Annotated in this window: 82 protein-coding genes (2 of these 82 cut by a window edge); 38 read left to right on the forward strand and 44 right to left on the reverse strand. The window is 63.2% G+C overall.

Annotation, left to right across the window (positions count from 1 at the left end):
* The 6 genes in view from FYJ85_RS24150 to FYJ85_RS00535 are tightly spaced (at most 59 nt apart) and all read left to right on the forward strand, a layout consistent with a single transcriptional unit that may run on beyond the window.
* Positions 1-114, forward strand: the end of a protein-coding gene (locus FYJ85_RS24150; protein WP_106053081.1) for a prepilin-type N-terminal cleavage/methylation domain-containing protein. 633 nt of this gene lie to the left of the window's left edge; only the last 114 of its 747 coding nucleotides appear in the window; the start codon falls outside the window, past its left edge; its stop codon occupies positions 112-114.
* A gap of 14 nt (positions 115-128) precedes the next feature.
* Positions 129-3,476, forward strand: a complete 3,348-nt coding sequence (locus FYJ85_RS00515) for a cellulase family glycosylhydrolase (protein WP_206212895.1) — start codon at positions 129-131, stop codon at positions 3,474-3,476.
* Positions 3,477-3,535: 59 nt separating this feature from the next.
* Positions 3,536-4,333 (forward strand): DUF1559 family PulG-like putative transporter, encoded by a 798-nt coding sequence (locus FYJ85_RS00520; RefSeq protein WP_154416642.1) that lies wholly within the window; start codon positions 3,536-3,538, stop codon positions 4,331-4,333.
* Positions 4,320-6,950, forward strand: coding sequence for a beta-galactosidase (locus tag FYJ85_RS00525; protein ID WP_206212896.1), 2,631 nt, complete (start codon positions 4,320-4,322; stop codon positions 6,948-6,950). The genes FYJ85_RS00520 and FYJ85_RS00525 overlap by 14 nt, the downstream gene beginning before the upstream one ends.
* On the forward strand, positions 6,947-8,110 hold the full coding sequence (locus FYJ85_RS00530) for a mandelate racemase/muconate lactonizing enzyme family protein (RefSeq protein ID WP_154416644.1): 1,164 nt from the start codon (positions 6,947-6,949) through the stop codon (positions 8,108-8,110). Before FYJ85_RS00525 ends, FYJ85_RS00530 begins: the two co-directional genes overlap by 4 nt.
* A gap of 17 nt (positions 8,111-8,127) precedes the next feature.
* A complete protein-coding gene (locus FYJ85_RS00535) occupies positions 8,128-8,856 on the forward strand; it encodes an SDR family NAD(P)-dependent oxidoreductase (RefSeq protein ID WP_106053085.1) in 729 nt (242 codons plus the stop codon).
* Here FYJ85_RS00535 and FYJ85_RS00540 read toward each other — a convergent pair.
* Genes FYJ85_RS00540 through FYJ85_RS00555 form a run of 4 tightly spaced genes read right to left on the reverse strand, consistent with a single transcriptional unit; the run spans position 8,843 to position 14,010 of the window.
* Complete coding sequence (locus FYJ85_RS00540; RefSeq protein WP_206212897.1) at positions 8,843-11,383, reverse strand: beta-mannosidase; 2,541 nt, start codon at positions 11,381-11,383, stop codon at positions 8,843-8,845. The genes FYJ85_RS00535 and FYJ85_RS00540 overlap by 14 nt on opposite strands.
* Positions 11,384-11,431: 48 nt before the next feature.
* Complete coding sequence (locus FYJ85_RS00545) at positions 11,432-12,439, reverse strand: carbohydrate kinase family protein (protein ID WP_154416646.1); 1,008 nt, start codon at positions 12,437-12,439, stop codon at positions 11,432-11,434.
* Positions 12,432-13,133: a D-lyxose/D-mannose family sugar isomerase gene (locus FYJ85_RS00550; protein ID WP_154416647.1), complete on the reverse strand. Its 702-nt coding sequence runs from the start codon at positions 13,131-13,133 to the stop codon at positions 12,432-12,434. The genes FYJ85_RS00545 and FYJ85_RS00550 overlap by 8 nt, the downstream gene beginning before the upstream one ends.
* A 4-nt stretch (positions 13,134-13,137) precedes the next feature.
* Positions 13,138-14,010, reverse strand: coding sequence for a class II fructose-bisphosphate aldolase (locus FYJ85_RS00555; protein WP_106053089.1), 873 nt, complete (start codon positions 14,008-14,010; stop codon positions 13,138-13,140).
* 98 nt (positions 14,011-14,108) lie between these two features.
* Here FYJ85_RS00555 and FYJ85_RS00560 point away from each other — a divergent pair, with 98 nt between their 5' ends.
* Entirely contained in the window at positions 14,109-14,981 is an 873-nt protein-coding gene (locus FYJ85_RS00560; RefSeq protein ID WP_106053090.1) for a helix-turn-helix domain-containing protein, read from the forward strand.
* Between the two features lie 91 nt (positions 14,982-15,072).
* Here the strand turns inward: FYJ85_RS00560 and FYJ85_RS00565 are convergent, their stop codons facing one another.
* From FYJ85_RS00565 to FYJ85_RS00575, 3 genes are all read right to left on the reverse strand, one after another.
* Positions 15,073-17,151: a hypothetical protein gene (locus FYJ85_RS00565; protein WP_154416648.1), complete on the reverse strand. Its 2,079-nt coding sequence runs from the start codon at positions 17,149-17,151 to the stop codon at positions 15,073-15,075.
* Positions 17,152-17,242: 91 nt separating this feature from the next.
* On the reverse strand, positions 17,243-17,827 hold the full coding sequence (locus tag FYJ85_RS00570; protein WP_154416649.1) for an L-threonylcarbamoyladenylate synthase: 585 nt from the start codon (positions 17,825-17,827) through the stop codon (positions 17,243-17,245).
* A gap of 1 nt (position 17,828) precedes the next feature.
* Positions 17,829-19,466 carry a high affinity choline transporter 1 gene (locus tag FYJ85_RS00575; RefSeq protein ID WP_106053093.1) on the reverse strand — a complete coding sequence of 546 codons (1,638 nt, stop codon included), beginning with the start codon at positions 19,464-19,466 and terminating at the stop codon, positions 17,829-17,831.
* A gap of 192 nt (positions 19,467-19,658) precedes the next feature.
* Between FYJ85_RS00575 and ispH the strand changes: the two genes are divergently transcribed.
* Together ispH and FYJ85_RS00585 are read left to right on the forward strand one after the other, a co-directional pair.
* On the forward strand, positions 19,659-20,588 hold the full coding sequence (ispH, locus tag FYJ85_RS00580) for a 4-hydroxy-3-methylbut-2-enyl diphosphate reductase (RefSeq protein WP_206212898.1): 930 nt from the start codon (positions 19,659-19,661) through the stop codon (positions 20,586-20,588).
* Positions 20,585-21,154, forward strand: coding sequence for a hypothetical protein (locus tag FYJ85_RS00585; RefSeq protein WP_106053095.1), 570 nt, complete (start codon positions 20,585-20,587; stop codon positions 21,152-21,154). Before ispH ends, FYJ85_RS00585 begins: the two co-directional genes overlap by 4 nt.
* Before the next feature lie 27 nt (positions 21,155-21,181).
* On the opposite strand, the gene FYJ85_RS00590 is transcribed toward FYJ85_RS00585, so the two are convergent.
* Complete coding sequence (locus tag FYJ85_RS00590; protein ID WP_154416651.1) at positions 21,182-22,996, reverse strand: beta-N-acetylhexosaminidase; 1,815 nt, start codon at positions 22,994-22,996, stop codon at positions 21,182-21,184.
* A 169-nt stretch (positions 22,997-23,165) separates the two neighbouring features.
* Here FYJ85_RS00590 and FYJ85_RS00595 point away from each other — a divergent pair, with 169 nt between their 5' ends.
* Positions 23,166-24,629 (forward strand): carbon starvation CstA family protein, encoded by a 1,464-nt coding sequence (locus FYJ85_RS00595; protein WP_158703914.1) that lies wholly within the window; start codon positions 23,166-23,168, stop codon positions 24,627-24,629.
* Between the two features lie 173 nt (positions 24,630-24,802).
* Here the strand turns inward: FYJ85_RS00595 and guaA are convergent, their stop codons facing one another.
* The 15 genes from guaA to FYJ85_RS00670 form a co-directional block, all read right to left on the reverse strand.
* On the reverse strand, positions 24,803-26,068 hold the full coding sequence (gene guaA, locus FYJ85_RS00600) for a glutamine-hydrolyzing GMP synthase (RefSeq protein ID WP_106053098.1): 1,266 nt from the start codon (positions 26,066-26,068) through the stop codon (positions 24,803-24,805).
* A 125-nt stretch (positions 26,069-26,193) separates the two neighbouring features.
* Positions 26,194-27,270 (reverse strand): type IV pilus twitching motility protein PilT, encoded by a 1,077-nt coding sequence (locus FYJ85_RS00605; protein WP_106053099.1) that lies wholly within the window; start codon positions 27,268-27,270, stop codon positions 26,194-26,196.
* A 25-nt stretch (positions 27,271-27,295) separates the two neighbouring features.
* Positions 27,296-28,084, reverse strand: a complete 789-nt coding sequence (locus FYJ85_RS00610; protein ID WP_106053100.1) for a hypothetical protein — start codon at positions 28,082-28,084, stop codon at positions 27,296-27,298.
* A 12-nt stretch (positions 28,085-28,096) separates the two neighbouring features.
* Positions 28,097-29,395 carry a hypothetical protein gene (locus FYJ85_RS00615; RefSeq protein ID WP_154416652.1) on the reverse strand — a complete coding sequence of 433 codons (1,299 nt, stop codon included), beginning with the start codon at positions 29,393-29,395 and terminating at the stop codon, positions 28,097-28,099.
* A gap of 12 nt (positions 29,396-29,407) precedes the next feature.
* Positions 29,408-29,611 carry a DUF2997 domain-containing protein gene (locus tag FYJ85_RS00620; protein WP_154416653.1) on the reverse strand — a complete coding sequence of 68 codons (204 nt, stop codon included), beginning with the start codon at positions 29,609-29,611 and terminating at the stop codon, positions 29,408-29,410.
* A 4-nt stretch (positions 29,612-29,615) separates the two neighbouring features.
* On the reverse strand, positions 29,616-30,128 hold the full coding sequence (locus tag FYJ85_RS00625) for a hypothetical protein (RefSeq protein ID WP_154416654.1): 513 nt from the start codon (positions 30,126-30,128) through the stop codon (positions 29,616-29,618).
* Between the two features lie 12 nt (positions 30,129-30,140).
* Positions 30,141-31,718 carry an AAA family ATPase gene (locus FYJ85_RS00630; protein ID WP_154416655.1) on the reverse strand — a complete coding sequence of 526 codons (1,578 nt, stop codon included), beginning with the start codon at positions 31,716-31,718 and terminating at the stop codon, positions 30,141-30,143.
* The gene (locus tag FYJ85_RS00635; RefSeq protein ID WP_206212899.1) at positions 31,711-32,718 is read right to left on the reverse strand and encodes a radical SAM protein; all 1,008 of its coding nucleotides are present in this window, start codon (positions 32,716-32,718) and stop codon (positions 31,711-31,713) included. The genes FYJ85_RS00630 and FYJ85_RS00635 overlap by 8 nt, the downstream gene beginning before the upstream one ends.
* A gap of 217 nt (positions 32,719-32,935) precedes the next feature.
* Positions 32,936-33,961: an ABC transporter ATP-binding protein gene (locus tag FYJ85_RS00640; protein WP_106053106.1), complete on the reverse strand. Its 1,026-nt coding sequence runs from the start codon at positions 33,959-33,961 to the stop codon at positions 32,936-32,938.
* Positions 33,962-34,211: 250 nt separating this feature from the next.
* Positions 34,212-35,255 carry an ABC transporter ATP-binding protein gene (locus tag FYJ85_RS00645; RefSeq protein WP_106053107.1) on the reverse strand — a complete coding sequence of 348 codons (1,044 nt, stop codon included), beginning with the start codon at positions 35,253-35,255 and terminating at the stop codon, positions 34,212-34,214.
* Between the two features lie 12 nt (positions 35,256-35,267).
* Complete coding sequence (locus tag FYJ85_RS00650; protein WP_206212900.1) at positions 35,268-36,410, reverse strand: ABC transporter permease; 1,143 nt, start codon at positions 36,408-36,410, stop codon at positions 35,268-35,270.
* A complete protein-coding gene (locus FYJ85_RS00655) occupies positions 36,407-39,769 on the reverse strand; it encodes an ABC transporter substrate-binding protein (protein WP_154416657.1) in 3,363 nt (1,120 codons plus the stop codon). The genes FYJ85_RS00650 and FYJ85_RS00655 overlap by 4 nt, the downstream gene beginning before the upstream one ends.
* A 1-nt stretch (position 39,770) precedes the next feature.
* A complete protein-coding gene (locus tag FYJ85_RS00660; protein ID WP_154416658.1) occupies positions 39,771-40,850 on the reverse strand; it encodes a M14 family zinc carboxypeptidase in 1,080 nt (359 codons plus the stop codon).
* Positions 40,847-43,522, reverse strand: a complete 2,676-nt coding sequence (locus tag FYJ85_RS00665) for a heparinase II/III domain-containing protein (RefSeq protein WP_154416659.1) — start codon at positions 43,520-43,522, stop codon at positions 40,847-40,849. The genes FYJ85_RS00660 and FYJ85_RS00665 overlap by 4 nt, the downstream gene beginning before the upstream one ends.
* Before the next feature lie 20 nt (positions 43,523-43,542).
* Positions 43,543-44,364 (reverse strand): type II secretion system protein, encoded by an 822-nt coding sequence (locus FYJ85_RS00670; RefSeq protein ID WP_154416660.1) that lies wholly within the window; start codon positions 44,362-44,364, stop codon positions 43,543-43,545.
* 177 nt (positions 44,365-44,541) lie between these two features.
* Here FYJ85_RS00670 and FYJ85_RS00675 point away from each other — a divergent pair, with 177 nt between their 5' ends.
* The gene (locus FYJ85_RS00675) at positions 44,542-45,594 is read left to right on the forward strand and encodes a GntR family transcriptional regulator (protein ID WP_154416661.1); all 1,053 of its coding nucleotides are present in this window, start codon (positions 44,542-44,544) and stop codon (positions 45,592-45,594) included.
* A 24-nt stretch (positions 45,595-45,618) separates the two neighbouring features.
* Here the strand turns inward: FYJ85_RS00675 and FYJ85_RS00680 are convergent, their stop codons facing one another.
* From FYJ85_RS00680 to FYJ85_RS00695, 4 genes are all read right to left on the reverse strand, one after another.
* Complete coding sequence (locus FYJ85_RS00680) at positions 45,619-46,404, reverse strand: helix-turn-helix domain-containing protein (protein ID WP_206212901.1); 786 nt, start codon at positions 46,402-46,404, stop codon at positions 45,619-45,621.
* Positions 46,405-46,501: 97 nt separating this feature from the next.
* Positions 46,502-51,247: a sugar-binding protein gene (locus tag FYJ85_RS00685; RefSeq protein WP_154416663.1), complete on the reverse strand. Its 4,746-nt coding sequence runs from the start codon at positions 51,245-51,247 to the stop codon at positions 46,502-46,504.
* Between the two features lie 44 nt (positions 51,248-51,291).
* Entirely contained in the window at positions 51,292-52,098 is an 807-nt protein-coding gene (locus tag FYJ85_RS00690; RefSeq protein WP_154416664.1) for a type II secretion system protein, read from the reverse strand.
* Positions 52,099-52,151: 53 nt separating this feature from the next.
* Positions 52,152-54,638 carry an alpha-L-rhamnosidase-related protein gene (locus FYJ85_RS00695; RefSeq protein WP_154416665.1) on the reverse strand — a complete coding sequence of 829 codons (2,487 nt, stop codon included), beginning with the start codon at positions 54,636-54,638 and terminating at the stop codon, positions 52,152-52,154.
* 341 nt (positions 54,639-54,979) lie between these two features.
* Between FYJ85_RS00695 and FYJ85_RS00700 the strand changes: the two genes are divergently transcribed.
* The gene (locus FYJ85_RS00700; RefSeq protein ID WP_106053117.1) at positions 54,980-56,017 is read left to right on the forward strand and encodes a LacI family DNA-binding transcriptional regulator; all 1,038 of its coding nucleotides are present in this window, start codon (positions 54,980-54,982) and stop codon (positions 56,015-56,017) included.
* A 25-nt stretch (positions 56,018-56,042) separates the two neighbouring features.
* Here FYJ85_RS00700 and FYJ85_RS00705 read toward each other — a convergent pair whose 3' ends face one another.
* The 12 genes from FYJ85_RS00705 to FYJ85_RS00760 form a co-directional block, all read right to left on the reverse strand.
* A complete protein-coding gene (locus tag FYJ85_RS00705) occupies positions 56,043-57,362 on the reverse strand; it encodes an FAD-dependent oxidoreductase (protein ID WP_106053118.1) in 1,320 nt (439 codons plus the stop codon).
* Between the two features lie 121 nt (positions 57,363-57,483).
* Positions 57,484-58,314: a carbohydrate ABC transporter permease gene (locus FYJ85_RS00710; protein ID WP_154416666.1), complete on the reverse strand. Its 831-nt coding sequence runs from the start codon at positions 58,312-58,314 to the stop codon at positions 57,484-57,486.
* A 10-nt stretch (positions 58,315-58,324) separates the two neighbouring features.
* The gene (locus tag FYJ85_RS00715) at positions 58,325-59,227 is read right to left on the reverse strand and encodes a carbohydrate ABC transporter permease (protein ID WP_154416667.1); all 903 of its coding nucleotides are present in this window, start codon (positions 59,225-59,227) and stop codon (positions 58,325-58,327) included.
* Positions 59,217-60,887, reverse strand: a complete 1,671-nt coding sequence (locus tag FYJ85_RS00720; RefSeq protein ID WP_106053121.1) for an ABC transporter substrate-binding protein — start codon at positions 60,885-60,887, stop codon at positions 59,217-59,219. Before FYJ85_RS00720 ends, FYJ85_RS00715 begins: the two co-directional genes overlap by 11 nt.
* Positions 60,884-61,714 carry a tetratricopeptide repeat protein gene (locus FYJ85_RS00725; protein WP_154416668.1) on the reverse strand — a complete coding sequence of 277 codons (831 nt, stop codon included), beginning with the start codon at positions 61,712-61,714 and terminating at the stop codon, positions 60,884-60,886. The genes FYJ85_RS00720 and FYJ85_RS00725 overlap by 4 nt, the downstream gene beginning before the upstream one ends.
* 223 nt (positions 61,715-61,937) lie before the next feature.
* Positions 61,938-62,594, reverse strand: a complete 657-nt coding sequence (locus FYJ85_RS00730; RefSeq protein ID WP_106055692.1) for a prepilin-type N-terminal cleavage/methylation domain-containing protein — start codon at positions 62,592-62,594, stop codon at positions 61,938-61,940.
* 2 nt (positions 62,595-62,596) lie between these two features.
* Positions 62,597-64,099, reverse strand: a complete 1,503-nt coding sequence (locus FYJ85_RS00735) for a glycoside hydrolase family 5 protein (RefSeq protein WP_106053123.1) — start codon at positions 64,097-64,099, stop codon at positions 62,597-62,599.
* A 116-nt stretch (positions 64,100-64,215) separates the two neighbouring features.
* Positions 64,216-65,292: a LacI family DNA-binding transcriptional regulator gene (locus tag FYJ85_RS00740; RefSeq protein ID WP_106053124.1), complete on the reverse strand. Its 1,077-nt coding sequence runs from the start codon at positions 65,290-65,292 to the stop codon at positions 64,216-64,218.
* Positions 65,293-65,469: 177 nt separating this feature from the next.
* Positions 65,470-67,698, reverse strand: a complete 2,229-nt coding sequence (locus tag FYJ85_RS00745; protein WP_154416669.1) for a transglutaminase-like domain-containing protein — start codon at positions 67,696-67,698, stop codon at positions 65,470-65,472.
* A gap of 1 nt (position 67,699) precedes the next feature.
* Positions 67,700-69,043: a DUF58 domain-containing protein gene (locus tag FYJ85_RS00750; protein ID WP_106053126.1), complete on the reverse strand. Its 1,344-nt coding sequence runs from the start codon at positions 69,041-69,043 to the stop codon at positions 67,700-67,702.
* Positions 69,040-72,336 carry an intermembrane phospholipid transport YdbH family protein gene (locus FYJ85_RS00755; RefSeq protein ID WP_154416670.1) on the reverse strand — a complete coding sequence of 1,099 codons (3,297 nt, stop codon included), beginning with the start codon at positions 72,334-72,336 and terminating at the stop codon, positions 69,040-69,042. Before FYJ85_RS00755 ends, FYJ85_RS00750 begins: the two co-directional genes overlap by 4 nt.
* Entirely contained in the window at positions 72,333-73,208 is an 876-nt protein-coding gene (locus FYJ85_RS00760) for a formyl transferase (protein WP_154416671.1), read from the reverse strand. The genes FYJ85_RS00755 and FYJ85_RS00760 overlap by 4 nt, the downstream gene beginning before the upstream one ends.
* Positions 73,209-73,478: 270 nt before the next feature.
* On the opposite strand from FYJ85_RS00760, the gene FYJ85_RS00765 reads away from it, so the two are divergent.
* The 11 genes from FYJ85_RS00765 (at position 73,479) to FYJ85_RS00815 (ending at position 90,008) form a co-directional block, all read left to right on the forward strand.
* Positions 73,479-74,165 carry a hypothetical protein gene (locus FYJ85_RS00765; protein WP_106053129.1) on the forward strand — a complete coding sequence of 229 codons (687 nt, stop codon included), beginning with the start codon at positions 73,479-73,481 and terminating at the stop codon, positions 74,163-74,165.
* Between the two features lie 9 nt (positions 74,166-74,174).
* Positions 74,175-75,134, forward strand: a complete 960-nt coding sequence (locus FYJ85_RS00770) for an ABC transporter permease (RefSeq protein WP_106053130.1) — start codon at positions 74,175-74,177, stop codon at positions 75,132-75,134.
* A 118-nt stretch (positions 75,135-75,252) separates the two neighbouring features.
* Positions 75,253-76,065 carry a biotin--[acetyl-CoA-carboxylase] ligase gene (locus FYJ85_RS00775; protein WP_106053131.1) on the forward strand — a complete coding sequence of 271 codons (813 nt, stop codon included), beginning with the start codon at positions 75,253-75,255 and terminating at the stop codon, positions 76,063-76,065.
* Positions 76,066-76,070: 5 nt separating this feature from the next.
* Positions 76,071-76,316, forward strand: a complete 246-nt coding sequence (locus tag FYJ85_RS00780) for an OadG family protein (RefSeq protein ID WP_106053132.1) — start codon at positions 76,071-76,073, stop codon at positions 76,314-76,316.
* A gap of 48 nt (positions 76,317-76,364) precedes the next feature.
* On the forward strand, positions 76,365-78,203 hold the full coding sequence (locus tag FYJ85_RS00785) for a biotin/lipoyl-containing protein (RefSeq protein WP_106053133.1): 1,839 nt from the start codon (positions 76,365-76,367) through the stop codon (positions 78,201-78,203).
* A gap of 511 nt (positions 78,204-78,714) precedes the next feature.
* Positions 78,715-79,911, forward strand: a complete 1,197-nt coding sequence (locus FYJ85_RS00790) for a sodium ion-translocating decarboxylase subunit beta (RefSeq protein ID WP_418391569.1) — start codon at positions 78,715-78,717, stop codon at positions 79,909-79,911.
* 312 nt (positions 79,912-80,223) lie between these two features.
* Complete coding sequence (locus tag FYJ85_RS00795) at positions 80,224-81,267, forward strand: hypothetical protein (protein ID WP_154416672.1); 1,044 nt, start codon at positions 80,224-80,226, stop codon at positions 81,265-81,267.
* Positions 81,268-81,435: 168 nt separating this feature from the next.
* Positions 81,436-85,554, forward strand: coding sequence for a glycoside hydrolase family 2 protein (locus FYJ85_RS00800; protein WP_154416673.1), 4,119 nt, complete (start codon positions 81,436-81,438; stop codon positions 85,552-85,554).
* A gap of 134 nt (positions 85,555-85,688) precedes the next feature.
* On the forward strand, positions 85,689-86,924 hold the full coding sequence (locus FYJ85_RS00805; RefSeq protein ID WP_206212903.1) for a BaiN/RdsA family NAD(P)/FAD-dependent oxidoreductase: 1,236 nt from the start codon (positions 85,689-85,691) through the stop codon (positions 86,922-86,924).
* Positions 86,925-86,985: 61 nt separating this feature from the next.
* Positions 86,986-88,197, forward strand: a complete 1,212-nt coding sequence (locus tag FYJ85_RS00810) for a hypothetical protein (RefSeq protein ID WP_154416675.1) — start codon at positions 86,986-86,988, stop codon at positions 88,195-88,197.
* Positions 88,191-90,008: a hypothetical protein gene (locus tag FYJ85_RS00815; RefSeq protein WP_154416676.1), complete on the forward strand. Its 1,818-nt coding sequence runs from the start codon at positions 88,191-88,193 to the stop codon at positions 90,006-90,008. Before FYJ85_RS00810 ends, FYJ85_RS00815 begins: the two co-directional genes overlap by 7 nt.
* Before the next feature lie 12 nt (positions 90,009-90,020).
* Here the strand turns inward: FYJ85_RS00815 and FYJ85_RS00820 are convergent, their stop codons facing one another.
* The 3 genes from FYJ85_RS00820 to FYJ85_RS00830 form a co-directional block, all read right to left on the reverse strand.
* On the reverse strand, positions 90,021-92,408 hold the full coding sequence (locus FYJ85_RS00820; RefSeq protein ID WP_154416677.1) for a hypothetical protein: 2,388 nt from the start codon (positions 92,406-92,408) through the stop codon (positions 90,021-90,023).
* A gap of 50 nt (positions 92,409-92,458) precedes the next feature.
* A complete protein-coding gene (locus FYJ85_RS00825) occupies positions 92,459-93,217 on the reverse strand; it encodes a type II secretion system protein (protein WP_154416678.1) in 759 nt (252 codons plus the stop codon).
* 221 nt (positions 93,218-93,438) lie between these two features.
* On the reverse strand, positions 93,439-94,533 hold the full coding sequence (locus FYJ85_RS00830) for a LacI family DNA-binding transcriptional regulator (RefSeq protein WP_154416679.1): 1,095 nt from the start codon (positions 94,531-94,533) through the stop codon (positions 93,439-93,441).
* Positions 94,534-94,762: 229 nt separating this feature from the next.
* On the opposite strand from FYJ85_RS00830, the gene FYJ85_RS00835 reads away from it, so the two are divergent.
* From FYJ85_RS00835 to FYJ85_RS00860, 6 genes are all read left to right on the forward strand, one after another.
* Positions 94,763-95,407, forward strand: coding sequence for a GDSL-type esterase/lipase family protein (locus FYJ85_RS00835; protein ID WP_154416680.1), 645 nt, complete (start codon positions 94,763-94,765; stop codon positions 95,405-95,407).
* A 123-nt stretch (positions 95,408-95,530) separates the two neighbouring features.
* Positions 95,531-96,814, forward strand: coding sequence for a nickel-dependent lactate racemase (gene larA, locus FYJ85_RS00840; protein ID WP_106053144.1), 1,284 nt, complete (start codon positions 95,531-95,533; stop codon positions 96,812-96,814).
* On the forward strand, positions 96,811-97,611 hold the full coding sequence (locus FYJ85_RS00845) for an electron transfer flavoprotein subunit beta/FixA family protein (protein WP_154416681.1): 801 nt from the start codon (positions 96,811-96,813) through the stop codon (positions 97,609-97,611). The genes larA and FYJ85_RS00845 overlap by 4 nt, the downstream gene beginning before the upstream one ends.
* Before the next feature lie 6 nt (positions 97,612-97,617).
* The gene (locus FYJ85_RS00850) at positions 97,618-98,802 is read left to right on the forward strand and encodes an electron transfer flavoprotein subunit alpha/FixB family protein (RefSeq protein ID WP_154416682.1); all 1,185 of its coding nucleotides are present in this window, start codon (positions 97,618-97,620) and stop codon (positions 98,800-98,802) included.
* Entirely contained in the window at positions 98,803-100,233 is a 1,431-nt protein-coding gene (locus tag FYJ85_RS00855) for an FAD-binding oxidoreductase (protein ID WP_154416683.1), read from the forward strand.
* The gene (locus FYJ85_RS00860; protein ID WP_154416684.1) at positions 100,230-100,688 is read left to right on the forward strand and encodes a hypothetical protein; all 459 of its coding nucleotides are present in this window, start codon (positions 100,230-100,232) and stop codon (positions 100,686-100,688) included. The genes FYJ85_RS00855 and FYJ85_RS00860 overlap by 4 nt, the downstream gene beginning before the upstream one ends.
* A 7-nt stretch (positions 100,689-100,695) precedes the next feature.
* Here the strand turns inward: FYJ85_RS00860 and FYJ85_RS00865 are convergent, their stop codons facing one another.
* A complete protein-coding gene (locus FYJ85_RS00865) occupies positions 100,696-101,511 on the reverse strand; it encodes an AraC family transcriptional regulator (protein WP_206212904.1) in 816 nt (271 codons plus the stop codon).
* A gap of 114 nt (positions 101,512-101,625) precedes the next feature.
* Between FYJ85_RS00865 and FYJ85_RS00870 the strand changes: the two genes are divergently transcribed.
* The 6 genes from FYJ85_RS00870 to FYJ85_RS00895 all read left to right on the forward strand — a co-directional run bounded on the left by FYJ85_RS00870 (position 101,626) and on the right by FYJ85_RS00895 (position 111,671).
* Positions 101,626-102,957 carry an alpha-amylase family glycosyl hydrolase gene (locus FYJ85_RS00870; protein ID WP_106053150.1) on the forward strand — a complete coding sequence of 444 codons (1,332 nt, stop codon included), beginning with the start codon at positions 101,626-101,628 and terminating at the stop codon, positions 102,955-102,957.
* 33 nt (positions 102,958-102,990) lie between these two features.
* Positions 102,991-104,118 carry a radical SAM protein gene (locus tag FYJ85_RS00875; protein WP_206212905.1) on the forward strand — a complete coding sequence of 376 codons (1,128 nt, stop codon included), beginning with the start codon at positions 102,991-102,993 and terminating at the stop codon, positions 104,116-104,118.
* 205 nt (positions 104,119-104,323) lie between these two features.
* The gene (locus tag FYJ85_RS23510) at positions 104,324-105,484 is read left to right on the forward strand and encodes a peptidylprolyl isomerase (RefSeq protein ID WP_154416686.1); all 1,161 of its coding nucleotides are present in this window, start codon (positions 104,324-104,326) and stop codon (positions 105,482-105,484) included.
* Between the two features lie 125 nt (positions 105,485-105,609).
* On the forward strand, positions 105,610-106,650 hold the full coding sequence (locus tag FYJ85_RS00885; protein WP_206212906.1) for a serine hydrolase domain-containing protein: 1,041 nt from the start codon (positions 105,610-105,612) through the stop codon (positions 106,648-106,650).
* Between the two features lie 185 nt (positions 106,651-106,835).
* Entirely contained in the window at positions 106,836-107,540 is a 705-nt protein-coding gene (locus FYJ85_RS22880; protein WP_158703921.1) for a prepilin-type N-terminal cleavage/methylation domain-containing protein, read from the forward strand.
* A 15-nt stretch (positions 107,541-107,555) separates the two neighbouring features.
* The gene (locus FYJ85_RS00895) at positions 107,556-111,671 is read left to right on the forward strand and encodes a glycoside hydrolase family 2 protein (RefSeq protein ID WP_154416688.1); all 4,116 of its coding nucleotides are present in this window, start codon (positions 107,556-107,558) and stop codon (positions 111,669-111,671) included.
* A gap of 69 nt (positions 111,672-111,740) precedes the next feature.
* On the opposite strand, the gene FYJ85_RS00900 is transcribed toward FYJ85_RS00895, so the two are convergent.
* Complete coding sequence (locus FYJ85_RS00900; protein WP_154416689.1) at positions 111,741-112,640, reverse strand: dihydrodipicolinate synthase family protein; 900 nt, start codon at positions 112,638-112,640, stop codon at positions 111,741-111,743.
* A gap of 169 nt (positions 112,641-112,809) precedes the next feature.
* Between FYJ85_RS00900 and FYJ85_RS00905 the strand changes: the two genes are divergently transcribed.
* The 3 genes from FYJ85_RS00905 to hcp form a co-directional block, all read left to right on the forward strand.
* Positions 112,810-113,451: a GntR family transcriptional regulator gene (locus tag FYJ85_RS00905; RefSeq protein ID WP_154416690.1), complete on the forward strand. Its 642-nt coding sequence runs from the start codon at positions 112,810-112,812 to the stop codon at positions 113,449-113,451.
* 111 nt (positions 113,452-113,562) lie between these two features.
* Complete coding sequence (locus FYJ85_RS00910; protein WP_106053156.1) at positions 113,563-114,126, forward strand: TetR/AcrR family transcriptional regulator; 564 nt, start codon at positions 113,563-113,565, stop codon at positions 114,124-114,126.
* A 113-nt stretch (positions 114,127-114,239) separates the two neighbouring features.
* Positions 114,240-115,343 carry the 5' portion of a hydroxylamine reductase gene (gene hcp / locus FYJ85_RS00915; protein WP_154416824.1) on the forward strand. Its footprint extends 429 nt past the window's final position, so the window shows 1,104 of its 1,533 coding nt (coding positions 1-1,104); it begins with the start codon at positions 114,240-114,242; the stop codon falls past the right edge of the window.

A 115,343-nucleotide genomic window follows, 5' to 3' on the forward strand; every position in this document is an offset into this window, starting at 1 on the left:
CGGCACTCCGGCGGCGCCAACATCGGAATGGGCGACGGCCATGTGGAGTTCCGTCACGCCCGCTCGATTCCAAAACTGGGCGGAGACGATCCGTTCTGGTTCTACACGAAATAACCAAGGATCATTTCATGCGCTGTTTTTTCCACCGATTGCCGGCCGTCATCGCGGCCGGATGGCTCGCGCTGTCCGCGGGGGCCGCAGATATGCCGGAACCGACCGCCAAAGGATCGCTCCGGATCGGCGAAGTCCTCTTCACGGTCCGCTGTTTCGACGGAAACTGGCGGAACTTCACGCAGGAGTCGCCCGCCTTCACGGTGACCGGACGAAAGACGGAGGCGTCGCGCTTCTCCCTCGAAGCCGGCTTCCGGCACGCCGGGTTTCCGGACGGAACCTTCTCGGAAACCCTCGAGCGGAAGTCACCCGGCGTTTATCGTTACCGCGCCGGATTCGCCTTCGCCTCCCCGGCGAAATTCAATGATATCGCTTTCGCGGCCGCGGCGCTGCCGGTCGACCGGTTCGCCGGGCGCGAACTTGTCGTCAACGGCAAGACGAAGATCACGCTGCCGGCCTCATACCGTGAAAAATCACCGGCAGCCCTGTTCCGCGGGGAAGCGACGGAACTCCGGTTCCCCCTCGCCGACAGCAAGCTCGTGTTCCGCGGCAAGTTCGGCGTGCTGATCCAGGACGACCGCGCCTACGGGCACGACGTCTACACGCTCCGGCTCTACTTCTCTCCGGCGCGCGGCGAGGTCACCCGCACCTCGATCGACCTTGAAATCGAAACCGGGCGCTACCGCAGCACGCCGCTCGATCTCACCGCGGCCGCAAACGCCGGCTTCTCCGACGAAACCGCCGACGACCGCAAAGGGGGCTGGACCGACCAGGGCAGCGAAAACGATCTGTCGATTCTCCCCCTCGGGCGGCAGCGCTGGAACGGCGCCGATTTCCACATCATCGATCCGAAGCAGAACAACGGGAAAAGCTGCATCATGCTGGCCGGGCCGTACCGCCACTATTTCGCCTCCGACGCCGTCGCCGGACAGAAGCGGCCGGTGCAGGGCGATTACCTGCATCTGCTGCACGCCACGGCATGGCCGACACCCGACAAAACGGTCGGCACGGTGGAAGTCGCCTACACGGACGGAACCGCCTCGACCGTCACGGTAACCGGTTACGACGTCGGCAACTGGTGGGGGCCGGTGCCGCGGCGCAGCGGCGAAGTGGTCTGGACCGGCGAAAACAAAAAATCGGAAATCGGCCTTTACCGTTCCAGCCACCCGATCGAAAACAAACCGGTCCGCTCCGTCACCTTCCGGTCGACCGGCGTGTCGGTGTGGGGAATCGTCGCGGCATCGGTCGGAGACGGCCCGCTGCCGCGGCTCGGACGGCAGCCGCACGTGATCGCCGCCGGCGCGGAATGGCAGCCGATCGATTCCGCCCGCGACATCGAGAAAGGCTCCGTACTCGATTTTTCGGCCCGGCTCGACGCCCCGGCCGGCAAATACGGTCCGCCGGTCATCCGCGACGGGCATTTCGTGTTCCGCGACCGGCCGGACAAACCGGTCCGTTTCTACGGGACCAACCTCTGCCGCTCCGCCCAGTACCTCGACAAGGAACAGGCCGAACGGCTGGCCGACCGCATGGCGGCATGGGGAATCAACGCGGTCCGCATCCACCATCACGACAACGAACTCGTGCGCAAGACCTCCGAATCGAGCACGGAACTCAATCCGGAGGCGCTCGACCGGCTCGACTACCTGATCGCCTGTTTCAAAAAACGCGGCATCTACATCACGACCGACCTGTACGTCTCCCGCATGCTCGTCCGGGGGGAGCTGACCGAAACTCCCGACAAAACCGCCTGGCAGCCGACCTTCAAGCCGCTCGTATTCGTACTCGATTCGGCGATGGAGAACTGGAAAAGGTTCGCGCGAAACTGGCTCACGCACGTGAATCCGTATACGGGTCTCGCCCTGAAGGACGACCCGGCGCTGATCTCCCTCTCGCTCATCAACGAGGACAATATCGCCTCCACCTGGAACGCCGCGCCGTACGTGGCCGACATCTATAAACAACGTTTCGGGGAATGGAAAAAACGCAGGGGCGTCACAAGCGGCAGCGCCGACAGCAACGACCCGGTGTTTTCGGCTTTCCTCGTGGATATCTACGGGCGCGCTTATGCCGAAATGGAACGGTTCCTCCGGGAGGAGCTGGAAATCAACGTGCCGATTTCGGATCAGAACATGCTCCCCAAGGTGCTGCTTTCGGTCATGCGCGACCGGTACGACTTCGTCGAAAACCATTTTTACTGGGATCACCCGAATTTCCCGGAGACGCCGTGGCAGCTGCCCAGCGCGCTGGCCAACACCTCGGCGATTCCGCAGGAGGCGGTCGCGCCGGGACGGATGTTCCCGAGCCGCATCTTCGGCAAGCCGATGATGATCACCGAATTCGACTACGCCGCGCCGAATGCGTTCCGGGCCGAGGGGGCGGTCCTGACCGGCGCTTATGCCGCGCTGCAGGAGTGGGACGGATTGTTTCAGTTCTGCTATTCGCACTCGGACGACAACGTCATCTCCGACGGCTTCAATCCGCGCGGAAACTTCTTCAACTCCTCGACCGACGCCGTCAAGGCCCTGTCGCAGAGAATCGGGCTGCGGCTCTTTCTCGACCGCGAACTTGCTCCGGCCCCGCTCGCGTTTGCCGTCCCGCTGACCGGCGGGAAGGATCTCAGCTTCGCGGCCGAATATCCGTCCGACCTCGCCCGGCTCGGGCTCATCGCGAAAGTCGGCACGGTCATCGTGCCGGAAGGCGGAAAACTCTCCGGGAATTATGCGGGAGCGCTCGACGCCGGATACGGTTTTCCGTCCGATTCCGGCGGCTGCCCGGTGTTCCGGACCTCGGAGGCGGAAAAGGGGCTTCTGCCGCGGCTGACGGCGGCCGGGCTTCTCCGTCCCGGCTGGCATGACGCGGACCGGGGCATCTTCCACGCCTCGACCGGCCAGATCTCGCTCTCCGCGAAGGCGGAGACCTTCCGGGCAGAGACGCCGGGCTGCGAAGCGCTGATCCTGCCCGCGGGAAAAGCCGGGGAAGCCGCCTTCCTGAAAGTCGAAAACCGGATCGGCCGCGGCGTATTCTCGATCATGTCCGCCGACGGACGGCCGCTGCAGAAATCCGGACGTCTGCTGTTCCTGCACCTGACCGACCTGCTGCCGAGCCGGACCCGGTTCGGGAACAAGCGCATGACACTGCTCTCCCGGTGGGGATCCCTGCCGTTTCTCGCCGCGCGCGGGGAGGCCCGGATCACCCTCAAGGCCGAACCGGGCGCCCGTTACCGGCTGTATGCGGCGAATACCGGCGGCAAACGGCTGGCCGAGCTGCCGCTGGAACAATCGCCGGACGGAACCGTCCGTTTCACAGCCGAAGTGTTCCGCAAGGAAGGGTCGGTATTCGTCTACGAGCTGGTCCGCCGGTAAGATGGCCCCCGCCCGCCCCGAAAACGCCCGGAAATAAACCGATACGAAAGGAGATTTCAATGAAACGCCGCTTTACGCTGATCGAACTGCTGGTCGTGATAGCGATCATCGCGATCCTGGCTTCGATGCTGCTGCCCGCACTGCAGCAGGCCCGGGAACGGGCGCGGGCGATTCAGTGCATCAACAACCTGAAGCAGATCGGCAACGCCGTCGCTTTCTATTCCGACGAAAACAACGACTGGTTTCATGTGGACGGCGCCGGAACCTGTTACGGCAACCAGACCGTGATGAACCTGCTGACCCACGCTTATACCAGGCCGAACGCCTACAATACCGCCGTCCAGGAGGCCGCGCTGCTGGGCTCCCCCGGCTATTTATCGGAAAAGATGGCGGTCTGCCCCTCCGCGTCGCCCCACCTCCGCTATACCTCGGATGCGTCCAAAGGCGGTGTCGGGTACACCTACAGCTTCGGATTTTACCAGCCGCCGAAAGAGTTCGGCATGTTCATGTACTCTTATTCAACCTCCGCCGGTTATTACCGGATCACCTCCGGCGCGCAGTATACGAACCGCCTGGTTTACTCCATGAAGCGCATCCGGCAGCCGGGAGCCCTGCCGATGACCCTCGACGGGTTCTCCGGGCAGCGGAACCAATTCTATTTCGGGTTCAGCTACCGGGATTTCTCGGGTCCGTCCCAGCAGACGGCTTTCCCGTCTCTGCATCACAGCGGCATGGGCTCCGTTCTCTACGCGGACGGCCATGCCGTACGGACCGGCATCAACGAAATACGAACCGGCCGGCTCAAATTCGAGGCGGTCTACACAACGAACAGCAAAGAGAGCTATGTCAGGCTTTAAGAACATCCTCGCACGGCTTGCCGTCCTGCCGGCCGTCTGTCTGGTGGCCCTCTCCGGTTTCGCGGCCCGGGAGCGCGGCGTCTCCGCAACTCCGGCCGAGTGGCGTTTCAGCAACGGCCCGGAATTTCCGGGGGCGACAGGCAAGCTTGAAAAAAACGGCGGCGCTCTCCGGCTGGACGGCGATTTCACGAAGGGCGGCGGCTATGTCGCGGCCTTCCGGCGCTTCGACTTTCCCGAAGCGAACCGGCTCGTATTCAGGGTGAAGACCGATGCCTCCACCGTGGCGGTCCGGCTCCGAGACAAAACCGGACAGGTTCACCAGCATCATTTTCCCATCGGCCGGAAAGGGGAATGGCAGGAGATCATCGTGCCGTTTCTCCCGGCGCGGAAGCACTTCTGGGGCGGCAGAGCCGACGGTACGCTGACGCTCCCGGTCACGGAATTCGGCATCCTGATTCACAAACGCCACGTGAACATTCGCGGCTGCTGCGAAATTTCCGGCGTCCGGCTCATTGCCGCTCCGGAAAGCAGGCCGGAGGAGCCGCTTGACCTTGCCCGGTACGACGCATCGAAGGTTTCGGTCAACGGAAACGCCTCCGTCTCCGGAAACGGCAGCGCGCTTCTCGTCACAATTCCGGCGGAACAGACCATATCGTGGCCCGGAATCAACCTGCGGCCGCAGAACGGTTCGCCCTTCTTCGACCTGTCCCGCTGCTCGGTGCTCGCGATGGATGTGAAAAATCTCAGCGGCCGCCAGATCGCCGTCAAATGCCAGATCGAAAACCTCGGCGCGAACGGCAGGGAATTCTGCATCCGGGGCGGGCGCGCATTCGACGCGGGCGAAACCGCCACGCTGAGAGTCCGCTATTACCGCAGCGGCATCGCGCCGGACGACGTGAAGTTCGAAGGCGTCCTGAGCCCGTTCGAGGGGCTGAGCGGGCGCAACACGCTCGATGTGGAGAAGATCACGAACATCATGCTCTTCACGCGCCCGTCCGGAAAAGAGGTGAAGTTCGAAGTGTCGAACATCCGGCTGGAAGAGCCGTTTGCAGGTGTTTCGGATGCTGTCGGAAGCGCGGCGGCCTTCTATCCCGCCATCGACCGTTTCGGCCAGTACAAGCATAAGGAGTGGCCCGGCAAAACCCATTCCGAAGCCGATCTCGTCGAAGCGGAAAAACGCGAACGGGCCGATCTCTCCGCACACCCGCGTCCGGCAGGCCGGAACCGGTTCGGCGGCTGGGCGGCCGGCCCTTCGCTCGAAGCGACCGGAAGCTTCCGCACGGCGAAACACGACGGCAGATGGTATCTCGTCGACCCGGAGGGAAAACTCTTCTTCTCGCACGGCATCTGCCAGTTCGAGCAGGTGCAGTATTCCGGCGTCACATTCCGCGAACATTATTTCGAAGGCATTCCCCTGCCCGGCGAGGCGGCCGGGAAGGAGTTCTACCGGAAAATGGATTACGCCCCCGGCAACGACAACTTTTACCGCCGGATGAAAACCAGGCCGGACGTATTCGACTTCTTCGGCTGGAACCTCCGCAAAAAATACGGCGGGGATTTCCGGGAACGATACCGGGAGCGGCTGTTCGAGCGGGCCGCAAGCTGGGGGATCAACACCATGGGCAACTGGTCGCTGGCCGGCTATGCCCGGCAGGGCAGGCTGCCTTACGTCCTCCAGGCTTACAGCCGGGGAGCGCCGGCAATTCAGGGGCATCGCGGCATCTGGCAGCACTTTCAGGACGTATTCGATCCGCGTTTCGAAAAAGCGGTCGAAACATATCTCAGAACCGCATGGGCCTTCGCGGCAGACGACCCGATGTGCCTCGGCATCTTCGTCGACAACGAACATGCGTGGGGAAACGAAACCGCACTCGCGGAGGCCGTGCTGGCCAGTCCGGCCGGACAGGCGGCCAAGCGGGAGTTCCGCCGCCGCCTCGAGGCGAAATACGGACCGGTCGAAAAGCTCAACGAAGCGTGGAACACGGCTTACGCCTCCTACGACGCATTTCTGGAATCGACAGCGCTCCCCGATCCGGACCGCGCCCGGAGCGACCTGCTCGCCTTCAACGACGCGATCGTCGAACGCTACTTCGAAGGCGCGCGAAACGCCGTGAAACGGTTCGCTCCGGACAAACTTTACCTCGGCTGCCGGTTTGCCGGCACCCCGAACACCCGGATCGTGAAAACCGCGGCGCGCTACTGCGATGTGCTGAGCTTCAACATCTACGAATACTCCGTGGAGGATTTCCGGCTGCCGGACAATATCGACATGCCGGTCATCATCGGGGAATTCCATTTCGGCACGCTGGCGGACGGGCACTCCTATCCGGGGCTTCAGGGCAGCGCGAGCCAGCCGGAGCGCGGAAGCGACTATCTCCGCTATGTGGAAGGCGCGCTGCGCAATCCGCTGCTTGTCGGGACGCACTATTACCGCCTGATCGACCAGTCTCCCGCCGGCCGGAGTCAGGACAACGAAAACATCGGTTTCGGCTTCCTCGACATCTGCGACCGCCCCTGCCCAGAGATGGTGCGGGCGGCGCGGGAGGCGGCGGAGAAGCTTTACGAAATCCGATCCGGAAAACAAAAACCGTCAAACAGAAAATTCAGACAACCATGAAAATCACACAAGTCGAAGCCGTCCTGGTCGGTGCGCCGACGCCGGGATGCGGGCTTCTGTCGAACCGCAACTATTTCTACATTCTCCTGCACACCGACGAGGGACTCACCGGGCTCGGGGAGGCGACGCTCGAAAGCCATGACGAGTCGGTCCTCGGCAGCCTGCGCGACCTTGAGGACCTCATCATCGGCCAGGACCCGCGGCAGGTCGGCAAACTCATGCAGACGCTGATCCGCCAGCGCTTCTGGAAAGGGGGCGTCGTCAAAGCTTCGGCCGTTTCCGGCGTCGAGCTCGCCTGCTGGGATCTCATCGGCAAGGCCGCGGGGAAGCCGGTCTGCGAACTTCTCGGCGGTGCGGTGCGCGACCGGGTCCGCGTCTACGCGAACGGCTGGACCGGCGGAGCGACCGACCCCGCGATCATCCGCGAAAAGGCCGCCGCCGCGCTCGAATACGGTTACTCGGCCTTCAAGTTCAGCCTCGCCGTCCCGAGCTGGCCGGTCCGCGATCTCGAAACGGTGCGCCGCATCCGCCGGGCGGCCGAGACGATCCGCGAAGCGGTCGGCCCTGACTCCCCGCTGCTCTTCGACGGACACGGGCGTTACGACTCCCGTCTTGCGATCCAGGTCGGGCAGGCGCTCGAGGAACTGAACCTGATGTTCTTCGAGGAACCGGTCCAGCCCGAGGACGAGGAGGGCATGGCGCTCGTGGCCGACAAGGTGAACATCCCGATCGCGGCGGGCGAGCGTCTGACCCGGCTCCAGGAGTTCCGGCGGCTCTTCGAGAAGCGGGCGATCTGCATCGCCCAGCCGGATCTCGCGCACTGCCACGGCTTCGGCGAGGGGCTGAAAGTCGCGCATCTGGCCGAGGCGTTCGACGGTTTCGTCGCGCCGCACTGCCCGATGAGCCCGGTCATCACGGCGATCTCGCTGCACCTCGACGCGGTCGCGCCGAACTTCCTGATCCAGGAACGGCTTTTCCTCGACGACTGGCGCAACGAAATCATCACGGAACCGCTGAAGGTGAAGGAGGGATATCTCGAACTCCCGTCCGGACCGGGCTGGGGAATCGAACTCGATATGGAGATGGTGAGGAAACATCCGCGCATCGTCGCCGGAACTCCGCGGCTCTTCCGCCCGGACGGCGCGGTCTGCGACTGGTAGAGGAGAACAGAAAAATCATGAGTGAATTCAAGGGAAAAACCGTCCTCGTCACCGGCGGTTCGCGCGGACTCGGCGAAGCGGTCTGCCGGAAATTCACGGCCGAAGGGTGCCGGGTCGTCGTGAATTATGCCCACGGCCGCGAGGCCGCCGAAGCCGTCGCCCGGTCGATCGGCGGAACGGCTTACGGCTGCGACATCTCCGACGAAGCCGCCGTGGAGACGATGTTCCGCGAAATCGGCAGCATCGACATCCTCGTCAACAACGCCCGGATCGACCCCTACAAACGCAGCGCCGGCATGCGCGACGGCGAGTGGTGGGACGCCGTCATGGCCGTGAATCTGAAGGGCGCTTACCTCTGCGGCAAACTCGCCCTGGAACAGATGAAAACGAAACGCTGGGGACGCATGGTGCACATCTCAAGCATCTGGGCCTACCAGCCGCCGAACGAACGCATGCTCTCCTACGCGGCTGCAAAGTCGGCCATGCACGCGCTGTCGCGCGGATTCGCGGCGCTCGGCGCGCCGTACGGCGTCACCTCGAATGTGCTCGCTCCGGGATTGATCCTGACCGACCTCTGCACCGAACGGCTCACGCCGGAGATGATGCAGCGCGAACTCGACACGATTCCCCTCCGGCGCGGCGCGCCGCCCGGAGAGGTGGCCGAAGCGGTTTTCGACCTCGCCAAGTCCGGTTTCCTGACCGGAGAGGTCGTGAACCTCAACGGCGGCGCCTTCATGCGTCCCTGACGCCTCCTCCGAAAAAGGAGTTGCCGGTAGTCAGGATGACCGGCAGCTCCTCACGGTCCCACGGAATTTCGTACGGAACTCCGGGAATCAGGTCGAAGGCGTTGTCCGGCAGTTCGCATTCGCCGTCGATGTCGAGGCAGACGCGCCAGACGTACCGCCCGGACTCGAATCGCGCCCGGTTCCCGGCGCGGGAGATGCGGATTTCCGGATCCGGGTCGAGCCCGAGCTCCCCGAAGCGGCGCTCGAAGAGCCGGTGCTGCGCCGCCGGGCGGCCGCCGGAAAGAAGCTGCGCGAAAACGCCGCTCCGCCCGGAGCCGGCCGCCTCCCACTCGCTTTTCGGGAATTCGGCCAGCAGCGTCGAGGCGTCGGGGGCGAGTTCGACCGGGATGGTCCGCTCCCGCGCGATTCCGCCGCAGACCTGAAAAACACCGCAGCGGAGTTCGCCGCTCCACGGCTCGAAGGTGTCGTTGACGCCGAAGATTTTCACGCTGCCGTGTTCACTCACGACCGCCGCGGCGACCGGGGCGAAGGCGCGCTTCACGGGGTAGTAGGCGAGCTTCTTCCGCCGGTAGCAGTCGACGATGGTCCAGCCGTGGGTGACCGGCCACGAATCGTTGTACATCCAGAAAATCGCCGAGGCGGTCGAGAACATGCGGCGGCGGTAGTTCATGATGTACTCCTCAAGCCCCTCCGCCTGCAGGAGCCCCGAAACGACGGCATAGCGCTCCATCGGCAGCGTCCGCGGGTCGAGCCCGGTCCAGAGCTCGACGGTCGCGTAGGCGTGGCCGAGCCGCCGCTCCGGGCTGAAGCTGCCGAAGGTGTCCTCGAGCCGCGCGAACGGATTGTCGTGGTGATCCCACGAGAACGACCAGAGCTCCCGCTCGTTTTCCGGCAGGAACTGCCGCAGCGTCGCCGGAGTCGAACAGCCGAGAACACCCCCCTCGTTCGGAAAACGGTCGACATAGGAGCGGAACGTCCAGAAATCGGTGCCGCCGGGCGTTTCGAGCGTCGCCTTCCACGGATGCTGGTCGCCGGTGGTCGGATCGGACGGCTCCTTGAAGCCGGGCGAATACGGCGAACTCGGCCAGTAGAACACCTGCGGCGATTCGTCGTGCACGACCTTCGCCAGCAGGTGGTGGAAGATGTAGTGGTCGCTCCAGCCGACTTCGCAGTCGCAGTACTGCCGCCATGACCGGTTGCCGAGCTCAAGCTCGTTGTTGCCGCACCAGACCACCAGCGACGGATGATGATTCAGCGCGCGGACAACCGTCAGCGCCTCCTTCCGCACGGCCCGGCTGAACGCCTCGTTTTCGCCCGGATATTTGGCACAGGCGAAAATGAAGTCGTGCCAGAGCATGATCCCGGCCTCGTCGCACGCGTCGCAGAACTCCTCCGTCGCGTAGATGCCGCCGCCCCAGATGCGGAGCAGATTGAAGTTCGCGCCTGCCGCAAGCCGGACGAGCTCGCGGCAGCGCCCCGCGTCGACCTCGCTGTAATAGAGGTCCGCCGGTACGAAGTTGCCGCCCTTGCAGAAGATCCGCCGGTTGTTGATTTCGAGAATGAAATAGGTCCCCTCGACCGGATGTTCCGACTGATCGACCGCCACCTTGCGGACGCCGAATTTCCGCGTGACGCGCTTGCCGAGGAATTCGATTTCGGCCGTGTAGCGGAACGGCTCGCCCGCGCCGCGCGGGAACCAGAGCTTCGGACGGTCGAGCGTCAGTTCGACTGCGCACTGCGCATGCCCTTCCGGCAGCTCGAAGCTCTCTTCGACGGAGTTGCCGGTTTCGGCGATGCGGAGTTTCAGCGTTCCGCGCACCGCCCTCCCCTCGGCCGCCCCTTTCACGATGATGCGGGCGGAAGAGAGATCGTCCGCCGCCAGCGACACGAGAGAAAGCTCCGTCACGACGGAGTCCGGCGCGTACTCGAGCCGGACATCGCCCAGGATGCCGACGTTCTGCAGCCGCGCCTGCCAGTCCCAGCCGCTCTGATGCTGTGCCTTGCGGAGCCAGGCCCGCTTGGTCAGGTCACCCATCTCGCCGCCGCAACTGATCTTCGACGGATGGTCGCAATACTCGAATACGCCGCTCTCAAGCGCGACGACCAGCGTGTTTTCCCCCTCCCGGAGCTTCCCGGTCACATCGATGCGGTGCGGCACGAGCGCATTGGCCGTGCTCCCGGCAAGCTCGCCGTTCAGATAGACCTTCGCCAGCATCTCAAGCCGCTCGAAAACGAGATGGACGACCGCATCCGGTCCGAGCGCCCCGGCCGGAGCCGTGAAGGTGCGGCGGTAGATCCAGTAGCACTCCTCCACCCAGCGCGCCCGGAGGCTGTTCATGCCGAAATTCGGATCGTCGAGCAGCCCGTGCTTTTCAAGCGTCCGGTGGACCGGCTCCGGCACCTCGGCGGTCATGAGCCGCCGCGCCGGCGCCGGATTCAGCGTGGTGAATTCCCAGGGGGCCGCGATCGGCGGACCGTCCGCATATGTGAGCCCCCAGTTTCCGTTCAAAGACAAAATCCGCTGCATATCGCTCCGCTGCTCCTGTACTGCCCTGTGCCGCATCCTGTTTTTCCTTTACAATAGATTGAATTCGCCGGATTGCAAATGCTCTTCGATCCGGCAGTACGGAACCGCGCCGCCCGAGGCGGTCGGCGATTTCAGATTGAAATAGCTGCTCGCCGAACCGACCCGAAGCGCCTCTTCGAGCGGCAGCCGCTTCGCCAGCGCGTAGAGAACTCCGGCCGCGAACGCGTCGCCGGCGCCGTTATGCCCTGCGATTTCGTCCCGGTCGATCCGGCAGGAGGGGGTCAGCGTATACGCGCCGTCGGCGGTCATCGCGGCCGCCCCCTCCGGAAAGTGGATGACGCAGAGCTCGCCGATCTTCATCGAAAACAGCCGCTTCAGCGCCTCCGGCAGCAGCTCCGCGGCAAGCGTTCCGTCGCCGCTCCGCAGCCCGATGCCGGTCGAACAGGCGGCCTCGACCTCGTTGATGATGAGAATATCGGTCCAAGGGAACGCCGCCTCGGCCGCCGGACGGAAGCGGTCGGGACTGCCCGACACGAAGTCGACGACGGTGCGGAAGCCGCGTTTTCGCATCGCGGCAAGCAGCCGGGCCGCGCCGGTGCCGAACTCGGCGTCCGGCATATCGAGGCTCCGGAGCAGCAGCAGATAGCCGAGATAGAAGAACTCCGCTTCGGCTTCGGCGCCGTCGAAATCCGCCGCGCAAAGGAAAGCGTCGGCCCCGGCCGCGTGAAAGAAGGTCCGGCTGCCCGGAGAAGAAATCACATCCGTGTAGGCCGTCGCGACGCCGGGCGTCCGCCGCAGCAGCGACGTGTCGATGCCGCGCTTCGCGGCTTCGGCCAGCAGAAAATCGCCGTCGGCGTCTTCGCCGATTCTCCCGGCCGCGTACAGCGGGTACGACGAATCCATGGCGGCAAGGTCGAAGAGAATGTTCGCCGGGCCGCCGCCCGGCGCGCGCTCTTCGGCGAGAATGCTGCACAAGTTCCCTTCGCCGGGCCAGCGGTCGACGCTCTTGACCCGGTCGGCGATCCAGTTCCCGGCAGCGAGGATTCCGTCACGCATGGCTGCGCCCTCCGTACAGCCGCCGGCAGTCGGCCGCCAGCAGGAACTCCGGCTCTTCGTCCTCCAGAATCGGGTCGAAGCGGACCGCGTCGTCGAGAAAGCAGTTGTCGTTTGCGTCGTCGTTGACCGCCGATACTTCGCCGACCATCGCCGTGCCGGAACCGGGCTCGGCGTAAAAGCGATGAGCGTGAACCGGCTCGAGACAGACGCTTTCGCCGGGAGTCAGCACAAGCCGGTCGCCGGATTCCATTTGCCGCCGCATTCCATTGACCGTGATCTCGAACGGACCGCCGGCTTCGGCCGAGCGCTCCGGATCGGCCCGGAACAGTTCGACGATGAGATTGCCGCCGCCGCGCACGATGATGTCCTCGCGCTTATGCCAGTGGAAATGGCGCAGCGTAATCTGGTTTTCACGGACCATCATGATCTTTTCGGCATACGGCTTCGGATACTTCGCGGAACCGGCCTTTCCGTTCCGCAGCGTGAAAAGCGTCAGCCCGAAGCGTTCGAAGTCCCCTTTGCCGAATCCCGTGACGTCCCAGCCGAGTTCGAGGTCGAAGATCTCCTCCGCCCCGTCCAGGTGTTTCTCCCAGTCGTCCTTCCGGTAGAATGCGAAAGGCGGCAGCCGGAAGTTCCGCTCCGCGAAAAACGCCATCGCCTCGCGGATCGTACGGTTGATCATCGAACGCTTCATGCCGTCACCCCCTTCTGCCGCTGCCGAACAGCCGGATCTTGTTCCGCATGACCTCGCGCACGGCCTCGTCGGCCGGGCGGCAGACCGCCGAGTTGTGAACGGAATAATTCGGCGACTTCCCGAGTTCCGCCACCACGGTCCGGTGCCAGGCGTCCATGATTTCGGAGCAGATGTTGATTTTCGCAATGCCGTGCCGGATCGCGGCGCGGATCTGATCCTCCGGCGTCCCGGAACCGCCGTGCAGCACGAGCGGAACCGGAGAAACCCGGTTGATCTCATCCAGCAGCCCGATCTGGAGCTCCGGCGCGGTCGCGTAGACTCCGTGCGCGGTACCGATCGACACCGCCAGCGCGTCGCAGCCGCTGCGCCCGACGAATTCGGCGACCCTGCCGGGCTCGGTATAGACCATTCCGGCCCCGGCATGATCGCCGAGCTCCCCTTCGCCGCCGGCCGACGCGACGCCGACATGCCCGAGCTCGGCCTCGACGCCGACGCCGCGGCGGCGCATCTGTTCGCAGACCCGCCGGGTCAGCTCCGCATTCTCCTCGAACGGCAGCGCCGAAGCGTCGATCATGACGCCGGTAAAGCCCGCATCCGCACAGCGCACGCAAAGTTCGAGGCTCGCCGCATGGTCGAGCATGATGCAGACCGGCACCTTCGCGCCGATCGCGGCGCGGTTCGCCAGCGCCATCCAGTAATCGAGCCGGTCGCCCTCGTAGTCGAATTCGACGCCGGCGATGATGACCGGCGAATTCTCCTCCTCCGCCACCTGCACGGCGGAGCGGATCATCGCCATGTTCTGCGTATCGAACAGGGGAACCGCATAACCGCCCCGCCGGGCGTCTTCGAGCATTTCGCGCAATGAGACTACTGCCATATTCCTTCCTTTCGGTTTGGTGTTCTTCTATCCGGAATATAGGCCGTTTTCTCCGATTCTTCTCTTGATTTTTTAACCGTTTATGATACTATTTTCATATGAAGTTCCATTATGAGACCGTTCTGCACGCTCCCGGGGAGTCGTTCAGCATCGAGATACAGTCCGGGGCGATCCTCGACTGCGTCTATCATGTCCACCCCGAATTCGAGCTGACGTTCGTCGAATCGGGATTCGGCACACGCTTCGTCGGCGACCTCATCGAGCCGTTCCGGGAGCAGGACCTGATTCTGGTCGGCGGCATGGTTCCGCATCACTACCTGACCCGGCGCGAAGACAGCACCGGCCCCGACTGGTCACGCACGCGGGTCATCAAGTTTCACGCCGGATTCCGCGACGGAGCCTTCCTGACGCTGCCCGAATTCGAGCCGCTCAAGCGCATGCTCGACGAAGCGGCGTCGGCGGGGCTGCATTTTCCGGAGGAGTCGGCGCGGCGCATTGCGCCGGATCTGCGCCGCCTGCCGGAACTCTCGGGGTGGGAGCGCTTTCTCGCCCTCACGGCCCTGCTCTGCCGTCTCGCGGAGGAGCCGCGCCGCAAGCTCACGCTCTCGGCGGCCGCCGCGCCGGCCGCGACTCCCGACGAACGGCTGAACCGGGTCCTGCGCTTCATCCACCGCCGCCTTGAACAGAAACTGCCCGTCACGCTTGAGGAGGCCGCCGCCCGGGCTTGCCTGACCGCGCCCGCCTTCAGCCACTATTTCCGCTCCGCCACCCGCAAGCGCTTCGTCGAATATGTGGTCGAACTCAAACTCAGCCGCGCCGCCCAGCTCCTTGCCAACACCGACCGGCCGGTCATGGAGATCGCCCTCGACTCCGGCTTCTCCAACCTCTCGAATTTCAACCGCCATTTCCTGCGCTACCGGAAATCGACCCCGCGCGAATACCGGGAACGCCTGCGCTCCGCCCGCCGCTGAACAGCGCCGGAACCGGCAACGCGGAATAAAGATTCAAACGGACTCAACGCCGCGGGACTGACCGCGGCGCGGCACAGACGAATGCCTCCCGCTATTCCCCGGCGGTCAGGGTGAAGGCGGTCATCGAGTGCGGCTTGAACTTCCACCGGAACGAGCTTCCGCTGCCGGGAACAGCTTCCTTCTGCGGCTCGAAGTATTTGACCGTGCCCGGATCGTCCTGATAGAGCACCTCGGCGGACCCCGCCGCATAGCGGAAGCCCTCCAGCTCGATCTTCGCCGGAATCTCGGAGTCGAGACTCCGGTTGAACACGATCAGCCAGAGCGTCTTCCCGTCCGCCGAACGGCTCGCGAAACTGCTGAGCCCCTGATAGGCGGGACACTGTCCGGCCGGCCGGGCCGCCACCCGCAGATCGCGGATCTCAAGCGTGCCGGAGATCGCCCCCTGCACATGCTGCACCCGCCCGGTCAGAACCATCGCCTGCGTGTCGTCCAGCGAAAGCAGCGTCTCGCGGAAACGAGTCCACTCCTTTGCGACATTGATGCCGTAGATCGCGGTCGCATTGTGGGTTGCCGCCCAGCCGCGGATGTCCATCATGCCGAGACCGATGGTGGCCGATCCGGTCGAATCCGGCGCGGGCGTGAACTTCGCCTCGAACGACACCTCCAGCTCCCACGCCCGGCCCATCGGAATCTCCTTCGGGCGAAAAACGGTCACGAAATCCGGGTAGGTCTCCTGCCTGAAATCCCGGAAGCGGACAGTCAGGCTCCGGCTCGCATTGCTTCCCTCCGCGCTCATGCCCGGCATGGTCAGATTGTTCAGCCGGAATGCGTTGAGCGGGAGCGGAACGAACGGGCCGTCGCCCGGAATGAATCGGTCGCCCTTCGCGGCCAGCACGCCCGGGCTCGCATTCGCCTCGAAGACCGGAACATTCTTCTGCGAGGTCGCCGCAAGTTCCGTCCCGAGATGACTCTTCAGCGTCTGGAAAAAGCGGGCCGCCGCCTTCATTTCAAGCAGCTTGCCGTCGTAGCCCGCCGGAACGTCCGCCCCCGGAATCGTGACGATCACGCCGTACATCGCATTCAGCAGATGCCAGTAGTTCGCCATCAGCACATTCGCCTCGGGCTGCAGGAAATCGAGCCAGAGCTCGGCGCACTGCATGCCGGCCAGGTAGCTGTAGCGGTAGGCATCCTTCTTCCCGGCGATGGACCGGATGTTGAACTCGGTGATTCCGAGCGGCATATCCCTGCCGGCCTCCTTCATGCGGCGGTGAAACCCGCGGAGCCGGCGGCGCATCTGCTCGTTGCCGGCCATCACGCTCCTGAACGCCGGGCCGGGCTCCAGCGAATCGACCTGCGGGTAGTAGGAGTGATAGATCGCAAAGTCCGCATTCTTCGCGGTTCCCTCATAGACGACCCGGTCCCATTCATCGCCGCCGAGGACGGTCTGCGTTCCGACCAGGATCGACGGATCGACCTTCTTCATCGCCGCAGCCACCGAATTGAAATATTCAACGTATTCCGCCGGCGAGTAGCGCCGGGTCGGATTCCCGCCGTGATTGCCGTGGATCGTCTCGTTGCCGATTTCGAAGTATTTGACGCCGTACGGCTCGGGGTGGCCGTATTCGGCCCGCTTCATCGCCCACGGATACCTCTTTTCTGCCGGCATGTTCAGGTATTCGACAAGGTCCGCCGCATTCTGCGGAAGCGCTTTCATCTCCATCGCATAATCCGGGATGATGATCTGCGGCTCACAGCCGAGCGCCCTGCAGGTCTCGAGATATTCGTCGAGGCCGAAAGCCCAGTTTCCGCTGCCGCGTTTCCCGCGCGGGCCGACGGTCAGTTTCCAGTCGTAGTTGTGCGCGAGGCAGCCGCCCGGATAACGCAGCGCGCCGAACGGAACCGTCTTCATGATTTCGACGACGCCGGGCGCCGGACGGCTGTTCTCCGCGTCCCAGTAGCCCTGCCCGAACTCGACCTCAAGCCCGCGCGGTTCGGGCTGAGCCAGCGGCGCCGTGAAGATGCCGCGATTGTCGGCCGCTTCAACGTTGTGCCCGAATACCAGCTCCCGGACCGGCCCGCGGTCCGCCTTCGCATCCACCGTAATCACCGGCTCGGCAGCCCCCAGCACCAGCACCGACGCCGCAACCGCCCCGAACAGCATTCGTCTCATCGCCACCTCCTGACTCGATTAACATGGTATTCTAATTATACCATAAAGAAACAAAAAAGTCAATGCGGGACCCGAAAAAAACGGAAAAACTTCAGATGCGGAGCGCTCCCCGGCGCAGAACGCGCGGCTCCTTCCCGGTCGCATCGACGACGGTGGAGGCCAGCGCATCCGGTGCGATCGGGCCTCCGTCGACCGCCAGCGCCGCGTCGCCGGAGAGTTCGGCCAGCGCCGCCTGCACGGTCAGCGCGTTCGGATGCCCGGAGTGGTTCGCGCTGGTCTGGGCGAGCGGACAGCCGATCCGGCGCAAAACAGCCAGAACCAGCGGATGGTCCGGCACCCGGAATCCCGTCGTGCCGCCGTCCTGCCTCGGAGCGATGATCGTGATCGGTCCGGGACAGTGCCGCACGGCCAGTTGTTCCGGCAGCCCTTCGAGACGCACGCCGTACCCGGCAAGCATCCGCCAATCCGCCACGAACCAGCCGAGCGGCTTCGAAGCATCGCGATCCTTCAGGTCGTAAATGCGCTGCCGGGCGGCCGCGTCATCGGCGCGGCAGACCAGTCCGTAGACGGTCTCGGTCGGCAGCAGGACCACGGCGCCGGGCCCGGCGAGCGCTTCGAGAACGGCGTCCGCCGCAGCATCGACGCCGGATTCGGCCAGTTTCAGCACACGGGTCATCCTATTCGTCCTCCTCGTCCGGCTGGTCGAGCACCCAGTGCGGCACCCGCTCGCCGAGGTAGCAGCAGATGAAAGCGACGACGCCGGCGGCAAAGCCGTAGACCGCACCGACCGTCAGGCTGCGGTCGAGGTCGGTGTTCATAAGTTCGGTGAAGCTCAGCCCGGTCCCGCTCGAATCGACGAAAACGTAGGCGAGCCAGACGCCGGTGGAGACCGCCATTGCAGCCCACGCCGCGTTCTTGCTTGCCTTCGGCACATAAAGCGCCGTCACGACCGGAATGAAGATCACGACCAGCTGCGACGCCCAGCTGTTGATCATCAGGCTGTAGATGCTTTTGACCGAGATCGCCAGCAGCAGCGCGATGAAGGTCAGGGCAACCGTGGCCACCCGGGTCAGGACCAGCAGCTTCTGGTCGCTGAGCCGCGGCCAGATCGAACCGATCACGTTGTTGCAGAGCAGCGACGACCCGGCCAGCAGCGAACTGTCGGCCGAACTCATGATCGCCGAAATCAGCGCCGCGAGGAAAACCGTCAGCACGATCGGATGAATGTTGCCGAGGATGATGATCGCCATGCGCGGCAGCACCTGATTTTCGAGGTTGTCGACCCCCATCGATTCGGGCGTGATGCCGTGATTGGTCAGCACCGTGCGGGCCGCGAAGCCGATCGTGATCGGCACGAGGCCGATCGCCGCGTAGAAGAAGCCGGACATGACGGCGCTCGATACTGCGATCTTCTCGTTGCGGCTCGCCAGCGAACGCTGGATCAGGTCCTGCCCGACCATGCAGCCGAGCCCCATGACGATCCAGCTGCCGATGTAGTAGATGTAATCCGAAAAGACGAACGGCACCGGCTCGCCGGTGGCGGGGTCGAGCGCATGCCGCATGCCGATCGACAGATCCGCCGCGCTGAGCCGGCTGGTCATCTCGGACCAGCCCCCGGCCTCGAACACCGCCCCCGGGACGATGACGAACAGCCCGATGACGATCAGCGAAACCTGCACCACGTCGGTCAGCGTCACGGCCCACATGCCGCCGGCGAAGGTGTAGATCAGCACGACCGCCGCGCCGATGAGAGTCCCCCATATCGCATCCATACCGGTCAGGATATGCAGGATCGTGCCGATGCCGAGCATCTGCGCGCCGAGCCAGCCGATGTAGACGGGGATCATCCAGAGCGAGGTATACACGCCGGCCCATTTGCCGTATTTGCGCTCGACGATGTCGGTCACGGTCAGACACTTGAGCCGCCGCAGCAGCCCGACGATGAAGATGCCGGCGAGGACCAGGCTGATCGATGCGCCGAACGGGTCGGCCAGCACACCGCCGATGCCGTCGGAATAAACCGTCGCCGCGACGCCCATGCTCGACCCGGCGCCGAACCAGGTCGCCAGCAATGTGGCGGTGGCCATCCAGAGCGGCAGGCGCCTCCCGGCGACCAGAAAGTCGTTCATTCCCTTCACCTTGCGGCTGGACCAGAAGCCGATTCCGATCAACACGCCGACATAGGCGACAATCCCGATCCAGAGGGTGATCATTCCGCTCTGCGAGAGCATGGTGCCGCCGGGAACCGTTTTCTCCGCAGCGATTTCGGCAATCTCTTCGACCGGCGTGAGCGCCTCACCGAAAAAGTAGTGCATTTTTTTGCCTTGTCCTGAAAAAAAGTTCAAAAAAAACCGCACGGACGGACAACGGCTGCCCTCGGTGGCGGTACTTGCGTTATAAACTACTTGAATTTTCCGGACAATTCAATCGGAGAAACGTAAAAAAACACTTTTTTTCATATGCCGCGGCGCTTGAAAAAAAGCATAAACAAGAGTATTCTAGAAAGAATGGAGCAGACGAAATGCATTTATCTCGCACATCCGCATGGCATGTGCGCCGGAGTGCGCAGGGCACTGCAGGCGGTCGACGCAGTTCTGGAACGGTTCGGGCCGCCGGTTTACGTGCTGCATGAGATCGTGCACAACAGCTTTATCGTGAACGGCCTGCGGAAACGGGGCGTCCGCTTTGCGGAGTCGCTTGATGAAGTTCCCCCGGGTTCGGTGCTGCTGTTCAGCGCGCACGGCGTTTCCTCCGCCGTGGAACAGGAGGCGCACCGCAGGGGGCTCAGGACGATCGACGCGACCTGTCCGCTCGTGAAAAGACTGCACCATGCGGCGGAAAAGGCGGACGACGTCCTGATCCTGCTCGGTCACCGGGGCCATCCGGAGGTGGAGGGAACGGTCGGGCGGTCGGGCGCCGGGCGGACCTTCACTGCCGGCAGCCGGGAAGAGCTCGCCGGGCTGCCGGATTTTCCGGCCGGAACGCGAATCGTGCTCCTGGCGCAGACCACGCTGAATACGGAGGAGGTCCGCGCGATGGAGACGCTGCTGCGGGACCGCTATCCGCACCTGGAGTCGGCCGCCGCGGTCTGTTACGCGACGACCAACCGCCAGAAAGCCGTGCGGCTGCTGGCGGAAAAGACCGGAACCGTGCTGGTGATCGGTTCTCCGCACAGCTCGAATTCGAACCGGCTGCGGGAAGCGGCGGAGCAGGCGGGCGCCGAAGCGTTCCTGATCGAAGGACCGGAGGAGCTGCCGCGCGAACGGCTGCTCGCGGCGGCATCGGTCGGCATCGGCGCGGGAGCCAGCGCGCCGGAGAGCCTGGTACGGCAGGTGATCGGCGAACTCGGCCGCCTCGGCTTCGGCCGGGTCGAACCGGTCCATGCCGCGGAAGAAGAGACCATATTTAAACGACCGGCAATCCCGGAGGAACGATGAAACATCTATTTTTTCTGTTTTTGCTGGTTTGTTCCGGCTTCATCGCCGGCTGCGACGACGACAAGCCCCGGACGACCAGAACCACCGTCGACTACGAGCTCGACCGCAAGCTCGACTGGAACGCGGCCGAGAAGAAGCTCAAAGGGTCGATACGGATCAAAACCCGTTCCGTATCGAAGGAGATGCCGCTCCTGTCCAACACCTACGGCATCGCCTTCGAGCTGACGCCCGGCGACCGGACCACGATCATCGTCATGAACGACGATGAAGGGACCTATTTCACCGGGGAGTATCCGGATCTGCCGATCCAGCTGCCGCGGCTGCTGAGCCTGCAGAGACCGGCCGTCAGCATGGAGCTGCTCGATCCCGAGATGTGCGCGGCCGGTGAAGTCGCGCTCTCCGAGGAGCCGATCGACGGCAAGTATTATCTGCTGTTCAACAATTACGACCTGAAATCCGCCTGGCTGTACGGAACCAGCCTCGAACTGCCGGCCGGGCAGCCGCTTTCCGACAGCGGGTACGTCAGCCTCGCCAAAGGGAAAGAGGTCGTGCTGCGCACCCGCTGAAGGCGGGATGATGTCCGTCCGGAGTTGTCAGCGAATATCTTTCTTCAGGAAGCCTTCGAGCACGTTCATGCTTTCGCGCAGGCCTCCGGCCCGGTTGCGGGCCAGCCACAGATCGCGGTGACGCCCGATGACCCGGCGCAGGCCGTCGTTCCAGGCCGCCGCATCGAAAGCGCCGCCTTTCCGGGCCGCCAGCGATTCGAGCGCCAGGCGGGCCAGCTCCGATGAATTTGCGAGCTCGTCGAGCACGAGGCGCGGAGCCTTTGGCGGATGTTCCGTCATACGGCCGCGCCAGGAGGCGAGCGCGGCAAGCGCCGCGGCGGCCTCGTCCGCCGTCGCCAGCTCCAGGAGCTCGCGGTTGCAGCGGCGATCCGGCGCATTCAGAATGCCCCAGAAGCAGGTCTGGTTCACGCCGGGATGCGCGAACGCCTCGCAGATGCGGCCGTAATCGAGCAGCAGCTCCCCGAGCCTCCCGTCACCACCCGGATTGAAGGCGAAATCGACCGCGTACGGCACCGCCTCTTCCACAGATGAAGCCGCGTTCCAGCTCCACCCGGCCGCAGCGGCGATGCCGGGCCAGGAGAGCGGCCAGTACTGATGATGCCCGCCGTCGCCCCAGTCGGTCAGCAGCAGCCCGGCCGCCCCGGACTCCCGGCCGCAGCGGGCCGCCGAACCGATGTTGCCGAACATGTTCGCGGTCCGGCCGGTGATCGAGTTCCAGGCCGACGTGCCGGGGCAGACGTAGAACGGAATTCCGGCGGCGCGGAACTTCGCGCATTCGTCCCTGAACGGGTGGTTCGCCTCATATCCCCAGTCGAGCGCAGTCACCCCCTGCGGCAGCTCCGGAATCAGCTCCGGCTCATGCAGGATGATATCGCCCCAGAACTGGACCCGGCGCCCGTGCCTGCCGGCCAGCTTCACAAGTTCCGAGAGAAAATCGAGGTAAACCCGGTGCAGGCCGCGCTCCGCGCAGAGCTTCCGGCTGCGCCCCTGCCCGAGCTCCACAGTCTCGTCGCAGCCGATGTTCAGCATTCCGCTCGTGAAGTTCGGCAGGAACTCGGCGTAGAGCCGGTCGATGAAGTCGAGCGCCTCCTTTCCGGGAGCGAGCGTCGCCTGATACCAGGCATCCCACGCCTCGAAATACCACGGTTCCGGACTTTCGGCCAGGCCGCGGTACTCTCCGAGGCAGAGCCAGCGGCCGAGATGCCCGAAGCTGTTCAGATTCGGCACGAGCTCGATGAAACGGCTGCGGCAGTAGCGGTCGAGTTCCATGATCTCCGCCGGCGTCAGCGGCGAGGAGTCGAACCAGACCCGTTCGTCTCCGGCAAACGCGAAAGAGTGTTCCATGTAAAGCTGCAGCTCATTGTAACGCAAGGCGCTCAGGCTGTCGACGGTCCGTTTCAGCTCCTGCATGGCCGGCACCTTGCAGCGCGACACGTCGAGCATGTAGCCGCGCCGCGCGAAATCGGGCGCGTCGTCAATCCGCATCAGCGGAACCCGGCACGGTTCCGACAGCAATTGCCGGAAAGTGAGCAATCCGTAGTAAAACCCGGCGTCGCCGGAGGCCGACAGCAGCGCCTGTTCCGGCGTCGTTTCGAGCCGGTATCCCTCCGGCGGCAGGGTGGAATCCCGCACCATGGTCAGCAGCCGGGCGCCCGCGCCCGGCGTGCCGGCCGTCACCTCAACCGGAGAAAAAAAACGCTCCGACAGCAGCTCCGCCGCGCACATCGCCGCCTCCTTCAGCTCGAATCCGGCCTCCGCCGGAAGGACCAGCCAGCGGCGATCCGCATAGCTCACCCAGGAACCCGAATCGGAAACCCGGCGCGGTTCGGGAAAAATCAACATGCTGCACCTCCCTCATCTGTTGTTGAAACCAGCATGGGGAACTACTATATCCGCGCCGCGCCGTTTCGCAATCCCGCACGACCTGTTTTCCGAAAAAAAAATTTGCATCATCCTTTGGAGGATGTATATTAATGAGTTTCGTTCAGGCATATTGCATCAGGAGGAAAAAATGCTGCTCTTTCTGCTCGGGATGGCGATTCTCGTGATCGGTTACTTCACTTACGGCAGGTTCGTCGAAAAGATTCTGGGGCCGGACGACCGGCCGACGCCATGCCGGACCTGTTCGGACGGCGTCGACTTCGTCCGGCTCCCGCACTGGAAAAACATGCTGATCCAGCTCCTGAACATCGCCGGAGTCGGCCCGGTGATCGGCGTGATCCTCGGCATCAAATTCGGCGCGATCGCCTTCCTCATCATTCCGGTCGGCAACATCATCGGCGGCGCCGTGCACGACTTCGTCGGCGGCATGATGTCGCTGCGGCACAACGGCGCCAACCTGCCGGAACTGATCCGCATGAACACCGGCAAGGCGTTCTACTGGATCTTCTCGGCGTTCATGATCTTCCTGCTGCTGCTGGTGGTGGCGGTATTCATCAACATTCCGGCCCGGCTGATCGACGGCTTCTGGCCCTCGACCGCGCTGTTCTGGACGGCGGTCATCGCCATCTTCCTCTACTACATCGCCGCGACGCTGTTCCCGGTGGACAAGATCATCGGCTCGGTTTATCCGCTGTTCGGCGCGCTGCTGATCCTCGGAACCTTCGCGATCTTCGCGGTCCTGATGTTCCACGCAGCCGGCAACCCCGCGCTGCTGTCGGAGTCGGAGGCATTCCGGGCCAATATGCTGACCCCCGCCAACAACAGCCCGATCCTGCCGATGCTGTTCGTCACGATCGCCTGCGGCATCCTCTCGGGCTTCCACGCCACGCAGTCGCCGATCATCGCCCGCACGATGGAGCATGAAAAACAGGCGAAATCGAGCTATTACGGCATGATGGTGCTCGAAGGCGTGATCGGCATGATCTGGGCGGCGGCCGGACTGGCGATCTACAATCTGTTCCCCGAGCTCATGCAGGAAAACCCGACCAATGTGCTTTCGAAGATCACGACGCATTTCCTCGGCAGCTGGGTCGGGGCGGTGACGGTCATCAGCGTCATCATCCTCGCCGTAACCTCCGGCGACACGGCGATGCGGAGTCTGCGGCTGAGTCTGGCGGAAATGTTCCGCATTCAGCAGAAGCCGATCAGGAACCGCTTTCTGCTCTGCCTGCCGCTGATCGCCGTCGTCTCGCTCCTGCTCTGGTGGTCGAACCAGAGCGCCCAGACCTTCAACCAGCTCTGGGTCTACTTCGCATGGGGCAATCAGGTGCTCGCAAGCTGCACGCTGACGGCCGGCACAGTCTGGCTGCTGCGGAACCGCAAGCCGGGGTGGATCACCGCCGTGCCGGGCGCATTCATGACCTTCATCGTCGCGACCTATATCCTCTGGATCTCGCCGGCACACGGCGGACCGCTCGGCAAGCCGCTGCTCGGTTTCGGGCTCGAGCTGCAGACAGCGTACATCATCGCAATCCTGTTCGCGTGCATCACGACCGGCTGGAGCATCTGGTACGGGCGGAAACTCTCCCGGTAATCCATTCGGCACACTTAAGCCGGGAAGGATGCCCGCCCCGGCACATGCGTCGATCTGAAAATCACCCCCGCCGGCCTGGCCGGCGGGGGTGATTGCGCTTAAGAATATAAAAAGGCCCGGAGGGGAAAACGCCTCCTCCGAGTCCCGCGAAAGTCAGATCGGGAACCGCGGGCTTATTCCCACTCGATCGTCCCCGGCGGCTTCGCCGTGATGTCGTAAACCACGCGGTTCACGCCGTCGACTTCGCGGACGATCCGCTCCATCATGGTCTCGAGGAGCTCCCACGGCAGGCGCACGACCTGCGCGGTCACTGCGTCGACACTGTTGATCGAACGGATCGCGATAACGTAATCGTACGAACGCTGCCCGTTCTTGATGCCGACCGTCTTGACCGGCACGAAGATCGCGAAAGTCTGCCAGGTCTTGTGATACCAGCCGGCCCTGGTCAGCTCCTCGGTCACGATCGCGTCGGCTTCACGGAGCATATGCAGCGTGTCGCGCTCGATCGGGCCGACGTGCCGGACACCGAGCGACGGCCCCGGGAACGGATGACGGTCGATGAGCTCCGACGGCAGCCCGAGCAGCCGCCCGACCTGACGAACTTCGTCCTTGAACAGCCGCTCGACCGGCTCGACCAGCTTGAACTTCATATTCTTCGGGAGACCGCCGACGTTGTGGTGGCTCTTGATGACGCCGTTCGGATTGCCGTCGAGCGGAATGCTCTCGAGAATATCCGGGTAGATCGTCCCCTGCCCGAGGAACGGAGCGTCGACCTTGGCCGCCGCCTCGGCGAAGACCTCGATGAACTCCTTGCCGATGATCTTGCGCTTCTGCTCCGGATCGGCGACGCCCTTGAGTTTGTCGAGAAAACGGTCCGACGCATCGATATAGCAGAGGTTCATATCGAAGTTCCGGGCGAAAATCTCCTGCACGAGTTCGGGCTCGTTCTTGCGCAGCAGCCCGTGGTTCACGAAAACGCAGGTCAGCTGCCTGCCGATCGCCTTGTGGATCAGCGCGGCGACGACCGAGGAGTCGACACCGCCGGACAGACCGAGCACGACCTTCGCGCTGCCGACCTGGCGGCGGATGTCGGCCACGGCTTCGTCGATGAACTTCTCCATCGTCCAGCTGCCGTGGCAGCCGCACTGACAGCAGAATGCGACGGCGGCGTCCACGTCGCCGGTTCCGGTGCCGGAGGTCAGGTCGAGGATCGGCAGCTTCAGCGCTTCGAATTTTTCGCGCGCGCCGGGGCGCTCCGGCGTACCGGCGTCGGCGCAGAGGATCAGCCCGACCGGCTTCTCCTCCATCACGCGCTCGGCCGGAACGGTATAAGGCATGACCATCGTGTAGATGTGACGGTCACGGATCGAGCGGGCGAACTTCTGGATGTCTTCGCATCCGAAGTTGACCAGCACGATGGTTTCCGGGGTTTGCTTCATGAAATCTCCTTGCTGTTGACGTACAAAACAGAATATGAAAAATATACTCCGTTTTCCCGGTAAAGGCAAGCGGCAAAAACCGTTTTCTCACCATTCCGCGGCCCGGACCGGCCCACTCCTCCGGATCAGATTCCGGAACGGTTGTATTTCCGCCGCACCGTATCGGGGTAGACGACGTGCGACAGCAGCGAATCGTAGCTGATGCGTCCCTGCTCGTAGAGGCGGATCAGCGACGAATCCATCGTGCACATCCCCTGCTGCGTGCCGAGCTCAAGCTGCGTGTAGAGTTTGTGCCAGTCCGCGTCGCGCATCAGGTTCCGCGACGCGAGGTCGACGGAGAGATATTCGCAGGCGAGCACCCGGCCCTTGCGGTCGACCGTCGGCAGAAGCTGCTGGGTCAGAATCCCCTGCAGAGAGTTCGCGAGCTGAACGATCACCTGCTGCTGCTGCTCGGGCGGAAACACGCCGACGATCCGTTCGACGGTCGTCACCACGCTCGAAGTGTGCAGCGTCGCAATCACGAGGTGGCCGGTTTCGGCCGCCGTGAGGGCGGTGCCGATCGTGTCGAAATTCCGCATCTCGCCGATGCCGATCACATCCGGGTCCTGCCGCAGGATGTGCAGCAGCCCCTCGTGGAAGCTCCGCACGTCGCTGTGCAGCTCCTGCTGGACTACGAGCGACATCTTGTGGGTGTGGACATATTCGATCGGGTCTTCGATCATGATGATCTTGCCGCGGCGCCGGCTGTTGATCTGGTCGATCATGTAATTCAGCGTCGTCGTCTTGCCGGAACCGGTCGGCCCGGTGACGAGAATGAGGCCGGAAGGCCGGTCGAGCAGCCGGTCGACCGCCTCCGGCAGCCCGAGCTCCTCGCGGGTGCGCAGCTTTTCCGCGCAGGCGCGGATGGAGAGTTCCGGCGAGCCGTTCCGCAGATAGACCGAAACCCGGAACCTGCCCAGCTCCGAATGCGTGAGCGAGTAGCTGAGCGCCATCTCCTTTTCGAACGTCTCGCGCTGCGCCTCGGTCAGCGCGTCGAGCGCCAGGCGGGCCAGCGTCTCCGCGGAATACGGTTCGGCTTCGGCGAGGACGATTTCGCCGTTGACCCGCCAGGCGGGCGGCAGCCCCGCGATCAAATGGATGTCCGAAGCGCCGAACCGGCGCGCCGTATACAGAAGGCGATCCAGCGTAAGTGGTTTGCTCATAATTCCTGTTCCGTTCCGCTTCCGGCTATCTTCCGAACAGCCGCGCCCAGAAGCCGCGCGCGGCAACCGCTTTCTTCAACTCATCGGGAATCGTATAATCCGGCATCAGGGTCGAACACGCCGCCAGCGCCATCTCGGCGCCGCGCCGGTCCCCGAGCCGGAGCCGGGTCCGGGCCATCCGGAGCTGAAGCTCCCCCTTCTCCGGGTGGCGCGAAAGCACCGGGCTCAGGAATTTCATCGCCATGCCGGCCGAGGCGTCGGTATCCGCGAACAGACAGCAGTCGGCCACCAGAACCGCCGCTTTCCACTCCTCGATTCCGCCGACCGCAAACGCCTGCTCGAAGCAGTACCCGGCATTCCGGCGCGAATAGAGAAACAGCTCCCCGCGAACGATATAGGCGAGCGCTCCGCCGCCTTTCTCCAGCGACGAATCCGAATACCCGCAGGCGCGGTCGAACTCACCGGTGCGCGCCGCCGCCAGCGCCCGCAGCGCCAGCAGATCCGGCGTCTCGCCGACCACGCCGGCGGCATTGGCGTACCAGAGCCCGGCCTCATGATATTCACCGAGTTCGATCAGCGAAAAAACCTGCCCCTGCCATGCCGGAGCGGAACCCGGATCGAGCCCGACCGCGCGCGAATACTCCTCCAGCGCGCGCTCGTAGACCGAGCGGAAAAACAGCCGGTCGCCGCGATCAAGAAAGTATTGCGCATCCTTGACCGGCTCCCCGGCGTAACACGGCTTGCCTGCATCCTTCGGGCCGCCGGAGGGCGGCTCGGGAATATCGGCAAGCTCCAGTGCGTTGAATCGTCCCATATTGCTCCATTCTCAGTTCGAATCTGTTGGAATATACTCCGCATCCGGCGCAAGGCCAAGCGGCCTCCGGCGCCAGAACGGAAAAACCACCCGCTCGAGCCGGGCGGCGATCGCCCCCCGGCCGATGATCGCATAGTCGCGGTTCCACCCGACATTGCCGCGCTGCGTCACCGACGGGTAAAGCAGGAATTCATCACTGCCGAGCACGGTTTCCGGCAGGTCCGGCAGCCGGTAGTCGGGGTTCAGCGGCAGAACCGCCGCGGGCGCATCGTCCACAAAGAGCCTTCCGTTCCTGATGCCTACTTTCTGGCCCGGTCCGGCCAGCAGCCGGTCGACGACATTGTCCGCGCCGTACACATAACGCCGAATTCCGACCTGCACGATGTCGCCGGGCCGGAGTTCCCGCATCTCCCGGTCGAGCGCGACCCACTCCCCGCCGTAGAGCTCCGGCCCGCGATAGAGCGGCGCGATCACCAGATAGTCGAGACGCCCGATCACCCGGTCGGCGGCAAAACCGTAGGAGAGGTTGTATGCCTGATAGACGAAAAGGCTCAGGACAACCGTGTAAAACAGCCTCTGCCGGTACGGATGCGACTCGAACCGGAAGATGTCGCAGATGCTGAGCGTCGGCCCGAGCGCCGCCAGCGCCAGCATCCACGGGAACCAGTCCGTCCCCAGATAAGCGACCGCCAGAGACAGCCCGAGCAGCCAGATGCCGATATAGACGAAGCCCCGGACGATCCGTTTCCGGTAAAACTGGTAATATCCCGGAATCAGCGCGGACGGGATTCCGAGGACGGCCCGCGAAACCACGTCCCGAAACGAAAAGTCGCGCCCGTGCGGCGAGATATTCGTCGAGAAAAACGGCTGAATCCGGTCGCCGAACAACGCATCGCAGAGACTGACGCCGTAAGCGGCCAGCGCAATGAGCATCATCCGGAGCCGAACCGATTCCGTCCCCGCGCGGAGCATGCCGCAGAGTCCGCCGCTCCACGCGGCCAGGCAAACAATGCCGAACAGCAGCCGCCCGCGGCGGAGCTGGCCGAAGCCCGGCAGCAGCAGCACAGCCAGCCAGTCGGCGACAGCCCACTCCCGTTCCGGCGTAACGACGGCCTCGCCGTTCGACTCGCGCCAGCGGAACCCCCGGCGGCGGCGCATGCGCCAGAGCAGCCGCCGCGCCCGGTCCGCCCCCTTCGCACGGGGCGGGTGCGGGTCGATCGCCGGAAGTTCGGGCGCGCGCAGCAGCTTCCCGCAGCGCACACACTTCTTCAGGTAATCCAGATTGTTGAAACCGCACTCCGGACAAAGCATCGACAGTTCCGCTTACCGCTCCGTCTCCACATCGACATCGACGTCGACGCCGATTCCGGCCTGAAAATATTCGGAATCCGGCTCAAAGCCGACCTCCTGCCCGACGATTTCAGAGAGAATGTCCGCGATCTCGCGGCATCTGGTGCCGCCGAAACCGGAGATGTCTCCGCGAACGATCCCCTCCGGAGAAATTTCGATCTCGATTTCCCGTGCCATACGACTACTCCTCCCAGCTGCGCAGTTTGATGCGGATATTATCCTCGTCGTCAACCGTCTGTTCGACGAGCTCCATTCCGGTGCGGTTCTTCATCTCCTCGACGACCCGCGCATAGACGTACTGCTGGATCACGCGCCCGGCGAGCGTGCGGCCAAGCTCTTCGAGCTCGGCCTTCGGGTGAGAATCGCCGGTCACGCAGACCCGCATGCGGCCGCGCACGTCGCGCGAGAACCGGACCTCGATATCGTCCTTCACAAACACCAGCTGCTGCTCGCGGCCGATCGACGCGCCGACCTCCTCGGCGTTACTGAGTTCAAGCTCGACCTCGGTGCGTACGCCGGAACCGACCTTTTCCTTCACGCCGCCGCTGACGTTCACATACTCCTTCGCGATCGTCCTGACCGTCTCGTCGACGGCGACGAAGCCCATGGCAACCAGCACAGCACTCGCGGCCGTCGCAACCGCCGGCCACGCCGCCATCGCAATGGTCGGCGCGATAATGACAACTCCACTCATGGCCAATCCTCCTTATTCCAGTTCGATTTTTCGGAGCTCGCCTTCCGGAACTTCCGGCGCACCGGTCGAAGCCGGGCGCGCCCGGCCGAGACACCAGTCGCGCAGCTTCCGGATCTCCTCCGACAGCGTCCGCGACAGCGGAACCGTCGCCGCCAGCGCCAGCATGACGTCCCCTTCCTCCAGGTCGCGCCCGGCGTAGTAGCAGTCGTACAGCGCCGCGACGACCGCCGCCTCGATTTCGGCCCCGCTGAAGCCGGCGGAAGCCTTCGACAGCGCGTCGAGGTCGAAATAGTCGGGATTCCGGTTCCGCTCGGCGATCTTCAGCCGGAAAATCTCCTTCCGCTCCGCCTCGTTCGGCAGGTCCACGAAGAAGATTTCGTCGAAACGCCCCTTGCGCAGCAGCTCGGGCGGAAGCTTCGAGATATTGTTCGCGGTTGCGATGACGAAAACCGGCGCGGTCTTTTCGGCCAGCCAGGTCAGGAGAGCGCCGAAGATGCGCGCCGAGGTGCCGCCGTCGGTGTCTCCGCCCGAACCGCCGACGCCGCCGAACGCCTTCTCGATCTCGTCGATCCAGAGAATGCACGGCGAAATTGATTCGGCCACGGCGAGCGAACGGCGCATATTCGACTCGGTCGAACCGAGCGCGCTCGAAAAGAGCCGCCCGGCGTCGAAGCGCAGCAGCGGCATCTTCCATGCCGCGGAGACGGCCTTCGCGCAGAGGCTCTTGCCGCACCCCTGCACGCCGAGGAAGAGCGCTCCCTTCGGGGCGGGCAGCCCGAAAGCACGGGCATTCTCGGTGAACGCGAACGAACGTTTCCAGAGCCACTCCTTCAGGAGATCGAGTCCGCCGATGTTCTCGAATCCCTCGGCCGCCTCGTAGTATTCGAGGATGCCGGATTTGCGGATCAGCTGCTTCTTCTCCTCGAGCACGACCGGAACGCTCTCCGCCGAAAGGCCGCCCTGCAGCACCAGCGCGCGCGCAAACACGTTCTCGGCTTCGTTGAAGGTCAGCCCGAGCGCGGCCTGCAGCAGCGCCTCGCGCGATTCGGGCGGCAGGTCGATGACGAGCTGCGGATTGTCTCTGACTTCGGCGAGCACCTGGTCGAGCAGATCCTCCATGACCGTCAGGTCCGGCAGCGGGTAGTCGATGACCGTGACATCCTTTTCGAGATCTTCAGTCATGCACATGGTCGGTGTGATGATGATCAGCGTCTTGTAGCTGTTCTTCAGCGCGGCGGCGACTTCCCGGAGACGCCGGATCACCGCGAAATTGCGGTTTCCCATATAGGGGTGGAAATCGAAAAAGACGAAAATCGCCGGTTCGATATTCCCGATGACCCGGTCGAGAGCGGCGAGCGGGTCGCGGGTCTGCGGATCGGTCCGTCTGGCTGACTGCTCCGTGAGCCCGGCGGGAATCACGCCGGTATTGAAGCTCCAGGTGTAAACCTTCTTTTCGCGCCGCTCCGCAATGCGCTGCACATGCGCAAGGACGCGCTGTTCCTCGTACGAGACGACATTGATCACCGGGTACCGCGCCCGGATCAGCATTTCAAGCTCGTCGCGGCGAACCGCCGGATTACCGTTAGCCATTCGCACCACCTTCCACGTTCTCCCCGCCCGACAGCAGGGCATTCAACAATTGACGGACCTCGTCCGGAACGTCCTGAACGGCGATCGTGCCGTCCGGCCGCAGAATCAGTTCTCCGCTGAATCTGCCGGAATCCGATCCAACGCCCCCGGGTTCCGGATTGCAGACCGAACGGATGCGCCGGAGTCCGAGCCGCTCCACGGCCTCCCCGACCTTCTCCCACTCCCGCCGGTCGAGCGGAAGGCAGCAGCCGTCTTGGTCCGGCAGGAGCTCATTCAGGCTGACCGGCACGCCGGGCAGCTCTTCCGCCAGGAATTCGAGCGCCGGAATCGTGCAGCATTCGACATGCCCGTGCACCGGCAGCTGCCGGACGAGAAGCCGCCCGGGTTCCACGGCAAGCAGATTCCGCTTCATCGTCGGGACATAGCCGCCGAAACCGGTCAGCCGCCCGGCGCACGCATCCGCCGCGAACTTGAAATCGGCCACATAGAAGTCGACGAAACCGTCGATGACCTCGAATGCCTCGGCAGTGAACAGGAAATCGCTGTTCCAGACCACCGGCACGCCCGACTCGAGCCGGCGGGCGACTTCGACGGCGGCCGGAAGCGAACAGCCGGGCTCGCCACCGAGCAGCTGAAGCACGCGGATGCGGCCCTGCCGGTAAAGCCGGTCTGTCCGCGCCGCGATCTCCGCCGCATCGAACGGAACGCAGCCGGGACACCCCGGCTCCAGGAATTCGGCGTTCGAACAGTAGCGGCAGCGCAGGTTGCATCCGGCCAAATAGAGCATGCGGGCCGGATTCAGCGGAGGTTCCTCGCCATAGGTCGTGAAAAACTTCGAAACGCGCGGTTCGGTCACGCCGCAGAATCCGGTTTCGCCTTCCGCGCGGCGCGCGCCGCAGCGGCGTTCGCACAGGCGGCACGGGCTGGCCAGTGCGGCAGCCCGGCCGCTCAGCGCCTCCCAGTCGATCGAACGCCCGATTTTCGCAATAAAATCTCTCATATCCGTGAACATAATACACAAATTGCGAAAATGCAAATCCGGAATCACGACCGGGCCGGAAAACGGATCGGGAAAAGAATCGGCGGGGAGTGAACCGCGCGTTTCACCAACGGGTTGGAAAATACGGAGAAAACAGAAAAAAACGGAAGATACCGGTGAAAAGGGGTTGACAAAAAAGAAGATTTTATTTATTATTAATCTTCGGAGAATCGGATCATCATCCCGCGGAAGTGCATGCCGCGAAGTGATCCGGGCCGACCGGAAGAAGCTCCGGCACTTCCGCCGCACACCCCTTCCCCGCTTCCGGGCAGCGCGGCGCGAAGGCGCATCCGGGCGGGAGGTTCCCGGCATCGGCAACCTCCCCGGCCTTCGGAAGCTCCCGCCTCCGGTCCGGGTCCGGCACCGGCGCGGAAGCCAGCAGCAGCCGGGTATACGGGTGAACCGGGTGCCCGAACAACTCTTCCGTCGGCGCGATTTCAACGATCCGCCCCGCATACATCACGGCGACCCGGTCGCAGATGTGTCGAACCACCCCGAGATCGTGCGCGACGAAAATGTACGACAGCCCCATGTCGCGTTTCAGGTCGTCGAGCAGGTTGATGACCTGCGCCTGCACCGAAACATCGAGTGCCGAAACCGCCTCGTCCGCCACCACGAAACGCGGATTCATCACCAGCGCGCGGGCGATGCCGATCCGCTGCCGCTGACCGCCGGAAAACGCGTGCGGATAACGGGTCTTGTATTCGGGTTTGAGCCCGACCTTCAACAGCATTTCATCGACGCGGCGCTCAAGCTCCGCCCCCTTCGCCATCCGGTGAATCACCAGCGGTTCGGCGACGATTCCGCCGACCGTCATGCGCGGGTTCAGGCTCGAAAACGGGTCCTGGAAAATCATCTGCGCGGATCGCCTGAGCGGAATCAGCTCCCTGGCCGTCAGCTCTCCGAAATCGACGTAGCGACCGTCGCCCGCCGCATCGAAATATGCGTGGCCGGACGTGAAGTCGAGCGCCCGCAGAATCGTCCGCACCGTCGTCGATTTTCCGCAGCCCGACTCCCCGACCAGCCCGAGCGTCTCGTTCCGCCGCAGGTCGAACGAAACGCGGTTCACCGCCTTCACGTCACCGGTCTTCTTCGGAATCACTCCCCGGCTGCGGATCGGGAAAAATTTGCACAAATCCCGCACCGCCAGCAACGGCGGCGCATCGGAAAGCGCGCTGAAATCGTCTGTGCTGTAAGCGTTCATATCTGCTCTATATCGTTCTCCGGCCTCATTCTGATTTATGCCTGATTTATGTTTGATTTACATCGTCTTCCGGCTGGATTCTGATTCATGTCTGAATTATGTCGTTTCCCGGCTTTTCCGCGCCTGCGGCGCCGGGTCTTTATGCGCATTCGCGCAACAGACCGCGTACGAATGCCTCCGGCGGCCGGGGCGCGTCGCCCCCGGCCCCCGGACCGGCAGGATGCCGGCGCCGTCGGCGGCTTTGCCGCCTTTACGTTTTCGCGGGCATGCGGCATTCTTTCTCTTTTTCCAACAGCACGGTCATCTCCTCCGCCCGGGCGCAGCAGATCTTCCGTTCTCCGATCGTCCGCTCCTCCGGCGGCTCCCCCTTGTCGCACAGCCCTTTCACGGCGAAATCGCAGCGCGGGTGGAACGGGCATCCCGGCGGCGTATCCAGCAGCCCCGGCACCGAGCCGCGGATCGACGGCAGCCGCTCCCCGCGTCCGTGCAATCCCGGCAGCGACGCCAGCAGCCCGTGCGTGTACGGGTGCAGCGGATTTTTGATGATCTCCCGCACGCTCCCCTGCTCGACGATCCGGCCGAGATACATCACCGCCACCAGGTCCGCCGTCTCCGCAACCACCGCCAGATCGTGCGTGATCAGAAGCACGCTGCTGCCCGTCTCGCGCTGCAGGCTCCGCATCAGCGAAAGCACCTGCGACTGGATCGTCACGTCGAGCGCCGTCGTCGGCTCGTCCGCAATCAGCAGCTCCGGGCTGCTCAGCATCGCCATCGCAATCACAATCCGCTGCCGCATCCCGCCGGAGAGCTCGAACGGATACTGGTCGAACCGCCGCTCCGGCGCCGGAATCCCGACCCGGCCGAGCATCGCGATCACCCGTTCCCGCGCCTCCTTCTTCGACATCTTCCGATGCAGGAACAGCACCTCCGACAGCTGGCCGCCGATCGTATGCACCGGTGAAAGCGCCGTCATCGGCTCCTGGAAAATCATCGCAATGCGGTTGCCGCGTATCTCGTAAAGACGCGGATCTTTCTCCGAAACCGCGGCGAGATCCAGCTCCATGCCGTCCGCGCCGTGATAACGGATATGTCCGCCGGTGATCCTCCCCGGCTTCTGGATCAGCCGCAGGATCGAGTAGCTCGTCACGCTTTTGCCGCAGCCGGATTCCCCGACCAGCGCCAGCACCTTTCCGCGCGGCACGGCGAAGCGGACGCCGTTCACGGCCTTCGCCTCCCCCTCGTCCGTGAAGAAGCTGACCGTGAGACCGTCGATTTCGAGCACGTTCGGATTCATTCCCGCCCTCCCCTATTTCGATGCATACGGGTCGGCCGCGTCGCGCAGCCCGTCGCCGACGAAGTTGAAGCACAATACCGCGAACACCAGCATCAGCACCGGCGAAAGCAGCCACGGATAGTCGATGACCGCCTTCACATTCATGCACTCCTGCAGCATGACGCCCCAGCTCACCACCGGCGGACGCAGCCCGAGCCCGAGAAACGACAAGCTCGTCTCCCCGAGGATCATCCCCGGCACGGTCAGCGTCAGCGTCACGATGATGTGGCTCGCAAAGGCCGGCAGCAGGTGGCGGAACAGAATCCGCCCGTGCCCCGCCCCGAGCAGCCGGGCCGCGACCGCGTAATCCTCCTCGCGCAGGCTCAGGATCTTGCCGCGCACGACCCGTGCGAGACCGGTCCACGACAACAGGCTCAGGGTGACCGTGATCGCGAAATAGGTCTCGAGCGGGCTCCAGTCCGCCGGTACCGCCGCCGCCAGCGCGAGCCACATCGGCAGCTGCGGGAACGAGTTGATGATCTCGATCACCCGCTGGATCGCCGTGTCGGTCACTCCGCCGCAATACCCTGAAATCCCGCCGATCACCACGCCGAGCACGAACGAGAGGAACACTCCGACCAGCCCGACCGACAGCGAAATCGTCGATCCCTGCACGATGCGGCTCCAGATGTCGCAGCCGAATTTGTCCGCCCCGGCCATGTAATAGACGAAACGCTTCTCGTCGCCGGGCTTGAAGTCCGGAATCCGGCCGGTGTCGACCCCGAACAGATGACGGTCCGTCGGAAAGATCCCCCAGAGCCTGTACGGCACGCCCCGGACGAAGAAACCGAGCGGCGCGTTGTTTTCGGGCGCATCCTCATAGTAGCTGTTCAGCGTGACCGGATCGACCATCCGCCTGAGCCCTTTGGCGTGCAGCCCCGTCTCCCGGTCGAAGCCGAGCTTCTGCGGGGGGCAGTAGATGTAGTCGAGATTCCGCTCGTACTTGCCGTACGGCGCGAAAAACGGCGAGAAAAGCGCCATGATGTAAAGCCCCGCCAGCAGAAACGCGGCCGCCACAGCGAGCTTGTGCCTGCGGAATTTCAGCAGCGTGAGCTGCCGCTGGTTCAGCATGTCGTAGGTCAGCGGGCCGGGCGGCGTGAAAAGTCTGATTCTCATCGGGTTCCGCCTCCTTCCAGCCGGATGCGCGGATCAACCATCATCAGCAGCAGATCGCTGACCAGCGTCCCCATGACGCCGAGCAGGCTCAGCACCATCAGCATCGAACCGGCCATATTCATATCCTGGCTGAACAGCGCCGACAGCATCAGCGGCCCCACCGTCGGCAGACTCATGACGATCGCGACGATCGAACTGCCGGAAACGAGCGTCGGAAACAACGTCCCGATCCCTGAAATGAACGGGTTCAGCGCCATGCGCACCGGATATTTGAACAGCAGCTTCAGCGGCCGCACTCCCTTTGCGCGGGCGGTCACCACATACGGCTTGCGCAGTTCGTCGAGCAGATTCGCGCGCATGACCCGGATCATCCCGGCGGTTCCGGCCACGCCGACCACGAGGATCGGCACCCAGATGTGCCGGCAGAGATCGACGGCCTTGCCCCAGCTCCATTCGGGCTGAATCGCGTACTCCGGCGAAAACAGCCCCGAAATCCCGGTCAGCGCCATCAGGATCAGCGCCAGCAGGAACGACGGCACGCACATGCCGAGAAATCCGAGCACCGAAATGAGGTAATCGCCCGCCGAATACTGCCGGCAGGCCGAATAGATCCCGATCGGCAGCGCAAGGCTCCAGGTCAGCAGCACCGTGCCGAGCGATATGAGAACGGTCAGTAAAATCCGGTCGCCGACCATCGAATTCACGCTCTTCGAGGTCTCCATCGAATAACCCATCTCACCCTGCAGCAGCCCGGCGTCCTTCGGGTCGAAGGTGACGAACCAGGTGAACCCCATCCAGCGGCAGTAGCGTTTCCAGGCCGGGTCGTCGAAGCGGAAGAGCACGCGCAGGTCGTCGATCTGCGACTCGATCTGCTCCGGCGACGCGCCCGACTCCTCGAGCTGCATGATGCGGTTGCTGAGGTAGTCCCCCGGCGGCAGCTGGATGATCGTGAAGACGCAGACCGAAATCACGAACAGCGTCGGAACCATGATGACCAGCCGCCGCAGCACGAACGGATGCTTCAGGATCAGCAGCAGCACGAGCAGCCCCGCCGCCGCCAGCAGCGACAGCTGAACCGCGCGCCCGAGCGCCGAGACCGGCACCCCGGAGACCGGCGGAATCTCATCGCCCGCAGCGAGCTGGCGGACCGTATCCGCATCGGCCGCCGCGGACGGGCGGTCGAAACAGTAGGTTTCGGGCGCCGTGTTGCCGGGAGTCAGGAAGCAGTATCCCTCTACCGCCTTTTCCGGAACGTTCCGCATGTTCTCAGAGACGACGACGATCTTGGGCGGCGCGCTCGCCACGTTGATGGTCCAGAGGTTTTCGGCCGCGATATCGGTGATCTCGCGCATGAGCTCCTTCTGCCGCGCCGGGTCCGCCGAGCGGACCGCCTCCTCGTAGCACTCGATCGCGCGGTACATCGGGCTCGTCCGCGGCACCGGAACGGCTCCGGGATTGCCCGCTTCGGGAGCCCCGTACATGCCGTTCAGCGAAAACCAGTTGCCCCAGCCGATCGCGTAGGCGGATTCGTTCGTCGTCGCCACGAAGCTGCGCGGGGAAAGCAGCGGGACGATCTCCGACTCGCTCGACCAGATGTAGAAGTCGTAGTTGCGCGACAGCTTGCGCACGGTCAGCAGCGGGCGCGAACAGAGCTGGTACATGCAGCGGATTCCGACCTTCGCCCAGTCGTCCGCCACGAACTGCGCCGGGCCGGTCCCGGTGAAATCCGTGAAGATCATGTAAAACGTGACCGGGCGGCCGTTTTCGTCGCAGCGGAACCCGTCTTTGCGCACCGCCGGGTCGAGCCCGAGCCTCCGCCAGACCGCGTCGAGCTTCCGGTTCGCTTCGGCCGGATCGTGCCGCGTGAAGGCGGTGCGGAGCTTTTCGGAGGGGTAGAGCGAATACGGCCCCGGCTCGACCTGGTGCGGCTTCGCCAGCCCGGCGTAGAACGCATCGATGATCGGCCCGCGGTCGACCGCGAGCGACAACGCCTGCCGGAACTCTTTTTCGGCCAACAGTTTTCCCTTCAACTCCGAAGCGCGGTCGTCCGCAATTACGGCGCGGTTCAGATTCGGGTAGATCAGCCACTCGCTCGATGTACCCGGAATCCAGCAGAGCACGCGGAATTTGTTTTCCCGGGCCCGTTCCATGAACTCCGTGTAGTTCTCGAAGCGGATGTAGCGGAACTGCATGTCGGCGCGGCCGCTCGCCACCGCCAGCGGCACCATCATCGAATCGATGAACTCCAGCTGGAGCCGGTCGATGTACGGCAGCTGCCGCCCCTCTTCATCGACCGCGAAATAGTACGGGTTGCGCACGAACGACATCGGCGACATCGTCGTATATTTGCGGTAAAGCCACGGGCCGAGCGACGGCAGAGCCGGATTGTTCGCGCTCATCAGCGTATAGAGCGAACGCGCGTTCGGCATGTTGTACTTCGCCATCTCCGCGGCGAGGAACGCCTTGTCGCCGTAATCGGGATGATACTTTTTCAGGTAATGCGCCGGAGCGAAGGCGGCCTGCGTCGCAAGCGTCTCGAGGAAATCCGCGCGCGGCTCCGGGAAGGTCCAGCGGACCTTGTGCGGCCCGAGCTTCTCAAGCGTCGCGGGCCTGCCGCCGACCGTGAAATGCTTGTAGACGCGGCCGCCGCCGAGCGATTCCGCCAGCATGAAGTCGTTCCAGAAGAAGAGCACGTCGTCCGCCGTGAACGGGTGGCCGTCGCTCCAGCGGATCTTCCGCAGCGTGACCTCCCAGATTCGCCCTTCCTCCTTCATCTCGTACGCTTTGGCGATGTGCGGCACGATCGGGTATCCGGCCGGGCCGAACCGGAACAGCCGGTCGTAGAAGATGCGGGCGGTCGCGGCCGCGGCGTCCGAACCGGAACCGGCAACGAACTGCACCCAGACCCCGCCGAATTTGCCGGGCCCGTCGCAGCCGCGCATGACGACCGGCTCGGGGCCGGTCCGCTCCGCGACCGGCGGCAGGTCGACCCGGTCGAGCACCGGACTCTGCTTCCGCGGATACCAGGCCGGCAGCCTGCCCGCCCGGATCAGCCGCTCGACCTCTCCCGGAGCCGCCCCGGGAAACCGCTTCCGGAATTCGGCGGCGCGCCGGTAATCCGCCTCCGGCACGCTCCGCACCACACTGTAGCGGACGCCGTCGAGCGACTCCGGCAGCTGCCGCGCCGCCGCGGCCGCTTCCGCTTCGGCGGCGGTGCGCCGTCCGCGCCCCGGCCGCGTATCCGGCATGACCAGGTATGCGAAGAGCAGCGTCGCGCCGTAAAGCGCGGCGAGCGCCCCGAGAAGGCCGAGCAGGACCTTCCATTTCGCAACCGGACGAATGATCTTTTTCCGACTCATTTCAGCGCAGCAGCGTCTCCCGTTTCACGAACGGGTCCGCGAGGCCCGATTCGAGCAGTGTTTCAAAAGTCACGAAATTCACATCGAGCATCTGCTCGAACGACAATCCGCCGGAGACCGTGCATTCGAGCGTCAGCGCAAGCGCGCCGGAGGCCAGCGTGAAGAGATTGTTCAGATTCACCTGCCTGCCGGGCCTTCCCTCTCCGGCGGGCGTTTTCCGCAGACCGGCCTCGAAAAGCGCCCGGTTCACGGCGGAATACGCCCGCAGCCCGCGCCCGACATGGCTGAGATAGTTGAACTCGGAGGGCGGCAGCAGCACCGGCTCCCCCTCGCACGAGTGCGCATTCAGCACAAAATCGGCGCTGTAACGCTCGATGAGACGCAGCAGCGCCTTCGCCTCGGCGGTCCGGATATGGCCGGGACATGCGTCGTGCATGATGTTGAACCCCTCCGAATTCGGATATCCGCCCGGATAGGCGACTCGGTCGAGCGGAAGCGGGAAGAATTCCTTGCTGCCGCGCCAGCCGATCAGCGACCCGTCGAGCCAGCAGCCCTGCGACACCCGGCGGAACGTCTCGTACGGCACGCCGCGCAGGTGGTCCGGCGAAATCGACCGCCCGTCCATGTTCACGCAGGGCAGCACGATAAGCCGGTAGTGCCCGAGCAGGGAAACCAGCCGTTCGTGACTGCGCCCGAGCAGGTCGGTTCCGTGTTCCAGAAGCTCGATCAGATTCACCGCAAAAGCGACGCTCTCGGCCTCGGCGCCGTGGATTCCGGCGCACCAGACCACCGTCGGCGGCAGCCCGGCGCGGCGGAAGTAGCTCGAATCCGACGTCGAGGACGAACCGGCCGACCAGTTCGTCTGCGGCGGCGGCTCCGAAAAGTCGCCGTAGAACACGGCGTACACGGGGAAGCCGCCCGGCGTCCGCGCGATGACCTCGCTCCGGCCGCGCCGGACCGATTCGCAAACCGCCCCGATCTCCCCGGGACGCACGCGCCAGTAGGCCGGGCGCGGCTCCAGGCCATCGACCGAAGCAGGCGCAAAACGCCCGCCGGCCAACTGTTTCAACGCAGCGATCATGGTCTGTCCCCTCCCGGAACGGTTCTGAATTCAGCCCTGATTTCAAGCTCCGCCCCGGGTTCGACCGGCAGCCGGAGCGTCTTCGGCGCATCATGCCAGACCCTGACCGGGGCGGACAGGAGCGGCGCGCCGTTCACACTCAATTCCGAAAATTCGACGTAATATATCATGCGTTTCCCATCTTTGCGAATATCCGGGCCGCGAAGCTGCAGAATCAGCGTGCCGCCGCCCTCCGCCTTGAGTCTGCAATGCCCCTCCTTCGTCTCCCCGGCACCCGCGAACTGCACGAGCCCGCCCTTCCCCTGCGCGAACCAGCGCGGCTGTTCCCAGTAAGCGGCGTTCCCCTTGTCGCCGAGCAGGACCCGGCCGCCGGAAACCGACGCATCGATCCGGGCGAAATCCGCAGGGGAAGGCTTTGCCGGCGGCGCTTTTTTCTCTGCCGCCGGCTTCACGACCGGAACCGGTTTCAGCAGCGGCCGGTCAACCAGCGTTTTCCCGTTTTCGCGGATCGTGACATGGCCGCCGATCAGGCCGTCGCGGTTGAAACGGACCTCGCACTCGCGCCCTTCGGCAGTCGTGAACTTCACGCCGTCCTGCTCCGCATCGCGCAGCAGCTGCGTGCCGGCCATCTGCGAAACGCTCCGGTCCGCGGCCTGGAGCACGGTCAGGAAACGGGCCTTCCGCGCCTGTCCGGGCGGCGAAAGCTCCAGCCGGCAGCGTCCGGACCAGTTCGGTTTTGCAAAAGCCTTTTCGTGGTTCGGAATCTCCCAGTTGCGTCCGTTCGTCCAGAACTCCTTCCCGGGGCCGCCGATCACTTCGGCTGCGGCCTGTTCCGGCAGCAGCGGGCGGATGAACAGCGCCCCCTCCCCGGCCTCGCTCCGCCAGAGGCCCGGCGAAAGCTCTTCCGGTTCGTTCTGCGTATGGAGCAGAAAACTCTTTTTCTGATCCGGCTTCACCGATGTGACCCGGTCGTAAATCACGAAGTAATCGGGGGCGACGTAGACGAACTGGCGCACGGCCTCGCTGCACTTCTCCGGCGCATAGCAGCCGGTCGCATCTCCGCCGGTGACGGCGTGGTACGGGCTTTTTTCAAAACCGAGCGGACGGTTCGCCGCCATGCGGCTCTGGCCGCCGTCGTTGAAGACCTTTCCGGGAATGGCCGGCGCATTGGCCGGATACCAGTAAGGCGGCAGAGGCTCGTTCTCCATCCGGATCAGAATCGAATTATGCGCGACGGTCTGCGGATAGTAGACCCTGTGATGCGCCGCCGAACCGCGTTCGCCCGTATCGAGCGCCTGAAATCCCTGTCTGTAGATGATGAAGCTGTTCTCGTCGTAGTGCTGGTGCTGCGTATGGCGCGCCCCGGCTTTGATCGAGGCATAAGTGTCGTTCTCCGTCGCTCCCGAACGCACGATCATGAGCCCGAAGGTCGGAAAATAGGCGGCGATATCGCCGGCGAGCACCTGTTCCGGCGGTTCGGCATTCTTCACTTCCGGGTCGAAGCCGGTCAGGATGAACGGCAGATACGGGTAGGTGCGCAGCGCGAGGATCTTCCGGATATGCGGCGGAATCATCTCCATCACGGCCCGCGCCTGCTTCGCGCGTTCCGGCTCCGACCCGCCGTAAAAGTGGATCGCCTGCGCAAGATGCGTGTACATGAGGTAGCACGGCATCGCGTTGGTGCCGTGGAACGCATCGCCCCAGCCGAAATCGAGAAAGCCGTCCTTCGCCGCGCGGCTCGGAATCGCGGCCCAGGAGAACCAGTTGCCGTAATCGCGCATCTGGGTCCAGTGCTCCGTGCCGTCGATTCCCGCCGCGCTTTCAAGCACGTGCAGAAAGTTGTAGCTCGCCCACGGATACTGCCCGAAGCTGTAGCCGGAACAGATCGAGGTCAGCAGCCCGCTGCCGCCCGAAATTTCGTCGCGCAGATTCATCATGGCGGTATTGAGTCTGTACCCGTTCCGCAGCAGCTTCTCCGCCCGCGCATCATCGATGCCGTCGCCGTAAGCGGCGAGCCCGGCATAGAGCTGCAGCCCCGGTTCGCCGTAGTTGCCGGTCTCGGGGCCGCCGCCGTTGCGCATATAACCCGGATTCTGCATATGTTCGACGTGCTTCAGCATCGGCCCGAGGAAGCCGCGCCGTTCCTCCGGCGTCAGTTCGTTGTAAAGCCAGTCGTATGCGACAAGCCCCGAAAGGCGCGTGTTGTTGAACCACTCCGGCAGAATCCGGCAGCGGTCGCTCCATTCGACGAATTCGACCAGCAGCTTCAGATACCGCTTCGATTTCTCGAAATACGCCCGGTCGCCGGTCGCAAGATAGAGAATCGCGCATTCGAGCGCTTCGGTGCCGCCGGAGGTTTTCACCGCGTAAATCGCGGCGTTCTGGTCGTTCAGGAGCTTTTTGAAAACAAGCTTTCCGCCCTTCATCTCGGCGACATCGGCCTTGAATTCCAGCCCGGGCTCCGCCGGGAGCGCGTCGGTCCGCTTCTTCATGTCGTCGAGCAGCGGCCTGCAGAGCGTATTCGCCCGTTCCCGGAAGGCCGGGAGCGTCTCGCGCGTCAGGAACATGCGCGGATGGTCCGGCCGGATTCTCCCGGCAAACTCCTCGAAGGTGGGGGCCGCGCCGAGCGTCAGGACCGCCAGGGCCGCGGCTGCAGTCAATGCGAATTTCATTTTTCCGTCTCCCGGTTTGATCAGTTGCAGGGCGAGCCGAGCTCGCTGTTGTATCCGGCGCCGAGCGCATTGGTGACTTCGCCGTCCCGGTTGTCGCCGGCGGCGTTGGTCAGTGTGTTGCGCGGATCTTTCGGCACCGCCTTGAGTTCGGAATAGCTTCGTTTCTCAACATGGCCGTCCGCATACACGAAGTTCCCCCGGCTTGCCGCCGGCGGGAGCTGGTTCGGGCCGTCATCGAGGTTGATGCGCGGATCACCGCCGTGACGGTAGCTCGCAAAGCCGATCGTGTTGAAATGAAAGACCATGCAGCGCGCGTTGTCCCCCATCGAGAGCGCCTGAGACGGCGCGTGAATCGCCGAGGTCTTGCGGAAGCGCCCGCCGCTGCCGCCGGCAAAGAATCCGGCGTGGAAGAAGGAGTTCACCCCGTAGTGCGACCCGCCGAAAGCGGCCTCGACCGTCTTGTGCGTCCTGGAAGAGTCAGACGAAAACGGCCGGGCCTCGCCGGGGCAGACGAACGAACCCTTCGTCACATCCGCGCCGTACCAGGTCACGCCGCCGTAGGCGCTCCCGCTCGGTTTGCCGGCGGTGTCGGAATTGGAGTGTCCGGAAAGAAGACGGATGAAAACCCGCTTTTCTATCGGCGCACTCCCCGGCAGGATGAAATCCTGGTTGTCGTTCGAGTACATGATCGAGGCCAGCCCGAGCTGTTTCAGGTTGTTCACGCAGCCCGAGGCCCGGGCGGCGGAACGCGCCTGGTGCAGCGCCGGCAGCAGCATCGACGCCAGAATCGCGATGATTGCAATAACGACCAGAAGTTCGATCAGGGTAAAGAGCCGCTTCATTTCCACTTCCTTTCTGTAAGGTTCCGGTACCGGGTCAACTCCTATATAGGAGTATAGCAAAAAAGAGGCCGTTTGTCAATAGCCGGAACGAAAAAAAAACGAAAAAAAACGGACTTTCCCCCTGGCAACTCCGTTACAGGAGCACTATAATATAAAGGAAGGAGAAATCTGCACGTGATGGATCGGAAACTCTGGGAGCAGCTCCCCGTCTACCGGCGGCTGGAGAATGAAGTCAAGCGTCATATCGCCGACCGCCGGCTCAAGCGGCACGACCGGCTGCCCTCCGAGTCGCAGCTGGCCGCCGAGTACGGCGTGAGCATCGGAACGGTGCGCAAGGCGCTGAACAATCTCGTGACGGAGAAGATCATCTACCGCCGCCACGGTCAGGGAACGTTTGTCTCCCCGCGCAGCCGCAAAGGGAGGATTCTCGTCGTCGCCGGCAGATACGGGGCGGACTCCGGGCTCGGCGAAGATTTCCTGAACTTCCTGTTCGGCGCGCTCGACGAAGCGAATTCGGCCGACCTGCCCTGCGAACCGGCGCTGGTCGAGCTCGAAGATTTTTTCCGCAATCTCGACGATGTCCGGATGATCTACCCCGAAACGGTCGGCGTGCTGTTCTTCCGCGGCCACGAAAACCTGCTCCGGGCGGAAAAAGCGCTCGAAAAGCAGGAGCTGCCGTTCCTCTTCTACGGGCCGAATCTGTACGGAGAGAAATCGAAGCGTTACTCGACCGTCCACCACAACGAAGCCTCCGTCGCGGCGCTGCTGGCGGAGTGCTATGCGTCGCGCGGTTTCCGCCGCGTGCTGTCGCTCGAGGACGGCAATGACATCACCCGCGCCCGCGTCCGGCTGCTGACCGAAGCGCTCGCCGGCTCCGGCATCGCGTGCGAAAGCCGCAGCTGGCCCGAACTTTCGCGGCAGCCGGAAGAGCTGCGCCGCCTGGCCGGGGAATTCGACGTGATCAGCGCCGCCGTCACGCAGACCGCCATCGAAGCGGTCCAGATCCTCGAGCGCGATCTCCGCCTCCGCGTGCCGGACACGATCGCCGCCGCCGGAATCGACAATACCCCCGGCAGCTGGCAGCTCCGCCCTCAGTTGACCGTGGTGGACCTCTGCAACGGCGAGAACGGCCGGCTCTGCATCCGCAAATTCAGCGAGCTCATCACCGCCGGCAGCCGCCCGTTCCATCTCGACGGCAAGCTGGCGCTCATCCGGCGCGAAAGCTGCTGAGCGGAACAGCGGCTGTTCTCCGGCTTACTCCGTATTGACGTGCCCCAGCGAGTGGGCTTTGCGGTATTCCGCCGGCGTCTGCCCGTACAGCGCGCGGAACCGGCGGCGGAAGTAGGCGAGGTCGTTGAAGCCGGATTCGTAGGCGACCTCCTTCACATTGAGTTTTCCCGCCAGCAGCAGCCGGCAGGCGTGGGCGAGACGCACCCGGTTGATCTCTTCGGTCACCGTGCATCCCCAGCTGCGGCGGCAGAGCCGGTTCAGGTAGTCGGCACTGCACTGCAGCTCCTCCGCCAGAAGCGCCGTCGAGAGCGACTCGTCGAAGTGAAGCCGGATATGGGTCCGGGCGCGCTCTGCCAGTCCGGAAGCGGCCTTCTCCTCTTTCCCTTCCGAACGCCGGCCCGCCTCCAGCAGCAGAAGCTCCGCAAGCAGATCGGCGCCGGGACCGGGACCGCTTTCGCGGAGCTCCGAAAGCAGGAGCCGGTAGTACTCCCCGAACCGCCCGGGGCGGCCGGAACGCCCGCTCGACGGCATCGCCTCAAGCCGCGCACCCCCTTCCGCGCCGCGCGGGACGAAGTGCCCCCAGTAAAACACGAGCTGCGGCTCGTAGGCGGCAAGCCCGCCGTGACGGCGGCCGGGACGCAGCAGCAGCCACTCCCCCGCCGAAAGCCGGAACGTCCGCCCGGCCTCGAACATCTCAAGTTTCCCGGCATCGACATAGATCAGTTCATAGCTGTCGATGACCCGGGTGCCGTGCCGCCCGCGGCCGCGCGACACGAACCGCCCGGCATTCAGCATCCGCACCGTCTCCATAGTTCCTCCCCCTCCGGTTGCCGCCTGGACCACGCTATTTAACATAGCGCAGCCGGGCCGGATTGCAAGCCCGGAGGGAGAGGGAGGCGGAGCGGCGCTATTTGATCAGGACCCCCATCCGGTTCGCGTCGAACGGAATCATGCCGCCGCCGAGCTCGACGACGCGCTCCTTTCCCTGTCCGTCGCGGTTCACGATGCGGAGCGACATGCCGTCCCCGGGGACCATATTTCCGCGCGGAATGACGACATCGAGGTCGATGTGCTCCGCTGTGCGGCGCAGCACCCGGACGCACTCGTCGGCGCTCACGGCCGTTTCGATCCCGTACCGGCCGTTCCAGCGGTAGCTGTGGCTCCTGCCGCCGACGGCCGAGAAGCCGTATTCGCGGTAGCCGTCCTTATCCGAAATGCCGACGCTGAACACGTCGCCGCCGGTCCGGATGGTGCCGAGCTCCCCGGTCTGCACCGGCGTGTCGTCGTAAATCCGGGCGACGAAACGGAACGCCTCCGGCGCCTCGAAAAGCTGGTAATCGACTTTGAACTCATCGGCGGAAAAGCTTTTCGCCAGCCGGGAGAAATCCACTTCTCCGGCAAGCGGCTGCGGCTGGAAGGCCGTCATCCTGCCGTTGGCGGTGAATTCTCCGCCGTTCCACACGGTCCGGATGTCGTAGAGCTCGACGCCGTTCACGTCGCGATTCGTGAAGTTGTTGTCCCGGCGGGTGAGCGCAATCGGGACAATGACCGTTTCTCCGGGCTTGATCCCCTTGCGCCGGATCACCTCGGGCGTGAAGAACGAGCTCATCATCTTCGGAATCAGCTCGACGTCCGCCGGCTTCCCGGAGTTGTTGCGAACGATGACCGCACGGCCGGTCCCCTCCACGCTGACGGGAGGAGCGGGATTCAGATAAAAGACAGTGGGGACGATCTTCCGCCCGCCGCCGAACGTTCCGCCGAGGGCGTAATGAGCCGCCTCGAAGCCGGGACCGGACTTCAGCGTCGCAACGCAGCGCGCAGCCTGGCCGGGGGCCAGCTCCAGCCGCGCCGGCTCAAAGGAAACCGCGAGATTCTCCGCACCGCTGCCGGACGGCGTGACCGTCACGGGTTCGCCGCCCTCATTCGAATAGTAGAGTTCCAGCTCGACCGGTTCACCTTCGACCAGGTACTGATCGAAATTGCGCGTCACGTTGCCCGGCACGACATAGACGGCCTCGCTGACGTCGCCGGGCTCGCGGCGCGGGGAAACTGCGGACGGACGGAAAGCGGGGATGAAGCTCGCATCCCCGGTCAGGGCGGAAAGATCCACATTGCGGAAATAATTCACAAAGCGATCGGTCAGCTTCAGGACATAGTCGCCGTCCGGGGCCGGCCGGCGGTTGCCGTACTGGTCGAAATGCTCGGCTCCGGCGCTGCCGGGCAGCGTGAATTCGACCTCGGAGGGGAGCCTGTTCCAGAGCACGGCGGCGCCCTTTCCCTCCCCGTCCCGGAACAGGTATGCATGCACGCTGCCGTCGGCGAGCGTGACCCGGCCGACCGGAGTCAGCCCCGGATAAAAGCGGTTTTTGAACGGCTCGACCGCGCTGACCGAAGTCGCATCGGCATGTGGAATCATCGCCGCGCCGATGTCGTAGAAGATCGCCATCTCGACTCCGGCGCAAAGCAGGATCGGCGCTTTTTTGGTGATGAGTTCATCCAGCGAGCGGAAGGTGTGAAAGACGCTGCCCGACTCCGTATCCCAGACCTTCCAGCCCGGATAGAGCTTTTCGTATTCGCCGCGCGCCTTCAGCAGATTTTCGAAACCGTTGCCGTTGACCTCGACGCCGTACAGGTGCACGCCGATCACGCCGTCGGCGAACGCATTGCCGTTCTGTTCATGACATTCGCGCAGATACCCGACCGGGATCGAGTTCAGATTGCCGAGCAGAACCGTCGCTTTCGGGTCGACCTCCTTCACTGCGTTGTAGAACGGACGGTTGAACTGAATCCATTCGCGGGCGTCGGCGCGCGGCAGCCAGCCGCCGTCGAGATTCGGCTCATTCGAAAAGTTCCAGAAGTCGATCAGTCCCTCCGACGCCCGGACCGTGTCGCGGAAATAATCCGTCAGCTCGATCGGCTGCATGAACTTGCTGCGGATTTTGGACTGGTCTCCGCGCTGCAGCAGCGAGCCGACCAGAAACCCGGCCTCCTTCATCGGGCGGATCATCTCAAGGCAGCTGCGCCAGAGCGGCGTGCCGCTCGGGCTGACGAAATCAAGTTCGCCGAAGTAGACCGTTCCGACGCCCATGCCGATCAGCTCCTTCGCCTCCAGCTCCGGCTGCAGCGGCGGCGTGTGCCCGATGAAGTGCCCGTACCACATGCCGCTGAAACGGTTCATGACCGGAGCTTTCTCATATTTGTTGATGTAGAGCTCGCGGTCGGCGAGAAATTTTCCCTCCGGCGTGCGGGCCCTGACGATGCAGTTGAAAAACCCGTTCGGCAGCTCGGAAACATCGAACTTCACCTCGCTCCGTCCGGCGGGGACGGAGAGTTCCAGATCCTTCTTCAACAGCGATTTGCCGGAGAAGTAGTCCACAACCTCGCAGACGAGCTTCGCCTTCTTCGCGTCGGGTGAATCGAGCACGGCCGTGATCTCGTTCTTCTCTCCGGCGATCAGGTGCGAATAGCGGTGATCGATGCGGATCAGCATATCGAAATCGACCGGCAGCATCCGGGTGATCTTGAAATTCCGGAGCGACACGGTCCGTCCCACCCGCGCTCCGATCGCGAACAGAATCCGGCCGCTGCGCATATTGTTGCGGAAGTTCTCGCCGGCTTTCCCCTTGTAGACAAAGTGCTTCCAGTCGTTCGTCACCGTCGCGTCCCCTTCGCAGCGGAAGCCGAAGGTCACCCAGTTCGAATTGGCGAGGAAGTCGGCGCCGAGCCCCCAGAACGGCTCCTTGTCGGTCTTCGCGTCGAACTCGAGGAGCAGCGTCTCGCCGGCCAGCACGGTGAAGGCCGGCAGCAGCAGCCGGCAGCTCTCCGAAAGATGGTCCGGGTAGGTGAAATGATAAGCTCCGTCGCTGACGGTCATGACCGCTTCCGGCATATGGGTGCCCCAGAAACCGACGTGATACGGGTCGGCCGGGAAGTCGATCAGGTTGATCCGCCCCGGAAAATTGGCGTCGACCGTGTATTCGGCCGTGTCGCCGAGGTTGAACGGCCGGTAAGGCAGCGCCTGCCGCGAGACGAAAACCAGCGGGACGTAGACGCTCGAATCGTTCCACGAACGGTTCTCCTGATCTTTCGGAGAGAAGCTTAAATAGTGTTCCTGCGAAACGGTGTCGGTGTCCTGATACAGGGCGTTGAACTGCAGTTCGAGGCCGTTGAACGGATAGAGCTTCCGGACCTCGTTCTGCAGCTCGATCTTCATCATTGCCTCCCAGCCGCCTTCGACCAGCCGGGTCCGGGCCGTGGTGTTGCTGAGGGTCTTGCCGCGGGAATCGCGGCTGACGGTGAACTGCTCGTGGCGAATCCCGACGCGCGGATTCTGAAAAAGGCCGGTCGGCTGCAGGAAGAATTCAAAACAGTCGTTGGTGTGGATCGAATCGGTGCTGAAATTCAGCACATCGTCGAGGGCCCGGAAACGGACATAAATATACCTGCCGTCCGAAGCGAGCCGGAACTCCGCCTTGTTGTCTCCCGGAATCAGCGCGCTCTTGTTCAGCGACGTATTCGGGATCTCATACGCGGGGCGCCCCTGCCAGAACGGCGCGTCGAAATCGTACGGAACCGATTCGAATACCTCGATCTCGGCGCGGCCCTTCTCCGCTCCCGCCGCGGCGCGCGGCGGCGGAACGATTCCCGGCAGCTTGACGCCGTTGACCGCCGCTTCGGTCAGGTTCATTCCGATCAATTTCAGCGAAACGTCGGAGATTTCAAGCGTCGAACCGCCCATGCTCGAAAAATCGATGCGGATGTTCCGGGTCCCCTTCGGCAGCGCGCAGCGGATCTTGAAGTGCTGGACGCCGTGCCGCAGCTGGAAATGGCGCTCGCGCTCCGCCAGCGGAGTTTGCAGCTGGTTGCCGTCCTCGTCGCTGAAAATCAGGCAGAGCGCGGCTCCCTTCGCATTCTTCAGGTCGCCGGTGAAATTGACCGCAGCATCGAATTCGACGCTGCCGGAGAAATCCGGGTCGATGCTCACCCGGCCGATCAGGGCCGACCAGGTGCCGACCGGAAAGACGACCGCGGCCGGTTTCTCCGCCGTCATCGGCGTATAGCGGGCGTCGTGCGGCTTCCAGACCGTCCCCCCCTTCAGGGAGTCCCGGTTGAAAAGCTCGATTCCCTCCGCCAGAGCGGCGACATTGCCGGCCAGCACGAGGGAGTAGTCGAACAGTTCGAACACGCCGCCCTTTCCGGCTGTCAGGTCAATCCGGATCGTCGAAGTCCCCTTCGGCACCGCGCAGCGGATTTCACACGTCTGCCTGCCGGACTTCACCGGCAGAAACCGCTCCCGCTCCTTCAGCGGAACCGGGATCGCCTTGCCGCCCGCGTCGTAGAACTGCATGTTGAAAGCGGCGTTTTTCGTGGCGGCCGGATCGCTCTTCAGGCCGACTTCCGCCCGGAATACGGCATCGCCGGAGAAATCCGGGTCGACCGGCGTTTTGAAGATGAGCGCGCTCCATTTGTCGCGCGGCAGCGAAACCGCCGCCGGCGCCGCGTCCGAAGCCGGCGTGAAAACGCATTCATACGGTTCGAATGCATCCGGCTGCCTGAGCAGCCCGCTTTCAAACAGGACGATATCGGCGCAGAATGCCGCGAGTGAAGCCAGGAACAGGGCGAAAAATACCGGGAGCAAAAAAATTTGTTTCATAAAAGACTCTATTGTTCGGAGTAAGCGAAAACCGCGTTTCTCCGTCAGAAGTTATAATACATGACCGACCAGCTGTCGCCGTTGTAATTTCCCCCGAGCGGGAAAATTTTCGCGGCGAGGCTCCGGACGAGGTCCCGCGAGGCGTGGCCGTCGGCGAACAGGTAATTTTCCGCACCGCTGTGGCGGCCGACGTCGATGTGGCTTTCGTTCTTGATCTTCTGCGCATCCGGGTCGCCGTTGAAAGCGGCCCAGGAGAAGTTGAACTTGGTTTCGTTGCTGTTCGGGTCGGCCTCGTTGTAGATATACAGATCGCTCAGCATCGCAACCTTGCTGGCCTGCCGGAACCGCGACAGCCGCTTCGGACAGTACTCCTTCTGCTGGGCCGGATACCCCCAGCCGCCCTCCGGCACCATGCAGCCGAAATAGAAGCTGTAAGCGTAGTTGGTGTAAACCCGGTAGTCCACGTAATCGGCCTCGCTCTTCGGCTGCCAGGTGACGTTCGAGGGGCAGATCATGACCTTGTTGACCTTGTAGATGACGCCGCCGCCGACCAGTTTGTTGCCGGAGAGATAGGGCGCGATGTCGCTCGCCCAGCGATACCCTCCGTTATACCTGACCAGCGGCAGAAAGTCATTGCTGTCCCCGGCGTAGGAGAGCATGGCCGTGCCGATCTGCTTCTGGTTGCCGAGACAATTCGTCGCATGAGCGGCGGCCCGGGCCTGCTGCAGCGCCGGCAGCAGCATCGAAGCGAGAATCGCGATGATCGCGATGACGACCAGAAGTTCGATCAGCGTGAACCGGCGCGTCCTTTCCGGATGCGCCGCATGAATTTCATTCCTCAGCTTTTTCATCGTACAGCTTCCTTTCCTTGAAAAATGTTGTGTGGCTTATGCCGTTTTCGTGCTCAGATGCCAATCACCGTAAAATCAACCGGAGCCGGCAGCCGGGACAGGTCCTCCCGGAGCCGGAAACCGGCCGGAATCCGCAGCCCGGCCGTCGTGCCGTTCTTTCCGCGCCGCAGCTCCACCTCGGCGAATTCCCCCGATTCGCCGACCACGACCCGGCCGCGGGCATACTCCAGGCCGCCGAGATCGGGGCGGAAGCGGATCACCTTCTCCCCGAGCCCCTCCTGCCGAACGCCCAGAATCTCCTGCTGAAAGAAAATGGCCGGGGCGCCGCCCCAGCAGTGGCAGAGACTGGCCCGGTCGGTCCACTCCTCCCAGGTGTTCACCATATTTCCGCGCAGCATGATCCCCCACGCCATGCGGATCCAGTCCAGCGCCGCGCGCGACTCGCCCAGCTCGAACAGCGCGGAGAGAAAGAAAAAGGCGCTCCAGGGCGTATTGCACGGCATGATCCACTCCGCCAGCTTCTCCGGATCGGCCGTGATCTCGCTGAAGGCCGGGACCCGGATGCCCGCGTAATGGCGGTAGAAATGCTGCGGGATGCAGCTCGTCAATGCGGCAGCCGAATCGAGCAGCCCGCAGAACCCGGCGTATCCGTGCGTGCTCTCCGAAAGCCGGGGCGGATTCCACCGCGGCAGCGGCACCTCGTGCTCCGCACCGGTCGGCCCGGCACTCTCCCATTCGACCGGGCAGACGAGTCCGGAGGCGGCGACATCGGCGGCGCAGTCGAAGAAGAGCTCCCAGTTGACCGAATTGGCGCGGACGATGAATTCAAGCAGGTTCTCCCCCGCCTTCAGCGGCAGCTCCACGGAGTCGGGACGATACATCGGGCCGCCCTTCGCCCAGTCCGGTTCCCTGTCGTCACGATGCAGCTCCCGGCCGTTCAGCCGGATCGCGCAGCCCGCATACGCGGCGAAATCGAGCCGGACGCCTCCCGCCGTGCCGGAGGAGACGCGAACCCGGAGCCGGGCGGCGGACCCGGTCCAGCTTCCGCCCGGAACGCATGAGAAGTTCACCATGAAAAATGACTGTTCCGGACGGGAATCCGTATCGCGCAGACATCCCGGAAACTCCGGATGCGCGAATACGGAACGGAAGGAACGCTTCACCCGCGCCGCCTCCTCCCGCCGCTCTCCGTCCGGCTCCCCCAGCGCCCCGGCGAGCTCAGCCGCCGCGCACAGGGCGCCGTAGTAGAGCGCATTCAGCCCCGCCGACTTGCCGGAACGGCAGAGCTCGAAGGTGTTGTCCAGATAGACGAATCCCTCCCGGTCCAGGTGCTCCAGCAGACCGTCGGCAGCCCGGCGTCCGGCAAACCATTCGAGCTGCCCCTCAATTCCCGGCCACAGAACCCGCACCGTCTCCAGATCGCCGGAAACCTGCCAATACCATTTCACGAACAGGATATAGACCAGCGCGTAATCCACAAAAAACGCCCAGCTCACAATGCTCGGCGAACAGATCCGGCCGTCGCGGTATGAACAAAGACCATGCTGCAGCAGACATTTGCGGGTCAGGTCCAGTGTGCCGAAGCGTGCGAATGCGCAGCGGGCGCTGACGAACGCATCCATCCATTGCGCCTGGTCGCGGTGCGGGCAGTCGTTGTAAAGGTCGTCCATGCAGACCGCCAGCGTCCGGCCCGAAACCTCCCACAGCCGGTTCAGCGCCGGGTCGGAACACGTGAAGGAACCGGTTTCGCGCACGGGATAACCGCAGGTCCGGACCTCCGCGGAATCCACTCCTTCCAACGCGCCGTGCAGCACCAGATACCGGAACGCGCGCCGGTTGAACGAGCGCCAGAAGAACGCTCCGCCGCCGCCCGAAAGACGGTCGGCATACATCTCCCGCCGCCCTTCGGTATGCGCCCAGCCCGAGTCGGGGGACTCCACATATTCGACGACGGTCTCCCCGGCCGTGCGCCGCCCGGCGAGCTCGACCCGCCCGGACACCATCTCGCCGAAATCGAACCAGTGCAGCTCCCCTTCGGTCCAGGCGCGCGCCGGTTCGCGCCGCCCTTCCGTGAACGGCGGGAGCGGCCTCGGCAGAAATTCGTCCTGGGCAGGGACCCGGCCCGGAATCGCCGGAACGAATGCGCCGGGCGGCGCGTCGAGCCGCACATATTCGCAGAATCCCACGCAGCCGACCGTATCCGGCGACGGCAGGTAGCGCGTCTCGACCCGGCAAAACCACTCCGGCTCAAAACGGCCGCCATCGGCGCATTCGACCTCGGCCCAGACGGCCGGCGCCCCTTTCCGGGCATGGACCAGCACCTCAAGCTCGCGGCAGCCGGAAAGCCCGTAACGGTCATAATAAAGCAGCGGCTCCGCGCTGCGGACCGGCCCGGTCCCCAGGATTTTTCCGCCGGACCTCAGCTCATAAAGCTCATCGGCGTAAATCCTGATTCCGGTGCAGCCCCGTGGCAGCCCGCAACGGAATGTCACATATTCATTGCCGTTCCCGGAAACTCCGGGCGAAGTGAAAAGCCGCATACCGATCTCCCTCGTTTTCGTGGCGGAGCAGCGTGCGCGCCGGCGCCGCCCGTCTCCCTTCTCTCAAAATATTATACGGGAAAGCGGTTTCAATGCCAACTCTTTGCGGCCATTATTCCGGTTGATTTTTTACAAAAATTTACATTCCGCCGCCATCCGCGTTCCAACGCGAAATCACGCGCGGACGCCGCCGCCATCCGGAAAACGGAAGCGGCGGCCGTTTTCCGGGCGCGCAACTGTAACGGGATGTAAAAAAAGATGCATTTTATTTCATACTCCGCTTGACAACCGGCCGCCGGGCCGCCATACTAATAGGAATTGCAGGAAAGGGCCCCCGAATCATGCTGCTGGAACACACCACCATCAAAGAGATCGCCGAGCGCGCGAACGTCAGCACTGCGACGGTATCGCGGATTCTGAACGGCAAACACTGTCACCGCTCTTCCACGGTCGAAACCGTCCGCCGAGCCATCGAAGAGCTCCGCGCGGAGGGGCCGGTGCTGACCGGATTCGAAACGGCGGCGGCGGAGAGCGTCGGCATCATGATGTTCTCCTACCGCGATTTCCTGAACACGAACTACACCGCCACGCTGGTCACGGCGATGGTCGAGGCGCTGACCGCGGAAGACCTTTCGGTGCAGCTTCTCACCCTGAGCTCCAAGCGTCTCAGCATCGGCTACATCGAAAGCATGATCCGGGCGCACCGGCTGCGGGGGCTCCTGATTCCGGAGTTCGACATCCTGTATGCGATTTCGGAGAAGCTCGTCAAGCTGCCGATTCCCGTCATCGGCATCGGCAACCTCGCCGAGCCGGGGCTGCCCAACTGCGTCTGCGCGGACAACACCGGAGCCGGACGCGACGCCGCCAACTATCTCTGGAGCATGGGGCACCGCCGGTTCGGGCTGCTTTCGATGGCGTACAGCGACATCTGCCAGCGGCAGCGGATCACCGGCTTCCGGGACACCATTCAGGAGCTGGGCGGCAACCCGGGCCAGGTCTGGAGCCGCCAGTACCGTTCTCAGGACGACTCCGTCTCCGGCGCGGTCTCCGAACTGGCCAACATGAAAAATCCGCCCACGGCGATCCTCTCGACCAACAGCCAGATCACGCTGAAGCTGCAATCCGGGCTTGTGCAGGCCGGCTTCCGGATTCCGGACGATATCTCGCTGCTCTCCTTCGAGGAGAATGGCGAACTCGAATTCCAGCCGGTTCCGATCAGTGTGCTGCGGCAGCCGACCCGCAGTCTCGGCGAAGTCGCCGTGCGCATGCTGATCAACTGCATCCGGGATATTCCCGTGAACCGCCAGGAGGTGCTGAACTGCTCCCTCATCGCCCGCGAAAGCGTGCGGAACCTGGCCGGCGCCGCCGAGCTCGGCTGAACCGGTCCGCCGGCCGGTTCCGCGGTCACAGAAAGTAAGCGCCGTTCTTCCGCAGCTCTCCGCGGAGGGCGGAGCGGTCGAGCTCGCGGGGAGCGATCTCCCGCTGCACCGCCATCGCGGCGGCGGTGCCGGCGGCTTCGCCGGTAACCAGGCAGACCGGCATGACCCGGACGCTGCCGTAGGTCATCCGGTCGGCGGAAATGCAGCGGCCGCAGAGCAGAAGATTGTCCAGCTTTTTCGGCAGCAGCGAGCCGAACGGGATTCCGTGCGATTCCCCCGCCTTGTAGCGGCCCGCCTTGTCGATCACGGCGCGCATTTCGCCGCTCATGCCGTGGATGTCCAGATAGTACGAGTTGCGCCCGATTTCGTCCTCGAAGCTGCGCCGGGCCAGATAGTCCCCGCAGGTCAGTTCGTAATCGCCGGCAATCCGCCGCCCCTCGCGGATGCCCATCAGGTTGGCCGTGCAGACGAGGTGGGCGGCGCCGAACGCCTCAGGCTCGTATTCCTTCAATGCGCGCAAATACGCGTGGGCGATCCGCCTGCCCTGAATCATCGCGGCGGAGACGGCGGCCGGATCGGTGCTGTCCACTCCGACCAGATGCCCGGCATTGAAGCCGACCGTCCCGGGACCGGTGAAAGTCTGGCAGAGATGCGTGTCGAAGATCTCCGGATAGGAGTCATCCTTCGCGATCCGGTGCACCGGGGAGCCGGGATTGTTCCCGTGCAGCCGGCAGGCATTCTGGTAATAATAGGAGTCGACATTGGAGAGCGTAAAGCAGAGCGTCGCATGCTGCAGGGCGCCGGTCCGGTCGTCGCCGAGGCTGAAGTCGGCGCCGGCCCAGGCCGCGATATCCCCGTCGCCGGTGCCGTCGACGAACACCTTCGCCCGGAACGCGGTCAGCCCGGCCTTGTTCCCGGCGATCACCGCGTCGATCGTTCCGTCACCGGCCATCTCCACCCCGGCGACGAAGGTGTGGAACAGCACGGAAACCCCGTGCTCCATCAGCAGCTCGTCGTAAGTGCGCTTCAACGCCTCCGGGTCGATCGAGACCCAGTTGAGCAGCTTCTCGTCGACGTGGCGGAGTCCGGCCTTCGCACGCCTGAAAACGGTTTCGGCGATCCCGCGGTAGATGATCTTCTCGCCGTCGGAAAACGGGCACCAGGCGGGAACCAGCCCCCCGGTGCCCATGCCGCCGGCGGCACCGGTTCCCTCCAGCAGCAGCGTTTTCGCCCCCGCGCGGGCGGCGGCGACGGCGGCGGCGCATCCGCCCGGCCCTCCGCCGACGACAACGACGTCCCAATCGGCGGAAACGCCGATCCTTCCGTGATAAACCCGGGAATCCATCGAAAAGTTCCTTTCGTTTCAGTATGCTCCGATTACTCCGGCATGAAATCCGGCCGCTTTCAAGCCGCCGCCCTGCTGCCGCCCCTCCGGGTTCCGCGAAAGAAAACGGAATCCGGCCGACTCACCCCTTGACGGCGCCGGAGGAGAGGCCGCGGATGAAGAGCTTCATGCAGAAGATGAAGAGGACCACCAGCGGAATCGACGCGATCGTGTAGCCCGCCATGAGCTGCCCCCAGTTCTTCGTATATTCGCCCTCCAGGTAGAGCAGCGATACGGAGATGGTCTGCAGGTTCGTATCGCGCAGATAGAGCAGCGGCGAAACGAAGTTGTTCCACTGCCCGATGATCGAGAGGATGCCGAGCGTCCCGATGATCGGCATCGACAGCGGCACCACCACATGCCAGATCTGGTAGAACATATTGCCGCCGTCGATTTCGATCGCATCGAAAAGATCCTGCGGAATATCCTCGATGAAGTTGCGCAGCACGAAAATGTTGAACGCCTGCCCCCCCGCGATGGCCGGAATGATCAGCGCGAAATGCGTATTGTAGAGCCCGAGCGAAGTGATGAGCTTGAACATCGGCACCATGTTCGCCACACTCGGATACATCATGAGAATGATGAACACCCCGAACAGAAACTTCGACCCCGGCATTTTGTAGCGCGCGAAGAAGAACGCCCCGATCACGGCGATGACCAGAGTCAGCACGGTCGCGGTGATCGCCACGAAAGCCGTGTTGAAAATGGTTCCGCCGAGATGGTTCCAGCCGAACACATAGTTCTCCCAATGGAAGGGAGCCTCGGGAAACCACGGGTTCCGCGAAAACTGCTGGTTGTCCTTCAGCGAAATATTGATCATGAGATACATCGGAACGAAGGCGAAAAACAGCACCACCAGAATGAACAGGTGCTTGAAAAATTCGGCGGATCTGGACCGTACCACGCGAGCCATATGTGAACTCCTATTTTCTAACCCGGACGAAGCGGTTGTTGATCAGTGTCAGGACGAGCGTGACCGCGAAAATCACGAAACCGATCGCGCAGCCGTAGCCGAAAAGCCCGCGCGAAAACGCCTCCCGGAAAATCATGAGCCCGGGCACCGTCGCGATGCCGCCGGGGCCGCCGTCCACGCCGAGGAAGAGGTAGATGTTCTCCCAGCTCTGCACCGTGCCGATGATCATCAAAATCAGGTTGATCCTGACCTGGGTCATGATGAGCGGCAGCTCGATCTTGAAGAATACCGTGAGCGGTCCCGCGCCGTCGATGTCGGCCGCCTCGTAAACGTCCTCGCTGATGCCCTGCAGCCCGGCGAGGTAGATCAGCACGCCGAACGCCCCGACCCACGGAAAGCCCATGAAGACCAGCGACGGGATCACCAGATTCACGTCCGAAAGCCACTGGACCGTATCGGTCGGCGAGATGAAGCCGAGCAGCCGCAGCAGGTTGTTCAGGATGCCGCTGTTCGGCTCGTAGAAGTATTTCCAGATCAGGATGCCGACCATGCCCGGGATGATCATCGGGATCACGAAAAGAATCCGGTACAGATACCCGAACCGGTCGCTGATCACATGGTGCAGCACGACCGCCACGACGATCGGCAGGATCATCTTGACGACATTGGCGACGACGAAGATCGTCACCACCCAGAAGCTCCACCAGAGCGACGAATCGTTCCACATCTTGACGATGTTCTGGAAGCCGACGAACTCCTCGACCGTATCGCCGTCCCAGCGGTAGAACATATGCCACATGCCGTTGACGATCGGGTGGTAGCTGAAGACCAGCACCAGCAGGAGCGGCACGGCGATCAGCAGATAGACCGGCCAGTAATACCGCAGTTTCTTCAACGGAACTTCAATTGCCATTTTTGCCGTACTCCTCCAGCTTGCCCAGTTCTTCGACCAGTTCGACGTTGTTGTCCACAGTCTTATAGCGGCTGACGATGCCCTCCAGATTGATGTTCGAACGCATCATGAAAAGCCCGTTCTCCCGCGATCCCGGTTCGGTGATCTCGGCGCCGACCGCCAGCGCCGAACGGGTGCCGTCCATGCTCCAGAGATTCCGCATGACGCCGTAATTCGCCTCGACGATCTCCTCGATCAGCTGCGGGCGCGCTTTCAGGAAATCGTCCCAGAAGTACTGCTTCGGGTCCTCCGGCTGGTGGATGATGCTGTTTTCAAGCCGCTGCAGCGTCAGCCGGTTCGCCAGCGTTCCGGTCGAAGTGAAGGGCGTGGTGACGGCGGTGTGGCTCGTATTCGTGACCGGCTCGAAATCCTTCATGGCGCCGGTGTATTCGACCTCCTTGAGCGAGGACATCCACTTGCAGTTCTCAACCATCACGAGCTGATTGACCTTCCAGCTGGTCAGGAACCGCAGGAAATCGAGCGCAAGGTCGAAATGCTTCGTCTTTTTCGGAATGCCGAATTTGCCCTGGATGCCGCTGCCGAGTTCCGTGATGCGCCCGAACGCCTTCGCGCCGAGCGGATGCTTTTCGTCCAGCACCGGAATCTGGATCACTTTGACTTCGAACGGCGCGTTGTTGATCATGCTCCAGGCGTTGTAGGTTCCGTCGATGAAGAAGGCGACGTTGCCCGCGAAAAACAGGTATTTGGTCTGTTCGAGATCGATCGCCGAAAAACCGTCCGCGAAATATTTCCCGATTTCGGTCACGACTTCGACCGGTTCGAGCAGCTTGTCCTTGTCGAGTTCGCCGGCGTTGATCTGGCGGAAAATCTCGCCGGTCGCCACGCCGTAGCCGTACGGCGAACCGGTGTCCGACAGATCGGTCGTCAGCTGCGAGTTGTAGGTGCTGAGCAGCTGGCCGATGGTCCCCTTGTCGAAGCCGCGCACGCCGATCGGGATGATCGGCCGCTTCTGCTGCAGGCCGTATTCCTTCAGCCTGGCGCAGTCCTCGAGCCACTCCGTCAGCGTATCCGGCAGCTCCGTCTTGCCGGTCGCCTCCTCATAAAGCTTCATATTCACATAGACGCGGGTCGTGTGCATGAATGTGCAGACCGAGAAGAATTCGCTGTACGCGGTGTCGAGCGCGCTCAGCATATCGTCCGCGAAGCTCTCCCGCCAGCTCATGTTTTCGAGCGGCGTGCCTTTGTTCCACGGGTTTTTCTCGCCGATATACGGCGAAAGCGGCGTGAAATACTGGTTCTGGATATCCGAACTGCCCATGACCTCGAGGATATCCGCCGGCTCTCCGCCGATCAGCTGGGTCAGGTACCACTGCTGGTAGCCGCGCACCGGAACCGCGACCTGGCGCACCTTGACCTTCACCCCCTGGGCCAGCTTGGCCTTTTCATACTCCTCGATCGCGGCGCTGATCCCTTCGCGGAACCCGTCCTCAAGCTGCCAGTGCGCGATGGTGATCACCTTCGTATCCGGCGAAAAAACGACCGACATGCCGCCGTGATTCCGGATCACCATGATCACCGAGAGAATGTAGAACGCGACGGCGAGGATGAGTCCGACTTTCTGAAAACGGCCGGCGCTCTGAACATCATCGAGTTTTTTCATTTTTCCGCCCCGCCTTCCCCGAGATCCTCCAGGAACCGCCTGGCGACCACCGCCTGCCCCGAATACGGATACCGCTTCAGATACTCCTTGAAATACTTGACTGCCATCGGCTTGTCGTCCAGCTTCTTGTGGAAGAGGAACGCCAGCCGGAACAGACCGCCGCGGTTCTCGTTCGGATTCGCAAACCCGATCTCATACCCTTCCATCAGGTGCCGGGCCGCGTTTTTGTAGTCGCGCCGCAGGCGGATATATTCATATTCCGCCAGCAGATGCAGCGGCGGCAGCAGCTTCCGGTCCCCCCGGAAATCACGGAAAAAAGTTTCGAGTTCCTCGAAAGCGGCGTCGGCCTGTTCCGGATTCTCGAGCCGCTCGCGGATCAGGTAGAAGAAGGCGTTGCGATCCGCCGAGCTGCCCGGCGCGAGCTTGCGCACAGCTTCGAAAATCTTCACATGGTCGTAACGGTCGGCCGCATCGCGGTACAGATCGCGCCGCTCCTTCATCAGCTGCGTGGTTCTGCCCAGCGCGACACCCGCCTCCAGCCGGTACGGGAGCGGCGTCTTGTCATTGTAGAAAAGTTCGGCGAGGGTCAGTTGTCCGCGCCTGATATCCTGCCGGGTGCGGTCGTACACATCGCAGAGACCGCTGACCAGCCGGCCTTCCGGCGTATGCGGTATCGTCCTTGCCAATTTCCCGGCCTGCGCATAATCCATCGCGGCGTATGCCTTCAACGCCGCCGACGCAGTTCCCTTCGCGTCCGGAACGGAATCTGCACCGACCAGACCCGCTCCGGCAAGTGTCATGGCGAGTATCCACAACGGCTTGACCATCGCACCTCCTTCCGGCCCCGCCGCACGGCGGAACCGCTCTGTTACTGTACACCGGGACAGGCTCCCGCACGGAAATTTACGATATCTGCATTTTTTGATTATAGCATGATCCGGCTCAATTGTCAACAGGAGACCATGCAAAAAAAGCCGACTTTCAGTAGAATAGATACATGGGAGATACGGCATGCCCGATATACGGCGGTCCTCCTCCCGTTTCCCTCTTCTATTTGTTGCCGGTCCAGAACTGATCAACGTCGCAGGCTGCCATATCGTTGTGTGTCATGGAAACGACGTGACCGTCCACAAAAAGAACATTCGCCCGATTCAGATGAACCGGATAAGGCCACCGCAGCCGGTTGTTGTTCGCGTAGGCGACCGTGGCGTCAACATAGCTGCCCGGCTTGTCGACCGCCTCGCTGATCAGCAGTTGCCGCGAGGGCGACTTGCATTTTGACAGCGGATACGGCTGGTTCGATCCGGAGTTTCGCCAGTTGTTCATGGCATAGTTGACCGCCTTCTGCCAGCCGGGACCGAAACGCTGAGCGTTCAATTCGCAGTAGAAGCCGCTTTTGCCGCCGTCCCGCATCAGGGCGTCTCCGTCCTCCGCATTGGCCGGCTCCCAAGAGTAATAGAGCTTCACCATGGTCGGGGCCCAGTTGGTCCACCCCTTGCCGATGTTGTAGTTGATTGCGGGCAGACACCCTTTGTATGTGTCGGAATAAATGGCGAAGAAGAGTCCGGCATTCTTCAGCGTATTCACGCATTTGATACCCTGCGCCCGTCCACGCGCCTGATTCAGAGCGGGCAGCAGCATGGAAGCGAGAATCGCGATAATCGCAATTACAATCAGCAGTTCGATCAGGGTGAAATATTTTTTCATGCTTACTTCTCCTTATGAATGTTCCGGTCCGAATGATTCCGCATCCAGCCCTCAGTCAGGACCTTCAGCAACGGGACGTTGACGGGGTAGTCGCTTCCGTCCGGCTTCTGCGCCAGAAGCGCCATGGTGTCCGGTCCGGTTGTCTCGCGGTAATTCCAGTAGGTCCAGTGGAAACCGTACTCCTCGAAGAGCCGGATCCGCTGTTCCGTGGCCCGAGCCTGATGATCGCCGGAACCGCTGTCGCGGGTGACAGCGAACTCCCCGACCCAAACCGGCACCCCGTGTTTCCGGGCGAATGCTGCAGGAACGGCGAGCTTCCGGCGAAGTTCGTCGTCGTTCTTCGTGGAGCCGGGCCCGAACAGCGCAGCGGCAAGATAGGTCCGGCCGGTGGCATTTTCCAGCCGAATCCGGCCGGAGAGAATGTACGTTCCCGGAACGATATCCCATTTAGGGCCGATCCAACCGTTGTAGCCGGTGCTGCCGCTCACACGGAGGCTACCGGGAGCCGCATAACCGATCCCGGCGTCATACGCGCCGCAGGCTTCCGGGGAACGCTCCACCTTGAACGCCCCGGGGCCGCCGTCGAACGAAATACCGTGTATGTTTTTACCCGTTTCGTCAGTCAATGTGATGTCGTCGAACCAGGCGGAACCGCTGTTGTCGGCCGAACGGAGCAGGAGCGAAATCCGCCGAATGCCTTCCGGAATTTCGAGCGGCAATTTAAATTCCGTCCATTCCCGGCTGCCGGAGAGGAAGTCCCCGTTTTCGCCGGCGTTGCCCAGCCAGGAGTCGGCAAACGCGCCTTCGTAGAAGTGAAACGTGTAGAGGATATTGGGGTCGTCCACCCGGATTTCGTCAACGACGCTCCGAGCGTTGCTCCAGTCATCTCCGCTTACGACGATGATCTTCTCCGGGTCGACCTGACGGATCGCCCGAATCACCTTTCGGTTCAGGGCGACCACAAGAGAGGGATCGCGGGGTTCCGTCCCGGGTTCGTTCAGAATCTCATAGGCGGCCACCGCCGGTTCGGCCCGGTAACGGCGGGCCAGTTCGGCCCATTGACGGCAGAGAAGCTCCTGCAGCTTCACATCCTGCCAAAGCAGATTCCGCCCACCGTCGGTATAATGGGCGTTGTTCTGGCCTCCCTTGGCGACATGCATATCGAGAATCACGTACTGTTCGTACCGCTTCGCCCACCGCACGACTTCATCGACTTCGGCGAAACGCTCCGTGTTCCAGGAACCGTCTTTATTCGCGATGTCAGTATAGGTCATGGCGAGCCGGACGACGTTCGCTCCCCATTCCGCCTGTTTCCTCATATGCTCCTCGGTATAAACAGTCCCCTCCAGATGCCACCAGCCCCAGTTGATGCCGCGCAGGCGGATTTCCCTGCCCGCCGCCGTCAGCTTGCCGTCCGACACCTTGAGGGGAGCCGGTTCCGCGCCACAGCAGAAGGCGAGAAACAGGGCTGCCGGCAAAAGGGCTGATTTCAACACTCTCATCATCGTTCAGTTTTCCTTTGATTGGGTTTCAGACAATACAACAGTATGGCAGCTATCCCGGGCAGAGCAGCCATCTGATTGATTTCGGGAGAAAGTTCGGGTCTCTTCAGAGCGGCTTTTCAGTTCTCCAGCAGAGACCTCTTTTCCTTGGCGGCGGCGATGCTGCCGCGTTCGACAAGCGTCGCCCGGACTTTGTAAATCCGGCTACATACGCCGGATTCCCCATTCAGGCATTCCAGCAGGGTCCGAGCGGCAACTTCCCCCATCTCTCCACCGGAGAAGGAACAGGCGCTCACCGGTGGAGTCATGCGGCGAAGCGTCGGGTTGTCACTGAAACTGACGACGCTGATGTCGCCGGGAATCCGCAATCCGAGCTTCCAGGCGGCATAGGCGATCTCCTCCGCCCGGACATGATCATAGCAGACAACGGCCGTCGCGCCGTTTTCAAGCACGCTGCGGCGCAGAAAGAGCTCGGCGGAAGCCTCCTCCATTCCGGTGACCTCTTCCGGCAGCCAGATTCCGTGCCGCTGCAACTCTTCGCGCAACTCGCGTTCGCGGAGGGCCCCCGAATAATGTTGCCGGGGATCCCCGAAGTCGGAATGAACCGCGTAATAGGCGACATGCTCATGCCCGCGTTCGGCCAGAGCTCCGATGATCAGGGCGGCCGAATGCCGCTCGTCCACCTGCACGCCGACTCCCCGGTCGAGATGAAGTCCGTTCACGACGGCATAAGGAATCTCCTTCCGTTCAAAAAAGGCCAGGAACGCAGGATCGCTGATGTTGAAGAGCAGCGCACCCGCAATTGGAAACGGCACGGTGTATTCCTCCACCCGGTAACGCTCCAGAAGATAGCTGCCGGTTGCGACGTAACCGCTGCTCCTGATCCGGCGGATAAAGCTCTCTTTCGCTTCCCGGATCGTCTCCGACGCATCCCTGACCGGGTCGAAGACGGCAATGATTTTCGATTCCCGACTCCGCATCATCTGCAGAAACGGATTCGGACGGTACTCCAGCTCGTCCGCAGTCCTCAGAATCGCTTCCCGGAGCTCCGGGCGGACGGAAAAATTCTTCCCCTTTCCGCTCAGAACCCGGCTGACGGTCGATTTAGAACAACCTACCCGTCCGGCGATCTGTTCCATGACACCGGCAGCGGAGCGGGGGGCATTCCCTTTTCCGGCCTGTTCCACTCTATTCATATGGCTCCCGTTCGTTTATGCATCAAGCAACTGGTTGCTATTAATTATAGCAACAAGAACACGCATTGTCAAGAGCTGTTTGAAAAAAATCAGCAACTAGTTGCGCAATGGTGCAAAAAAACATCACCGCACGGCATGCACGGTGATGGCAATCCCATTCGAATGGCGGCCCGGCGATCAGTCGCGGGTCGAATATCTCCGGACCAGGTACCCGTTCAGGTAATTGGTCAGCTCGATCCGCCGCGGCGGCGGCATGGTCGGGTGGCGGTCGACGATGGCCAGCAGCTCGGCGGCGGTCGGAACCTCCTCCTTCGGAATCACTTTCTGCCTCCGGAGCTTCTTCAGCAGCTTGAAATATTCCTTCTGGATCTTCCGCCGCTCCGGCGTCAGGTGGTCGGAGAGACGCCGTTTGCGGCGGTAAAGCAGAATCCAGATCAGGAAACCGAAAACAAATCCGCCCAGCGTACCCCAGGCCGGATGCGTGACCAGATAGAGGAGCCACTCCCAGACGAGGGCGAGCGCGGCCATGGTCCCCTCGGCGAAATGGCCGCGGCGCAGGCTGCTCAGAACCTCGAACCAGGCCAGCCGCAGATAATCGCCGCGGCTGCTGAGCTGTTCCTGCCACGAATCCGGGCGCGCCGCCGGCGTCGTAATGCTCGGCGGCGTCGTATCGACGACGACCCAGCGTTTGTTCTGGCGGTCGAACGCCTCGACCCACGCATGCGCATTGCCGTAGCGGGCGATATAGTATTTGCCGGAGGGGTGCCGCTCATTGCAGATCACGCCGGTCACATACCGCGTCGGCACTCCGGCGCTGCGCAGGATCAGCGCGGTCGCCGAAGCGAACAATTCGCAATGCGCCCGCCGGTGCTCGGTCAGGAAATACTTGACCGGGTCGCTCGGCCGCCAGCGCGGCCGGAACCGGCCCTGCCGGCGGCGCGGATTCACGGCTCCGCCGGCCAGTCGCCCCACGGTGCGCATGCCCATGCGGAAGCCCGGGCGCTGCTCGAACCGGCGCTCCATATCCTCCGGAACCGGCCGCCGCCGGGGCCGGTAGTCGCCCTCCTTGATCGGTTCGGACTTCGGCCCCTGCCAATCCAGCGAATATTTGAACTCCCGGTCGAAATACTCCTGAAGCTTCATGAACCGTTCGGCGTCGGTCGGATAATTCGCAAGTTTCAGCTCCTCGACGATGCCGTCGGTGACGGGCTTGACCTCGCGCGGAACTTCGAGAAACTCCTTGCCGGGCTTGTCCGGCAGCTGCATGGCGCTTTCCTCGTCCCTGGTTTCGGTGAAAACCGAATAGCCGCCCTCGCGCACGAACGCCTCTACCTCGATGCGGCCGTCGCGGAAACGAAGGACGCGGGAGGCGATCAGCGCCATCGAAACCGTATCGCCCGGAATCATCAGCACGTTGCCCTGCAGCGACTCGTCCGGAAAAATATCCCAGGCGTTCGGCGTTTTCTCCATGCGGATCACCGAATAGAGCTGGTCGGCCGAAAGCGACCCCTCCGAAATCGTCGTGGGCAGCGGCGTCCCGAGCGCCTCCTCCGAACTGTGCCAGATGCCGCGCTCGTAACGGTGGAACGAACGGCTCCGCAGATAGCCGGGCGGCTCGTCGCCGACCGCCCGCAGCGCCACCCGGTCGGACATGGCCAGAAACTCCGGCGACATGCCGGTCATGAGGTTCGGCGTCGATCCGAACTGCGCGGCGTTCCGGCCGGTGGTGTAAAGCTGCCGGATGCCGATCCGCAGAAGCGCGTTTTCGAGACTTCGGAACAGGTTTTCGTTCTGGCGGTACCCCCAGTACTCCAGCCAGATGAGTCCGACGATCGCCGTCAGTGAAAACACCAGCAGCACCGGACGCTTCCAGTTCGCCCTCTTCTGCCCCGACCGGCTGCCGAACAGGATCGCCAGAATCGCAATCGTCATTGTCCCGCCGAAAAAGTAGGGAAAGGCCGCGACGAGCTTCGACACCTCGCCCATCCGTTCGGAGGCGAGTCCGTCGAGCCGGATGTCGCCGCCGAGCCCGAAGGCGAGGATCGAGGCGGCGGCGGCCATGCCGATCGCGTGCCCGCGACGCCGGAATCCGGCCGCCAGCGCCCCCAGGTAAAGCACGAACGGCACCGACAGATTCGGGCGCGAAAAGATCGCCATGAAGCCGAACCGGTCCTGCTTCAGCGGGGCGAGATAGTTGCCGAACAGCGTGATCGCCATCGCGAGGACGGTCAGGTAGATGACCGACCGGTCGCTGACCCGCCATCCGGTGGATTTCAGCGACGCGACCACGAGCAGGATGATCGTGATGACCGTGATGTGCGGCAGATCCGCAATCGCGCTGAAGTAGAACGCCGCCGGCAGCAGAATCGCCGCCGACCACAATACGATTTTTCTGGATTGATCCATCTTACAGCTCCCTCACCATGCCGGTCCGCACCGCTTTCGGAGAAAGCGCGAACCAGTCGGGCGGCAGGTCCGCGGCCGGCTCGTCGGTAATCAGAAACACCCGGAGGGAAACGCCGCTCTCGCGCAGTTTCTCCACAAACTTCCGGCGGTCGTCGTCGTCCCCGATCAGGACCACTACGGCGCCGCCGACCTCGGAGAGATCGCGGAACACGTCGGCTTCGAGCTGCGCCAGCGCCGGAACCGGGGACGCATCGATGCCGCTTAAGATATCGCACACGGCATCGAAACTCGTGGTGCCCCGGCCGGTTTCGAGCCGATGCACCTCGGGACCCACGGCAAACAGTTCGACGGCGGCTTCGCCGCGCGAAAGGTATTCGGCCAGCGCCGCCGTCAGCTCCAGGGCCGCTTCGAGGTGCTCGGATTCCCGCGGCGTGCGGTGGAGCTTCCAGAACTTCACAGGCGGCACATACGTATCGGTCACCAGCGCGATCCGCTTGAGCTCATCCTCTTCGAACTCCTTGACCACGAAGGAGCCGAGCCGGGCGGTTCCGGGCCAGTCGATTCGCCGGATGTCGTCGCCGTCGCGATAGTCGCGCACCCCCATAAGCTCCATCGACTCGCCGATTTTCGAATAACGCGCCATCCCCTCCGCCTGATTCCGGGCCCCGAGCGGAAGGGTGAATTTCGACAGCGAGGTGAAAGCCGGATAGACCGCCAGCAGCCGGGCGTCGCTGCGCCAGCGGCAGCTCCACTTGATCAGGTTGAACGGGAAACGGGACTCGACCCGGGTCGTGTAAATCAGATAGCGCCCGCGCCGCTTCGCATAAACCACGCTTTCGAGCTTGACTTCCGCCCTGGGAGGCAACACGCCGACCGCGGCATGCTTTTCGATCGTGAGCCCGGACGAATAATTGAACGGGTCCGCACAGAGGTCCCAGGCCGGGAATTTGCGCCGGTTGCGCAGGATGAAATGGACCTTGAAGGTCGATTTCGCGCGCACCCGGTCCGGCATCAGCCGGACGAGATCGACGCGCGGCCGATACCAGAAGCCGAGGGACAGCTCGACCAGAAACACCGCGAGGAAGATCAGGACCATGAACCGCATGGGAGCATCCATCGCCACGGAAGCATAGGCGACCAGCATCGCGACCACGGGCAGCAGATAGAAGCCGACCGGAGAAAGGAAGAGGCGCGTGATCCCGATAAACCACGCGAAGAGCGCCAGCGAGCTGGAACGGTATTTCCGCTGCGTTCCATTCCGAAGCGCATTGAACTGAAATGTCTCCGGCCCGTCCAGGAACCGGCTCATTTTGCGCTGGATATATGCTTCCAAATTCAGATTCACTTCTTCTCCTTTGCCTCTTTCTTGCCGGGGATCCGGTAATTGACGGTGAACTCGATTTCCCCGTCCAGCCCGAACGCGGCCGGATCCACGGAACGGATCAGCCGCCGGTAGTTCTCATCACGGATCTGAAGCTGCCCGGGCCTCCCGGCCGCCGACAGACTCAGCAGCCAGCCGCCGCCGGACGCCTCCTCCAGGCGGAGCCGCAAACTGCGGCTGTTGAAATCGCGCAGCAGATTCAGCAGAATGCGCTGGCGCGCCGCCGACCCGGAAGAACCGGCCTGCACGAACGGTTCCAGCGCTTCAAGCTTCAGTTTGCCTCCGGCAGCCGCAGTCAATTCCGCCGACGCCAGCGCCGGGGGCCGCCCGTCGGCATGAATCCGCCAGAACAAGGTGCCGTCCGCGCGGCCGTCGATCAGGTCTCCGGGGAGGCCGAGGCTCCGCAGCAGACCGGCCCACTCCAGGCCGCGGACCACGATCCCGGCGTCCGCAGCCTCCGTACCGGCGCGAAGCGTGAAGGGGGCGGCGAGCCGCGCCCGGCCGCCCCACACCGTGCCGCCGGCGCTTAAAATATCGCACTCCTCGGGCCGGAGCAGCCGGAACGAAAGCGAACCGTTCCGGATCGCAACATCGTCGAGCTTCGCCTCGCCGAACCGGAATTCTCCGCCGGAATTCCGGCTCCGGGCACCGCCGCCCGGCAGCCGCAGCGTCCCGGAGAGCCGTGCTAGCGCCAGACCGTTGCCGGAGAGCGAAGCGTCCGCCGGAGTGAATTCGCAGCTCCACTCCGTGCGGGCAGGCAGAAATTCGAACGTCCCTTTTCCGGCCAGGCCGCCCTTGAGCGACAAGCCCGCGGCCGCGGGCAGGATTCCGCCGAGCGGCAACGGCGCCGAAAGCGTGGTCGGCTTCAGAGAAAAGTCGCCGGAGGCGCGCCACTGCTTCCCCCACGAAAACTCACCGGTCCAGAGCAGAGCGCCCTCCGGCCAGAACGGCGAAGCCGCCTGCCCGGCCAGGCGGAAGGTTCCCCCTTCAAACCGCACATCGCCGGAGGCGCTCTTCAGCAGGCCGCCGGGAACCGTGACCGACCCGGCCCGGAACGAACCGTTCCCGGTCACCGCGCCGTCCCGCCACACCAGCGGAATCGCCGCGGAAACCTGCTCCGCCCCGAAACCGCTCTCGGAAAAGCTTCCGTCCGAGAAGGAGAAGCGGCCGCTGCCGCCCTCCTTGTCCCGGTTGAACACCAGCACCTGTTCTCCGGCCCTGAGCTGCCGGACAGCGGGCTGTTCCCCCAGACGCGCCTCGAAGCCGGTCAGTTTCGCCTCCAGAGCGCCGACCTGCGAGTGATCGAACGAAACCCGGCTCGACAGCGCCTGAAAACTGCCTTCGAGGTCGTGGCTGCCGACCGTTCCGGCCGGCAATTCGAGCAGCGCCGTCCACCGCTCGGGCAGAAGCTCTGCTTCCCGCAGCTCACTGCTCCAGGCCGCATGCGCCTTCGGCACCGAAAAGGTTCCGCCCAGTGCGGAAAGCGTCAGCCGCCCCGTATCCATGCGGCCCAGAAAATTGTCGCCGGGCGTGATCGCGTTGCGGTCGAACCTCAGCTCGAAAACCGGCATCGCGGCGGAAATCTCGCATTCGGAATAACGGAAAAGCGCGTTTTCCGCGCCGCCCGCCGCCCGGAATCCCTGAACCAGCCAGGCCGGCGACAGCTCCGCATAGCCGGAGAAGCGCAGATCCCGGAACTCCCCGGCGCCGAACATGGAACGGACCGGATTCACACGCCGCACTTCAACGGCGCCTTCGACCCGCAGCGGCATGCGCTCCGCAGCGGCCGGATCGAACGTGGAGTTGAACCGGCCCGAAAATCCCTCGAGCTTCAGCTTCGGCACGCCGCCGCCGTAAAGGTTGACCCCGCCGAGCTCCGGCTCCAGAACCAGCATTGCCTCCCGCTCCCCCGTCTGCCGGGAAAAGCGGAAGGAGACCAGCGCCGATGATGCGCTCCAGGCGCTCTCCGGATTCGGCCATTCGAGCTTCGAACTCTTCAGCAGGCCGGAGAGCTCGAAACTCGAAGCCTCCGGATTGTCGTAATCGAAATTCCAGCTGCCGGTCAGCGTCCCCGGCAGCGCGGCCAGCTCCTGCTGGCTCCCCGGCGCCCGGAACTTCACCGACTCGAAGCCGAACGAAAAATCGATGCTGCCGTGCGAACGGGAGCCGCCGCCGGAAATCCGCGGCGAACGCCAGATGCAGTTGAATTCTCCGCACGGCAGCTCACCGCTCCAGCGGACCGCCCGGTCCGAACTTTCGGACTGGCGGAACATCCAGCTGCCGTCCCCCCGGTCGTAATGGCCGTCGATCCGCATGACGCCGGTCATCTCCCCGACCGGCGGAGCGTTCACGACCGAAAACCGGATGACGGAATCGGCGCCCCCGGTCACGGTCAGCGCACCGAGCGGCAGCTCCAGCGGGCGCCGCAGCGAGGTCTCCGGCAGTGCGACCTCCCACGGCCGCTCCGCGCCGTACCAGCGGAACACCGCCCGCCTGCCCGGGGAAATCTCCCAGACGCCCCCGGACACGGCAGTCCCTTCCGAAAAGGCAAGTTCGCCCTCAAAGGAGCGGACCGGGTCGGGCCTGCCGAAATCCAGCTTGAGAACTCCGTCGACATCGAACGCCCCCGAAAGCGCGACCTCTGCGGGAATGCGGCTCTCGACCAGTTCGAGCAGTTCCGTCGTCGCCCGCCCCCGCAATCTCAGTTCGGCGGCGCCTGTCTGCGGACGGTAGCTGCCGCTCGCGGCCAGCCCCGGGTCCGGCATCGAAAACTCGATGTCGAAATCACCGTCCGGGCGGCGCATCCACTTGAATTCAAACGCAAAATCCCCTTTCCTGGCCTTCCGCCGGAAAGAGCCGGTAACCGAAAACTCGGCGGGCAGCGTTCCCCGGCGCGCCGCCCCGGCCACCAGCGGCAGAAGCTGCGTGATCCGTCCGATCTCGACGCCCGCGGCGGATACCGAACGCGGCACGCCGTTCGCATCGAGGCCGATCTCGAGCCCTTCGCAGCCGGCGGCGACTCCGTCGTCCGCGCGATACGAGATGCGCCGGATCAGAATCCGGTCCGGCGACTGCTCTTCCACCTGTTCCGCCTCAAGCCCCTTGATTGAAAGCAGCATGCGCTCCACGGCGCGGGCCGGGGAGTGTTCGAACCAGAACCAGACGCCGCCGCCGGCAGCCGCCAGCAGCACCGCCGGAAGGATCAGCAGCCGAAGCCGGCGCCGTCCGCTGCGGAAGATGTGCCGTTCTTTCGTCATGACAGCAGCCTCCTGCCGTCCTCGCCGTATTCCACGGTGCGGACCGGACGCCACTGCCCGGCCTCCCGGAAACAGAGCCGCCCGCCGTCGAGCCCGAAGCGGCCCGCCGCGAAATCGTCAGCCACGCGCGGAAAAACGACATGGTCGCCGCACAGCTTCAGCCGCTCCAGGTTGTGAGCCGCCACTTCGCGCAGCCGGTCCCGGTACGGAGCCCGCGAACGGCCGGCCTGAATCGCGGCAAGCGCCTCCGGGGACTCCCCGCAGAGCTCGACCGGCATCGGGCGGGAGACGCCGAGAACCGGCCCGGAATCCATCTCGGCTTCCCCGCTGCCCTCGAACGGCTGGGCGAGAATCACACTGCTGCGCAGCGCCGGATGCCCGGCCAGAATCGCGGTCTCCACCGGCTTGAAATGAAGCCCGGCCAGAATCCGGCGGCCGTCCGTTTCCACCGTGAGGTCTCCGGGGTGAACATTCAGGCACGGCAGGTCGGCCGTGATGTTGCAGAGCGGAACGAAACCGGCCAGCACGCCGAAATCGATCTTCCACGGCAGGACGAGTTCCCGCAGCGCCTCGGTCCATTCGGAACGGATGGCGCGGCGCCGTTCGGAGACAAGCGAGATCGCCGTCTCGCCGCGGGCGGCGTAAAACGCCCGGATGTCATGCTCGACCAGCGGAATGTTCCATGCGGCGGCGAGTTCCCGCGCGCGGCTGTGCTCCGGCGCGTCGGTGACGATCAGCGCCGGGACAAAACGGCACTCCGGATGCCCGGCATGGTAGCGGAACAGCGCCTCGGCATTGGTGCCGGTTCCGCTCATGAACACAGCGGCCCGCGCCTGGCCGTTCCCTGCGCCGGGAAATATATTTGTTATCATCAAACTGACTCTTATCCAAAAAAACGACAATAAACGACTGCGGTTCCGGCCGGAAGCCCCGTCATTTCCGCCGGCAAGACCGGCCGGAGATTCCGTCCATATCTTTAAAATGCAGTTTTTTTCGGATTCTTCAAGTAAAATACGGTTTTTTTTTGAAGTTCGGCGCGATTTTTATTTGCTTGTCCACCAAATCCGGTTATATTTTAAGCAGCTTGGAGTTTATTTCTCTGGAATTGGCATCGTTGTTACAGATAAAGGGAGATTTCGCAAATGGGCATATCGAAAGTTCTGAAGTCCGGCCTCATTCTTCTGGCACTGGTCGTCGCGGCCGGAGCGTACGCCGCTCCGTGGTTCGCCAACGGCCCGAAGCGCGATGTGGTCACACTCGTCATGGCCGGAAACTACAAAAGCCCGCGGCTCATGGCGGAGCTGATCCTCTACGAAAGCCGCCAGCCCTACCTGCTGCTGCCGACGCCGGAGAGCAAAGACCAGAAAATCATCTATGTTCAGGCCAAGGGGCCGGCGTATGAAATTCCCGAAAAGAGCCTGCAGCAGTTCGTCCAGTTCCTGAATCCGCGCCGCATCGTCGTGCTCGGCGACGACCGTTACGTCCAGCCCAAGTTCGTCAAGCTGCTCGACCGCAGCATTCCGATCGTCCGCATCGAAGGCGACGACTGGAACCGGATTGCGGAGGAGACCACGCTGCTGCTGAGCCTCAGCAACCTCTCCGGCGACTACAAAAAGCTGCGCGAAGAGCTTATGAGCAAGGGCAAATTCCTGCGCCCGACGCCGCGGACCAGGGCCGAGCAGCTCAAGCCGGTCGCCCAGACCGAAGCGCCCGCCGAGGATGAAGTCGCGGCGGTGGAGGAGGAGCTCGTCGAATTCGATCCGGCGCCCGCCGCTCAGGCTCCGGAGGCCAAGGCTCCGGAGGCGCAGGAGCCGGCAACCGCGGAATAGGGATTACGCATGTTCAACTATTTCAAGATCAGTATCAACACCTTCAAGGAGTCGGTCCGCGAGCCGATCTACTTCCTGATGCTGCTCGCGGGGCTGATTCTGATCGGCAGTTATCCGTCAGCGGCGCTTTTCGTCTTCTCCGAGCAGTTGAAGCTCGTGGTCGACAGCTCCATGGCGACAGGGCTCATCTTCGGGCTCATCGTCGCCGTGCTCTGCGCATCGCACACCGTAGCGCGCGAAATGCGCAACGGAACCGTGCTTCTGCTGCTTTCGAAACCGGTCTACCGCTGGACGTTCATCCTCGGCAAGATCACCGGCATCGGCGCGGCGGTCACGCTGTTCACGCTGCTCTGCAACCTTGCGACCATCACCTCCGTTTTCATCGCGACCGACCAGTTCCGGTTCGACATGACGATCTTTTTCTCCTACTACGGAGTCCTGATCGCGATCTGCGCGGTCGGCATGATCTTCAACTTCTGGCGCGGCAGCTCCTTCCCGGAGATCAGCACGTATGCGGCCACGCTGCTGATTCCGATCATCACGGCCGTCTGCATCCTGACCCAGGAGCGGCCGACCGTCTCGCTGACCGACCTCAGCTATGCCCTCGTGCTGCTGAATTTCGCCGTCATCGCCATGTCGACCATCTCGGTGGTATTCGCCACACGGCTCGACATCGTGGCGAACCTGTCACTCTGCACGACCGTATTTTTCCTCGGGCTGGTCTCGAGCTACCTGTTCCAGCGCCAGACCGACTCGGAGCTGCTGAACGCCCTCTTCCAGTTCTGCTATGCCGTCCTGCCGAACTGGCAGTATTTCTGGCTGGCGGACGCGGTCGCAGTCAACCGGCCGATCCCGTTCAGCTATGTGGTGGACAGTCTGGTCTACGTCGTGCTTTACGTGTCGATCTGCTCGATGTGGGCGGTGGCCATTTTCCAGAACAAGGAGATCGCCGGCGACGGCCGGGTCTGACCGCCGCGTTCCCGGTTCTGCACGGAGATGATAAAAGGGAGGCGCTTTGCCTCCTTTCTTTTTTAAACACGCCGGCGCGCTTTTTTGCGCCGCATCTGACTGCCGGAGAAAAAATTCCATGCCCGACTCCATTCAGCCGAATCTCCTCATCCTCGACGAAGTCGACTCCACCAACACCTATGCGAGGGAACACTTCGACGATCTGCCCGACGGCACGCTCGTCGTCGCCCGGCGCCAGACGGCAGGGCGCGGCAGGCGCGGCCGAAGCTGGCTCTCCCCGCCCGGAATCAATTTCACCGGCAGCATTCTCCTCAAGCGCCTTGAGGACGGATTCCATGCGGGGTGCCTGCTCGGGGTGGCCGCGCTGTCGCTCCTGCGGGAACTGGCGCCGGAGCTTCCCGCCTACCTGAAATGGCCGAACGACATCTATGTCGAAAACCGCAAACTCGCCGGGCTGCTGAGCGAAAGCGCCCGGATCGAGAACGGCCGGGTAACCGCCGTCGTCTCCGGAATCGGCATCAATGTGAACCTGCCGTCCGATGCGCTCAAAGCCATCGACCAGCCCGCCACCTCCCTTCTGGCGGAGACAAACCGGGAATTTAATCTCGATTTTTTCTCAAAAAAACTGGCAGAAAGGCTGATTCGATACTATATTATCTATTTAAATAGCGCCGGGTTCGTTATCCGCGAATGGATGGAAGCGAATCTTCTGGTCGGCGAAACGCTGACTTTGACGGATCCGCTCGGGAAGGAGCATACCGGCGTGTTCCGCAGAATTCTGGAAGACGGCGGCATGCTGTTCGAGGAGAACGGCGCCGAGTTCGCATTCAGCTGCGGAGACGTGAAGATCGACCGGAAGTCGGTAGATTGGGATCAATTGAAAATAAAAGCACTCAGGCATTCGTACCATTACAAACAACCCAAGGAATAAAGAAAATGGATTGGACTCTGTTGGGTAACGGCTTCAAGCTGATGCTTCTGGGCATGGGGGTAGTTTATGTCTTCCTCGTGGTCATGATCATCGCCATGAACCTCCTGAAACGGGCGCTCGCCCCCTTCGCCGGCATGCTCGAGCCGCCGCCGAAGGCCCCCGCCAAAAAGAAACCCGCCGCCGCTTCCGGCGACGACGCCCAGCTCGCGGCGATCGCGGCCGCAGCGGTCGAAGCCGCCCGTTCCAAGTAAATATTCATCCATATTTCTATATCAATCATAACGGAGAATCGTAAGAAGATGAAGAAAATCAAGTTCATGGATTGCTCGTTCCGTGACGGCTTCCAGTCCTGCCTCGGCGCCCGTGTCAAGACCGATGATTTCCTGCCCGCGCTCGATGCGGCGGTCAAGGCCGGGATCGATTATATCGAAATCGGCGGCGGAGCCCGCTTCCAGAGCCTCTATTTCTACTGCCAGGAAGATGCGTTCGAAATGATGGACCGCTGCCGCGAAGTGGTCGGCCCGAACGTGAATCTCCAGACCCTCGCCCGCGGCGTCAATGTGGTCGGCCTCTCCTCGCAGTCGAGCGACATCATCGAACTGCACGCGAAACTCTTCAAGAAGCACGGCATCACCACCATCCGCAACTTCGACGCTCTGAACGACGTGCGCAACCTGACCGCCTCCGGCAAGTACATCACGCAGTACGGCCTCAAGCACCAGGCGACCGTCACCATGATGGGCCTCGCCCCGAACCTCAACGAAACGTATGCGCACACGCCGAAATTCTACATCGACCGCCTGAAGGAGATTCTCGCCAGCGGGATGGCCTTCGACAGCCTCGCGTTCAAGGACGCCTCCGGCACCTCGACCCCGAAGACCGTCTACGAGACGATCAAGCAGGCGCGTGAAATTCTCGATGCCGAATTCAAGGGCGACAACCGCAAGAGCATTTCGTTCCACACCCACGATACCGCGGGCATGGCGGTCAGCTGCAACATGGCGGCGATCGAAGCCGGCGCCGACGTGATCGACCTTGCGATGAGCCCGCTCTCCGGCGGCACCTGCGAGGCGGACATCCTCGTGATGTACCAGAGACTGCGCGGCACCGACTACACGCTCGACATCGACCCGGAGAAGATCCTCAACGCCGAAAAGGTGTTCGAGAAGTGCATGGACAAATACTTCATGCCGCCGGAATCGATGCAGGTCTCCCCGAAAATCATCTTCAGCCCGATGCCGGGCGGCGCTCTGACGGCCAACACCCAGATGATGCGCGACAACAACATCCTCGACAAATACGACGACTGCATCGCCGAGATGCGCGAAGTCGTCGCAAAGGGCGGTTTCGGAACCTCGGTCACCCCGGTCAGCCAGTTCTATTTCCAGCAGGCGTTCTCGAATGCGATGCAGGGCCGCTGGAAGGTCATCGACAAGAACGGCTACGGCAAGATGGTGCTCGGCTACTTCGGCAAGACCCCGGTCGCGCCGGATCCGGAAATCGTCAAGCTGGCCAGCGAGCAGCTCGGCCTCGAGCCGACCACCGAAGCCGTGGTCGACATCAACAACCGCAATCCGAAGCTCGGCGTCAAATACAATACCGAACTGCTTGAGAAGGCCGGCCTGCCGGTCACCGAAGAGAACATCTTCATCGTCGCGGCCTGCGGCGAGAAGGGCCTCAAATACCTGCAGGGCGACAAGCCGATGGGCATCCGCTACAAGGAAGCCGACAAGCCGAAGGCCGCCGCCGCGAAGGGCGGAGCCTACACGGCCAATGTCGACGGCAAGAATGTCGCGGTCGAACTGAACGCCGCCGGCGACGCCTACACGGCGACCGTCAACGGCAAGAGCTTCACGGTCAAGGTTTCGGAAGGCATTGCGACCGCGACCGCCGCTGCCGCTCCGGCCGCCTCCGGCGCGGCGACCGCGCTGCCGGCTCCGCTGCCGGGCACGGTCATGAAGATCATGGTTGAGGTCGGCGAGGAAGTCGCCGCCGATGACGTGATCCTCGTCATGGAAGCCATGAAGATGGAAACCGAAGTCAAGGCCCCGAAGGCGGGCGTCATCCGTGAAATCAACGTCTCGACCTCCCAGGTGGTGGCCGCGGGCGACACGCTCGTGATGATCGAGGAGAAGTAACAGAATGCGAAAAGTCAAGCTTTTTTCCGCCGTCTGCCTCGCGCTGTTCGCGGGGATGCTGATGGCCGCTCCGGAGCCGAGCGTTCCGGCGGCGAAAACCACCATCGACACCGCGCAGGCCGCGGTGCAGAAGGCCGTTCCGGCCTCCACGCTCACGCTGCCCTACGGCGCGCAGAAGATCATGACTTCGAGCGACGCGCTCTTCGGCTGGTATGTCCAGCCGTCGACCGGCATGCGTTATCTGGTCTATGAATGGCCGAAGCCGGGCATCGTCAACTCGCTGACCATCGCCGCGAACCAGAAGGTCACTCCGGGCCGCGAAATGATGGTCGTGGTTCCGGAAGGGCGCAGCAAGGGCAAGGTCAAAATCGATATTTCGGCCAAAGTCTCCGCGCTGAACAAGGCGTTCTTCCCGTCGGCAAAAATCGAGCCGGGCATGGTCATCGCCGAATTCCAGCCGGTTGAGCTTGTGCACGATTCGGTTGACAACGCAACCGCTTCGAGCGGCGACCTGCCGGAGTGGGGCGCCGCGATCAAGGGGCTCTGGCAGAGCACCGGCATCTATGACCTCATCAACCAGAGCAGCACCGATTTCAGCTCGACCTGGATTCTCGGCCTCGGCCGCGTGCTGATGATGTTCGTCGCTCTCGTGCTGATCTACCTCGCGATCGTGAAGGAGTTCGAGCCGCTGCTGCTGCTGCCGATCGGCTTCGGCGCGCTGCTCGCTAACATTCCGCTGGCCGGCATCTCCGGTCCGGACGGGCTGCAGGGCATGATCTTCGAGGTCGGCATCAACACGGGCGTCTTCCCGCTGCTGATCTTCATGGGCGTCGGCGCGATGACCGACTTCGGCCCGCTGCTTGCGAACCCGAAGACCGCGCTGCTCGGCGGCGCCGCGCAGTTCGGCATCTTCTCGGCGCTGCTCGGCGCTCTGCTGCTGACCATGTTCATTCCGGCGATCAACTTCTCCATGCTCGATGCGGCCAGCATCGGCATCATCGGCGGTGCGGACGGCCCGACCTCGATCTACCTGACCAGCAAGCTCTCCCCGAAACTGCTCGGTGCGGTGGCGGTGGCGGCTTACAGCTACATGGCGCTGGTGCCGATCATCCAGCCGCCGATCATGAAGCTCTGCACGACGGAGAACGAGCGCAAGATCAAGATGAGCCAGCTGCGCACAGTCGGCAAGCTTGAGAAGATCTGCTTCCCGCTCCTGATCACGCTGCTCTGCGCCTTCCTGCTGCCGGACGCGGCTCCGCTGATCGGCATGCTGATGTTCGGCAACCTGATGCGTGAGTGCGGCGTGGTCGAACGCCTGAACCAGACCGCCCAGAACGCGCTGATCAACATCGTCACGATCTTCCTCGGCATCGCGGTCGGTTCGAAGCTTTCGGCGGACCAGTTCCTGTCGATCCAGACGCTCGGCATCCTGCTGCTCGGCGCAGTGGCGTTCAGCATCGGCACCGCCGCGGGCGTGATCTTCGCGAAGATCATGAATCTCTTCAGCAAGGAGAAGATCAACCCGCTGATCGGCGCGGCCGGCGTCTCCGCGGTGCCGATGGCGGCGCGCGTGGCGAACAAGGTCGGTCTCGAGGCGAATCCGCAGAACTTCCTGCTGATGCACGCGATGGGACCGAACGTCTCCGGCGTGATCGGTTCGGCGGTTGCGGCGGGCGTGCTGCTCAATATGCTCAAGCACCTCGTCTGATCTCCGTTACGGAACGGCAGCGCCGCGGCGAATCTGATTCGCCGCGGCGTTTTTCATATCTCTGGTCAATAAAACCACTGGTACGGCGCCTGGCAGCCTCCGCTGTTTGTCGGGTTGGTAACATTATAGTGGAAGCCGGGGCATTTGCCGGCTGCATTTAAACCGGAAAAGGTTCGGGAAGTCCCCGCTGCACAATCGGAAACAGTGACGTGCAGGCGCAGACCGGCGAAGCAATCCGTCCTGTCCGAGTCCCGGCTTGACTCCGGGCCGTTCCGGCGGTATATTCCATATCAGCAACCTGGGAGGTGTTTTATGAACCGTTCGCTTTTCGCCGCCGCTTTTCTGCTGCCTGTATTCGGCTTTGCCGCCACGGTGTTCGACCCGGGAGCCGGACCGGTCGCATTGCGGGTCAACCAGTCCGACAACCGGCAGCAGTCGGTGACCGCGTCCGAAAGTCCCGACGGCCGCCCGATGCTCCATGCGAAGTGGAACTGCGCGGCGGCCAACTATCTCGAATTCAGCCTCAGTCAGCCGGTCGCACTCCCGGAATTCCGGGACGGGGAGCTTGCGGTGGATGTATTTGTCCCCGACAACGCGGCGATCGGGAAATTCAATCTCCGCGTCACGGATTCGCAGGGAGAAACGCTCCAGTACCAGCTGCCGAACGACCAGCTCAAGCCCGGCCGGCAGACCATCCGCTGCCGGCTGACGGACACCAACCGGAATTCGTGGGGCGCGCAAAAGAACGGTAAAATCGACTTCCCGGCCAGAGTCACCGGCATGTCCATCGACTTCAACCGCAAGGAGGGCGACGGCGAACTCTGGATCGGCAAGGTCGATTTCACGCCGACCGCGTTCGATGCCGGAGAGCTGCTGGCCGACACCGCAACAGCTCCGGTCATCGTCGGGCAGGCCGCCGCGCGCGGGCAGTCCGCGACCGTGGAGGAGGCCGGCGGCAGGCAGGCGCTGCGCCTCAACTGGGACGCCGCCAAGGCGCGCTGGCTCGAATTCTCATTCCGGAACCCGCTGCCGCCCATCGACGAATTCGACTCCGCCCGATTCGATGTCGAGCTGCTGATCCCCGAAAACTTCGAAGGACGGCGCGTCAACCTGCGTCTCGCCGACAAGAGCGGCGAAACCTTCCAGTTCGCACTGCCGACCGAGGGGCTCACGCCCGGCTGGCACACCGTCCAGCTCCGCATCAGCAAAAGCGGCGCCCCCAACCGGGGCGTGTGGGGCGGCGACCAGAACCGGCAGCTCGACTTCCCGGTCCGGGTCAGCGGAATCTCCGTCGACTATCCGGCCGGCAGCGGCGCCGGAACCGTCGCACTCGGCACCATCCGCATCGCCCGCTGACCTCCGCAGTGCGTCCCCGGCGGAAAAACGGTTCCGCCTTTTCGCCGGGGAGACACAAAATAAGCGATTTTTCCGGAAAGGCGCTTGCATAAGCGCCGCCCTGTTGATATAATTAAAATATCGAAGTTTGGCAACTGTTCCAGTTAACAGGTTAACTCAGGAGGTCGCATGCTGAAATCGCAATTGCTGTTCGGAGTCTCCCTCGCCGCGCTGGGTGTCGCGGCAACGGAACTCGCCCCGTATGTGCCGGCGCCGCACCAGTTCCAACGGGTGCAGACCGTGCCGGCGGCGGAAATCGCCGTCACTGCGCCGGACGCGGCAAAAAAGCTGACGGTCGGAGATTTCATCAAGACCCGCTCCCTGAACGGAATCTGGAAATGTTCCGGGCTTGAAACCTCCGCCCGACCGATTCCGGCCGACGACGGGCTTGACCGGAAGTATGCCGGAACCGCATTCGACGACACGAAGTGGGACGACATCGCCGTACCGCTCAACTGGTACAAGAAATATCCGAAGAAGCAGACCTCCGAAGAGCCGTACGTCCGCGGCTACTACCGCACCAGTTTCAATCTCACGCCGGAGGAGCTGAAAAACAGCCGGATCATGCTGAATTTCGACGTGGTCGGCTACGATGCGAAGGTGTTCCTGAACGGCGTCGAAGTCGGAAATCACCACGGCGATTTCACGCCGTTCAAGCTCGATGTGACCGGAGCGGCGAAAGCCGGGAAGAACGTTCTTGCGGTCCGTGTCTTCTCCGACAACGGCCCGACCTTCGGCGTCCGGGAGAAGATCACGCACGTCTACGGATCACAGTGGTCGATCAACAACATCAAGGGCGGCATCTGGCAGGATGTGACGCTCAGCATCGAGCCGGAGCTCCGCATCGACCGCCTGACGGTCACGCCGGACCTCGCGAAGTCGGGCATCACCGTCGACTGCCGGATCGTGAACCCGACGGAGAACAGCATCAAGGTCGATCTCCTCGGCAAAGTCGTCTCCGCCATGAAGGGTGAAAGCGGCGCGCCGGTCGGGCAGGCCGCCGAAAACGGTTTCCTCCTGAAGCCCGGCGTCAACGACACCACAATCACGGTCGGACTCAAAGAGCCGAAGAAGTGGTCCATCGACGCGCCGTATCTGTATCACTTCGTGCTATCGCTCTCCGAGCGGGGGAACATCGTCTCCGCCGCGAGCGCCCGGTTCGGCTTCCGGGAATTCCATGTCAGAAACAGCAAATTCTATCTGAACGGCGAGGAAATCTACCTCTTCGGCGAGAACATCCCGTCCGTCACCTACGGCGGTCACGGGCTCTCGACCGCCGAAGAGGAGAAAAAGCTCGAAAAGTACATCCTCGGCTGCCGCAACCTCGGCTACGTCATGCTGCGCAACGCCCATATGCCGATCATGCCGAAGGCGCTCGAGGTCGCCGACGAATGCGGCATGATGATGTTCAACGAATGGGGCTGGTGCTTCTCGAACGGAATCGACGCCGACGCCTTCCATAAAGTCAATCAGAAGGAACTCGAGGAGTTCTTCCACGCGACGACCAACCATCCGTCGGTCACCATGTGGTCGCTCGGTAACGAGGTCGTGCACCGCAACGCGCCTCCGGTCGCCCGCGAAATGGACCGGCAGGTCGAACGGATCCGCAGCCTCGACAAGCAGAAACGCCCGATCAGCACCTTCTCGGGGGCCGGCGGCTGGCGCTCCTACGGGGAGACGAAACTCGACACCGATGTCCGCGACCTGCACACCTATACGGCGCTCTCCTCCCCGTGGACCAAATTGCCGGAAGAGCTCGCGGAGATCGTCGAGGGCGACCGCCGCATCTACGGCGAAAAGGAGCTGACCCGGCCGCTCGTCGCCTGGGAAAACGTCGGTTTCTCGTGGGGAATCTATTCCGACCCGAACTTCAAGCGCGGCGACGTGCGCGAATATGCGAAATATGTCGCCAAACCGACCACCTGGGGCAATCCGAACGGCATCGGCTTCACCGGCGTTGCACCGCTCTTCAAGGCGCTCGGTCCGAATTTCAACGCCTGGGCTCAGGCGCACTACGGACGCCGGATCTTCGAGATCTACCGCCTGACTCCGGACTACACCGGTTTCGCGCCGTGGTTCAGCAACAGCAACCTCAGGGAGGCGACTCTCTGGAACCAGCCGGTCTTCCCGTCGCTGCACACCGAAGCGCTGACCTTCCCGCGCAACTTCTTTGCAGATGAAACGACGAAATGGCAGCTTTCGGTCGTCAACTCCGGCAACGACAGTTTCCGGAATCTGGTCTTCGACGTCGCCATGGTTGCCGAAAAGGACCGGAGCGTGACGCAGGCCGCGTCCTTCAAGATCGGCGATCTCGCCGCCCAATCGCGCCTGACCAGGCCGGTCGAGCTCAAAATGCCCGCGCTCGCGCCGGGACATTACCAGATGCGCATCACGCTGCGGGACGGCGGCCGGACGGTCGGGCAGAATTATTACGACACCTTCGTGCAGGATCCCGGCATCCTGAGCCGCAAGATCGAGACGGCCCGCCCGGTCCGCATCCTCGACACCGGCGCGGCGAAGAACGTCGCGGAGCTCGAAGCGCTGCTGAAGGCGTACCAGATCCCGTACAAGACCGTCAAATCGGTCGAAGAACTCAAGGAAGCCGCACTGCTCATCGTCCCGCCCGAAATCGCCGAAGAGCAGCTGGTCGCACTCGGCAGCTCCGCGGAACTCACGAACTTCATCCGCAACCTCGGCGGAACGCTCCTCGTGCTCGAACAGAAGAACATGAAGAGCCGTCTCCCCGGCAATCAGGCGGTGACGATGGTCGGCAACACGTTCGTCGATCTCGTGATTCCGGACCACCCGGTCTTCGCCGGGCTCGACTACCGCAGCTTCGACACCTGGAACAATCCGGACAAGGGCTATGTCGTCGCCGGAACCTTCGTGCCGTTCACCCTCAACGCCGTCGCCGCCAAGGGGCCGATGCTCGGCCGCCAGGATGTCGGCATGGCGCTGGTCGAGGCGACCGACGGCAAGGGCCGCATCATCCTTTCGCAGCTTGAGGCGACCGCCTGCCGCAAGCTCGACAGTGTCGCGGCGACCTATCTCTACAACCTCATCGACTACGCCGCGGGCGCAGATTACTGGAAAGGGGCGCTGCCGCTGGCCGATGCGGTCGACCGCGATTACACGGCGGACAAGGAGAATCTCGTTTTCATCGACCTCGCCGAAAAAGCGAACGTCCCGTTCAGGGACGAAGTCGACAATGACGGCAAGGGCGGCTGGACCGATCAGGGAACCAACGACTTCCGCATGATGCCGCTCGGCGTGCAGGAGGCGGCCGGCATCCGTTTCAATATCCTCGATCCCGACAAGAACAACGGCAGGTCCTGCCTCGTGGTGCGCGGTTCGGAGCGTCAGCATTTCCCGGCCGCGATCCGGGACATCAAGGTCGGGCGCAAGCTTTCGCGGCTCTTCTTCCTGCACACCGCCGCCTGGGGCGGCAAGGGCAAAGCCGGCGCCTACCGCATCAACTTCGCCGACGGCACGCACCTCGACTACCCGATCGAAGGCAATCAGAACATCGGCGACTGGTGGACCGTCGCCCAGCTTCCGGCCGCCAAGATCGGCATCCTCCGCAAAAACGCGATGGACCATGAGGTCGGCACGTTCGTGGCCGAGTGGGAAAATCCGAAACCGGATGTCGAGATCAAATCGATCGACTTCCTCTCCGCAACGGAGGCGCGCGGCAATGAGATCGACTGGCTGCCTTCCGGCACCCCGATTCCGGTACTGGTCGCCGTCACCGGCGAAAAGGTCAGCGACAAGCTGCTCGATATCACCGGCAGCCGTTTCGTGCGGGCCGCCGGCCTCATGGAGCACGGCAGCACGGTTCCGGCCGAGGTCAAAACGGTGAAAACCGGCAGCGGCGTGCAGCTCGACATCAGCTTCAAGGCATCGCCGCCGAAGGAGATCCCGGCGGTCCTGATCAGCTACGACAAGAAGGATGCGGCCGCGGATTACCGCTATCTGACCTTCCAGGCGAAAAGCCCGGAAGAGGCAGTCATTCAGGTCGTTCTGCCGCGTGAGGACTGGCAGGCGAGGCTGCGCGGCGACGTGACGCTCAAGGGCGACAACCGCTGGCACAAGTACCGGCTCATGGTCGGCCGGAACTTCGAAAACGAAAATGGATTTTCGTTCGACAAACAGCGCGGTGAACTCTTTCTCTACTACCGCTCGCTGCGGGCGCCCGACACGGCGCGGCCGGCGCTGAACTTCGAGATCAAGGACATCACGCTCGAATAGACGGCATCGGCCGTTCCGCCCCCCGTTCCCTTCCGGCGAGCGGGGGGCTTTTTTCCGTATCAGCCGGAAGGCTTTTGCTTTTTCCGTCTTCCGGCTGTATGTTATACCCGTCACAGATCAAAATACGGATTTTCATGCAGCAAACACTCTCCTGCGATTGCCTGGTCGCCGGCGGCGGCCCGGCGGGACTCTCGGCCGCGATCGCGGCGGCCGAAGCCGGGCGCCGCGTCATCGTCGCCGAATACCTGCCGTCCCCCGGGCGCAAGCTGCTGGCGAGCGGCTCCGGCAAATGCAACCTGACCAATGCGCTCCCTCCTGAAGCGCTGGCGAGGCGTTTTTCCGCTCCGTTCCGGTTCGTCCGGCCCGCGCTCTATTCGTATCCGCCCGGAGCGTGGCGGGAGTTTCTCTCTGCCCGGGGAGTCCCGACCGTCTCGCCGGACGGGTTTCACTATTTCCCGAAATCGATGCGGGCTGCGGATGTGCTCGACGCACTCCTGCGCCGCTGCCGAACGCTCGGCGTGACGATCCTGCCCGGGACTCCGCTCCGGAAACTCCTGATCCGGGACGGCAAAATCTCCGGCGCGGAATCCGGGCGCGGCCGGGTCGATTCCCCCCGGCTCATCCTCGCCTGCGGCGGCATGGGGTATCCGCAGCTCGGCGGCCGCGGCAGCGGCTACGAACTCGCGCGCGAAGCCGGACACCGGATCGTGCCGCCGGTCCCCGCCCTGGTCGGGCTGCGCGCGGCCGAGGGGTGGGCGGCCCGGCTGCCGGGCATTATCCTTCCTGCCGCGACCGTGCGTTTCGAAAAGAATCCCGCCGGAACGGGAGAACTCATTTTCACCCACAACGGCGTTTCGGGGCCCGCCGTGCTCGATCTCTCCGGCAGCGTCGCCCGGCATCTCGAAAACGCCGCCGAAGCCGTTCTCGCCTGCAACTGGCAGAGCCGGCCGCCGGAAGCGTACCGCGAACAATTCGCCCTCTGGCAGAAGCAGGACGGAAAGAAGCAGCTGAAAACCCTGCTCGCCCGCATGCTGCCCGCCGCCTTCGCCGATGCGCTCTGTGAAGCGGCGGAACTGCCGGGCGGCGGCAGTGCCGCACATCTCCGGGCGGCGCAGCGCGACCGGCTCGTCGCGGCGCTCACGAGCTATCCGCTCCGGATCTCCGGAACCGACGGCTGGAGCAAGGCGATGGCGACCGCAGGCGGCGTGCCGCCGGAGGAAGTCGATGCGAAAACCCTCTCCAGCCGGTTCTGCGCCGGGCTCTTCTTCGCCGGTGAGATGCTCGACGTCGGCGCGCCCTGCGGCGGCTACAACATTCAGTGGGCGGTCAGTTCCGGCCGTCTTGCCGGGAGCGCGGCGGCGCGCCTGTAAATTTCTCCTCAAAAGTTGACAAACTCTCCCTGAGTCAAATCAACTTGAAAGGAGGCTTGCCATGCAGGAAGGCAATCCCGGTTATCCGCGTCTCGAGGCGGGAAGAAACATGGTGGTCGAGAAACTGCCGGGGGGATTCCGCATCCACTCCCTCTCCCCGGTCGAAACCGGTTACCGCGGTTATTTCACGGTGCGGCCCTACCCGAGCCGTTCCACCGTCAATCCGCAGAAAGCGGTCCAGATCGTGAACGGCTCGCTGCCGTACGAGGAGTCGGTCACCCGGGACGCCGGTTTCGTCTCCGTCGACCGCCTGCACTGGATCAAGGAGGAGAAGGGCGGGCCGGGCATCGGCGCCCGGCGGCTCCGGATTCCGGTACCCTGCATGCCGAACCTCGCAGTCCCGGCCGGCCGCTCGCTGGTGTTTCTCCGGATCACGGCCCACTCGGGCGGCAATGCGGACCGCCTGAAATTCCCCGATTCCGGTGGCGGAACCGTCTATTTCGTCCACGACTATCAGGTCCTCGACGATGTGCCGAAACCGAAGGAAGGAGTCATCTACATTCCGCTGGCCGAAGTCGAATGCGACGACGACGGCGGCTGTTCCGTCACGCAGTTGAACTGCGGCGAACCGAACGGTGTCATCATGCAGTATTTCGGCAGCGACACGCTCGACCGCGGCGACGATGCCGGCAGTTCGTCCTCCGGTGGGGCAGACTCCTCCTCCGCTTCCGGCTCCGACTCCACTCCGGGTTCCGAGAGCAGCGGAAGCGGCGATCCGGGATCCGGCTCCGGCAGCGAATCCGCCTCGGCCTCGTCCGGCTCCGGCACGACAGATCCCTCTGGCTCCGGCAGCGAATCCGCCTCGGCCTCGTCCGGCTCCGGCACGACAGATCCCTCCGGCTCCGGCACGACAGATTCCTCCGGCTCCGGCACGACAGATCCCTCCGGCTCCGGCACGACAGACCCCTCCGGATCCGGCGGCGGAGGTGGCGGCCACTACGATCCCGATCTCTGGTACCTGGTCGCCGACTGCACCCGTTATCTCTGTCATGAGTCCATCGGGATACCGAACTACTCCGGTACGGTCAACTATTATATGGCCAAGGGCGACAAAATCAAATTCGAGCCGGAACCCTCCCCGCCCACGGCGGGACAGCCCATCGTCGAATGGCACGGAATCGTCATGATCGAAGGGCCGTTCCAGAACCGGCTCGACGTCACGCAGGAGCATATCGATGAACTCAACAATCTTCATATAGGTGACGAATGCTGATCAACCGGCACAACTGCGTCCAATGCTGCATCAAGCATCTGGCCTCGGCGGCGGTCATCGCCCGCGAAATCCGCAACGGCTACAACACGCCGGAATACCGTTTCTACTTCATCGGCAACCTGAACGAAGCGCAGGAGCAGATCAGCGGAATTGATCCGAAACTCTCGCGGCTGATCCGCACACTGCGGCTCAAATCCGCCCCGGCGGGGCTTGATGCCGAAATCGCGGACTCGACCATCCGGCTGCTCGAACGGATCGCCCAGGCACTCGATTTCCGCCAGAAGCACGGCGTCTACACCGGGAATCCGGACGAAACGGTGCGGAAATATGCCGGGAAGCGCTGCCGCTGCTCCGACAAGGCGATCGACATCCTGATCCCGCTGCGGTCGGACGGCTCGAGAAACGGCAACCTCGAACTGAAGCTCGCGCTGCGCTCCATCGAGCGGAACCTGACCGGCTTCCGGAAAATCTGGATCGCCTCGAAGGAACGTCCCGCCGGATTCGAGCGAATCGGGCATATCGCCGCCCCGGACGACCGTCCCCGCAAACAGATGAACATCCACCGCGCCATCCTGGCCGCCCTGCGGAATCCCGAAGTCGCGGATGAAATCATCTTCTGGGCGGACGACAACGTGCTGCTTGCGCCGCTGCATGCCTCCGAACTGCCGGTCGCCGTCCGCGACGACGCGCTCACCGGCTTTTCGAATGCCCCCGACGCCCGCATCTGGCACCGTTCCCTTCGCCAGACCGGCGACGCCCTGCTGGCGAAGGGGCTGCCGGCCGTCAACTACGAAGCCCATACGCCGGTCCGTTTCAACCGCCGGAATTACCTGGCGCTCGCCGGCGAATTCGACTTCGACTCGGGCGTCGGCCTCTGCTATATCTCGCTTTACCTGAATCGGTACGGAGCTCCCGGCCCGGTTCCGATGCGAACCATCAAGGCCACCGCCGAGACGGACCGTTTCAACCCGGAATCGCTGGAGGGCAAGCTCTTCGCCGGCTTCAACGACACCGGGCTGGAAAACGGCGCGGGGGAGACCCTGCTCAAACGTTTCCCCGAACGCTCCCGCTACGAGACGCTCCCCGCGGCCGGCAGCCTTTACAGGCACTCCCCCGGACTCGGAGCGGTCATCGGCACCTGCGGAACGCCGTTTTACGTCGAACTCCAGCTTGCGGCTCTGGCGCGCTGGAACCCGATGCCGGCCCTCGTCGTCGACGACGGCTCCGGCGACCGGGAACTGCCCGGAATCTGCGCGAAATATCATGCCGAATACCTCCCTCTGCCGCTGCACCGCGGCCACTGGGCCGGGGATCTGCATATCTTCGCCGCAGGCCTGGAGTGGGCGGAACGCAACGGCGTCACGCTGCTGGTCAAGCTCTCGCGCCGTTTCCTGCCGCTGCGGGAGTGGCAAAGCGGACTCCTCTCTCTCGCCCGCGAATCGAACGCCGTCACCTTTTCCAGCTGGTCGACAAGCTACGGCCTCGGATTCCGCACCGAATGCCTCGGTCTCTACGTCCCGGCCTGGCTGCCGTGCGTTTCCGCCCTGCGGAGCGCCGCACCGGCCGGACGGCATTTCGTCGAGCGTTTCCTGCACAGGAAAGCCCGGATGCTCGTCAACGGCTGGAATTCCGTCGCCTTCGAAGATTACCGGCAGCGGCACGATCCGGAGCGGAAGCACGACGGCTATGCGTTCTGGACCGACCTCATGGGAACCGACCGCAGACAGCCGCCTCCGGGCGTCCTCTGGCACGACGCCCACTCCGAAGAAGATTACCGTGCCGCCGCCCGGACACTCGGAATCGGCCAATAAGCCGCAGCCGTTTCAACGGGTGTAGAAGACGCGGATGTTGCGGATCATCCAGCCGAAACTCTTCTCCGCCGGATTGAAGCCGATTTCGAGCTCTTTGATCCGCTCCGGCTCGAAACCGGAGTGGAAGAGGACGCGGCGCTCCTGCCACTCCGTCTCCGGCGGTTCGAATCCCTCGCCCGTGAAACGGCCGTCCCAGCGGGCGTTCACGCGGGAGAAGACGATTCTGCCCGGCGTGAGCCGCCGGATTTCGAACGCGATCCCGGCAGCGCCGGCAAGCGACTCCTGCGGCAGCTGGAGTTTGTAGGCCGGAAAGGCCCAGCGGTCGACGCCGTCCGGAAACTCGACGGTGAATTTGACCGCCTTCTCCTCCGGAACCGCCGCAACCGTCATGCTTCCCGATGAATGGTACGACCAGCTGCCCGGTTCGAGCATGGCCGGCATCGGCACGTCCCGGCAGAAATCCCCGACACGGCCGGCGAGAAAAAGCGGAATCACGAGACGGCTGGCCGGCCTCCCGTTGAAGGTTCCGCCGAAGACGAGTTCACCGCGGCAGCCGCCATCCGCAATCTTCGGCGTGACGGTGAGCGCAACCGCGGCCCGCCCCATGGCGGGGACCGTGACGGGGTCCGAGGGTTCCGCCGTTCCGTCGCCCGCGACCGTGACGATCCCGGTTTTGGCGACCGTGTCGAAGTTGCAGATTTCGAGCGTGATCCGCACAGGCTTCTCCGGCAGGTCGAGCGAATCCCTGCCGCTGCCGGGGGCGACTCCGTCCGGCAGAATCGCCCGGAGCACGACGGTTTTATCGTCGGCAGTCGGCGCGGCGCCGGGCGTTCCGGCCGGAATCGCCGGAACCGCCGGAGAGAGTCCGGCAAGGCCGTGCAGATAGACCGGGTTTTCGTCGAACACAAGCTTCCCGCCGGAGATTTCAAGCGGCGTGCCGAACAGATCGACCGCTTCGGTGCGGGCCGTTTTCCCCGGTATGCGAAGCTCCTTCGCACCGCTCTCCGACCAGGCCAGCAGCGACTGCGCGCCGTCCGCCCGGCGGTAAAGCAGCGCCCGGACGCCCGGAAGCTTCAGCCCGCCCTCGATCTTCGCCTCCCCGAGCTGCGCGGTCAGCGTCGCAAACGCAGTGTACTGCGCCTTGATGGTGTAATCGCGGCGCAGCATCCCCCACGCTTTGCTGCCGTTCCACTCGTTGACCGGCATGAGGTTGAACCAGAAGGCGCGCGCCACCCCGAGCCGCTGCAGCGACGCCAGAACCTTCGGCACCTCGCGGGCGACGGCGAGCTCCTGCCGGAAGCTGTGCTCTTTGAGTCCGGGCCGCAGGCCGGGCGCTTCGGCGGGCCCCTCGGCCCTGGTGCCGGTCTCACTGAACCAGACCGGCATCGAGGCGGGAGCGCCGCTCTCCTTCAACACCTGCCGGATCTGCTCGAGCAGTTTCGGAAAATTGTCCGGAGAAGCGTAAGTGTGATAGCTGAACACATCGAAATACTGCGGCAAATCGCTCTTGAGCGCGGCGCGGCAGAAGCCGGCCGGCGTATCGACGCAGAACGGTCCGGTCAGCACCGTGATGTCCGGGTTGCCCGCCTTGAAGCCGAGGTAAGCGGCCTTCATGGCGGCGGCGTAATCCCAGGCGGCGGCGTCGGAGAAACCGATATCCTGTTCGTTCCAGAACTCCCAGAAATCGATCTTTCCGCGGAAATGCCGCGCCAGGCGGCGGTTGAACTCGTAAACCGCGAACAAATCGGTCGGCATCCGCTTCTTCGGGTCATCCTTCGTCCAGGCCGGAGCATCGTGATAGACGCTCAGCATCCGGAGACCGGCCGCATGGACGGCGGCGGCCGAACGATTCCAGCTGCCGTCGAAGCGGAATTCGCCGCGGGCCGGATTGACCGGTCCCCAGCTGATCCGGTCGCGCAGAAAGCCGGCGCCCGCCCGGCGGCCGAGCTCGGCGATGAAGCGGTAACCGGCCTCCCCCGGATAACCGGCCGACGCGTTGTCGCCGCCGGTCCAGCTGATATGCGTATCGAGATTGAACGGAGCATCCGCCGGAACCCTCCGTGCCGCCGGGTCCGGCAGCACCGCGAAGGCGCATGCGCCCGGCGCGGTCTTGAGAAGGTAATGGCCGTGCGGCAGCGCTTTGAGCGTAAGCGGAGCATCTCCGGCCGGCCATTCGCCCTGCGCGACGATCTCCCCCTTCCGGTTCTCAACCGTGTACGTTTCCGGGCGCGGCGTGTTGTTGACAAGACGGAAGGTCAGCGCTTCGCGATCCGTGAACGCTCCGCCCGGAGCATCCGCGCGAAGCTTCATCTGCGAATCGAATTCGGCGGCGGACGGCGCCCCGGAAAGCAGCAGCAAGCACGCTGAAATCACGGGCGTAAAGAAGGAACGGGGCTTCATGAGAACACCTCCTGCAGTTGCAGACAATCGTATGGTACGGGAAAAAGCGGTCAGAAAGCCGGGCCGAGCAAACCGCCGCCGGCGCTTCTCGCATATTTGAACTTCGCGGGGCTCGCGATGAGTTCCTGCCAGCTCTGCGAAACGGTGTGTCCGTCCGCCATGCCGAGATTCGCGCGGCCGCCGTGCAGCTGGTGCACGCCCATGTTCTCGAAGAGGTCCCACGGATTGTAAAGCCAGCGGCTCTGGCTGCCGTTGCTGCAGTCTGCGACAGCCGGAACGGCGGACGGCCGCTTCATGCGGGTCAGCTTATAGGCGACATCGTCGCCGGAGGGAGCGCGGAATTCTCCCCAGACGGCGCTGACTTCGGCCGGAACCGTATGGCCACGCCAGACGTAGAACATTCCGTAGCAGTGATACCAGGAACTGAATTTCGCGCGGTCCGCCCCGGCGTTGGCCGGACAGAGCAGCACACTCCACGGAATATACCCGCTGCCGCTGCTCTCGAAGCCGCTGTTGTTATTGCCGGCGGAAGTCAGCAGATTGGTCCACGGCTCCATGGCGCGCGGATATTGGATGTTGACCGGAATCCAGTCGTTGTTGTCCGCCGCGTAAAAAAGGTGCCCCTTCATAATCTGCGAAAGGTTGTTCGTGCAGGAGATGCTCTTGCCGCGCGCGCGCGCCTGGTTCAGCGCCGGCAGCAGCATCGCGGCCAGAATCCCGATGATCGCAATGACGACCAGAAGCTCAATCAGAGTGAAAGTTTGACGTATCGTGCCGAACACGTAATATTTCCCGGAATGTTTCTTCATCTTTCAATCTCCTGTGGTTGAATGGGTTGACAGATCCGGCAATGTTCTGTAATTCCCACGGAAATTCCGGCGGCCGGTATGCCGGGCCGGATTCTTCCGTGTTTTGCCCGTATTGGATTTGCGGGTGGAAATACGTTCCCGCCCCCCCCGTTGTTCACGTTCCGGGGGCGAACTTATATTCCATCATGGTTTTCCCGCCGCCCGCGGCGGCTGCGCCGAGTTCACATCCGCGGGACAGCGTCCGCCTCAGCCTTACGGCCCGGCGGCCTCGCGTCGGAGGCGTTTTCCCGGACTTTCCGCCGGGGACGGCCCTCCGGCACGACGAGCTCCGGCTTGAGCATCACATCCTGCCAGCTCGCGCCGGGATTGGCGATCCGCCAGAGCAATCCGTCCACGGCGCGGGTCGCGATCTCCGCGATATGGAGGTCCACCGCCGGAACCGGCGGATCGAGCTCCCGGATCAGGTAGGTGTTGTCGCAGGAGATGACTTCGAGCTCCTTCGGCTTGCGGGAATACCCTGCGAAATTCAGCGCATGGCAGACTTTGTAGGCCACCTGATCGCAGAACGCGAAGATTCCGGCACGGCCGCCGTACGCCTCGATCGCCGTCCTGAGCTGTTCCAGATAAATCTGCGGATCATCGGCGCGGTCGTACTCGAGCTCGACGAATTCGGCCTTCGCCTCGCGCATCCGGCGGCGGAACCCCTCGAGGCGCGGGTGCGTCTCGGCGTGATAGGCCAGACTGTGCTCCCAGGTCAGGATCGCCCGGTCGAACCCCCGGTCGACCAGGTAATTCGCCGCGAGCTTTCCGGCCATCGCCTCGTTCGGCTTGAAGCTGTCCCACGGGCCGATGTCGATCTCCTCGTGCATGATCGCCACCTGCGGAATCCCCTCCAGAATCGAACCGAACCACGGCCGGAAGCTGTAATGGTAGATCACCCCGGTCGAATTTTCGACCAGCAGCGGATTCTCATACAGATCGCCGCAGGAACAGAGTTCGAACGGCACTTTGAGCTCGGTCAGCCGTTTCATGACGCTGTTCATGATCTGCTGCGCGACAGGGTCGTCCGAATCGACCGGGTCGTACAGAACCGTGATCTTCTCCTCGGGCTGCGCGCCCGTTTCCGCCGCGCTCCGCCGTCTCCGGTAGGTGCGCGCCTTGAAGCCGCACTCCTCCGCCACCTTCTGCACCTGGTTGCGCAGCCTGCTCGAAATCAGGGTCGAGTTCCGCAGCGCCAGCGACACCGAAGTCGTGGTGATGCCGAGCATCTCCGCGATCTCCGCCATGCTTTTCGGCTTGTCCTGTTTATCGTTCATCTCTTTCGTTCCCGCCGGTTCGATTGTTTTCCTGCCTATAATTATAGCAAACAACAGCGCGAATGTCAACAGCAAATTTCATTATTTTTAAAATATTTTATTTTCAATTTTAAAATAAAAATTAAAATTACGCCAGGCCCGTTTGCGCGAAAATCGAAACGGCCGGGGATTGCAAAACGGCGAAAGCGGCTTTATAGTATCCGGAAACCCAACAATCGGAGCGTAGCAAATGAGCGGCAAATACGATGCATTGTTCGATCCGGAGAGTCTCCGGGCCATCCAGGAATTCTACGACACGCGCGAACGCTGGCAGGAGATCCTCGCTTATCGGAAACTGGCGGACCGGATCGGCCATGTCCGGAACCTCTTCTACGGCGACTCGATCACCGAAGCGTGGCCGCTGCATGAGCACTTCCCGAATCATTCGCTGCTGAACCGCGGCATCGGCGGGGACAACGTCTGCGGACTCTACCTGCGGCTTGCGGAAGATGTGTTCGCATATACACCGGAAAAGGTGTTCATCCTGATCGGAATCAACGGCATCGAACTGCCGAAGCAGCTGATCCTCGACCGCACCCGCGCCGTGGCGGAGCTGATCCGCGAGCGCGGCAGCCGGGTCTACCTCGGCAGCATCCTGCCGCTCCGCGAGCCGGACGGATGGGACCGCTTCCGCTATCAGGACAAGATCGTCGAAATCAACGCCGAACAGAAGGCGTGGAGCGAAAGGAACCTCGACGGCTTTATCGACTATCACTCGCTGCTGAAGGACGAAACCGGGCAGCTCGCGGCCGAATTCGCGCGGCCGGACGGCACCCACGTCATGCCCGGCGCCTACCGGGTCATGGCGGACGCCGTGCGTCCCTTCCTCGCCTGATCGGCCGGCCGGGGGGATTCCCGGCAATTATCCGGCATTTTTCGATTCCGGCGGTTGATTTTCCGGCCGCCGGGTGGTATTGTCTTGCAATCGGCCCCGAAACCAACGATTCACGGCGGGATTATGAGACGCGTAAGCATTCCGTACGACCGGACCGTCCTTGAGGCGGAAATCGACGAGAGGAATTTTCTCGGCTGCTTCGAATCAGCGCTGCCCGCCGCCGCGGCGGACCAGGCGGCGGCCGTCCGCGAAGCGCTGGACCGGCCCGTCGGCTCCCCGCTCCTCGAGGAGCTCGCCGCAGGCAGGCGTTCGGCCGTAATCATCGCGAGCGACCACACCCGGCCGGTCCCGAGCCGGATTCTCATGCCGCAGCTGCTCGAACGGCTGCGGAGGGGCTCCCCCGGCATCGACGTCACGATCCTCATCGCAACCGGCTTCCACCGCGGCACGACCCGGCGCGAACTCGTCGAAAAATTCGGAGAGAAGATCGCCGCGGACGAAAAAATCGTCGTCCACGACTCTTCGGACGAATCGATGCTGACCAGCCTCGGCACACTCCCCTCCGGCGGCGAGCTCGTCATAAACCGCCTCGCCGCCGAAACGGAACTCCTGCTGGCGGAGGGGTTCATCGAACCGCACTTCTTCGCCGGTTTTTCAGGCGGCCGCAAAAGCGTCCTGCCCGGAATCGCCGCGCGCCGGACGGTGCTGGCCAACCACTGTTCGGAATTCATCCAAAGCCCGTATGCGCGGACCGGCAATCTTGAGAACAACCCGATCCACCGCGACATGCTGTTCGCGGCAGAAACGGCGAAACTCGCCTTCATCGCGAACGTGATCATCGGCCGTGACAGGAAAATCGTGCGCGCCTTCGCAGGCGACCCGGTCGCCGCCCACGCGGAGGGCTGCGGCTGCCTGCGCCGGTTCGCCGGAGTCGCCGTGCCGCAGGCCGACATCGTCCTCACCGGCAACGGCGGCTATCCGCTCGACCAGAACGTCTACCAGGCGGTCAAGGGCATGACGGCGGGTGAAGCGGCCTGCCGCGAAGGAGGCGTCATCATCATCGCCGCAAGCTGTTCCGACGGACACGGCGGCGAATCGTTCTACCGGAACCTGGCGGAGGCGGCTTCGCCGGAGGAGCTGCTCGCGCGGGTCGCGGCCGTTCCGCGCGGCCGGACCGAACCGGACCAGTGGGAGTTTCAGATCCTCGCCCGCATCCTGTCGAAGCGGAAGGTCATCGTCGTCACCCGCGACTGCGACCACCGGATGCTCGAGAGGATGCACCTCTCTGCCGCCTCCACCCTCCCCGAAGCGCTCGGCATGGCGTACGCGCTGCTCGGGCCGGAGGCGAAGGTCGCGGCCATTCCGGATGGAGTCTCCGTCATCGTCAACCCCAGCAGGTGTTTATGAAAATAACGGTATGCATCAAGCAGGTGCCGGGAACCGCCCAGGTCGAAATCGACCCGGCGACCGGCGTATTGAAACGCGACGGCGTCGAATCGAAGATGAATCCGTACGACCTCTACGCGCTCGAAACCGCACTGCGGTTCAAGCAGTCGCACGGAGCCGAAATCACGGCCGTAACGATGGGGCCGCCGCAGGCCGAAAGCGTGATCCGCGAAGCGTTCATGATGGGCGTCGATCACGGCGCGATCTTCTCCGACCGCCGCTTCGGCGGTTCGGATGTACTCGCGACGGCCTACACGCTCGCGCAGGGAATCCGGGCGGCGGGCGGCGCCGACCTCGTGATCTGCGGCAAACAGACCACCGACGGCGACACCGCGCAGGTCGGCGCGGAGCTCGCGGAGTTCCTCGGCATTCCGCACGTCGCGGGCGTATCGCGGATTCATGAGCTCAGCGGCGAAGAAATCCTGCTCGATCTTGATCTGCCGCTCCATGTGGAAACGGTGCGGGTCAAGCTGCCGTGCCTGGTCTGCGTCGAGAAAGGGATTTACGAGCCGCGGCTGCCGTCGTTCCGGCGCAAGCTCGAAACGGCCGGCCGTCCGGTCCGGACCTTCACGCTCGACGATATGGAGGACCCGGCGCCGGAACACTACGGGCTCTCCGGCTCCCCGACCCAGGTAAAACGGATTTTTCCGCCGGAAAATACGAATACGCACGAAAGCTGGGAGGGCTCCGGCGATGAGCTCGCGGAACGCCTACGCCGCCTTCTCGACGACAGGAAATTCCTGCAGCAGCTGAGGTAACGACTTATGGCGCATATCAGAATCCATCAGGAGAAGGCCGCCGATCCGGCGGCGCTCGCGGCGCTCTGCCCGTTCGGAGCCATCCGCGCCGACGGCGGCAAACTCGACATCGACGCGGGATGCAAGATGTGCCGGATCTGCATCCGCAGGGGCAACGGCGTTTTCGAGTACGTCGAAGACCGCTCTCCGTCGGTCGACAAATCGGCCTGGCGCGGCATCGCGGTCATCGCGGAGCAGACCGCCGGAACCGTGCATCCGGTCACCTATGAACTGATCGGCAAGGCGCGCGAACTCGCCGGGAAAACCGGACAGACGGTCTACTGCGTCCTCATCGGGCATGAAGTCGCGGAGAAGGCGGACGAACTGCTCGCCTATGGCGCCGATGAGGTGTTCGTCTATGACGACCCGGCGCTCGAGCATTTCCGGATCGAACCGTACGCGGCCGTGCTCGAGGAGTTCATCAACGCGAAACACCCGTCCGCCGTGCTGGTCGGCGGCACGCCGTCGGGACGCTCGCTCGCGCCGCGGGCCGCGGCACGCTTCCGGACCGGGCTCACGGCGGACTGCACCTTCCTCGATATGCAGCCGAACACGGACCTCGACCAGATCCGCCCGGCCTACGGCGGCAACATCATGGCGCACATCAACACGCCGAACCACAGGCCGCAGTTCGCGACGGTCCGCTACAAAATCTTTTCGATCCCGCCGAAGGGCGCGGCATCCGGCAGGGTCACGCGCCGCGCCGTCCCGCCGGAAAAGCTCGCGTCGGGCATTTCGGTCGTCCGGGTGGCCGAAAAACAGCGCGAAACCGGCATCGAGGAGGCGGAGGTCCTCGTCGTCGCCGGACGCGGCGTCCGCAGGGCGGAGGACCTTGCGATGCTTGAGGAACTCGCCGGGCTGCTCGGGGGAAAACTCGCCTCGACCCGTTCGCTTACCGAAGCGGGCTGGGTCAATCCGCGCAGCCAGATCGGGCTCTCCGGGCGGACGGTCAAGCCGAAGCTCATCATCACCTGCGGCGTCTCGGGGGCGATCCAGTTCGTCGCCGGCATGAACGGTTCGGAGCTGATCGTCGCGATCAACACGGACCCGGACGCGCCGATTTTCAAGGTCGCGCACATCGGCGTCCGCGGCGACCTCTATCAGATCGTGCCGCGGCTGATTGAAAAGATCAAGAACGGAAAGGGCAGGTAAATGTCGCTCTCCTACAAGCAATTCGATGAAACCGACCTCGCGGAGCTGCGGAAGATCTGCGCGCCGGAACGGGTGATCCCGGGCGCCGGAATCAGCGAGGATTACTGCCACGACGAGCTGTCGGGGACGTTCAGCCGGCCCGATGCGCTCGTAAAGGCGATGTCGGCGGAGGAGGTCTCCGCAATCATGAAATACGCCTCGGCGAACCGGATTCCGGTCACGCCGCGCGGCCAGGGGACCGGGCTGGTCGGCGGCTCGGTCGCGCTGTTCGGCGGCATCATGGTCGACCTCTCCGGCATGAACCGCTTCCTCGAGCTCGATGAGGAAAATATGACGCTGACGCTCGAACCGGGCGTACTGCTGATGGAAATCTCGAAATATGTCGAGGAGCGCGGGCTCTTCTACCCGCCCGACCCGGGCGAAAAAACCGCGACCATCGGCGGAAACATCAATACGAACGCCGGCGGCATGCGCGCGGTCAAATACGGCGTGACCCGCGACTACGTGCGCGGGCTCGAAGTCGTGCTGGCCGACGGCAGCATCGTCGAGCTCGGCGGCAAAGTCGTCAAAAACAGTTCCGGCTACAGTCTGAAGGATCTGATCGTCGGCTCAGAAGGAACGCTCGGCATCGTGACGAAGGCGATCCTGCGGCTGCTGCCGCTGCCGCGCTTCAAGATCAGTCTGCTCGTGCCGTTCCCGGACCTGCCGTCGGCGATCCGGACGGTTCCGGCGGTCATCCGCGCCAGTTCGGTGCCGACCGCGGTCGAATTCATGGAGCGCGAGGTGATTCTCGCGGCGGAGGAGTTCCTCGGCCGCAAGTTTCCGGACAACAGTTCGGATGCGTATCTGCTGCTGACCTTCGACGGAGCGAGCAAAGAGGAGATCGACCTCGCCAGCCGCGAGGCCGCGCACACCTGCCTCGCGGCGGGCGCGATCGACGTGTTCCTCTCAAACACGGCAGAACGGAATGAATCGATCTGGTCCGCGCGGGGCGCGTTCCTCGAAGCGATCAAGGCGTCGACGACCGAAATGGACGAGTGCGATGTGGTCGTGCCGCGCCGGGATGTGGCGGAATTCGTGCTGTTTTCGCATTCTCTGCAGGAGAAATACGGCGTCCGGCTCCGCTCCTTCGGCCACGCCGGGGACGGCAATCTGCACATCTACGTGCTGCGCGACGGGCTCGACGACGCCGCGTGGGAGAAAACGCTGGCAGCCGTCTTCGGCGAACTCTACGCCAGGGCGCGGCAGCTGAACGGCAAGGTCTCCGGCGAGCACGGCATCGGCCATGCGAAGCGGCCGTACCTGGCGGAGTCGCAAAGCGCCTCCGAACAGATGCTCATGGCCGGCATCAAACAGGTGTTCGACCCGCTGAACATCCTGAACCCGTCGAAAGTCATCACACCTCTGAATGAAAGGGACACAATATCATGAAATACCTTTTTTCCATGCTGCTCTTCTGCGCGGCGCTGACCCTCTCCGCCGAATCGAAATTCTTGAAAGTGTCGGAGTTCCAATACGACTTCGACAAAAAATCCATCACCTTCCAGGTTGAAAACACCTCCGGCAAGGATATCAGTTCGTTCGATTGCAAACTCGAACTTGAGATCGACAGGCGGGATTTCGAGGTGTATGCAAACGGCAGCAACCTGAAGAAAGGCGAAAAGCGGATGCTGACCCGGGACCTGCAGAACCTGAACCCGAAAAGCCGGGTGAAAAAAATCTCCGGAAACCCGGCGATCTCGCTCGAAGACCTCTCGATCACCACCATGAAATTCGCGGACGGGACGGAAGTCAAAAAATCGGAAGGCACCAAAGTCAACCCCGGCAACCGGAAACGCCCCGGCGGCAGGCGGAGTCCCGGCGGCCAGAACAGCCGCGTCCGCTGAACGCCATTCAGCGCCCGCCGCTCTTTCGCCAGAACGACGGCGCGACGCCGGTCCGCTTGCGGAAGAAGCGGCTGAAGGAGTAAATCGAATCGTAACCGCACGCGGCGGCGATCCGGCCGACCGGTTCGTCCGTCTCCTCGAGCAGCCGCCGGGCGGCGTTGAGCCGCCGCTCGGCCAGGTAGTCTCCGAGCGCGATGCCGAGCTCCTCCCGGAACTTCCGCCGCAGATGGCTGGCCGACAGCCCCGCCCCCTCCGCCAGAAGCTTGATCGAGAGCTGCCGGGTCAGCTCCTGGTTGATCCGGTTCAGCACGGCTTTGACCGGCGGGGAGAGCGGCGCGTCCCTCCTCGGCAGCTGCCCGGCCGACAGTTCGCGCAGCAGCAGTACCAGCTCGAACATCGACCGCAGCGTATCGCCGTCGAGATAAGCGTCGACCAGGCGCTCCGCCGCCGCGAATGCCGCATCGTTCGCCTCCATCAGCGGTTCGGCGGGCAGGTACGGCTGCCCCTCCTCCGCCTCGAACGAAACGATCAGACGGTCATGACGCTCCCGCCCCTCCGGGACGCTGCGCCGCAGATACGGCTTGACCAGCAGCGCCCGGCCCGGCTCCAGCGCGATCCGGTTTCCGCTCACCAGATACTCCATCGGCACCGCCGGAAGGATCAGCATATGGCGTGTGCTGATGATCGTCCGCTCATGCGGATAATCGTGCCAGTAAAGCAGAAGGCTCGACGGCAGGCGGAAGCCGCCGCCGATCTCGCGCCCCCGGAAATAACTTTCCGGCTCCGGCAGCAGCTTCGCTTTTTCGATCAGGCGTTGTCTCATCGGAATAATCGGATTGGTTAAAAAGATAATCATCCCGGCCATTGCCGTTTTGAACATCATCCGGTATAATATATCGCAGGAATCCACTCAGTCAACCATCGGAAAGGATAAAAAATGTCGAACCTGACGGCAAAAGCCGCGCCGGAATTCCTGAAGGACTCGGTCATCTACCAGATCAATCTGCGCACATTCACGCCCGACGGGACGCTGAGGGCGGCGGAACGGCTGCTGCCGCACATCGCCGCGCTCGGGGCGGATATGGTCTATCTCTGTCCGGTCACGCTGGCCGACGACGACCCGCGCCCGGAATTCTGGAGCGACCGCCAGAAGCAGTCCGGGCTCAACAACCCGAAGAACATCTACCGCGTCGGCGACTACTACGCGGTCGATCCCGAATACGGCACGGATGACGACCTGAAATCGTTCGTCCGCACCGCCCACGGCCTCGGGCTCCGCGTGCTGCTCGACCTGGTCTACTACCACTGCGGCCCGTCGGCGGCGTTCCTCGCGGAACATCCGGATTTCGCGGTCCGCGACGAAAACGGGGAAATCCGGAACGGCCATTGGCATTTCCCGGAGCTGAATTTCGCTTCGTCCGGATTGCGCGAATACCTGTGGCGGAACATGGAGTATTTCGTCCGGGAATTCGACGTCGACGGCTACCGCTGCGACGTGGCCGGGGCCGTTCCGCTCGATTTCTGGGAGGAAGGGCGGCGGCGCATCGACGCGCTGAAACCCGGGCTGATCATGCTGGCCGAAAGCGAGGGCGACCGCCGCGAGGAGCAGCGCGCCGCCTTCGAATTGAACTACGGCATGACGTTCATCTGGAGCTTCCCGGCAGTCCTCCGCGGAGAAAAACCGGCCTCGGCATTGCGCGAGGCCCGCGAACAGCGCCGGGCGGAGGCGCTGCCCGGCGCGCGGTTCCTCGCCGCCTTCGACAACCACGATCTTGCGAACGACCAGTATGACGACCGGATCGAGAAACTCGGCCCCGAGCGGATCGAAGCCGCCCTCGCCTTCTGCTTTGCGCTTGACGGTGTGCCGCTGCTCTACTGCGGGCAGGAGATCGCCGACTCGCACCGCCACAGCATCTTCGGGAACCGTTTTTACGGCCCCGGGCTCGTCATCGACTGGTCGAACGCGGTCACGCCGGCCGGCGAACGCCGCATGAGATTCCTGAAGGAACTGATCGCCCTCCGCCGCCGGACGCCGGCCCTGACGCAGGGGGAAACCGTCTGGCTCGACAACCCGTATCCGGATGAGCTTCTGACTTTCCGGCGGACGATGCCGGCGGAGAGCGTCCTCACCGCCGTCAATTTCGGCCGCGAGACCCGGACCGTCGGGACAGGAGGCGGAGAGGTGCTTTTCCGCGGCGGCGGGGCCGCCCTGAACGGCGGAGACGAAGCGGTTCTGCCGCCTTCCGGATTTCTGATTTCGCGGACTTGATTTCCGTTTCCGGCGGCGTATATTACCGGCATCATGGATGCGCTGCAGAAACTCATACACCTCGCGGACGACTCGCGTTACGATCTCGCATGTGCCTGCTCCTCAAGCGATAAAGAGCGGCGCAGGCGCAAGCTGGACGGAAGCTGGCTCTATCCGGTTCCGCTGGCGGCGGGCGGGTACGGCATCATGATGAAAACGCTGCTTTCGAATGCGTGTTCGAGCGATTGCCGTTACTGTCCGCTGCGCCACGAGGGGAATGTCCGGCGCTGCACGCTCCTGCCGGACGAGATCGCCCGGCTGTTCATGGATCACCTGAGCCGTCAATGGCTGCTCGGCATCTTCCTCTCCTCCGGCATCGTCGGCACGCCCGACCGGACCATGGAGCGGCTGACTGCGGCGGCCGAGATTCTGCGCCGGAAGTACCGCTACCGCGGCTATATCCATCTGAAGATCATTCCAGGCGCTTCCGAAGCGGCCATCACGCGGGCGCTGCAGCTGGCCAGCGCGGTCTCGCTGAATATCGAGACGCCGGGAGAGCGCTACTTCCGGCAGCTCTCCGCCTACAAGAGCTTCGACAGCGATATCGTCAGGCCGCTGCGCTTCCTCGCGGACCAGACGCAGCCGGGCAGCCCCTATGCGGGAATCCGCTGCTCGACCCAGTTCATCGTCGGCGCGGCGGATGAGAGCGACCGCGAGCTGGTCCGCTATACCGCCGCCGTCTACCGCAAGCTCCGTTTCGAGCGGGTCTACTTCTCCGCCTTCCAGCCCGGCGCGGACATTCCGCTCGCGCCGCGGCCCGAATCGCTCGAACTCGTGCTTTCCAACCACGACCGGCTGACCCGGGAGCACCGGCTCTACCAGGCCGACTTCCTGCTTCGGAAATACCACTTCGACGCGGACGAGATGGAGTTCGGACCGGACGGGAATTTCGATCTCGCGCGCGATCCGAAACTGCGCTGGGCCGAGCGCCACCCCGAGTTCTTCCCGGTCAGGATCAACACGGCCGACCGTGAAGCGCTGCTGCGCATTCCGTGCATCGGCCCGACCTACGCGGACCGGATCATCGCGGAACGGCGCAAGGCGAAGCTCTCGAACCTCCTGCGGATCGGGCTGCGCGGCAAAAACGCCCGGACCGCGATCGATTATATCGACTTCTGCTGACCCGCGCCTGTGCTCCGCGGCGGGATGCGGCGGATTCCGCCGGAAATATCTTTGGGGAATCCTCGCATTGCGACTTGAAATTATGCGGTTAAGAGTGTATTAATTTAACAATCGACAGCTTTTGGCGTTGAAATCCGTGACACAGGCAATTCAGAAGGGAAGCGCAATAGAGGACGTTTCCCGGATTAAAGAAGGAGAAAGAGAAATGGACAACAGCAGAATGATGGCGCTTCTCGTCGCCGGCAGCATGATCTGCGGCGGCTTTGCGGCGTCCGCGGCCGACGAAGCCAAGAAGGCCGAGACGGCCAAGCCGGCTGAAGCGGCCAAGGCCGCCGAAACGGTCAAGCCGGCCGAAACCAAGCCGGAGGACCTCTTCGCAGTGGTGCCGGCGGTCGTCGCCGAAGTCAAGGGCGAAAAGATCACGAAAGACATGCTCGTGGCCGAAGTCATGAAAATGTTCCCGAACGGCAAGATTCCCGAGGGCGTCACCGCCGACAATCTCAAGGCCGCGCTGCCGGGCATCGTCAAGCAGCTCGTGATCCAGAAGATTTTCGAGACCGAGATGGCCAAGGCCGGCATCAAGCCGTCCGCCGAAATGGTCAAGGAAAAAATCGGCGAAGAGTTCAAGAAGATGGACAAGCAGATGCTCGCCATGATCACCCAGCAGCTCCAGATGCAGAACAAGACCGTCGATCAGTACATCGACGAGATGTCCAAGGAGCCGATGGCGCAGCAGCAGATCGCCAACCAGATGTATCTGGAGGAGAAGGTCCTGAAGAACCTGAAGTTCGACAAGACCATCCCGGCCGATGCTGCGAAGAAATACTATGACGAGAACGCCGCCCAGTTCAAGGAAGAGGCCGACAAGCCGGACCAGATCCGCGCCTCCCACATCCTGATCGCCCCCGACGGCAAGGATGATGCCGCCGACAAGAAGGCGCAGGAGAAGGCTGCCGCGCTGCTGAAGCAGCTCAAGGAGAATCCGAAGCTCTTCGAAGAGCTCGCCAAAGAGAACAGCACCTGCCCGAGCAGCGCCCGCGGCGGTTCGCTCGGCGCCTTCGGCAAGGGCCAGATGGTTCCGGAATTCGAAAAGGCGACCCTCGCGCTCAAGCCGGGCGAAATTTCGGCCGAGCCGGTCAAAACGCAGTTCGGATATCACATCATCCGCCGCGACGCCCTGCAGACCGAAGGCACGACCATTCCGTTCGAAAAGGTCAAGGGCGACATCGAATCGTTCCTGAAGGCCCAGAAGGACGTCGAAGAGAAGCAGCAGCAGCAGAAAGCCGTCATGGAGTTCTTCCAGCAGCTTGAGAAGGAATACGGCGTCAAGTACCTGATTCCGATGCCGGAAGAGCTCGGCAAGTAAGCTGCCCGCATTTCCGGAATACTGCAACGCACTGCTTCAGACGAAGCGGTGCGTTTTTTTCTGATGCGCCGTTGATTTTCCGGCGTCAGCAGGTAATGTATTCCCTCACCGAACCCGGAGGTACCATGAAACGCATACTCATTTCCGTACTGGCGGCGGCGGCGTTCGCGCTCGGCGCCGCGGACTATGATTTCACCGAACTGGACCGGCTGCTCGAAGGCTGGATGGATGCCGGCGTCTACCCCGGACTCTCGTTTCTCGTCGTGAAGGACGGCAAACCGATCTATGAACGCAGCCTCGGCGAACACACGCCGGCGACGACGGAGTTCATCGCCTCGGCCGGAAAATGGTACGCGGCGGCCTGCATCATGACGCTGGTGGACGAGGGAAAGCTCTCCCTCGACGATCCGGCGGAAAAGTGGATTCCCGAATTCAAGGGAGACCCCAAAGGCAAAGCGACGCTGCGGCAGCTGCTCTCGCACACCTCCGGCTACATCAGCTATCAGCCGGTCGGACATGACGACAACTACGCGACGCTGCAGGAATCGGTCGTGGCGCTCCTGCCGCGCAAGCTCGTCGCCCGGCCTGGCGCCCGATGGAACTACGGCGGCATCGCCATGCAGATCGCCGGACGCATGGCCGAACGCGCGTCGGGGCTCGTCTGGGAGCAGCTCTGGGAGCAGAAAATCGGCAAACCGCTCGGGCTGACCGATACCGCCTGGGTGCCGGTGGATCCGAGACATATTCCGAAACTCTCCGGCGGGGCGCGCTCCTCGCTGCGCGACTATGCGAAATTCCTCGAAATGCTCTCGAACAACGGAACCTACCGCGGAAAGCGCATTCTTTCGCCGGAGGCGGTGAAGGAGATGGGCCGCGATCAGCTCAACGGCGCCGCAGTTCCGAAAGACGTGTTCGTCGAGGCGTACTGCGGCGGCAAACACCCCGGCATCTACGGGCTCGGCCACTGGCGCGAGAGCGAAGACGCCCGGGGCAATGTCCTGATCGAAAGCTCGCCGGGCTGGGCCGGGACCTACCCGTGGATCGACCGCGGGCGCGGGCTGTATGCCGTTCTGGTCGCCCACAAAAACCAGATCCGGCTCAACGCCATGTATGCCGGGAGCGCCCTGCCGCGGCTGGTCGGCAAAATCGTCGATTCCGCCCGCTGACGGCAGGACGGCAGGGCTCCGGAGGATCTCCGGAGCCCCGCCGATTCAAATAATTCCGTTTTTTTTACTCGCCTATTGACATCCGCACCGTTTTGTGGTATAATTTTTATTGTAAGGTAATGTAAGGTATTTATATATTCCGCAGTTTCACAAATAACGCAACGAAGTCTAACGGAGGTTCCGGAATGAAGAGAGAGTCATTTACCCTGATTGAACTGCTCGTCGTGATCGCGATCATCGCGATTCTCGCCTCGATGCTGCTGCCGGCGCTGAACCAGGCGCGGGAGTCGGCGCGCAAGACCAAATGCACCGGCAACCTGAAACAGTTCGGCACGGCCGCCATTCTGTATGCTTCCACCAACAACGACTACTGGGTTCCGTTCCGGCCCAGTTACTATGAAATCGACGATTTCCGCCGCGAAATCGGCGCTCCGCCGCTGAATGCCGACCAATCGAACAAAACCTATTTCCCGGTCAACATCCTCTGCCCGAACTCCCGCGCGGTCATTCAGGCCGGCACTTCGGACGGGATCAAAGCCGGCCACGTCCTGCGTTCCTACGGAGTCGGCTACAAGACGCTCGAAGACACCGAAGGGTGGAAAGACTACCGGGCCTACAAGGTGACCAGACTGACCCGGCCGACCGAGTCGGTCTCCTTCGCCGATGCGCTCGACCACCTGATCTACGGGTATGACCCGTATGCCGCCGACCGCGGCTACTTCAACTACGGCGAGGACGCGCCGGAGGGAAAAGGAGTGCTCGCCTACCGGCACAGCAAAAAGACGAACGCCTGCTTCTTCGACGGCCATGTCGAGTCGCTGCAGTGGGAGGACATCAAGTCCAAACTCAACACGAACAACGACTATTTCAAGAACTTCTACTCCCGCTGAAGACAGGAGCATGACATGATCAAGCGTTTCACTCTGGTTGCCGCGGCCTCCGCCGCGATATTCGCAGCAGCGGCGGAGATTCCGCCGTTCTACCCCGAACTCGGTCCGGCGCTGCCGATGGAGTCTCCCGCCGTCGCGCCGAATCAGGTCGAACTCAAACGTGCGGACGGCTCCGTGGTCAAGCCCGGCGCCTTCACGCTCTCGCGCTCCCTCAACGGCAGGGAGTGGAAGATACTCCCCCCGGTCCGGTCCGCCCGGCCGTTCGACGCTTCGGTCGACCTCGACAAAGGGTATGAACAGCCCGGTTTCGACGACTCGAAATGGGATGCGATCGCGGTTCCGCTCGACTGGTACAGACAATATCCGAAGGCGTATCTGCGGGAAGAACCGTATGTGAAGGGCTTCTACCGCCGGAAATTCGACGTGAACGCTTCCGAGCTGGACGGACGCCGCGCGCTGCTGCGCTTCGGCGTGATCGGCTACGATGCGGTCGTCTTCGTCAACGGCAGGGAGGCAGGGCGGCACAAGGGCGATTTCACGCCGTGCGAATTCGACGTGACGAACCTCGTCAAGCCCGGAGAAAACACGCTCGCCATCCGTGTGCTCACCGACTTCGGCACCACCCACGGCACGGTTCCGGCCGCGAAGCACGTCTACGGCTCGCAATGGGGCTGGGGCAACATCAAGGGCGGCCTCTGGCAGAGCGTCGAACTCGCTTTCGTGCCGGAGCTCTACATCGAAACCATGCTCGTGAATCCGGTGCTGAAGGATTCGGCAATCCGGGTCGACTACACCATCGACAACCGTTCAGGCCGCGAGTTCAAGGGCGAACTCGCGCTCACGGTCACGACCGCGCTGAAACGCGACCCGAACAAAACCGCCGGAAACCTCTCGCTGCCGGTTTCGCTCAAGCCCGGCGTCAACACCGGCACGGCATCCGTAAAACTGGCCGACCCGGTCAAATGGTCGCCGGAAAATCCGTTTCTCTACTATCTGTCGGCCACGCTTGCGGACGGCGGCAAGGTCGTCTCGGGAGCTGTCGAGCGCTTCGGCTACCGTGATTTCAAAATCGTCGACGGAAAATTCCATTTGAACGGCGAACGCATCTATCTCTTCGGCGAAAACATCCGTTCGGTCGATTTCGGCGGACGCGGCACGACGCCGGCCGAAGACGCGGCGAACCTCCGCAAATACATGAACGGCTTCAAGCGGCAGGGCGTCAACATCATCCGGAACGCCCACCTGCCGATCCTTCCGGCCGCGCTTGAGATCGCCGATGAAATCGGACTCATGATCTACGACGAATGGGGCTGGAGCTTCACGAACCTTCTCGACGAAAAAGCGTTTCAGGAGAACAACGACCGCGAGCTGCGCGAATGGCTCCGGCGCGACTACAACCACCCGTCGGTGGTCATGTGGTCCGGCGCCAACGAGGTCCGGCACCGGGAAAAGCCGGATGTCAAGCGCCAGCTCGACCGTCAGATCGACCTCATCCGTGAATTCGACAAATCGGGGCGGCCGGCCGGTTCGTTCTCCGGCTCCGCCTCATGGATCAGCTACGGCATCGAGCCGCTGAACACGGATTTCCTCGACCTGCACAGCTATCACGGGCTCTCCGTGAACTCCTGGACACGCTGGAACAAGAACATCAACGACGCCTACGACGGTTCGCTCGAGCATTATAAAGTCAAGGGTGACCGGCTGCCGTGGCCCTACATCATCTGGGAGTGCGTCGGCTTTACCTGGGGCGGCAAAAGCGACGCCGCCTTCCGCATCGGCGACATGAACCAGTATGCGAAATATGCGCGTTCGAGCACCTCCTGGGCACAGGGCAACGGCATCGGCTACGCCGGCACGATCGGGTTGGCCGCCTCGCTCGACCCGAAGCGCGGCATGAGCTACGGCAAAGCGCTGTTCGGCCACCGGCTGCTCGAACTGGCGCGCCAGAATCCGCGCGTGGACGGTTTCGCGCCGTGGCAGCATGCGACCGGCTTCCGCCCGGCGACGCTCTGGAATCAGCCGATTCTGGTCGGACTCCGCAACGAACAGGGATTGCCGCCGTCGAACTTCTTCGCCGGCCGTGACACAAAGCGCGAGCTCTTCGTCGTCAACAGCACGAATCATGAAGTGAAGAACGGGAAAATCCGGGTCTGGCTCCTGACGGAGCAGGGCAAAGAGCTTCCGCTCGCAGAGGCCGCCCTCCCCGAGCTCGCTCCGTGGAAGACGGCCGTACTCCCGGTCACCCTTCGAATGCCGGAAAAGCCGATCGGCCATGCGCAGCTCCGCGCCACCTTCTCCGGCGCGGACGGCAAGGAACTGTCGCGCAACTTCTACAATGTCTACCTCGGCAGCCCGGCCGTGCTGACCGACCCGGTCAAGTGCGCCGAAAAGGTCGCACTGCTTGATGTCGGCAGCCCGGCCGACGTCGAAACGACAGGCGCCGTCCTGAAAGCGCTGGCAATTCCGTACGCAGTCATCCCGGCGGCGAAACTCGACGGCGCCTTCACGGCGGCGATCATTCCGGCCGGACTCGAAAACAGCGAACCGCTGAAACTCGACGCCCGGAAGCTGGACGCCTGGCTCAGAGCCGGCGGCAAACTTCTGGTTCTCGAACAGCCGGTCACCTCCGGCAACGTGCTGCCCGAATCGAAGCCGGTACTCTCTCCGCTGCCGTTCGCGGACCTTGTTTATCCGCAGCACCCGGTTTTCGCCGGACTCGACCAGCGAAACTTCGATTTGTGGGAAAACCCGGTCGAAGGCCGGGTCATCACGGTAGCCCTGGCGCCTTTCTCGACGAACGCGATCGCCGTGCGCGGTCCGCTGCTCGGCAGCCAGAATGTCGAAAACGCGGTTCTGGAAGCCCTGGTCGGCAAGGGGCACGTCTTCTGGACGCAGCTCGACGCGACCTCCCTCTGGGGCCGGGACAGCTCGGCTTCGACTTACCTGCGAAACGTCTTCGACTACATGCTCTCCGGCCGCAAACCGTACGAAAAGGTCATGCCGCTTGAGCTCAGCTCGATGCACTGGTCGATTCCGGAAGGGCGCGAATATCCGATCGACCTCACGAAGCAGGCGAACCGCGGTTTCCGCGACGACGGTGACGGAACCGGCTGGACCGGCCAGGGCGAGAACGACTTCCGCAACATGCCAACCGGCTTGCAGAAGGTGAACGGCATCCCCTTCCGCATCATCGATCCGGCGAAGAACAACGGAAAGTCCTGCCTGATCGTGCGCGGCACCGAAAAACCCGAGCTCCCGGCCCGGATCGACGGCATTCCGGTCAACGCGAAGCTGTCGCGGCTCTTTTTCCTGCACACCTGTGCCTGGAAGGGAACCGATGCGGGCTGCTACCGGATCAACTACGCCGACGGCACGAAATATGACTACATGCTGATCCCGGGCCGCAATATCGGCGACTGGTGGAACTGCGCGTTCCTCGGCGATGCGGCACCCGGCATTCTGCGGCCGAATCCGGTAACGGATCAGGTCGGCACCTATATGGCCGTCTGGGACAATCCGTTTCCGGAGAAGGAGATCAAGACCATCGACTTCCTTTCGGCCGGACAGAATACCGATATCGACTACCTGCCGGGCCGCTGTCCGGTTCCGATCCTGGTGGCCATGACCGGCGAGCGCGCCGGAGAAGCGCCGTTCTCCGTCAACGCCTCGGAATGGAAGGGCGGCGGGCGGAACGGTGTTCCGGCCCCCGAAATCGGCAAGGTCAGGACGACGCTGCCGGACGGCCGTGCGGCAGAAGTTACCCGCATCGCATTCCCGAAGGTCGCCGGGGAACAGGGGTTCAGCTACGCGATGATCCGTTTCGACCCCGCCAAATACGACCCGAAGAAGCACCGCTGCCTTTCGATGCTGATCAAAGCCGACAAACCGGGCGCACTCGACGTCACGATCCCGGAACGGAACTGGAACGGCCAGATGCGTCTCGGCTTCGAACTCGGCAACCGTTCCGGCGAATGGCGGCGCGTGCGGCTCGACCTCTCGCGGCAGCAGGGCGGCGCCATGCGCGATAAAGTTCTGCGCGGCGAACTCTTCCTCTACAACGGGGAGAACAAGCACTATCTGTATCCGCGCCCGGCCACTTCACTCGAAATCGCCGACATACGGTTCGAATAAAGCGGACACGCCGCGGAAGCCGAAACGGAGAAGTCTCCGCCGGCTCCTGCGGCTGGGCTGCCCCCGGAATCAGCCCAGCCAGGGGTCGAGTCCGGCTTCGGCGATGTCGCGGCGGAAAGCGAGTTCCCGTTCAAGGGGAAGACGCGGAGCCGGGAGACGCATCGGGCCGACATCGAGTCCGGCAAACTTCATGTAGAGCTTCTGCGACGACATGCCGTATCTGCCGATGAGGACGATGCCGCGATGGGTCAGCTCCTGAAAACTGCGGGCGCGTTCGATATCGCCGGCCTCATAGGCTTTCAGGAGCTCCCGATAGAGCCGCGGGAAATAGTTGTAGGTGCTGCCGACGCCCGCTTCGGCGCCGGCGGCAAGCGAGGCGAGCAGCATTTCATCGCGCCCGAACATGATCTGGAAACGGTCGGAGTAATCGACGCAGCGCTGGAATTCGCAGAGATTTTCATCCGTATACTTGATTCCGGCGAATTCGGGACACTCCTGCGCCATGATCGGCAGCAGGTCACGGATCGGCAGATTCGCGTGAGTCATGCACGGAACATGATACAGATAAAGCGGTTTCCGCGCGCATGCCTTTGCGATCTCCTTCAGACAGTCGGCCAGCTCCCGAACCGTGGGAGGCCGGAAATAGAACGGCACCATGGCGCAGACGGCATCGGCCCCGGCTTCGGCCGCATGTTCGGCAAGCGCCTGCGATTCGCGCACCGAACACGATCCGACATTGATGATGACCGGGATGCGTCCGGCCGCCGCGCCGATGAACGCCTCCGCCATCGAGCGGCGCTCCTCGTGCGTCAGCGAGGGGAACTCCCCGGTTGAGCCGATCGCAAACAATCCGGCCATTCCGTTTTTCAGCGAATGCTCGACCAGCATCGGCACCTTCTCCGGCGCAATCGAACCATCCTCGTGCATCGGCGTGAACGTCGCCGCCACCAATCCTTTGAATCTCAGCATGACAAATCCTTTCCGGCCATGAATGACAAGTTGTCATTAATTATACCGGATTGTATCCAATTTTTCAAGCAAACTTGTTCAAATTATCAGAATATATTCTATTTTTTAATTGAAAATTGGATAAAAAGATGATATACTGTAACCGAAACATGCGAAACAGGAGGCTCCGATGGAAAGAAGCAGGCACGGCAGTACGGCCGGACAGGTGCGCAAGGCGATCCGGGCGGACATCCAGACCGGAGTGTTTCCGGCCGGAAGCCGGCTGACCAGCGAAATGCTGGCGGAGCGCTACCGGGTCTCCCGCACACCCGTGCGCGAGGCGTTGATCCGGCTGGAGGAGGACGGGCTGGTCTGCGGCACCCCGAATGCGGGTTACGAACTGCGCCAGCCCACCATCGCGGAACTCTGCGAAATTTATGAATTGCGGGAAGCGCTCGAGGGACTCGCCATCGAACGAACCATCCGGACCGGAGTCCCGCCCGAACTGCTGAAGGAACTCCGGCAGGCCTGCGAACTCCGGCGAAACAGCAGCGTCAACGGGGAGCTCGAAGCCGGCGACTTCGCCTTTCACCGGGCCATCTGCCGGCACTGCGGCTCCGCCGCGCTTCGCGGCATCATCGACAACACGCTGCTGCTCTCCACCGTTTTCGCCGTGGCGCCGAAGCTGTTCCGGGCCGACCGCGGCAGGACCGACCGCGAGCACGAAGCGATCGTGCAGGCCGTGGCGGACGGCGACGCGAAGCGCGCGAGGCGGCTGCTGACAAACCATATCGCCGCAGCACGCAAACGCCTCGAAAAGCTCGCAAAATAGCGGAGCCCGGCGCGCACATCCGCAAGTTTCCCGTAAAAAAGAGAAATCCGCTCTTGATATCCGGCGAAAGAAGGATATATTGTTAGTGAAGTATAACTAACAGGAGTAATCATGAGCCTGACGAAGAGGCAATCCGAAATCATCGACGCCGCGCTGAAGCTGACGGCGGAGGGCGGCATCCAGAACCTCACGATCAAGAATCTCGGCAACGCGCTCGGGATCACCGAGCCGGCGATCTACCGTCATTTCAGGAGCAAATCCGAAATCGTCAGGACCATGATCGGCCGCTTCGACGAGGCCGTACCGGCCGAAAGCGCGGAACTGCACGGCATTGAGGCGATCGCGGCGTTTGCCCGAAACCGCTTCGGGCAGGTGCAGGCCGACCCGCCGCTGGCCCAGGTGATGTTCGCCGAAGAGCTGTTCATGGCCGACGCGGAATTTTCCGAACGGATGCTCGAGATGATGCACCGCCATAAAGAGACGCTCGAACGCCATTTCCGCGAAGCGCAGGAACGGGGTGAAATCCGGAAGGATCTGCCGGTCGATATGCTGTTCCGGCTCTTCTTCGGCCCGGTGCGTCTGCTGATCAAGCAGTGGGGCATGGCCCGGGGAGCATTTGATCTCCGCCGCAAGGGCGAGGAGCTCCTGAATGCACTGCGCCTGACATTGCGCTGATTTTTTTTCACAGCAGAAGTCAGTTTGCAATAACAAACTGAAAAATCCGCCGGACGGTTCCGGCGGCGGAGAACGGCCATCCATCAGAAGGAGAAAAGAGGATGAAAGAGTGCATGTTCTGCTTCCAGTGTCAGGAGACCGCAAAGAACACCGGCTGCACGCTGGGCGGCGTCTGCGGAAAGAAACCCGAAACCGCCAACCGCATGGATGAGCTGATCCGGCAGCTGAAGCTGCTGGCGCTGACCCGCAAGCCGGACCGGGAACTCGGACTTTTCGCGGTACAGTCCCTGTTCATGACCATCACCAACGCGAATTTCGACGAAGCCAGGATCGCGGCGCAGCTCGAACGTGCGAAGGAACTGACCGGCCCGACCGCGGCCCGGGCTCCGCTCGGCGTGCTCTCCTGCGAAAACGAGGATATCCGTTCGCTGCGGGAGCTGCTGACCTGCGGCCTCAAAGGCATCGCCGCGTATGCGGACCACGCCGCGATGCTCGGCAGAGAGGACGATGCAGTCTATGAATTCGTCTTCAGGGCGCTGGCGGCCACCGCGCAGGAGCTCTCCGCCGGAGAACTGATTGCTCTGGTGCTCGAGTGCGGAAACATCGCGGTGAAAACCATGGCGCTGCTGGATGAGGCCAATACCGGAACTTACGGAAAACCGCAGGTCACGCGGGTGAAAACCGGCGTCGGCAAGCGCCCGGGCATTCTCGTCTCCGGCCACGACCTCCGCGACCTGAAAGAGCTGCTTGAACAGAGCAAAGAGGCCGGAATCGACATCTACACCCACAGTGAGATGCTGCCGGCACACTACTATCCGGAACTCAAAAAATATCCGCACCTCTACGGCAACTACGGCAATGCCTGGCACCGGCAGAACAGCGAATTCGCCGCGTTCAACGGGCCGATCCTGATGACCACCAACTGCATCACGCCGGTTCAGGAGAGCTATCGCAATCGCATCTTCACCACCGGAATGGCCGGCTATCCAGGCATTCCGCACATCGCCGACCGGAAGGACGGCTGCCCGAAGGATTTCTCGGCGATCATCGCGCTCGCCCGGACCTGTCCGCCGCCGACTCCGCTTGAGGACGGCACGATCGTCGGCGGTTTCGCACACGACCAGGTTCTGGCGCTGGCGGACAAGGTTGTCGCCGCGGTCAAATCCGGCGCAATCAAACGCTTTGTGGTGATGGCCGGCTGTGACGGCCGCCAGAAA

This window comes from Victivallis lenta, assembly GCF_009695545.1.
Taxonomy (GTDB): domain Bacteria; phylum Verrucomicrobiota; class Lentisphaeria; order Victivallales; family Victivallaceae; genus Victivallis; species Victivallis lenta.

Bases quoted from the DNA above. Each gene is read 5' to 3' on its own strand.
- FYJ85_RS00515 (WP_206212895.1), top strand. From the start codon at position 129: ATGCGCTGTTTTTTCCACCGATTGCCGGCCGTCATCGCGGCCGGATGG.
- FYJ85_RS00520 (WP_154416642.1), top strand. From the start codon at position 3,536: ATGAAACGCCGCTTTACGCTGATCGAACTGCTGGTCGTGATAGCGATC.
- FYJ85_RS00525 (WP_206212896.1), top strand. From the start codon at position 4,320: ATGTCAGGCTTTAAGAACATCCTCGCACGGCTTGCCGTCCTGCCGGCC.
- FYJ85_RS00530 (WP_154416644.1), top strand. From the start codon at position 6,947: ATGAAAATCACACAAGTCGAAGCCGTCCTGGTCGGTGCGCCGACGCCG.
- FYJ85_RS00535 (WP_106053085.1), top strand. From the start codon at position 8,128: ATGAGTGAATTCAAGGGAAAAACCGTCCTCGTCACCGGCGGTTCGCGC.
- FYJ85_RS00540 (WP_206212897.1), bottom strand. From the start codon at position 11,383: ATGCAGCGGATTTTGTCTTTGAACGGAAACTGGGGGCTCACATATGCG.
- FYJ85_RS00545 (WP_154416646.1), bottom strand. From the start codon at position 12,439: ATGCGTGACGGAATCCTCGCTGCCGGGAACTGGATCGCCGACCGGGTC.
- FYJ85_RS00550 (WP_154416647.1), bottom strand. From the start codon at position 13,133: ATGAAGCGTTCGATGATCAACCGTACGATCCGCGAGGCGATGGCGTTT.
- FYJ85_RS00555 (WP_106053089.1), bottom strand. From the start codon at position 14,010: ATGGCAGTAGTCTCATTGCGCGAAATGCTCGAAGACGCCCGGCGGGGC.
- FYJ85_RS00560 (WP_106053090.1), top strand. From the start codon at position 14,109: ATGAAGTTCCATTATGAGACCGTTCTGCACGCTCCCGGGGAGTCGTTC.
- FYJ85_RS00565 (WP_154416648.1), bottom strand. From the start codon at position 17,151: ATGAGACGAATGCTGTTCGGGGCGGTTGCGGCGTCGGTGCTGGTGCTG.
- FYJ85_RS00570 (WP_154416649.1), bottom strand. From the start codon at position 17,827: ATGACCCGTGTGCTGAAACTGGCCGAATCCGGCGTCGATGCTGCGGCG.
- FYJ85_RS00575 (WP_106053093.1), bottom strand. From the start codon at position 19,466: ATGCACTACTTTTTCGGTGAGGCGCTCACGCCGGTCGAAGAGATTGCC.
- ispH (WP_206212898.1), top strand. From the start codon at position 19,659: ATGGAGCAGACGAAATGCATTTATCTCGCACATCCGCATGGCATGTGC.
- FYJ85_RS00585 (WP_106053095.1), top strand. From the start codon at position 20,585: ATGAAACATCTATTTTTTCTGTTTTTGCTGGTTTGTTCCGGCTTCATC.
- FYJ85_RS00590 (WP_154416651.1), bottom strand. From the start codon at position 22,996: ATGTTGATTTTTCCCGAACCGCGCCGGGTTTCCGATTCGGGTTCCTGG.
- FYJ85_RS00595 (WP_158703914.1), top strand. From the start codon at position 23,166: ATGCTGCTCTTTCTGCTCGGGATGGCGATTCTCGTGATCGGTTACTTC.
- guaA (WP_106053098.1), bottom strand. From the start codon at position 26,068: ATGAAGCAAACCCCGGAAACCATCGTGCTGGTCAACTTCGGATGCGAA.
- FYJ85_RS00605 (WP_106053099.1), bottom strand. From the start codon at position 27,270: ATGAGCAAACCACTTACGCTGGATCGCCTTCTGTATACGGCGCGCCGG.
- FYJ85_RS00610 (WP_106053100.1), bottom strand. From the start codon at position 28,084: ATGGGACGATTCAACGCACTGGAGCTTGCCGATATTCCCGAGCCGCCC.
- FYJ85_RS00615 (WP_154416652.1), bottom strand. From the start codon at position 29,395: ATGCTTTGTCCGGAGTGCGGTTTCAACAATCTGGATTACCTGAAGAAG.
- FYJ85_RS00620 (WP_154416653.1), bottom strand. From the start codon at position 29,611: ATGGCACGGGAAATCGAGATCGAAATTTCTCCGGAGGGGATCGTTCGC.
- FYJ85_RS00625 (WP_154416654.1), bottom strand. From the start codon at position 30,128: ATGAGTGGAGTTGTCATTATCGCGCCGACCATTGCGATGGCGGCGTGG.
- FYJ85_RS00630 (WP_154416655.1), bottom strand. From the start codon at position 31,718: ATGGCTAACGGTAATCCGGCGGTTCGCCGCGACGAGCTTGAAATGCTG.
- FYJ85_RS00635 (WP_206212899.1), bottom strand. From the start codon at position 32,718: ATGAGAGATTTTATTGCGAAAATCGGGCGTTCGATCGACTGGGAGGCG.
- FYJ85_RS00640 (WP_106053106.1), bottom strand. From the start codon at position 33,961: ATGAACGCTTACAGCACAGACGATTTCAGCGCGCTTTCCGATGCGCCG.
- FYJ85_RS00645 (WP_106053107.1), bottom strand. From the start codon at position 35,255: ATGAATCCGAACGTGCTCGAAATCGACGGTCTCACGGTCAGCTTCTTC.
- FYJ85_RS00650 (WP_206212900.1), bottom strand. From the start codon at position 36,410: ATGAGAATCAGACTTTTCACGCCGCCCGGCCCGCTGACCTACGACATG.
- FYJ85_RS00655 (WP_154416657.1), bottom strand. From the start codon at position 39,769: ATGAGTCGGAAAAAGATCATTCGTCCGGTTGCGAAATGGAAGGTCCTG.
- FYJ85_RS00660 (WP_154416658.1), bottom strand. From the start codon at position 40,850: ATGATCGCTGCGTTGAAACAGTTGGCCGGCGGGCGTTTTGCGCCTGCT.
- FYJ85_RS00665 (WP_154416659.1), bottom strand. From the start codon at position 43,522: ATGAAATTCGCATTGACTGCAGCCGCGGCCCTGGCGGTCCTGACGCTC.
- FYJ85_RS00670 (WP_154416660.1), bottom strand. From the start codon at position 44,364: ATGAAGCGGCTCTTTACCCTGATCGAACTTCTGGTCGTTATTGCAATC.
- FYJ85_RS00675 (WP_154416661.1), top strand. From the start codon at position 44,542: ATGGATCGGAAACTCTGGGAGCAGCTCCCCGTCTACCGGCGGCTGGAG.
- FYJ85_RS00680 (WP_206212901.1), bottom strand. From the start codon at position 46,404: ATGGAGACGGTGCGGATGCTGAATGCCGGGCGGTTCGTGTCGCGCGGC.
- FYJ85_RS00685 (WP_154416663.1), bottom strand. From the start codon at position 51,247: ATGAAACAAATTTTTTTGCTCCCGGTATTTTTCGCCCTGTTCCTGGCT.
- FYJ85_RS00690 (WP_154416664.1), bottom strand. From the start codon at position 52,098: ATGAAAAAGCTGAGGAATGAAATTCATGCGGCGCATCCGGAAAGGACG.
- FYJ85_RS00695 (WP_154416665.1), bottom strand. From the start codon at position 54,638: ATGCGGCTTTTCACTTCGCCCGGAGTTTCCGGGAACGGCAATGAATAT.
- FYJ85_RS00700 (WP_106053117.1), top strand. From the start codon at position 54,980: ATGCTGCTGGAACACACCACCATCAAAGAGATCGCCGAGCGCGCGAAC.
- FYJ85_RS00705 (WP_106053118.1), bottom strand. From the start codon at position 57,362: ATGGATTCCCGGGTTTATCACGGAAGGATCGGCGTTTCCGCCGATTGG.
- FYJ85_RS00710 (WP_154416666.1), bottom strand. From the start codon at position 58,314: ATGGCTCGCGTGGTACGGTCCAGATCCGCCGAATTTTTCAAGCACCTG.
- FYJ85_RS00715 (WP_154416667.1), bottom strand. From the start codon at position 59,227: ATGGCAATTGAAGTTCCGTTGAAGAAACTGCGGTATTACTGGCCGGTC.
- FYJ85_RS00720 (WP_106053121.1), bottom strand. From the start codon at position 60,887: ATGAAAAAACTCGATGATGTTCAGAGCGCCGGCCGTTTTCAGAAAGTC.
- FYJ85_RS00725 (WP_154416668.1), bottom strand. From the start codon at position 61,714: ATGGTCAAGCCGTTGTGGATACTCGCCATGACACTTGCCGGAGCGGGT.
- FYJ85_RS00730 (WP_106055692.1), bottom strand. From the start codon at position 62,594: ATGAAAAAATATTTCACCCTGATCGAACTGCTGATTGTAATTGCGATT.
- FYJ85_RS00735 (WP_106053123.1), bottom strand. From the start codon at position 64,099: ATGATGAGAGTGTTGAAATCAGCCCTTTTGCCGGCAGCCCTGTTTCTC.
- FYJ85_RS00740 (WP_106053124.1), bottom strand. From the start codon at position 65,292: ATGAATAGAGTGGAACAGGCCGGAAAAGGGAATGCCCCCCGCTCCGCT.
- FYJ85_RS00745 (WP_154416669.1), bottom strand. From the start codon at position 67,698: ATGGATCAATCCAGAAAAATCGTATTGTGGTCGGCGGCGATTCTGCTG.
- FYJ85_RS00755 (WP_154416670.1), bottom strand. From the start codon at position 72,336: ATGACGAAAGAACGGCACATCTTCCGCAGCGGACGGCGCCGGCTTCGG.
- FYJ85_RS00760 (WP_154416671.1), bottom strand. From the start codon at position 73,208: ATGATAACAAATATATTTCCCGGCGCAGGGAACGGCCAGGCGCGGGCC.
- FYJ85_RS00765 (WP_106053129.1), top strand. From the start codon at position 73,479: ATGGGCATATCGAAAGTTCTGAAGTCCGGCCTCATTCTTCTGGCACTG.
- FYJ85_RS00770 (WP_106053130.1), top strand. From the start codon at position 74,175: ATGTTCAACTATTTCAAGATCAGTATCAACACCTTCAAGGAGTCGGTC.
- FYJ85_RS00775 (WP_106053131.1), top strand. From the start codon at position 75,253: ATGCCCGACTCCATTCAGCCGAATCTCCTCATCCTCGACGAAGTCGAC.
- FYJ85_RS00780 (WP_106053132.1), top strand. From the start codon at position 76,071: ATGGATTGGACTCTGTTGGGTAACGGCTTCAAGCTGATGCTTCTGGGC.
- FYJ85_RS00785 (WP_106053133.1), top strand. From the start codon at position 76,365: ATGAAGAAAATCAAGTTCATGGATTGCTCGTTCCGTGACGGCTTCCAG.
- FYJ85_RS00795 (WP_154416672.1), top strand. From the start codon at position 80,224: ATGAACCGTTCGCTTTTCGCCGCCGCTTTTCTGCTGCCTGTATTCGGC.
- FYJ85_RS00800 (WP_154416673.1), top strand. From the start codon at position 81,436: ATGCTGAAATCGCAATTGCTGTTCGGAGTCTCCCTCGCCGCGCTGGGT.
- FYJ85_RS00805 (WP_206212903.1), top strand. From the start codon at position 85,689: ATGCAGCAAACACTCTCCTGCGATTGCCTGGTCGCCGGCGGCGGCCCG.
- FYJ85_RS00810 (WP_154416675.1), top strand. From the start codon at position 86,986: ATGCAGGAAGGCAATCCCGGTTATCCGCGTCTCGAGGCGGGAAGAAAC.
- FYJ85_RS00815 (WP_154416676.1), top strand. From the start codon at position 88,191: ATGCTGATCAACCGGCACAACTGCGTCCAATGCTGCATCAAGCATCTG.
- FYJ85_RS00820 (WP_154416677.1), bottom strand. From the start codon at position 92,408: ATGAAGCCCCGTTCCTTCTTTACGCCCGTGATTTCAGCGTGCTTGCTG.
- FYJ85_RS00825 (WP_154416678.1), bottom strand. From the start codon at position 93,217: ATGAAGAAACATTCCGGGAAATATTACGTGTTCGGCACGATACGTCAA.
- FYJ85_RS00830 (WP_154416679.1), bottom strand. From the start codon at position 94,533: ATGAACGATAAACAGGACAAGCCGAAAAGCATGGCGGAGATCGCGGAG.
- FYJ85_RS00835 (WP_154416680.1), top strand. From the start codon at position 94,763: ATGAGCGGCAAATACGATGCATTGTTCGATCCGGAGAGTCTCCGGGCC.
- larA (WP_106053144.1), top strand. From the start codon at position 95,531: ATGAGACGCGTAAGCATTCCGTACGACCGGACCGTCCTTGAGGCGGAA.
- FYJ85_RS00845 (WP_154416681.1), top strand. From the start codon at position 96,811: ATGAAAATAACGGTATGCATCAAGCAGGTGCCGGGAACCGCCCAGGTC.
- FYJ85_RS00850 (WP_154416682.1), top strand. From the start codon at position 97,618: ATGGCGCATATCAGAATCCATCAGGAGAAGGCCGCCGATCCGGCGGCG.
- FYJ85_RS00855 (WP_154416683.1), top strand. From the start codon at position 98,803: ATGTCGCTCTCCTACAAGCAATTCGATGAAACCGACCTCGCGGAGCTG.
- FYJ85_RS00860 (WP_154416684.1), top strand. From the start codon at position 100,230: ATGAAATACCTTTTTTCCATGCTGCTCTTCTGCGCGGCGCTGACCCTC.
- FYJ85_RS00865 (WP_206212904.1), bottom strand. From the start codon at position 101,511: ATGAGACAACGCCTGATCGAAAAAGCGAAGCTGCTGCCGGAGCCGGAA.
- FYJ85_RS00870 (WP_106053150.1), top strand. From the start codon at position 101,626: ATGTCGAACCTGACGGCAAAAGCCGCGCCGGAATTCCTGAAGGACTCG.
- FYJ85_RS00875 (WP_206212905.1), top strand. From the start codon at position 102,991: ATGGATGCGCTGCAGAAACTCATACACCTCGCGGACGACTCGCGTTAC.
- FYJ85_RS23510 (WP_154416686.1), top strand. From the start codon at position 104,324: ATGGACAACAGCAGAATGATGGCGCTTCTCGTCGCCGGCAGCATGATC.
- FYJ85_RS00885 (WP_206212906.1), top strand. From the start codon at position 105,610: ATGAAACGCATACTCATTTCCGTACTGGCGGCGGCGGCGTTCGCGCTC.
- FYJ85_RS22880 (WP_158703921.1), top strand. From the start codon at position 106,836: ATGAAGAGAGAGTCATTTACCCTGATTGAACTGCTCGTCGTGATCGCG.
- FYJ85_RS00895 (WP_154416688.1), top strand. From the start codon at position 107,556: ATGATCAAGCGTTTCACTCTGGTTGCCGCGGCCTCCGCCGCGATATTC.
- FYJ85_RS00900 (WP_154416689.1), bottom strand. From the start codon at position 112,640: ATGCTGAGATTCAAAGGATTGGTGGCGGCGACGTTCACGCCGATGCAC.
- FYJ85_RS00905 (WP_154416690.1), top strand. From the start codon at position 112,810: ATGGAAAGAAGCAGGCACGGCAGTACGGCCGGACAGGTGCGCAAGGCG.
- FYJ85_RS00910 (WP_106053156.1), top strand. From the start codon at position 113,563: ATGAGCCTGACGAAGAGGCAATCCGAAATCATCGACGCCGCGCTGAAG.